This window comes from Rhizomicrobium sp., from assembly GCA_037200045.1.
In the GTDB taxonomy this organism is placed as follows: domain Bacteria; phylum Pseudomonadota; class Alphaproteobacteria; order Micropepsales; family Micropepsaceae; genus Rhizomicrobium.
In genome coordinates this window covers 224989-340331 of the sequence record JBBCHM010000002.1, presented here as the reverse complement: position 1 = coordinate 340331, position 115343 = coordinate 224989, and the positions used below count along the sequence as shown (strand labels likewise).

The window sequence follows — 115343 nt, the reverse complement described above, 5'->3', positions numbered from 1 at the left end:
GCTTCGGCTACGCCACGGCCAGTTCGGCAAGAATCATCTCGGCGACCGCAACGAACATCTGCCCACGGTGCACGGCTTCGACGAGTTCTTCGGAAATCTCTACCACCCTGAATGCCGAGGAGGAGCCGGAATATGTCGACTATCCGAAAGATCCGACTTCCGCAAGAAATTCGGCCCGCGCGGCGTCCTCAAATGCCGGGCCAGCGACAAGGACGATGCGACAGTCGACGCGCAATTCGGCCGTGTCGGCAGGCAGGTGATCGAAAACACCGGCGCTCTCACCCGCAAGCGCATGGAAACGGTGGACGAGGAATTCGTCGGCGCCGCGCTCGACTTCATGGAGCGCAAGACCAAGGACGGTGCGCCTTGGTTCTGCTATGTAAACACGACGCGCATGCACGTGTTCACCCATCTGAAACAGGAATCGGTGGGCAAGACCGGACACGGCCTTTATCCCGATGGCATGGTTGAGCTCGACGGCTATGTCGGCGAGTTGCTCGACAAGCTCGAGGAGCTCGGCGTCGCGGACAACACCATCGTCGTGTTCACCACCGACAATGGCGCGGAAGTGCTGTCCTGGCCGGACGGCGGCGCGACACCGTTCCGCGGCGAGAAGGACACCAATTGGAGGGTGGCTGGCGCGCGCCTTGTGTCATGCGCTGGCCGGGCGTTATCGCGCCGGGCCGCGTCATCAACGATATCGCCTCGCTGCAGGATTTCATCCCCACATTCGCGGCGGCGGCCGGCGAACCCGATCTCGTCGACAAGGTCAGGAAAGGCTATGCGATCGGAGACAGGACGTTCAAGGTCCATCTCGATGGCTACAATTTGGTGCCGTTCCTGTCCGGCAAGGAAAAGCAATCGCCGCGCAAGGGCTTCTTCTATTGGAGCGACGACGGCGACCTGATGGCATTGCGCGTCAATCAGTACAAGATCGTGTTCGCCGAGCAGCGCAGCACGGACTCGACGTCTGGCGCGAACCGCTCTCGCGGCTGCGCATTCCCAAGATGTTCGATCTCCGCTCCGATCCGTTCGAGCGCGGCGAGGAGAGCTTCAAATACAACGACTGGTTCGTCGAGCACGTTCCCCTGCAATACGCGGCACAGGCGGTCGTCCATCAATGGCTGGAGAGTTTCAAGGCCTTCCCGCCGCGCCACAAGGCGGCGAGCTCACCGTGGATCAGATCGTCGAAGCCCTGATGCCGAAAACCTGACTATGCGGGAAGTCCTCACCATCCGAAGCGGGACGTCGCATCGAGTGCATGCGCGAGCGATGCGAAGGGCTTGCTGCATGCGACATGGTAAGACCCGCTCAGTCCCTTGTGGCCCTGCGGATCGCTCGCAAAGCGCCACGCGCACCACGCGCTGGTCTCTGGCAATCGGCTCCCGACAGGCGGAGCAGACCGGTCCTTCACCGCCGCCGCCGGCAGCGTTTCGTCGAAATACATGCGGCTCTCCCAGCATTGACACCGCATTCACCATCGCATCGCCCGGCGCGGTGCGCCCCGGGACAGTTTGCCACGAGTGCGGGAACTCTCACGGAACGGGGCGAAGCGCCGGCGGGCCAAGGCCCTCGCATCCGGGGCGACACGATGGCCAAGATGAGCCAGGCGGTCGGCGGCGCGGGCCGCTAGAGTCGACGACAACGGAAAACGGCGTCAATTTGCGCTCCCGACGCCGCGACGGCCGCGCCGATCCCCCCTCGGCGCGGCCCGTCACCTTTTTGCGTTGGACCTAGGTCCAATCGCGCGCGACGCAACCTTTCGCTAGCCTCGGCAACATCGTCGAAGGGCATCGTCGTGTCGAAATCATCATGGTGGGCGGAGGCGCTTTCCCATGGCGTCGCATCCGGAAATATTCAAATCGCAGATCGGAACGCAGAAAATGTCGCTGGAGCACCAGGTCGAGCGCCGACGCAGGAGCCGGGTCGGCCAGCCGCCGTCGCGTCCGGACATGGTCTGGCTCGCCGGATGTGAATTTCTCATGGGCTCGGACAAGCATTATCCGGAAGAACGTCCCGCGCATCGTGCGGCTGTTGGCGACTTCTGGATCGACCGGTATCCCGTCACCAATCTCGATTTTGGCCCGCTTCGTCGAAGCGACGGGCTATGTCACCCTGGCCGAGCGTGCGCCTGATCCCGCCAACTATCCCGGCGCGAAAGCCGAGCTGCTGGTGGCGTCCCTCGGTCGTCTTCCGCAAGCCGCCGGGCCGCGTCGGCCTCGACAATCATTTCAACTGGTGGACCTATGTCCCCGGCGCGAATTGGCGCCATCCCTTCGGTCCGCGCACCGGCCTCAACGCCAAGGCGAAGCATCCCGTCGTGCATGTCGCGTTCGAAGATGCGGAAGCCTACGCAAGCTGGGCGGGCAAAGCCCTGCCGACCGAAGCCGAGTGGGAATTCGCCGCGCGCGGCGGCCTCGACGGCGCCGAGTTCGCCTGGGGCGACGAGTTTCTTCCGACGGCCACATCATGGCGAACACATGGCATGGCGAATTTCCGTGGCAGAATTTGCAATGCGGAGGTTACGAGGGCACCTCGCCGGTCGGAAACTTCCATCCAACGGTTACGGATTGTTCGACATGACCGGAATGTCTGGGAGTGGACCGTCGACTGGTACACCGCCAGCCATAAGGCGGCGCCTTCGTGTTGCGAGGGTGCGCTGACTGCGCGCGAGCGCAGTTTCGATCCCACGACGCCGGGCCTCGAGATTCCCCGCAAGGTGATGAAGGGCGGCTCTTATCTATGCGCCTTGAACTACTGCCAGCGCTATCGCCCCGCCGCGCGCATGGCGCAGCCGATCGACACGGCGACCTGTCACCTCGGCTTCCGCTGCATCGTACGCGATCCCCGACATTGACGCCCGCCGACCAGATCCTGCGATCGTTGGCCGCCGATACCGCACTCGGCGTCGAAACCATCGCCGTGGTTCTGATCGCCTACGGTGCGTTGGAGGCGTTCGTGCACGCTGCGGGTCAGGTTCTGCGCGGCAGAACGCCGGCCGGCTGGCGCAAGGAGTTGTTCGTCCGCTTTGGTGTCTGGCTCCTGCTCGGCCTGCAATTCGCGCTCGCCGCCGACATCGTGCGAAGCGTCATCTCGCCGACCTGGAACGACATCGGCCAGCTCGCCGCGATCGCGCTGATCCGCACCTTCCTCAACCACTTCCTGGAGAAGGACCTCGGCGAATTCGAGCCGGGCTGGGCGGGCGTCCTCGTGACCGGAGCCTTCTGCGGTGCGGCCAGCCACGCCAGCAGCCGCGCATCGCGGCCATAGCGGTCTGGCCGGAAGCCCGCCGTTCCATCCGCGTCAGCGATGGCGGTCCAATACAGCATATAGACCGGCAGGCGGATGATCGAGGGGAAGGCTGCGCGTCTCGCCGGCGGAGATCGCGTCGCCGATCCGATCCAACCCGTCGCTCGGATCGCCGGTCAGCGCGAGCGATGCGAGCGTCGCGATCCGTTCGACGCGCACGCAGCCATTGCTCGCTTCGCGCTGGGTCTGGCCGAACAACGCCTTGTTGGCGGTGTCGTGCATATAGACGTCGAAATCGTTCGGAGAATCCAGCATCAGCGCGCCAAGAACGTTATTCGGTCCCGGAGGCTGTCTCAATTGATTAGGGCAACTGCGTGGCTTTGCGCCAATCGACGTGTTCTCCCGCCGGGTTCCCCGGGCGGGCCGTTCACCAGCGTGAAGCCGCGCTCCGCCAGATAGCCATGATCGCGGCGCAGGTGCGGCAGCACCTGCTTATCCGCGATGTCGCGGAATATCCCAGGACGGATTGGCCACCACGGCCACGACCTCGGTCCGCAGGATCGGTGTCGGACTCGTCGGCTTGCCGATCACCACGCGCGAATGCAGGACGATATCGCCGTCCCGGACATAATCCACGCTCTGGTCGGGTACGTTGACGCGGATATAGCGAGTTTCGAAGCGACGCGGCAGCCAGCGCCAGCGCTCCATATTCGCGACGATCTGCTCGATGCGCGCTGCCACCGGCACGTTGAGCTGTTTCAGCGTGTCGCCGCCGGGACGGCCGTCATCCGTCAGGCCGTTGCGCCGCTGATACCGCACGAGCGCGGCCTTGATGTCGTCGGGCGACGGATCGGGCCCGGCGGCCAGAACTGGATCCTCGAAAGCCAGCCGCTGCGCCAACAGGTTCGATCGCGTGTCCTTGCCGTCCAAGGCGATCTCGCCGCGCAGCGGCAAGATGGGCCACCCCCCTTGAGCCTTGATCGCGCGATAGCGTGCCAGTGCCGTTACCAGGGCGCGGTACTCGGTCTGTGGCGGCGGCAAGTCGGCCAGCAATGCATCGAGCGCGTCGTTCTTCAACGCGGCGCCGAGGGCCGTCGCGAAATCGAAGTGAATCGCCGCAGGCGGACATCGGTGTAGACGTCCGTGGGCTTTGCGCGCCCTTCTCGGACGTCGTGCGCATAGCGGAACAGCGCATCGGTCAGCGCCAGCTCCAGCCTGGAACCGCTCGCGTTGTCCGGGACGGCGTAGTCCGAGGCACGCAGCCCTTGCTCGAAAGCATGTTCCAGGATGGCACGCAAACGCTCGGCGCGGGCCGTGTCGCTCCAGACGGGCATGAAATCCCTGGCCTCGTAGAAGGCCTCGATCTTGTTGCGGCGCTGCGCGTCCCAGCGGCACGAGCATGTCGCGCAGTGCATCTGCTGGTCCGGCGCGCCGATAGCGACGAAAGGCGCATCGTCGTCGGCAGAGGCGGCGGTGGGACAGGGTCTGCAGAGCCAAAAAATCGTCGCCACGCGCTTGCCGCGATGCGAAGCTCTGATCGGCCGAGGATCGGATGAACCATGCAGGCATGAAAGGGTGCCCGCCGGAAAAAAGGCAGTTAGACCTTGGTCCAATGATGACGGCGGCCGGGTAATCGACATATCGCGCATGGGAGCGCGGAACCAGCGATCCCCACAACGAACGGAGTGAGGCCCATGCATCGCGGGACTGGGCAAAGGTATTTTGGTGGCTGCAGCCGCCGTGACATTGGGACTTGCGGGCTGCGCCAGCGTCGACGACGTCAAGCACGCCCAGGCGACTGCCGACCAGGCGCTCGATACGGCGCATCAGGCGCAGCAATCGGCAGACCGCGCGCAGCAGACGGCCGATCAGGCCCATTCGGACGTGAACGCGCTCAGCGGCCGCGTGCAAAACGTCGAGCAGGAAATCGACGCGGCAAAAGCGCGGCATCGGGGCCAGCGCGGTTGATGCGTGACGGTCGCGCGGTAGGGACCGAGAATCCGGACGTTGAGCCCCGTCAAGTAGATGAAGGTCGGATTTTCCGCCAACTCGATTCGATCAAGCGCGTCCATTCGGTCTGACTTCAACCATCGCTTTTCGTGCACAAGCGATTCAACGCATCGCTCCGCTGTGCGGTACCGGTTCGCCGTCCGGATAGACCGCTCATAACGGTCTGGTCGCAGGTTCGAATCTTGCTGCGCCTTGAGAGCGCCCGGTGGCGAGTTGCACACCGCTAACACATATCAGCCACGTGGCACTGGGCCAGGTGGCCGACCAATCGGTGACCGGCTTGACCATCGATAACTATGAATTATGGGCGTCGCCGCTCGTCAACGAATTGCCGTCAGCGAGGCCTATCGCTACCCTCGGATCGCGCCAAGCGCCTTATCACGCGGCTATTTGCCAGCAGCATCACGCGCGGGCGCATTGGCCTTCAGTTCGCCGATGAGATCGTTGAAGTCGGTTCCGGAGATTACGTCTGCACGATCGCGCGCCGACTCTTTCACGATTTGTCGCGATGCTCATCAAGCCAGACTACCGGCTTCCGGCATACTTCACGAAAGGCTTCTGGTGCTGCGAGCCAGGGACGGCTCTACGCGTTACTAGAGCTGCTGACGACACAGCCGCGTTCGCCGCTCAATGGCTGGTTTCAGCTGTTTAACGCAAATCCCATCCGCGACGGCATTGTCTACAAACTCTTCCCGTTGAAAGTGAAGCGGAACATTGCGGAGCACTACAACACCTCACCGGATTTCATGAAGCTGATCCTCGGCGACAAGCTCGAATACACCTGCGCGTTCTTCGATGCCCAACACCAGAGCCTTTCCGATGCCCAGGAACACAAAATCGACCTCGTCATCGAGCGCCTCGGCATATTGTCGGAACATAGCGTGCTCGATCTTGGTTGCGGCTGGGGGCAGCTCGCGGAAAGCGTCGCCGCCAAGTCGGATGCGCGGGTCACTGGAATCAACCTCTCTCCCCGACAGGTCGCTTATGCGCGGGAGCATAGCTCGTCTTCGCGTGTCCAGTTCGTGCTCACCGATTACGAAGGCTACCAGCCTTCGCACCCGTTCGACCGCGTGTATTCGATCGGCATGCTCGAGCATGTCGGAAGAGGCCTGCTCGACAGCTACTTCAAGAAGATCACCGATGTGATGACGGCGGATGGCCTGGCGCTAGTCCATTGCATCGTAAGGCCGCCGCCACGTGTCGACGAATAGTTGGATCGACAGGACGTTTTTCCGGGAGCCTATATCCCGCAACTTTCGGAGGTCACGGAGTACATAGAAAGATCAGGGCTGGAGATCGTCCAGGTCTACACACACGACCGGACCAACTACTACAAGACGCTGCTCGCATGGACCGAGAACTTCTATCGCAATCGACGTGAGCTTGAAGCTGTCCTGGCCAAACTGATTGCACTCACGACGTTCAGGTCGTCATGAAGCTTTGGGATTCTACCTCTGCGGCAGCAGGCTCGCGTTCAAGAAAGCGAATGGCGAATGCTACAACGTGCAGATCGTTCTGCGACAGCTAGATCAGGCGGGCTCGCGACCGCTCCCAACAGCGTGACGATTGACAGGTCAAGTAGTCCCAGGAATGCCAGATTGCAGAGGCCGAATCCCTTCACCTTGTCCGGCGGCTCAAAGATCGCGATGAGCCGCACTCGCAAGAAGGCACGGCAGAGATCGTCGAGCCTATGCGACAGCAAGAGGCGCTTCGCTGCTTGGGGTGACCTGCAAGAACCCGTAATACACGACGAACATCGACACAACGAGCAGCGTCGGCACGAAGACGATTCCAGTGATCAGCAGCTGACCCGGAAATAGACCCGACACGATCTGCGTCGCATCGTGGCCTGTAGCGAATGCGTATGGCCACGTGGTCTCCTCGAAAAAGTTCTGCACGATGTTGCCGTGAAGGGTCGGGAAGGAAGGATGTTCACGCTTATAGACCCAAAGGATGCAGGACACGATCTGGGAAGGGATGAAGAGGCCGATCACGGTCACGAGGTTACGCGTGAAATAGTACGCATAGCGGCCGGTCTTCTGGGCGAGATCCAGGTGCGCGAACGTCACGCGCAGGGAGCAGTAGTCGAAGAAGACGTTGGACCCAACGTAGAGCACAAACAAAATGACAGCTTGTAGAGGTCCGCGGAGTACTTAAACGTGTGATAGCTGTGCCCATCGAAGAAGACCGGTCGCGTCCACACGAGAAGAGCCAGGATGTAGAGCGCATATGCCGGACGAAGCGGAAGATGATCGAGGTGCGATATCGATCCATCCACCTTACGTCGACATCCACAAAGCGCGTTCTTTCACGCTCTTCGCTCTGTATCCAATGACCAGAGGATTGCGGTTTTCACAGTCAGAATGACATATGCCCCGACAGGACTCGCTTGTCCGCGCGCGAGAGCGGCATCCTGCTCCTGAAGCCGCCGGTAGAGCTGGACCGACATGAGGCGACGAAGGCTACTGTGACAAAGGCGTAGAGCAGCAGGATTTGCTCAATGCCGAACAGCCAGTCGTACGCGCTGAATTGGCCCATAATTCATAGTTATCGCTATTTGCCCACACCAAAGATAACCCAAGGTTGTCGGCAAGTACAGTTCAGACCAGGTGCGCGCATTACGTCTGCCCGTTCCAGAGCGCTCCGAAGGGCAGTGTCACTGACGTGCGTATATATTTGAGTTGTAGCAATGCTTGCGTGGCCGAGAAGGCGCTGAACAAACCGAATGTCGACCCCGCCCTCAAGCAGCAAGGTCGCGGCGGTGTGACGTAACATGTGGGGTGTTACCCGGCCGAGGCGCCCGCGGCGGGCCACTGAATGGAGCCGAAGGCGAAGACACTGCGGCGTAAGTTGCCGGCCCCTGCGGTTTCGAAAGAGCGGGGCTGTCGCCCGGTCGGGTTCGGGCAGGGTCCGAATGTACGACGCCATCACCTTACGGACCCGCCTGTTCGCGATGATGACAATCCGCTCGCGAGCGCCCTTCCGTAGACGGTGATCTCACCGGTGTCTGGTTGTACGTCCCTTACCCGCAAGGAACAAAGCTCGGACACGCGCAGCCCCGTTGCCGCCATCAACGCCAAGCACAGATGCGTCGTGTCTTCGCACGGCAACACGTCTGGTTGTTGTGTGCGAGCGTTATCGAGCAATACACGCAACTCGCGGCGCGGAATTGCCTTCGGAAGCCTAGTCGGCATTCGAATTTTCAATTTACCAAGTACCAAATGCTTCAAGCGCAAGTGCGTCATCCGTCGCGCGAAGGAAGGCGCGAATCGATGCAACTTTTCGTTGATCGTGGCCGGAGAGTACTTTGGATCTTCCGCAATCTTGATCACACAACCCCGCGCGAGGCGGCCGAAAGCACCTCTCCGCGTGGCATCAACCCATCAAACTGGTGGAGGGTCGTTCTCATAGGCATCCAGTGTGTGAGAGGAAAGTCTACGAACCGACCGACATCGTTCTAAATAGCTATCAATCTGACTACGCAACGCACCATCTGAGCCCTCCGTTTCAGCGACCGGGATAGCAGCATGACTTTAATTTGAGGTTCCTAACCAACTGGGAAGGACCCGATCTATCGATAACTGCTAATTATGGACAAACAGCCGATTACTCGGCTCGCGTGCAAGCGAAATATAATGCGGTTGCCGATATCTATACAGATGAAGATCGTTGGCATGCGTACATGCTGGCCCGCGTAAAACTCTCTGTGGAACGATTTTTCCGGATGTTGAACAATGCCGATATCGTCATCGACATCGGGTCAGGCGAATTCGCCAAAATGTTCCGTGTTCTAGATATATCCAAGTGGATTTTGCGCTGGATCGTTTGGCTGGACAGTCTCTCGCCGTGTGCGCGGACGCACACAAATTGCCCTTCGCCGACAGGTGCGCAGATGCAGTCATCTGTGTCGGTGCGGTAGCCAGCTATTGCTCGCTTGTCGATTTGGTATTTGAGATGGCGCGTGTAGCAGCCCAAGGGGCCCCCATGCTTCTGCACGTGGAGCTCTCCAATACATCCGAGCTGTTATTCAGCCCGAAGTACCGAGCCGACGCGGCGTTCGTAAACACTTTCTACAAAGGCGACGAACAGCTCTGGATGTACAGCCGTAAGAATGTCTTGCGGTCCCTCCGCTCGGCAGGATTTGAGATCGTCGCGGACGATACTCTCACATTGCATCGGCACTGGCATATCGGATCACCAAGGACCCGAACTTTTCGGCAAGGTTCAGCTGGTTGGATCGCCCTTTGAATTTGATACCTGGGGTCGGCGAGTTTGCCGATAACGCGTTTTTCTTCTGCCGGAAGTTGGCCTGAGCCGATCGATTAGATCGATTGTCACTTTGCCCAGCCTATCAAAGACGTTCAGTGCGCGGACTTCGGACAGGGCAGCCAATCCGGCATAGGCCAACACCATGATCAAGGTGAAAGCCATAACGCCTTGGCCTAGGCCAAGAAACCAGGACGCGAAGGTCACGGCTGCGAGCATCACGACAAAAAGCACGGAATGCCCCAAAGCCGAAAATGGAAGACCTAGAACGGATTTGATGGTCGGCGAAGGTCCACCCAATTCGTCGTAAGCGTCGCCGTTCACGTCGACCGTGGGGCTCGTGTTCCACCTGTCGCTGAATGTCGGTCAGGATCTCTGAGAGGTGCGCTTCGTAGCTTGGCAGAAAATCGCCAAAGTAATCCCGGTACCAAGCCAGATCGTGCTCAAACAGAATGACCTTGACGATATCTAGCAGGTCCTCGGTCCGGATCTGAGGAACTCGGTTCAATCCGCGCAACATCAGCGCCGCCTCGAATTTCTTCTGGTAGATTTTCGGCTCGTTGCTCGGAAGATAGTATTTCACGTGTACGCGCCCGAAGCCGACTTGGCGCAGCAGCCGAACCAGAAGCGATCCTGTTATGTCGCCATGATCGACGCGGGATCGACGCCGACCTCTGTCACGACGTAGGAGACGTCGGGCAAATTGGCCAAAATCCATTGTTGAAGGAGAGATTGCAAAGATGTAAAAGGAACCATGCCGGCGGTGCTCCGGCTCTAGCGCCATATGATCCACGATGATCACACGCGACTTCGGATAGTACGCAAACATATTAAAGCCGACGATGCGATCATTGGAAAAAAAACCGGCGTAGTAGAAACGGCCGGTCGGACTCTCGGGATTCTCGAATTTCTCTTGTATCTGGTTGATTTGCGTACGGATAAGAGGAGAGGTGTTCCGTGCAAAGATAGCCAGCGCATCATTCAGATCGCGCCGCCCCGGTGCGGTGCGATCAAATATGCGCAATTCGTGAACAGATTTATAGCTGTCCATAATTAGCAGTTATCGCTTGCCCCATTCCACTATAACTTGTTTTATGGGTAAATTGCAAGCTTAAGTCTATGTTTGCTCGTGGTTGACCGCAATCGGGCTGAAAGCTTCGGGCGTCGCATCGTTCTGTTGGTCTGCCTGTGTCAAATTGGAAACGTTTTCGGTTGGCCTAGACATAGCCAAAGGAGTTTCCAAAAGTCGTTTCGTCTGGGGCCGAAATGTCGGGTGCTGATCAATAGAATCGCCTCTTAATGGGTCGCTGTTCCAAGGCAGTTTGCCGATCGAGACAAAGCTCGACCGAGCACGGACCGAACTCCTCGACCTCTCTGCCAGAAACAAGCTGCTCAACATTCCGCGCTCGGCGAAGAGCGCCAGTACCCTCGAAATTGTCGACGAACGTTCGGACGAGGTTTTCCGCCTCCTGGTACGGGAAAGCCGACCATTCACCTTCTTGGCTGGCCGATCGGCGGCCACCGAGGAGACCGACGAAGACGAGGTCGCCGAACTAGCGCAGCCCGACGGCGATGTCATGGACGAGCGTGGCGTCTACGCTCGCCACGCCGACACGCGGTTGCAGACCAAACTGACACCCGCAGGTCTTCAGAAGCGTTTGCTCAATCTTTACATCGACGCACGGACGTTGGAGGAGGAACAGGGCGTCAACATCCTCTTCCTGGCGCTCGGTACACTGAAGTGGATCGATCCCACGAACGTGCAGAATGTGCGTTACGCGCCGCTAGTGCTCATTCCGGTCTCTCTTGAGCGCGGCAATGCCGGCGAGAAATTTAAGTTACGCTGGCGCCAAGAGGATCCAGCGTCCAACCTTTCGTTGGAAGCCTTCCTTGAGCGCGTCCACGGCCTGAAAGATGCCGCATTTTGATGCCGGCGATGAATTCGATCCGACCATCTATTTCGCTGCTGTTGGCGAGGCGGTATCCGCCAAGACGGGATGGTCCGTCGACGCTAACGACATCGTCCTCGGCTTCTTTTCCTTCGCCAAGTTCCTGATGTATCGCGATCTGGACCCGTCCGTATGGCCGCCGACCGAGAAGATCAGCGAGAGACCGTTGATTCGGTCGCTTCTGCTGACGGTTTCATGGATACGCTTACGGACATTCGGACGACGAGGAAATCGACAGCCATATTCCTCCCGCCGAGATGCTTCATATTGTGACTGTGACAGCTCGCAGACTTTGGCGGTTCGTGGACGTCCGCCATGATCGCAGTCTCTCGTTATCCAAGGCCCGCCTGGCACCGGAAAATCACAGACGATCGCCAATATCATCGCCTCGGCCATCGCGGACGGTAAGACTGTTCTGTTCGTTGCGGAAAAGATGGCGGCGCTCGAAGTGGTCAAGCGCCGCCTCGACACGACCGGCGTTGGCGATGCCTGTCTCGAACTGCATAGCAGCAAAGCGAACAAGAAAGCGGTGCTGGATGATCTGCGTCGGACATGGGAACTCGGCGCACCCAAGGGCGAGAACAGCTCAAATGTGGTTGCACGTCTGACGGAAGCGCGCGACGGCCTAAACGCCCATGTCGAGCGCATGCATACGCCGCATCCGGTGGCCGAGCTTTCGCCTTATCAGGTGATCGGCCAGCTCGCACGCCTACGCCAGGCGGGCGTTCAGCCGAACGACTTCCGGCTACTACGTGCGCCGTCTTGGTCGCCTGTTGATTTTCAGAATCGCCACGGCCTATTGGCGGAGCTCGTTGAGCGCATCGAAGATATTGGTGTGCCGGCAGAGCACGTCTGGTGCGGCGTTGGCCTCTCGAACATTTCGCCGCTGGACGTCCAGCGACTCCTGCCGGTGATCGAAGCGCTTGCGCAGAAGCTTGCCATCTTACGCGACGCGCATGCCGCACTTACGGCCAGTCTCGAGTTGAACGCGCCCGGCTCGCTCGCGGGTCTACATCCGCTTGGCGAGCTGGCGCGGCGGATCGCGGGTGCGCCGCCATTGACCTGCACTGCCTTTGGCGCGGCGGCTTGGGTGGACCGGGCGTCCGAAGTCGACGTGCTGCTTGAAGCTGGCAAGACGTATAAGACGATACGCGGCGATCTCGCTCATGCGGTCGGTCCCGCCGGCTGGCAAGCCGATATCGCTGCGATTGAGACTGCCTTGGCGCCGTTGCCGGACAACCTTCCCAACCAAGCGCTCGACGCCATCTCCAAGATGGCTGGCGATATTCCGCAGCTTCAGCTGATAGGCCGTCGGTTGGTTGATGTCTTGGGACTCGCGCCGGTGGATACCTTTGCGGGCATCGAGCGAGCAGTGGCGATTGGCGAGCTGGTCGCAAGCGCGCCTGACGCTAGTCCGGAGGTATTTGCAGCAACGCTTTGGGATGAGGGCGTCGATCGCGCCGGGGATCTTGCAGAGGCCATCGCCACACTCGAGTCCGCGCGCGAAGCCACGAGTGCCAAGTTCAGCGACGCGGCCTGGTCGCTCGACCTGCGCGCGGCGCGTGCGACGATCGCCTCGCATGGCGGTAGCCTTTTCCGCTTCTTCAACGGCGAATGGCGTCGCGCCAATAAGCTGATCAAGTCGGTCCTGAGCGGCCCAAAGATGCCGCTTGCCGAGCTTCTCCCGCTGCTCGACTCGCTTGAGCGAGGCCGCCAAGCGCTGGCGGCTATCCGCTCAGGAGACGAATTCGGCGACAGAGCATTCGGCTCCGACTGGCGCGGCGACCGCTCGCGAGCAGCCCCGCTCCTCGCTTTGGTCGGCTGGATGCGCAGCTTGCGCGGCATCGGCGCAGAGCCCCGCCTCATCGCAGCGCGCCGGCCCGACAAGAGCGGCATCGCGCTGCTCTCCAAGCAAGTGGCGACGCTCATGACGGCGTTGCGTGAAGGGATGATGCGCGTGGCTTCCGACCTGGGGATGGCGGTACCTGCCGTATTCGGCGACATGTTACCGACAGCGGCCGATTTGACACCCCTTGCTCAGCTGTTTTCCAGGATTCGCGATGCTGAAGCCGCATGTCGATCGTTCATGTCGCCGATCCCTGACCACCTGGCGGGCCGCCGGACTTTGCTCGCCGACCTCTCGCGCGGCCAGCGTGCGGCGCAGGCGGTGGAAGCGGGCGCCGCGCTTGGCGCGACAGCTTGCGATACGGCTTGGCACGGTCTCAATTCCGACTGGGCGGCGCTGCGTGAAGCCGCCGATTGGATTGGTGCCAACCCTGAATTGCGCGGCTTGGCGAGCCGCTTGGTCGACAAAAGCGCGCCTGCGGCAATAGCAGAGAAGGCCGAAAAGGACTGCGATGTCTTCCTGTCGGACTTCGACAATCTCGTGATCGATCTTCGCCTGGAGCCAATCGCGGCATTCGGCACCGATCGCGTCGCCGATGTCGAGATCGCGCGTCTGGCAGATAAGCTTGCCCTTTGGCTCGCCCAGCACGAACTCTTGTCCAAGTGGGTCGCATACTGCAACCGTGTTGACGCCGCGCACAATCTGGACCTCGCGGCTTTCACTGAGCATTTCTACGACGGACGCCTCAATCCCGCCGATGCGGTCGCAGCCTTCGAGATCAGCTATTATGAGATCCTGCTCGCTGACCAAATTCGGCTCGACCCGGCGCTCGGCCGGTTCGATGGCGCTGTCCATCAGCGAGACGTCAGTGCCTTTGTCGACCTTGATCTTCAGCGAATCGCCGGCTCTCGTTTAGAAGTGGTTCGGACGCACTATCGCGCCATACCGCCCAGTCATGGCACGGCTGTTGGCCCGCTCGGCGTGCTTCGTGGTGAGATTGCGCGCCGGCGAGGTCATATGCCTATACGCCAGTTGATGCAGAGAGCAGCGCCGGCCATTCAGGCGCTGAAGCCTGTCTTCATGATGAGCCCTTTATCGGTCGCGCAATTCCTGCCGCCGGAGGCGATTAAGTTCGATGTCTTGGTGATGGACGAGGCCAGCCAAATTCAGCCGGTCGATGCGCTCGGCGCCGTGGCCCGCTGTAAGCAGGTCGTGGTGGTTGGCGATCCGCAGCAGCTTCCGCCTACAACTTTTTTCTCCAAGATGATGGGCGATTCCGAAGACGATAGCGACGATGGCACCACGAAGGTTGCCGACATCGAGAGCATTCTGGGTCTGTTCAGTGCGCGCGGATTGCCCAAGCGAATGTTGCGCTGGCATTATCGTAGCCGGCACCAATCTCTGATCGCCGTCTCGAACTCTCAATTCTACGAAAACAAGCTTTTCATCATCCCAAGCCCCTATACAAGCGACGGCGGTTCGGGCTTGCGCTTCCATCACATTGCCGACGGCCTGTTCGATACGGGTAAGACGCGTACCAACACTGTCGAGGCCAAAGTCGTTGCGCGCGCCATCATCCAGCACGCGAAAGACTGCAGTAAGCTGTCGCTGGGCGTGGCCGCGTTCTCTGCGCAACAGCGACGGGCGATCCAAGATCAGCTCGAGGTTCTGCGGCGCGACCTAGCGCCTGAGCATGAGGCATTCTTCCAGTCTCACCCGAACGAACCATTCTTCATCAAGAACCTCGAAAACGTTCAGGGCGATGAGCGCGATGTCATCTTCATCTCCGTCGGCTATGGCCCGAGCGAACCGGGCGGGCGGCCGGCGATGCGCTTCGGTCCTTTGGGCATGCCCGGCGGCGAACGCCGGCTCAACGTTCTGATCAGCCGCGCGAAAAGCCGCTGTGAGGTCTTCTCTTCGATCTCCGACGAGGACATCGACGCCGACTTCGCTCAGAGCCGCAAAGGCGTATATGCATTCAAGACGTTTCTCCGCTTCGCGCGGACCGGTCGACTGACGGCGGCCGAAAGCCTTGTCGATGCCGAAGACGGCGTCCTTGAGGAGCAGATCGCCGCAGCGCTTCTTGCGCGCGGTTGCCAAGTCCATCGCAATGTGGGCATCGCCGGCTTGTTCGTTGATATCGCAGTGCTCGACCCGGATCGTGCAGGTCACTATATCCTTGGTATTGAGACTGACGGACCCTCCTATCGTAAAGGACGCTCCGCACGCGACCGTGACCGGCTGCGCCGCACTGTTCTCGAAGACCACGGCTGGTCCATGCATCGTGTCTGGAGCGCCGACTGGTTCCAGCGGCCGAACGAACAGCTCGACTTGATTGTCGCGGCGATCAAAGCCGCCTCCGCCGATGCCGCATTGCAAACCAGCGAAGAAGGCTCGCGAGGCCCGACGTTCGATCTTGAGGAGTCGATTGAGCGGGAAACGCCAGCCGTGGGATTCGCCGAGTCGGGCACTGCGGATACAGCTGCGCCCTATCGAGAAGCCGTCCTGACGCGGCCGGCGAATTGCATCGACGACATCCACGCGACGCCGGTTGGCATCCTGACGCGCCTCTGTGAAGAGGTCGTCGACATAGAGGGGCCGGTCCATGTTGACGAAGTCGTCAATCGCATCCGCGACGCTTGGGGCGCGCGACGTGCGGGGGGGGGCGGATCCAAGATGCGGTCGAGCGCGCAATTGAAGCCGCCGTGGGGCAAGGACGCCTGATTGATGATGACGCTTTCCTGTCGATCCCTGGCCGGGTGGCCAAAATTCGTGATCGCAGCAACGTCGCTTCAGCCACACTGCGGAAGCCTGAAATGCTGCCGCCGTCTGAGTTGCGCACCGCGATCTTGGACGTGGTCGATGCCAATTTTGGTGCGACGCAGGATCAGGTCATTCAGGCGGTCTCGCGCCTGCTGGGCTTCAAATCGACAAGCCAGACGCTCCGCGACATGTTCATCGAACTGATGGAGAAAATGATTGCGGACGGATCGCTTATCCAGCGAAGCAACATAGTCGTATCGGGTCCTGGCGCAGCCCGCGCCGCCGCACATGTGGCGGGATTTGTCGAGGCTTACATACAGGAGGGCGAGAGCGAAAGGCTCGAATTCAAGCAAACCCTTCGTTGGGATGTGCAGGCCAATGCACCGAACAAGAAATTGGAGGAGGTCGTTATCAAGACAGTCGCTGCGTTCGCAAACAGCATGGGCGGCGTGCTATTCATCGGCGTGTGCGACGACGGCTCGATTGCGGGCCTGGAACCGGATTATCGATGTCTGGGCGGCAATCGCGACAAATTTGAGCTGCATTTAACATCGCTGTTCGGGAGCCATTTTGGACATGCTTTTCGAGCATCGAAGATACGCGTCAGCTTTCCGGCCGTGAATGGATGTGAGATTTGCAGAGTGGACGTCGGACCAGCCGCGTCGCAAATCATCGTCAAGCTCGGCGACAAGAATGACCGCCCTGTAGAGCGCTTTTTCGTGCGGACGGGAAACTCATCCCAGGAATTGTCGGTAAGCCAAATCACCGAATATGTGCGCGGGCGGTTCAACAGATAGAACCGTCTTCTCCTGCGCAGAGCATGAACCGTCCACGCAAGATCAATTCGCCGAACACGATCTCACCATCAGTGAGTAATTGTCTCGATAGTTGCCGGGTATCGGCTGATCGTTCGGGCTGTCCACCAGCGCGGCACGCACAGCACGGGTCGATACTAGGATCCACAAGACGGTATTTGGCCGGTGCTGTTTCACCTCCGCCAGTTGGCTAGAAGCGTGCGTTGGCTCAGAGCACTTCGGGCACCCGTAACGCTTCAATTCAGCATCAATGTTCGCCGATTGCCGGATCACCGGGTCATAGAACCCAATGTCCCGGCCGTGCTGAGCGCCGGCGGCCTCAAGGCGAGCTTCCAGCCCCAGCCCCCAAGCACGCGAGCGACGAGGCCTTCCAGCCCGGCCCAGCCTGAGTGAGGCAATGTTTGACAACAACTCAGTCAGAATCCGCGTGGGCCAAATAGGCGATCGGATCGATCTACTGGGGGAGAAGCCTTCGTCCCCCAAAGTGCCGGGCACCTACCGGACCGACCTGAGCTGTACCACGTGGCTTGTCAGCGATCGGAACGCATGGGGGCAGATACTTCTATTCTCTTTTGGGCCATGTCGGACGTTGATCAATCTTCGGGCGCCTCAGCCCACCTGGTTGACTTGAAGTACGAGAACAGGCGTTCTGGTGGCACGCAAGTGTAACGCAACAGGGGCAAAAACCGGCCTTTTTCTGCCTCTTCCTGCCCACGTCAGCACATCTAAGCTATTGAAATCGTTGAATGGCCCCTCCGTTGACATGGGGAAGGTCACAGGTTCAATCCCTGTATTGCCCACCATTTTCAAGCACTTAGTCAACTTTTCGCGCCGACTGCCACCAGCTGTGGCTGGCTCGGCAGGATGATTTTGCGCTTCGTCATTTTCGCGTCGATGTCCGCCATGACCTCATCAATGGCGACCCGTGCCGCACTCAGATAGCTCGGATCGTATTTGGCGTAGATCTCCGTCGTTCGCAGTCCGGCAGCCTTGTGCCCCAACATGCCTTGGACCTCCCACGGCGGAACGCCGCGACGCCTGAGTTCTTTCGCCATGGTGTGCCGGATGCAGTACGGCGAAATCCGCTCGGGCAACCCCTTGGCGATCTTGGGCAGGCGCTGGAAGGCTTTCTTGACCGAGAAGACGCGGTCGCCGTGATAGGTGATGACGTAGTTGGTCTTCACCTTCTTTAGCCACGGCAGCAGGGTGTTGGTCATCGGAACGGTCGGCCGATACTTTTTCGTCTGCTTGCGACCCTCGGGGTTGAGCCGGACCAGCTTGCTCTCGAAGTCGAGTTGAAAGCGGGTCAGTTCGAGAACGGCCTCGGGCCGCGCCATGGTGTTCGCCATCACCAGGCAGAACATCACGAGATGATCGGACTTAACGTTTTCGAAGATGATCGCCATCTGGTCGAGGGTCAGCGCCCGTTCCTTTGGCTCGCCCACGTCCACCGTCGGGATGAACGGCACGCTTGTGATTTCGCTCTCCCGCTTCGCACGGTTGAGCGCCGAGCGGCCATCGCACAAACAGCGATTGATGGTTGCCGGCGCCCACTTCCTGGCGCGCAAGTCGTCGATGAATTCCCGGATGCGCCGTTTTGTCAAATCCGCGACCGTGACGGCACCGAAGAATTCATTCCACAGAGCCAAGTTCGGTTCGATGACATGGCGAGAGCGCAGTTTGGACGCGTGCTCATTCCAATAGCGCATCAAAACCGTGGCCAGCGGCACGACCGCGGGGTCCTCATCGACCATCGTCTCGTTCTTGAGCACCCAGCCGGCCAGGATCAGCTTGGCTTCCTCAAGGTCCGCTGTGCCAAGAGAAACGCGGCGTGTTTGTCGCGCTTTCTTGTCGTACCAAGTCCTTTGCCAGCCGCCTTTGCCGTCTGGCCGTTTGGAGATCCAATGCTCTCCGATTTCGAAGACACGGTCTCCGGGTTGGATTGGTTTTCGCATGTCGGCTTTACCTCCTGTGAGTTGAGATAGGCGCGCAGCTGCTCTTCGGTATAGAAGATTCTGCCGCGGACGGGAGTATATCCGATGCGTCCGACACGGCGCTCGCGTCGAACGGTGTCGATTGAAACACCAAGGAAACGAGCTGCGTCGTACTCGCGCAGGAGCTGCGGCAATCTGGAATCGGTTTGTGGATCGCCGTCCGAGCGCGACGCGCTCTCCGTGCGATGTTGGTTCTCCTTCATGTGGAGAACGCTGCGCGCGGCGGTCCCAAACGCAAGTGAAGCAGTCGACGACAGCCGCGCATGAACGGCGGATCCGGAAGACGCGAGCGCGGCCCGGCGAGATGCTGCGGAGTGGAGCGACCCGCAATTTGGTCGGATCATCTGAGAAATCCAGCCCAAACTGTTGGCGAAATCTCCGTCCCGCAGACTCGACTTTTAGATATCCAAGGTTTCAGTCGAGACCACCAACCTCTCACTCTCATAGGATCAGTGACGTCTCCCGGGCAGCACCCAGGGAAGCGATATGGCGCCGGTTCAATCAGGGAGGCCTGAGCGCAAACAAGCCCGATCAAGCGGTATTTGCGCAGCAGGCAGATTTGGCCGAGCGATAAGCGAAAGGATTTTGCAGCCTTGGCGTAGCCTAAGCCGTGTCCTGCCGGGACTGGTTTTGCCTGTCGCGAATTTCGACTAAGGTACCGTGATGGCGGGCAGACGCCGGATAAGCCAAAGCACGCAGGCATGAGCGACATAACTTTAGGAGAGTTGCAGCGGTTTTCGGCTGTCGCTTCCGGCGTCGTGCTGTTCCTTGTCGGGGGGGTCTATTGGCTACATCACCAGCCGGAAAACCAGTCTGGACGGCCGTCCAGGACTGTCGTGCAAGTCCAGCTTGTTCCCTCTTTCTCAAATCGCGTGGCCACCGATCAGCCGCAAGCCCCGAGCCCGATGAACCCGGCGACAACTTCAGGCAAGGCGCTGCGACACATTCGCCAATCACAAAATCGAAGTCCCGCGCCATCGCCCACGCCGCTTCCAACACCGAGCGCAACGCCTGCGTCGCCGGCAGACACGATGATCGCCAGCAACGACACCGTCTCGCACTTTCAAGAGATCCTGTCCGCGCATATCGGACGGTTCAAGCACTATCCGCAGGACGCTGTGCGTGAGCGGCTGCAAGGCACAGTGCAAATCGTCTTTGTCATGAATCGCGGCGGTGAGCTGCTCGATCTTTGGGTCGACAAGAGCTCGGGCTATGATTTCTTCGACAGGGAAGCCATGGAAACCGTTCGCAGAGCACAACCCCTGCCGCCGATTCCGCCCGATTTACCCGATCGTCTGAATATCACGATGCCGGTCGCGTTTGCGAAATCCTGACATCGACAGGACGTCTGAGATGAAATGGCCTTTCCCTACCGCGCTTGTCTACGTTTTGGCCTCGGCGGTCGGCCATGCGGCCGACATCCCGCCCAAATCGGATGCGCCCAGCCAGGTTTGCGTGGAAGTCGAGATCGCCGGCGTGAAGTCCAATTCCTACGACTGCCTCAATCAGCAACTCGCCCGCCAGGCGCAGACGGTTCAGTCCATCGGCAATATCGCGCCGGTCGGCGCGGGGTCGCCGTCCGTACTGACGGGAGGTTTCAACCAGGCCGCCGTGAATCAGCAATTCGGCCAGAATTTTGGCAAGTCGCCAACGCCCTATCGTCCGCCGGCGCCCGTTTTTGCGCATCCCATCGCAGGGCATTGAGCGCCTGTTTCGAGAGCCTCGCATGTCGCGCCTGACGATTTGCTGGATGGCGCTGCTGTTGCTTGCCAGCGCCGCGCTGGGATCGCCCGCCGCGGCTGAAGACGCGCCGGTGGTCAAATCTTCAGAGCGCATCGAATTCGATATTCCGTCGCAGCCGCTCGAGATGGCCATTGTTGCTTTTGGCGAGCGCGCGGGTATGCAGGTCCTCTACGATAGCTCGCTGGCGCGAGGGCTCCGTTCGTCGGCGGTGAAGGGAAGCTTTACCCGTGACGATGGTTTGCTGGCCCTGCTCGCGGGAACGAATTTGACCGCGCGCCACGTCGATGCAAGCAGCTTCGTGCTGCTTCCGGCGACGGGCGCGGGCGCCGCCCTGGACAGTCCCGTCCATGCCATCGAAGGCGGCGTTCTTTCGCTCGATACGTTGCGGGTGGACGCGCCGGCCGACGATTTTAACGCCTACAGCGCGGTGATCAGGTCCGATCTGTTGAAAGCGTTGCAGAGAAACGCGAAGACGCGTGCGGGAAATTTCGTCGTGCATGCGAATATCTGGATCGGTCCGGCAGGCGAGGTTCGGCGATCCGAACTTTCTCTTTCGACCGGCAGCAGGACGCGCGACAAAGCCATCGTGGAAATCTTGGACGGATTTGCGGTCAGTCAACCGCCGCCGGCCGGATTGCCGCAACCCATCGCCATTCGGATCGAAGTGAAGCCGCTTTGAACGTCGACCGATGTTAGCTGCGTAAGCGGCCTTGACTAGGTTCGGCCAAATAGCGTCCGTTCCGGCCGTGGCTTGGCTGTCGCGTCAGCCGTGCCGCTTCGGGATGTTGGACCTGGTGGGGTACGCAGTGGCAGAGTCGAATAGGGCTGCGTTGCGCAATCTCCTCCTGGCCGGCTATGAGGATTTCGCGCAATGGCTGACCCGTCGGCTGGGCTCCTCGGAGCTTGCGCGGGAAGCATTGCAAGACACGTTCTTGCGCCTGGAAAGCGGTACTGAAATCGGGCCGGTGCGCAGTCCGAAAGCCTATCTTTTGCGCATGGCCCTCAACATCGCGGCCAATCGCAGGGTTTCCGAGAGCCGGCGGTTGAGCGTTTCCGAAACCGATATGCTGCTGGAAATCGCCGACGAGGCACCGGGCCCCGCGAGAGCCGCCGAAGCACGCTCCGAAATCGAGGTGCTGAAGCGCGCCCTTAACGAGCTGCCCGCTCGCCGCCGGGAGATCTTCATCGCCTCCTGGATGGACGAGATTTCGCACCAGGAGATCGCACGGCGCTTCGGGATTACCGTGCGGACGGTCCAGATCGAGCTCAAAGACGCCCTCGAACACTGTCTCTTGCGGCTCAAACGGCAATAAAATATTCGCTAATGGCCGGCCTGCGTTGTCCTTATGAGTAGAGGTTTCGGTCGCTTGTGCACCAACAGTCCTGTTGCGACGCACGCGCCAGGGAAGACGGGGGGAATTTGACCAGGCATGAGCGATCCCGCCGATAACAAGGCTGTGCTCGATCCGCTGATGGGCGAAAGCCTGGAGTGGATCGTGCGGCTGACATCCGGCGCGGCAACCGAGGCCGATGCCGATGCGCTGATGCGCTGGCAGGCTCGCAGTCCCGCCCATGTCGCGGCGTTCAACGAGGCCCTCAGACTGAGATTGGCGTTGCGGGCCGCTGGGCGAGAACTCGCCCTGATGCCGCAAACGGCGGCCGGCACGCACATCCCGCATTCCAATAGACTCGTCGGCCGTCGCGCTTTGCTGGGGGGAGCGATTGCGGCCTCGGTCGCCGGCGCATTTTTTGCCGGACCGCAATTGGGCCTGTGGCCGTCGCTCGCGGAATTGTCCGCCGATTATCGGACCGGCAAGGGGGAACGGCGCCAAGTCATGTTGACGACGGGCCTCTTGCTGGAATTGAACACGCAAACCAGCATCGCCGTGCGTTCAGCGCAGATCAAGCCGCGGGTCGAACTGATCTCCGGCGAAGCAGCCTTCACGGCAAACCTCCCGCCGTCGAACGCCTTCACGGTCGTTGCGGGAACCGGAAAAGCGACCGCCACGCAGGCGAATTTCGACGTGCGTAGCGATGGCGATACCGTCTGCGTGACTTGCGTAACGGGCACGGTCGAAATCGCGCAACGCGAACGCGCCACGCAAATTCGATCGGGGCAGCAACTGACCTATACCACCGATGCGTTGGGCGCCGGCACCGCTTCGGATGCAGAGGCCGCAACGGCATGGCGCAGGGGCTTGCTGATTTTTCGCGATCAGCCGCTGGCGCAGATGCTCGACGTGGTTAATCGCTACCGCCCGGGCCGGATCGTCCTCGTCAATCAGCAATTGGCGCGCCGGACATTCAACGGCATTTTGCAGATCAATCACATCGATGGCGTCTTTGCCCAGCTGCAAAAGCTCGGCGCTCAAATCACGGAACTGCCGGCCGGCATCGTTCTGGTTAGCTGACGCAAAAAATTCACGATTCCGACCTTCGCGTTTGATCGCGCCTGCTTGTCATTAGGAATGAGAGGCCGGTCGAGAGGGCGTTCGACGCGTTCGCGAATGCATTCGTCGTCGTTGATGTGTCCTCCACATCGTTAAGGGAATGTGCGGGCGAAATTTCGGCCCGCAGAATTGCAGTTGCCTGTCGGGGTTGGTTTTGACGCGTCCGCAAAAGAGCAGCGGCTGCGAACGATGTCTGTCGGATTGAGGGTAGGGCGGTGGCGATTGTTGTGCGTAGGCGAGGCGTATCAATCGCCGTGCTGATGGGGTCGGCGATTGCGTGCGGGTTTGCCGGCGACGCTGTTGCCGCTCAAAGCGCTGTGCCTGCGTCCAGTCCCGTACCGGCCCCTGCACAACCGACGCCGCCTCAGCCGCCTGCGGCTCCGTCGGCGCCGCTGCATCTGGACATCAACGAATATCGCATCGAAGGCGAGCATTTGCTGCCGCAGGACGATGTCGAAACTGCGGTCTATCCCTTTCTGGGGCCCGGCCGCACGACCGACGATGTCGAAAAAGCCCGCGCCGCGTTGGAGGCCGTCTACAAGGCGAAAGGCTATCAGACCGTCGCGGTCCAAGTGCCACCGCAGCGCGTCAGCGGCGGCGTTGTTACGCTCAAGGTTGTCGAAGGCACTGTCGGCCGGCTGCGCGTCAACGGCGCCCGTTATTTTCTCCCCGACGCGATCCGACAGGACGCGCCCTCGCTCGCCGAAGGCACCACGCCCAATTTCAACGACGTGCAGCGGGACATCGTCGCGCTCAACCAGCAGCCCGACCGCCGCGTGACGCCCGCGCTGCGCGCCGGCGAAACGCCCGGCACCGTCGATGTCGATCTCAATGTCGATGACACGCTGCCGCTGCACGCGAACCTCGAAATTAACAATCGCTACAGTTCTGATACGACGCACACGCGCCTGAACGCGACGGTGCACTACGACAATCTGTGGCAGCTCGGTCATTCACTGAGTTTCACCTATCAGGTCGCGCCGGAGCGTCCGTCGGACGCCGAAGTCTATTCCCTGTCCTATCTGGCGCGCATTCCCGGGATCAGCTGGCTCAGCCTGCTGGCCTACGGCGTCAAACAGGACAGCGACGTCTCGACGATCGGCGACATCAATGTCGCGGGCCGCGGCGAGATCGCCGGCGCACGCGCGATCTTTACGCTGCCCTACGAGGATGGCTTCTTCCATACGCTGAGCCTCGGCTTCGACTACAAGCATTTCGACCAGGGCGTGACGCTGGGCGGCCAGACCGTTCAAGCACCGATCACCTATTATCCGCTGACGGCGGCCTACAGCGCGACGTGGGCGCAGGACGGTGCGCTGACGCAGCTGGATACGAGCGTCACGTTCCACTTACGCGGGCTCGGCAGCGATCCGGTGGCGTTCGACACCAAACGCTTCAAGGCGTCCGGCGATTTCATCTATTTCCGTGCCGACTTGTCGCGTGCGCAGGATCTGCCCCTCGGCTTTCAGGCTTATGTGAAGGTTCAGGGTCAATTGTCCGACGAGCCGCTGGTGAGCGCCGAGGAGTTGAGCGGCGGCGGCCTAGACACGGTACGCGGCTATCTCGAATCCGAAACGCTCGGTGACAATGGCGGCCTCGGCACGTTCGAGCTCAGAAGTCCCTATCTGCCGGGCCTCTTCGGAAAGACCGGCGACAAGTTCTTCATCAGCGACTGGCGAATCTACGGCTTCACCGATGGCGGCATGCTGACGATCAACCAGCCGCTGCCGGATCAGAAGGCGTTTTTCCCGCTGCTGAGCGTCGGCGGCGGCACGCGGTTCGAGTTGTTCCATCACCTCAACGGTTCGGTGGACGCCGGTGTGCCGCTCATCACGCAAACCTCCACGAAAGCCGGGCAGACGCGATTGAGCCTGCGCGCCTGGGTCGATTTTTGAAGTCCATGGGCGGCTTGGGCCGGGAGCATCGAAGACAAATGTTTGAAACACACATTCGGGTTGGGGCGGTCATGCAGCGAGTGCGAAACAAGTTTCTGGCTATCCTGACGCTGGGAGTGACCTTACTCCTGGCGGCGGTGCCGACACCCGCTTACGCCTGGTGGAATGGCGACTGGTCGGACCGCGAGAAGATCACGCTCGATACCAGCGCCGCCGGCGCCAATATCGACGGTCCGATCGGCACCACGCCGGTCCTAGTGCGGCTGCATGCTGGCAATTTCAAGTTCGACAAGGTCAAGCCGGACGGCAGCGACATCCGCTTCGTCGCCGGCGACGACGCGACGCCGCTCAAATTCCATGTTGAGAAGTTCGACAGCCTACTCGGCGAGGCTTTCGTCTGGGTGAGCGTGCCCGATCTGAAGCCGGGCGCCCAGACCAGCGTCTATCTCTATTATGGCAACGCCAAAGCGTCTGCGGCCGACGACGCCAAGGGCAGCTACGACCCCGACACGGTCCTCGTCTACCATTTCGGTGAGAAGGGCGGTCCGGCGCGCGACTTCACGCAATGGGCGAACAATGCGCAGGGCGCGGGCATAGCGGTCGACGGGTCGCTGATCGCGGGCGGCCTGCGGCTCGATGGTCAGACCCTGCTTCATCTGCCGGCATCGCAGTCGCTGTCCTGGGCGGACGGTCAGGCGCTGACCTGGTCGGCCTGGATCAAGACGGGCGCGCCGCAGCCTGGCGCGATCCTGTTCAGCCGCAGGGATGGCGCGAATGCCTTCCTGATCGGCGTCGATAATGGCGCTCCCTTCGTCGCGGTGACGAGCGCGGCCGGCACGCAGCGCAGCGCGCCCAACGCGGCGCTGCCGCCCAATGGCTGGCACCATATCGCGGTCGTCGCGTCCGGTCCGCGGATCACGCTATTCGTCGACGGCGCACAGGCCGGCGGGCTGGCTGTCGGCATTCCGGCGCTCGCTGGCGCCGCCGTGATCGGCGGCGACACTGCGGCGCCGGCGCAGCCCGCGGCGACCGATCAGTCCAGCACGCCGCCTACTGCAGCCCCAACAGGTGGGTTCGTCGGTGAGATGGACGAACTGGAAATCTCCAGGACGGCGCATCCGGCAGGGTTCATCAAGGTTGCGGCAGTCGGGCAGGGCGGCGACAACGGCAAGTTCCTCACCTCGAGCGTGGACGAGGAAAGCGCGAGCTGGATGTCCGGCTATCTCACGGTGATCCTGAAATCCGTGACGCTCGACGGCTGGGTGGTGATCGGCATCCTGATGGTCATGGCGGCGCTGAGTTGGGTGGTGATGGTCGACAAGGCCTCCTATCTCTCGAAACTCGCCAGAGCCAACGGTCATTTCCTCACGAGCTTCCGCGAAGTCGCCGCCGATCTCACCGTGCTCGACCAGGGCGGTGCCGAAGCGATCGCGGGGCTCAGCGGCAAGGTGACGGCGGCGGACAAGAACATGGTCCGAAATTCGTCGCTCTATCGCATCTACCATGTCGGGGCGGAGGAACTGCGCCGCCGCTTCGCGGGCGTGCGCTCGCGGACGCTCTCCGCCCAATCCATCGCGGCGATCCGCGCCGCGCTCGACAGCGGATTGGTGCGCGAGATCCAGAGGCTCAATCGCCAGATGGTGCTGCTCACCATCGCGATCTCCGGCGGACCGTTCCTCGGCCTGCTCGGCACGGTGATCGGCGTGATGATCACCTTCGCGTCGATCGCCGCTTCGGGCGACGTGAACGTCAACGCCATCGCGCCCGGTATCGCAGCGGCGCTGGTGGCGACGGTCGCCGGCCTCATCGTCGCGATACCGGCGCTGTTTGGCTACAACTATCTCACTTCGCGCATCCGCGACCTGACCAGCGACATGCAGGTCTTCGTCGACGAGTTCACGACGAAGATGGCCGAGTTCTACAGCGGCCAGGCGGGCGGCTGAGATGCAGCTCCAGCCCGAAAACAAGCCCTATGACGACATCAACATCACGCCGATGTTGGACCTCGCCTATGTGCTGCTGATCATCTTCATCATCATGACCACGGCATCGGTGCAGGGCATGAAGGTCAACCTGCCGCGCGCCAGCGCCCAGCCCAGCCTGACCGAGAACAAGACCAAGGCGATCTCGATCACCAATGACGGCAAGATCTTCCTCGACACCGTGCCCGTCACGTTGCCGGAGCTGGAACAGCGTCTGATCCAGCAAAAAGCGCTGACGCCGGACTTTCCCGTCGTGATCAAGGGTGATGGCCAGACGCAATACCAGACCGTGATGGATGTGCTCGACCTGCTCGGGCGTCTCAACATCACCCAGGTCGGGCTCGCGACCAAGCCGCTGACGAAATGATGGGAGCGGCGCGCGATGGCTGAGATTTATGTGGAGGACGAAGGGGGGCTGTTCCGCCGGCATCGCTCCGCTTTCATCGCGGCCGCGGCGGTCGTGCTCGTCCTTGGCGTTGCGGGCTACTTCCTCGGGAGCAGCGACCAGCCGGTGCGCAAGGTGACGGAATTCACGATGGTGAAGATCGTGCCGCCGCCGCCGGCCCCTCCGCCGCAGCAGCAGCCCTTGCCCGAACCGAAAATGATCACCCAGCCCAAGATGATCACGCCGGAAATCAAGCAGGAGCATGTCGATACGACCAAGCCCAACACGCCGGCCAAGGGGCCCTTGGGTCTGGACACCACCGCGGTCGGCCCGGGCGACAGCTTCAATCTCGGCGGATCGCCCGGCGGCAATGGTATCCTGGATGGCGGCGGCGGCAGCCGCTGGGGCTGGTACGCCAGCATCGTGCAGGAGCAGATTTCCGAGGCCCTGCGCAACAATCCCAAGACGCGGCGCTCCAGGTTCAGCGTTCAGATCAGCATCTGGGCGGATTCCGAGGGCCATATCCAGCGCGTGCGCCTCAGTTCCTCCACCGGCGATCCGGAGCTAGATCGGGCCCTCGAGAACGACGTCTTCGTCGGTCTCACGCTGCGCGAGCCGCCGCCCAAAGACATGCCCATGCCCATCGTGATGCGCAACGTCGCGCAAAGACCCGGCTGACGCGGCCGCGAACATTTCAAGGGGAATTGAATTCGATGTCCAATGCCAAGTCGCTCTCCTGTAGCAAGACCAAGCCGATTGTTGCCGCCTTGTTATGCGGCGTCGCGGCGCTTGCTCTGGCCGTCTCGATGACACCGGTGCAGGCCGCGTCCGCCAGCGGCGGGGCATCGACCAATTCGACCATCAATCTTGTCAATCTGCTGGTGAAGCGCGGGATCATCTCCCGTCAGGATGCCGACGCGCTCATCAAGCAAGCCAATGACGAAGCCGCATCTGCCCGGCCTCCGGCTTCGTCGGTTGCGGCGGCGGCAGTAGGACCCTCTGCTGCCGCCGCCGCGCCATCTTCCGTCGCGACGGTTCCGCCGGCGGACGGCGCGGTCCACGTCACCTATGTACCGGAGATCGTGCGCAAACAAATCGAGGACAATGTCCGCGACAAGGTGATGGCCGAGGCGCGCGCCGGTCATTGGGCCGCGCCCGATGCCGTGCCGGGCTGGATCCACAACATCCGCCTGTCGGGCGACATCCGCACCCGCTACGAAGGTGATCTGTTTCCGCACGGCAACGACAACACGGGCAGCTTCCCGAATTTCAATGCCATCAACACCGGCAATCCGTTCGACGTATCGGCCATCAGCAATCCCAATTTCCCGCCGGAGCTGAATGTCGACCAGAACCGCAACCGCTTCCGGCTGCGCGCCCGCCTGGCGCTGGACGCCGATCTCGGCGAGGATTTCTCCGCCGGCGTGCGCATCGCGACGGGCGACAGCAATTCGCCGGTCTCGACCAACCAGAGCCTCGGCGCTTCGGGCGGCGATTTCAGCAAATATTCGATCTGGCTCGACCGCGCCTGGATCAAATTCGCGCCCGTCGATACGGAGGAACAGACACTGTCCGCCACGGTCGGCCGTTTCGAGAATCCGTTTCTCTCGACCGATCTCATCTACGACGACGATCTCAATTTCGACGGCGTGGCAATGCACGAGAAGTTCGCGATCGGCAGGTTCTCGCCCTTTGCGACTATCGGCGCATTCGCGGTGTTCAACACCGATCTAAATTTCGCTTCGAACCAGCCGGCGAAGTTCAAAAGCGACGATAAATATATGTTCGCGGGCCAGGTCGGCTTCGACTGGAAGTTCGGCCGCGCCTCCGATCTGCAATTCGGTGTCGCCTACTACGACTTCGACAATGTGCGGGGACACCTCTCCAGTCCCTGCACGATCGTCAACGCGGCTGATGCCTGCGATACCGACGATACGCGTCCGTCCTTCGCGCAGCGTGGCAATACTTATATGCCGCTCAGACTGATCGTACCGACCGCCGCCAACGATTTCGGCACGATCGATCAGTTCCAATATTATGGCCTCGCCACTGGCTATCACGAGCTTGCGGTGACCGGCCGGCTCGATATCGCGCATTTCGATCCTTTCCACATCCTGATCGATGCCGAGGGCGTCAAGAATCTGGCGTTTCAGAAGAGCGGGATCGCGGCTGTTGCGGTCAACAACCGCGGCAGCATTCCGGCCGGCGGAACGATCGGTCCCTTCGCCGGTGGCGACACCGGCTATTTCGTCCGCAGCACGTTCGGCGCGCCGACGCTAGCCCATGCCTGGGACTGGAATGTCAACATCGGTTATAAGCATCTCGAATCCGACGCCGTCATCGACGGCCTGACGGATTCCGATTTCGGCCTCGGCGGCACGAACCTTCAGGGCTACATCGTCGGCGGCAGTCTGGCGCTGTCCTCCAACGTCTACACAAGCGTCCGCTGGTTGAGCGCCGACAGCATCGCCGGTCCGCCATATGCCGTGGACATCGTCCAATTCGATATCGGGACGAGGTTCTGATGACGCGCGCAACGAAATACCTCGCGGCGTTCTGTGTCCTGATCGTGTTCGCTACCGCGCCTGCGGGGGCGGACGACGCGACCGAAGCCCGGCTGCGCGATGCCCTGCGCGGCGTCACGGCGCAATTGAGCGACGCCCAGGAACAGATCGCATCGCTTCAGGCCAAGCTCGCGGCCGCACAGCAGGACGCCGCCAAACTGCGCTCGGAGGGCGGAAGCGGCGAACGGACCAGCGACGCCGGCGCGGCCTATGCGCGGGCGGCCGCCGAATTTAACCGCCGATTGGCGGGCCAGAACCAGACCGCGGCCAGATGGCAGGCGGCCTACAACACGGCAGCCGAGACCGCGCGCGCTGCCGAGGGCGCGCGTGCGCAGCTCGCGACCGATCTCGACGTCGCCAAGAAAAGCGCGACGGCGTGCGAGGCCAAGAACCAGAAGCTGTTCGACATCGCGACCGAGATACTGCGCCGTTATGGCGACGAGGACATGAGCGACGCTCTGGCCTCGCACGAACCGTTTCTCGGCCTCGAGCGCGTGGAACTACAGAATTTGATGCAGGACGACGCCGACAAACTGCGTGACAACAAGGTGAAACCATGAGCGCGGATGAGCGTGCCCTCGACAAGCTGGTCCATTCGCTCGACGCGGATGCGATACGCGACCTCTTCCAGCGGGCGGGATATCGGGCGGAGATCGTGACCGACACCGATGGCGCAAGGCTGGTCCGCTCGTCCACCGGCGGGCTGGCCTTCCATGTGCGGCTTGCCGATCCGCTTTCCGGAGACACGCCGACGTTTGCGGCTGCGAATATTTTCGCGGCCTTGCAGGTTCAGGGCACCCTGCCGCTTTCGATCGTCAATCGCTGGAACGCGTCGAAGCGTTATGCGCGCCTGTATCTGGCCGGCGACGTGATCATGCTCGACATGGACATCTCCGTCCTGGGTGGCGTGACGATGAGCCATCTTCACGCTCAGGTCCTGCTTTGGGACCGCCTCGTCCAGGATCTCCTGCGATATCTGCGTGAGGCGGTGGCCGGTCTTGCGGCAAATGAGGGCTCGCCGGCGCCCGTGGACGTGATGCCGGACATGAATGAAAGCCGCGCCGCGTCTGCATAGCGTTGCCAAGTGCCGGCTTGTCCGGCGTTTTTCGTGAGATTGAAGAGGATCCGTTCGTGAGCGCGCTTTCATCAAAGACGAAGTCGGCCCGCAACGCGCGCCGTGCCTTGTTGCTCGCCAGTGTCAGCATCCTTTCGCTCATGACGGCGACCTCCGCACAAGCCGGCGATATCTTGCGTGGCAATGTTCTGCCAGCTCCGGCCGCCGCCGCGGCCGCGGCCACTGCCGCGTCGCAGCAGTCGGCAGCCGCGGCGACTCGCGCGCAAGACTCGCTGCTGCGCACCACGCAGGCGCTTCAGGCGATGCAGTCGGCGCAAAGCGCGGCGCGTTCACTGGCGGGTTCAGCGCCGAGCACCGTACCGAACGGTCTGGCCGTAGGCGGCCTTCAGGTCGTCGACAATCCGATTCCGGCGGCGCAGGACACGACCGGCACCAGCACTTGGGATGGCGCCAATGCACCAACCCAGTCGACGGAAGCGAGCGGTCATGTCGATGTGAACATCAAGCAGACGGCGAGTCGCGCCATCCTGTCCTGGAAGTCCTTCAACGTCGGCAAGGACACGACGCTCACCTACGATCAGCAGGGCAATGCCGACTGGGTCGCGCTCAACCGCGTGGTCGGCGCCGGCGCGGCGCCGAGCCAGATACTTGGCGCGATCAAGTCCGACGGCACGGTCCTGATCATCAACCAGAACGGCATCATTTTCGGCGGCACCAGCCAGATCAACACCAATTCGCTGATCGCCTCGACGCTCGAGGTCGGCCGGTCCCTGAACGCCAATGGAGTGGCCGGGCCAAGTACGATCGCCAACCGCGACCAGGAATTCCTGGCCGATGGCCTGCTCGGCTATGGCGACACCCTTGCTATTCCCAATACCGCCGGGACCTTCTCTGGTATCGCCACGAGCAGCGTCGGGAGCGTTCAGGGCACGGGCAAGGTGACGGTACAAGCCGGCGCCCAGATCACCAGCGGCGATGGCGGCTATATCCTTCTGACCGGCCCGGCGGTGGAAAATGCCGGCACGCTTTCCGCTACCGACGGCCAAGTCATCCTGGCCGCCGGCGACGCGCTGATTCTGACGGAAGCGACCGGCGCGGCCGGCAGCGCCGAGCCGGGCATTCGCGGCCTGATTGCAGTTCCGGAGCTCGGTTTGAGCGCATTCACATTGGCGCAAAACGATACGGGCGGCATCATCCAAAGCGATCGCGGCTCGATCTTTCTGGGCTCCGCGAGCACCGACGGCGTCAAGATCGTCCAAAGCGCGACGGTCAACCAGGGCGGCCTGTTCGCCACCACCAGCGTGGCGCGCAACGGCGCGATTCAGGTTTCCGGCTCCTATATCGACATCGCTCCCACCAGCCTCATTGCCATCACGCCGGACGACAATGCGGGAACGGTGCCGCAGGACCCCACGTCGCTGGCGGATTTCAAGCCATCGGAAGTCATCATCGGAAATCTGGGTAGCTCGCTCAACGCGAACTCGAGCATCTTTTCATCGATCAACATCGAATCCAATTCGCTCCTCTATGCGCCATCGGCCGATGTCGACATAGGGCAAGTGCCGGGCGACACTTCCGATGTGGCGAGCCCGGCGGGCATAGGCAATGGCATCGGTCTGAACTCACGGGTTTTCATCGATTCCGGCGCGACGATCGACGTGGCGGGCTTGAAGGACGTGCTGGTTCCGGCGTCGCGCAACCAGATTCAGATCGGTCCGCTGAAGAACAACGAACTCGCCGACAGCCCCGCCTACAAGGACAGCTTCCTCAACGGCGCCACGGTCACGGTCGATCCGCGCCTGTCCGGCGTGCGGGACGATGGCGTCGCCTGGATCGGCTCGCCGCTGATCGACGCTAAGAGCTACGAGCAGCAAGTCGGCGTCAGCGCTTCGGAACTGATGACCACCGGCGGCAATGTGACCATCGGCGCCGCCGGATATTCGAACACCGGGACCGTCATACCCGATGTGATCGTGAAGGCGGGCGCGACCATCGATATTTCCGGCGGTTGGGTCACCTATCAGGGCGGCATGGTCAAGACGACTCAGCTCATCACCTCGGACGGCCGGATCGTCGATATTGGCGCCGCCAATCTCACCGATACCTATGTGGGGATTTATACCGGCGGCGTTGTCGACCATGCCCATTGGGGCGTGACGGAAACCTTCGCCGATCCGTTCGGCAACGGCCAGAAAGCGGTGCCGACCTTCAACGAAGGCCGCGACGCCGGTTCGCTGACGATCAAGGCTTCGGCGGCGATGTTCGACGGCACGATCTATGCCGGCGCCTATGCGGGCCCGCAGCAGATACTGGCCGGCCAGGCCGGGACCGGCACCAGCGCTGTGTATGGCGATGAGCGCTTGATGCAGGGGGCCAACTCCCAGCTTCCCGCGGGCGGCTTCCTCTACTTCCAGGCTCTGAGCGCGTACCCACCAGGCGTATCGAGTGCCACGGCCCCCTATGTCGGCGGAGCGGATATCGTGGTGGAAGCGGCCTCCGATCACCAGGCCGTGGCCGCCGACCTTGCGTTCGGCCAGTCGATCGTGACAGCGCCCGACGGCACGATGAAAATCACCACGCGCGATCCGGCGTCCGTCCCTTCGATCGCACAGCTTTCGACCATCGACCTGTCGGACGCGACATTGTCCGCCTCCGGACTTTCGCAGGTTTCCCTGCATACCAGCGGCGCGGTGACGGTGACTGCCAAGGCCGATGTGGCGCTCAATCCCGGCGGCGTGTTCGATGTGCTGGCCGGCCGTACCATCACGGTGGACGGCACGGTCTCCGTACCGTCCGGGCATATCGCGCTCGAGACATTCGACAGCCGGCAGATCTCGCTCGGCGGTTCGGTGTTTTCGAAAGCACCGGCAACGGTCGGTTCCTTCGATGTCGTCGTCAACGGCACGCTGTCGACGCGCGGGCTTTGGGTCAATGATTACGGGGCGAGCGACGCGGCTCTGCAAGGGTCTGCCTGGCTCGACGGCGGATCGATCTCGATCTATGCGGCGCCGCGGGTAGCCTCGCTGCTGATCACCACGACGGGTAGCGCCATAACGCCGACCACGGTGACAGACCTTTCCGGCAGCATCTACATCAATGCCGGGTCGTCAGTCGATGTCTCCGGCGGCGGCTATGTCGGCCAACTGGGGGCGCTCGATCTTTCGGCGCATGGCGGTGACCTCAGCCTGTATGACGAGACCAGCTACTTCCAACTCACATCGCCTGGAACCAATGCCGGCGCCAGCGGCTTCCGTGTCCACGGCCTCACCAATTCCGGCGGTTTTGGTAACAACCCCTATATTCCGATCAACCCGGATCAGATCAATTCGCGCGTGGAGATTGACCCGTCCGCGATTCACGCCCAGGGCTTTGCCGGCGGCGGCACCTTCACCCTGACCACGCCGGAGATCGCCTTCGGCAGCGACACCACCACCAGCGCCACCGAACTGCCGCTCGACTTCTTCTCCACGGCGGGCTTCGCGAACTACAAGATCACCTCCTACAAGACAGATATTTTCGCCAATCCGTTCGTCAACGATCTGGGCGGCACCGACGCTATCCTGGCGACCCAGACATTGACGGTCGGCGCGGGCCAGACGCTGGCACTGACGCAGTCGATGCTGCCGAGCGTTCTGGATGCCGGCCAGACCAGCGCCCTGCGCGGTCTCGCGTCGGGCGGCGACCTGTTCTCGGTGCTGACACCGTCTGTTCCAGGCAACGCTTGGGACAGCAGGCCGGTCAATCTGACGCTTGGCGGTCTTCTCGAACTGGAAGTAGCTCAGGGCGGCAGCATTACCGGCGCGGCGGGCGCGACGCTCACCGTGTCGAAACTGCTCAACGAGGGCACTATCCGCATCGCGGGCGGCAATATCGTCCAGCAGGAAGTCCTGCCGGGGGTCTATCTCGGATACAACGGAACCCTGCATGACACGGCGCTGGGGATCCACGCGCTGTCCGACATCTTCTCCGTCAATCCGGACGGCAGCATCGACGAAAATGCGGCAAGCACCTATTCGAGCAGTGTGACCAATGCGCAATTGGCCGGCGTCGGAAACGACTTTCTGCAATATGCGATCTATTTGCTCGGCGATCTCGATGCCGATCAGGGCGTCGTGCTGGCGCCCGGCAGCGTGACGGACCTGTCCGGCACCAGCATCCGCAATCCTTATGCGCTCGATCCCAAGACCGGTGCGCCGATCGTCACCGGCCGTATGGTCGATGGCGGCTCGCTCTCGACTGATCCGAATATCGCGCTGCCGGGGCAACAGATCTTCCGGCCCCAGATGCTGTCGGCCTATGCAAGCCTTTTGACGGCTGCCAGTTCCTCGGGCAGTGTCACATTTAGCGGGCTCGATATCGCGCAAGCCGGCCTCGATATGATCGTTGCGCCGAGCGCTATGCTGAATCTTTCCGGCGCGTCCGACGTGTATGACCTGCCGGTCGCAAACCAGTTGCCGTCCGCGAATGTTTCCAATTATGCCCCGACGCCGGTCTGGAGCTCGGCAGGAACGCTGTCCGCCGGTGCCGGCGCGACCCTGACGGGCGCGACGATTCTCGCCCATGGCGGTTCTGCCGAAGCCGAAGGCGGCACGCTGGCCCTGACCGATCCGGTTCTGGTGCAGCACGATCCCGACTTGCCGACGGCGGGGCTGGTGTCGGCCGACATGATCGCCGCTGCCGGCTTCGACACGCTGGTCGCGACGGGCAGCGTCAGTTCCAGCGGCGATGTCACGGTCGATCTGGGCCGCGGATTCTTTCTCCAGAATCGTCTTTATGCCGGTAATACGCCCCCGCCCATCGGGGTGACGCCCGGCGACAATCTGTTGCCCACGGTCAAGGCCGGCGGCCGTCTGGAAATCGACGCGCCCTATGTTTCGTTCATCAGCAACATCGACGGGATCATCAATCCCGCCCAGGGAACGCCTGGGACCGGAAGCGTCGTCTTCAACGCCCAGGCGATCGACATCACCGGCGACGTTCTGTTCGACCAGTCCGTCGCCAGCGCGACGCTGAATGCCAGCGGCGATGTGCGCCTGATCGGCGTGCAGCCATGGGAAAACGGCTTTCCCGGCATCACCATCATCACGCCGACTCTCACCTTGCAGGGCGCGCTCGCCGTCAATGGCGACCTGACGATCAACGCCGCGCAAATCTATCCCACCACCGGATCGAGCTTTGTCATCTCCTCGACCAAGGCTGGTGGCACGATCGCGTTCGGCCGCAGTGGCGCCGCCACACCCGCCACACCTTACTCGGCCGGCGGCAACCTGACGGTGGAAGCCGCCAATATCGTGCAGGGCGGCGTGCTGCGCGTGCCGCTCGGCACCCTGACGCTGGGCACGACGGCCGCCGTGACGGGGTTTGCCCCCGCGACGCAGACCGTCACCCTGACGGATGGCAGCATCACCGCGGTTTCGGCCAACGGGCTGGTCATTCCCTACGGCACTACCACCGACCAGACCGAATGGTATTTCACGCCTACCGATGCCGATCCGCTGACCGCGCCGCCCGCCAAGCTGCTGGCACTTGCCGGCGCCGCGGTCGACATCCAGAGCGGCGCGACGGTCGATCTCAGCGGCGGCGGCGACGTCTTCGCCTATGAGTTCGTGCCCGGCACGGGCGGATCGCGCGACGTGCTCGATCAGCGCAATCCCGACGAGTTCACCGGCAACAACGGTTATCAATATCCCGACCACCGCCAGATTTACGCGATCGTGCCCGGCCTCTCGAGCGCGCCGGTAGCCGCCAACGATCCGATCTATTCGGCCAATTACGGCAGCCTCTCCTCCGTCTCCGGCGTCGGCAGCCGCGTTTATCTGAGCGGCGGCAACGGCCTGGCGGCGGGCTGGTACACCTTGCTGCCGGCGCAATACGCCCTGCTGCCCGGCGGCATGCGGGTGGTGCAGGAGACCGGCGCCAAAAGCGTCGTTCCGGGCACCAATTCGAAGCTGACCGACGGAAGCCTGGAAGTCGCCGGCTATTTCGGCGATGCGCTGTCAGGCGCGCGCTCGTCGCAGGTCGCCCTGTTCACAGTGCAGTCGCAGGCGGTCGTCGCCAAGGAATCGAATATCGCCCAGACCACGGGCAACAGCTATTTCGCGGCGCTCGCCGCGCATGGCGGCGTGACGACACCGCAGCTTCCCGTCGATGCAGGCAGGCTCGTGATCAATCCGGGCGCGTCTCTGCTGGTCGATAGTGTTCTATCCACCGCGGCGGGCACCGGCGGGCGTGGGGCGCAGGTCGACATCGGCGGCAGCAGCTTCGCCATTCTGCCCAGCCTGCCGCAGGATGCGCCCGCCGACGGCACCTTGCGGATTACCGCGAGCAGCCTGACCAACCTCAACGCCGACAGCCTGCTGATCGGCGGCACCCGCAGCGACAATCCGGACGGCAGCACCACCCTCAACGTCACGGCGCACGATATCCTCGTCCAGAACGACGCCACGACGCCGCTGTCCGCCGGAGAAATCCTGCTCGCCGCCACGTCGAACGTGACGGTCGCTGACGGCGCGGTTATCACCGCCAGGGGCACCCTGTCGGACACCCGTACGGGCGCCTACCAGATCGGTTCGGCGGCGATCGGCGGTGCCACCGGAACCGGCGCACTACTGCGCGTGGCCAACGGGCCCGAGCGGCTGGTCGCACGCGTCAACAACACGAACGCCGCCAGCCTGACTGTCGGCGCTGCCACACTCAGCGGCAATGCCGTGATGTTTGATTCCAGCGGCGCCAACAACCTGTCGCCATCGCTGATCATCTCCGGCGCGAAGTTCGTCGCGATCGGCGCTCCGCGCATCGGCCTGGGCTTCGATCCGGCGACCTTTGACGGTCTGGCGGTTACCGGTGCGCTCGAAACGCTGCTGGAGCAGAGCGGGGCGCAACTCACCTTCCGCTCGCAATCCAGTATCGACTTCGCCGACGGCACCTATGATTTCGGCTCCGTCCGCTTCGATGCCGGCGCGATGGCCGGCCGTGGCGGCGCCGTCGTCATAAACGCCGATACGGTGAGCCTGGGCAATGTCAGCGCCGCCGGCGCGGTCTGCAACGATTGTTCGGCCGCCGACGGCACACTCGCGATCAATGCGAGCCAGATCCTGTTCACCGACGGCGCCCTGGCGACCAAGGCGTCGGTCCTCACCACCAATGTCCCCGTCACCCTCGCGGCCGACACGACGTTCATCTTGCCTGCCGGCACAGCCTTGCCGCTTGCCGGATCCACCACCGTGACTGACGTCCTGACGGTACCGACCCGGGTTACAGTCCCGGCCGGAACCACCTTGGCCATCGCGGCCGGCACCGGGATCATCCTGCCCGGGGGCGCCGACGGCGCACTGGCCAACGGCACGACCGTGACGCTCGGCAATGGCGGGACAATTCTTCCGGCGGGCAGCTATGTCTTCCCCGACGGCTATCGATTCGTGTTCAGCGGAACCAACAGCGGCGGCAGCAATGCGGCGGGCACCTACGCCACCGGAACCGCGACCTCGGTTCAGATTCCCGTCAATGCACAGGTCTCGCTGAGCGCGCCGGCGCAGAGCGCGCTGACGAATTTCTTCGGCGGCGGCGTCACCCTGTCGGCGCAGAAGGGCATCTTCGCGCAAGGCAGCGGCAGCCTGCTGGATACCGGCAACGCGGCGCTGACGCTGCGCACGCCCTATATCGGCGACAGCGCGGTCCCGCTTGCCGCCGGCGTCAACGCCACGATTCCCGATCTTGCCTTCTCCTCGACCAATGCTGTCACGATCGACAATGCGGGTGCGGCGGCGATACCAGCCACTACCGGCATTCCGGGTGCGTCCATCACGATCAACGGCGAGTCGGTCGCGATCTCCGGCAGCACCGTCAACGCCACGGCCGGCACGGTCGCCATAACCTCCGCCACCGGCATCACGCTGGCCAATGGCGCCACGGTTCAGGCACCGGGCTATTCCCAGGTGTTTGGCGACGCCGTCGATCCGGTAACCCAGGATGCGCCGGGCGGCCGGGTCACGCTGAAGGCACTGAACGGCGATATTGACCTGGGCACGGGCACGACCGTCTCGGTCGGCGGCGGCAAGGGCATCGCCGGCACGCTGGAACTGCTTGCCGACAAAGGCACCGTCGATTTCGGCGGCACCATCGACGCCCATGCGCCGGATGGCGGCGGCAGCTTCACACTCGCCACCAGCGGCGCGTTCGATCTTGCCACGCTGGGCGCCACGGCGAATGCCCAGGGCTTCACCAAGGCGCTCGACATCCGCACCCAGACAGGCGACCTGACCCTGGCGCAGGGCCAGACCCTGACGGCCGGCAGCGTCAGCCTGACCGCCGATGGCGGCCTGCTGACCGTCGCGGGCACCATCGACACATCGGGCGTCAACGGCGGCAATGTCGATCTCTACGGCGCCGGCGGCGTCACGCTGGCCGGCAGCGCGGTGATTGATGCTCATGCCACCGGCTATGCCGCCGACGACACGCGCCAGGCCGAGGCCGGCAATGTCACGCTGGGCACGGTGGGAACGGGCGCGATCACGGTCGCGGACGGCGCGCTGATCAATGTCGCGGCGACGCGGCCCGGCGACCGGCTGGTGCCTTACGTCACCAATGGCGTGACATATTATAACTATGTCCAGGGCGATGCGGGCGGCACCGTCACCTTCCGCGCGCCGCTGATCGACCAGGCGGGCGCCGATACCGTCAATGTCTCCGTCGCCAGCGCCAACAGCATCGTGGGCGCCGCGGCCGTTGCGCTGGAGGGCGTCAAGACCTGGGATCTGCGGGCATTGGCCGCTATCGCCAATTCCGGCGTCACGCTCGATCCCGCGACCAACACCGTCATCATCGATCCGCGGGGCGACTATTTCTCCAACACGGCGACGGCAGGCGGGCTGGTGCCCTTCATCCAGAATTTCGACATTTTCGGTGACTATTCCCATCTCGGTGGGCTGGCCGCATCCAGCGTCTTCCATGCCACGCCGGGCGTTAGCTTGGCCTTCGACGGCAATATCGAGATGGACCGCAACTGGAACCTGGCAGCCGGCACGGTCAATACGGCGGGCGCCATCGCGGCCGGCCTGATGAAGATGGAAACCTTCAAGGGCGTGAACGGCGCCACCGTCACGACACCCTACGTCGTGCCGGGAGCGGATGCAGCGCTGTTCGCCAACTATGTCAGCATGGTCTACCGCACTGGCGGGAGCGTTTATGGCGAGGCCCCCGACGTCGCGTTCGAGGCGTCCGGCAATCTGACGCTGAACGCCAGCATCAATGACGGCTTCTTCCAGTTCCGCGACCAGACCAATCCGGATTACCTGGCGGCGATCATCCCCGTCAGCAGCGCGCTGGTGACGATCCCAATCGGGTATTACGGCCCATTTCTTGGGTTGGATCCGATCATCAAAACGGACGGCGTGTTTTTCGCGGCGGATCGCGCGGCCGTCATGCAGAGTGCGGCACCGACGGCGCAATCCGGTGCCGTGCCCTACACGATCGCCGGAAACGCGATCTCGCCCGACAAAAGCGGCGATCCCTTCGGTTCCGCCGCGCTGTTCCCGCTGCTGGCGAACAATGCGGTGGCCGATTCCGCCAGCCTGAAGCTTGTGGCCGGCGCCGCCATCGACCGGTCGGCGGCGGGCGCGTTGACGGCCAGCGCCGATCCGCTGGCGGTGGATCGCACCGCCGCCGGGCTGCTCAGCATCGGCGGAAACTACACCTACAGCTATGGCGGCCAGACGGTAAGCGTTGGGTATGGCAACGATCTTTCGCAGACATACGGCCAAATCTTCACAGCCTCGAATGTCTCCTCGTCCAGTACGTGGCTCTCGGACGTTCTCGCAAAGTCGAGATCGGTATCCAATTCCGTCACGGGCGGTGCGAATCTCTTCTATGGCACGGCGGGCGGCCAGGCCCCGCTGATCGGATCGTCCGCGGACGCGAAAAAGATCGACCAGCCCGGCGACCTGATCATATTCAATCTGAATCTCAGCCCAAATGGGACGATCCCCGGCAGCAGCATCAAGCCGGCGGGCGCGTTCAGCAGCGCGGCCCTGCGCGACGTCGCCAAGATTTCCGATCCCAGCAATCCACAATATGACGCCTATCTGCACAATCTGTATGTGAGCAACGCAACGACGCCGACGGCGGGAGGCGATTTCTTCACCGTCGTCGATACCAGCGGCGACCCCTATACCTCCACCGTCGCCAACAAGCTCTATCTGGTCACCAGCGTGAAAACGGCGGCTTACATCCTCCAGAAATATGTCGACCCACTATTCAACACGACCGCCAACGTCACCACTGCCACGGTCAACTCGCTGGTCCGCACCGGCACCGGCTCCATCGGCCTCGCCGCCGCCGGCACCGTCGACCTGACCGGCGGCCCCCGGACGCAGGTGCCAATCTATACCGCCACCCTCGGATCCATCCCTCCCGTGCAGCTTGGCGGCGCAGCCGTCTATACGGCGGGCCATCCGGCGGACACGTCGGTGCGGACGGTTCTGGACCCCGCCACCGGCGAGACGGTCACCGTCGATCCAACAGCGCTGCTGCAGACGGGAACAAACTTCTCGACGAATACGACTTACGACTACGGCAATCTCCTGACCGGCGAAGTGGCTTCCACTGGCACCGTGGGTGTTCTCATTGCCGACGATGTCTATGCCGAAGGCGGCGGCGATGTTTCGGTGACGGCCGGCGGCGATGTGCTGGGCCGCCGCGATCTCAGTGTGGGCACGGCCCTCTATTATGGTTCGAGCCACGAGACCTGGAACGGCTCCTCGGACGAGCCGTGGCGCACCGGCGCAGTGAGCGCCAATACCTGGGCCCAGATCGACCCGCAACTCTATCGCAGCGGCGTGGGCGCGCTGGGCGGCGGCGATATCGCGATCGACGCGGGCGGCAACGTGTCCGACCTCACCGTGACGGCGACCGATTCGCTGGCGACGGCAAACGTCACGGGCGGTGCCGCGGCCACCAAGGCACTGATGACTTTCGGCCGTGGCGATGTGTCGATTGCCGCCGGCAACAATATCGTGGGCGGTCTGGTCGACGTGGCCTCCGGCAGCGGCCGCATCGCCGCGGGCGGCGATATCATCAGCGCCGGGCTGGTCAACGTCGCGGTTTCCACCAGCCGGAATATCGGAACGCTGGACAGTCTCTTGCGGCTGCACCTGTCGGACGCGACGGTCGATATAACCGCCGGTGGCAGCGCGGCGATCCAGGGCGTCTCCGCGCTGGGGCCTGTGCAGTACGTGCAGAACGGCAGCACCAGCGCACTTGCCAGCAACCTCAACGCGGCGGCGCTTTATTCGCCCAATGCCGCGCTGGATATCGTCGCCAACGGATCGGTGCGGATTCCGAACGGGGATGACAGTCTTTTGACGTCAGCCAATCTCCAAAGTCCTGTTGTAGGCCAGGGGCGGCAGGCGATCTATCCAGGGACGCTCGACGTTGCGTCGCTGACAGGCGACCTGGCGATCGTTCCGCCCGCAAGTTCGGGGAGCAGCGCCGCGGTCCTGCTCATGCCCAGCGCCCTGGGCGATCTGCGGCTGCTGGCCGGCGGCAGCATCGCATCCGGCAGCATCGCGATGCTGGATGCCGATCCCGGCACGCTGCCCGGCCTCTTCACCGCCTATTCCGGCGGTCCGTCCGTCTCCTTCGCTGGCGGTACTGCACCGGAGCCCGGAACCGTGCCGCTGACATTCCCCGCCGTTCTCCCCGGCACCACCAGCCAGCAGCGGTTGCAGCAGCACCGGAGCGCCGCGACGCATCAGGACGATCCGGAACCGGTGCGCATCTATGCCGGAACCGACATCGGTTCCACCACGGGTGGCTTGTCGCTGTCGCTCCCCAAGGCGGCCCGCATCGAAGCCGGGCGCGACATCATCAACATGATGTTCTTCGGGCAGAATCTTTCGGCCACCGACATCACGCGCATCGTCGCCGGCCGGGACATCGTCGGGACATCGACATTGGCCAGCCCCGGCACCAACAAGCCCGTGCTCGCGACCTTGGAGGGCAACACTTTCGTGATCGGCGGGCCGGGCAATTTCATGCTCGAAGCCGGCCGTGACCTCGGGCCGTTCCTCAATTCGGCGACGACCGGCACCACCACTCCGATCAGCTATGGCGGCGGCATTCTTTCGGTCGGCAATGAATGGAATCCCTGGCTGCCGGCGCAAGGCGCCAACGTGACGGTGCTGTTCGGTGTCGCCAAAGGCGAGAATTACGACGGCCTGCGCGATTATTATCTCAACCCGGCCAACGTCGCGAACCTGCCGGATTACCTGTTCGAGCAGGTGAGCGTCGACAGTGGCGACAGTCCTGTCACCGTCAGCGGCACGGTCGCCGACCGCAGCAAGCCGGTCTACGCGCCGTTGCTGATCCAGTGGATGCAGCAGAACGAGGCGGTGGCGCTGACGGCGGCCTATGGGACCACGACGATAACCTATCAACAGGCCTACACCGCCTTCGCCCAATTGCCGGAATTGACGCAGCGGCTGTTCCTTAACCAGGTCTATTTCAACGAATTGAAGCAGACGTCCATTCCGACCAGTCCGTCCTATCTGAAATACGCGCGGGGCTATCAAGCGGTGAACACATTGTTCCCCGCCGCCGATGGCTACACCGCCAACGAGCTGGGTGGCGGAAGCAACGGCGCCAACACACCGATCGTCACCGGCAATCTCGACCTGCGCCTGGCGACGATCGAAACGTCGCGTGGCGGCAACATCGAAATCCTCGGGCCGGGCGGGCGGGTGATCGCGGGCTCCACCGTGCGCACCAGCGCGCAGGCGGCGCGCCGCGCCTATGCGGGGGTCGGGCTGCTTGAAGGTCTGCAATACAATTTGGTTGTCGCTCAATTTGGCAACGTCTCCCCGATTTCCTCAATTCCCTCCGGCTATGAGGGCGTGCTGACGCTGCGCGGCGGCTCGATCTCGACCTTCACGGATGGCGACTTCCTGCTCAACCAGAGTCGCGTGTTCACCGAGCAGGGCGGCGACATCGTGATGTGGTCGTCGAACGCCGACCTCAATGCGGGGCAGGGGCCGAAGACGTCGGCGAACTTCCCGCCGGTGCAGGTTATCGTCGACCAGAATGCCTTCTCGCAATTGGATCAGGTCGGCGCGACCACCGGTGCCGGCATCGCGGCGCTGCGGGCGACGCCGGATTCGCCGGAATCGGATGTCTATCTGATCGCACCGCGCGGCACGGTCGACTTCGGCGATGCCGGCGTGCGCGTGTCGGGCGATCTGTTCGTCGCAGCGGCGCAGGTTGCCAATGCGGACAATGCGCAGGTTGGTGGCAACACCTTCGGCGTGCCGACCGCAGTGGCCGTCGATACCGCGGGACTGGAGGCCGCGTCGAACGCCGCGGCCGCCGGCGCCCAGGCAACGCCGCATTTCACGCCGCCGCCTCAAACCGACCTTCCTTCCATCATCACGGTCGAGGTGCTGGGCTACGGGGGCGACAACGCCGCCGACGACGAAGAAAAGCGGCGGCACGGAAAATGAGCGACGGCAACTGCGACACGGCTGAACTGGGTTCCCTGCGCATTCGCGCGGGAGTCACGGGGCGTCCCGTGGGGACGCGGATTGATCCCACCGCTTCCGCGCACAGTTGTGAGATCCGCGCGCTGAATTCCGAAGGTGCCGTGCAATTTCTCTATAGGGAGATCGAGCGCGTCGGCTTGTTCCGGTGTCGAAGTGTATCGGGTGTCGAAACGTTGCTGCGTTCCGAACGCCATGTCGTCTGCGTCTGCACGCAAGGGCATATCGAATTCGAAGAGAACGGCCGGATCTTCCGGGTCGAAGGTTCCCAGGGCGCGATCATGCCGCCGACGGAACGGCGTCTGCTGCGGTGGTCGGACGATGCGGTCCTCCGCGGCGTGGCAATCTTCGAACGGGACTTCCGTCGCGAAGCGAACGCCCTGTCGCGGCGGGCGCCGGCGACGCAGCTCGGAAGCGCCCGCTCGTTCGACATTTCGGGAAATTCCGGAAAACTGTTTTTCGGCTTGATCGAAATGCTCGAGGACGAAATCGAGCACCATCAGGCACCACGCAGCGGCAGGCCCATCCGCGCCGTGTTCGAACGTCTGGTCGTCTATAGCTTGCTGCGCATTGTCGGCGAGGAGGCGGCAGACGAGGGGCGCGCGTCCGGCGTGTCGGTGGCCCCAAGACATATCAAGCGCGCCGAAAATTACATCCGAGCGCATCTGGCCGGGCATCTCGACAACACGCTCTTGGCCGGCATTGCCGAAGTCAGCCCGCGTTCGCTGTATCGCGGCTTTGTGGAATTTCGCGGCGTTACGCCGGCACGCTACATCCAGGAGCTTCGGTTGGACGAAGCCCACAAGCTGTTGTCAGTGGACGGCAAGGCGGGCGGCATTAAGCAGATTGCCGAGCGCGTTGGTTTCCGCAGCTACGCTTCGTTCTGGCGCTCCTATGTGCGCCGATACGGCTTGCCGCCTTCCAAGGCGCGGCTTCCGACAGCCTGTGAAAATGATTCCGCAGGCGGCGGTGCATTCTGATGCTTGGCGCGGCTGAGGCAATCGACTGGCTGGCGGCGGAAAACATCCGCATGGGCATCGCCAAAGCGGCCTACGACAAGGGCAAGGTTCGCTTCACGGGCGCGGACATCACGGGGTACGACTATATCGTTGCTTCGCGTCAGGGCTTGTTCGCCGTCTGCGAAACGGCATATCTGCCGATCGCGCATGGCCAGTTCTTCGGCATCACCATCCGCGACGGCGCGATCTATGCGTTCGAGGCGTGCGACCGCGTTCATGCCCCGACATATCGCGGTCGGCTGATCCGCCTGGACCTCGCCGGCAACCGGATTGCCTCTGCCGATGTGGTTGCGGCCGGCCTCGACAATGGCTGTCATCAGATCGATTTCATAGATGACTGCTTGTGCGTCGTAGACACTTACAATCAAAGGATACAGAGATTTTCGCCGGACTTCGCCGACAGCGAGTTCTTGTATCCGCTTGCGGCGGCCGCGGCGAACGATTGGGCCGGCGGCTACGCCCATATCAATACGCTGTTGCAGGTCGGCGACCAGATCTTGCTGATGCTCCACAATGGCGGCAAGCGCAGCGAGGCAAAGAGCGCGATCGCCGTCCTGGACCGGCAGTGGCAGATGATCGACCGCTGGCCCCTACGGGGCCGAGGCTGCCACAATATCGCCGTCATGGAGGACGGCGATGTCCTGTGCTGCGGCTCACTGGGCGGCGAGGTGATCACGCTCGACGGAGTGGCCAAGCGCGTCACATCCAAAATGACGCGCGGGCTATCGGTGGACGCCCGTTCGATCGTCGTCGGAGCGTCGCTGTTCGTCGTACGGGAGGAACGGGGCTACGCACCCGGAAGCGTCCATTTTCTCGATCGATCGTTTCGGCAACGCGCGGTGCTCGACCTTCCCGCGGCGCCCACCGAAATCCGCAGGCTGGACGGAGACGACTGCTCCTTGTCTGTTTTCGTCCGAAAGACTAATCGCACCGTAAGACGCCGGACGGTCGAGGCAGTGCCATGAACGGGGCCGCCGTCAGGAGACGTGACGAAACGGCTGGGCCGCGAACCGAAGCCGTTCCGGAGGATGCGTTTCGCTTGGAGCTGCCCTTACCTAGGCAATTCACCGTCCAGGATGAATTGGCGCTTCTCCTCTCCGCCCACTCTCGATTTTCGTTACCGCAGAAGCAGCGCGACCGGTTCGCCGGCATGCTTTTTCAGATGGACCGGTTCGGCGAGGCTATCGATCTGCTTCGCGCGGTCGAAACGCGGCGAAGCTATGAGAACCGAATGCTGCTGGCCGCGGCCCACCTCGCCAGGACAACCGAAAGCGACAACGCCGCCGCGCTGGAGGTATTGATCGAAGCGAACGGGCTGGCCGCCACACCCACGCAACACGCCACCGCGCTCGCTGAGTTGGGCAAAGCGATGTTGCGGCTGTGTCGTGCGGACGAGGCCAGGGAGGCCTTTCTCGCCGCATTGCGCAGCGACCCGGCCAATGCCGACGCGTTTCGGCGGCTCGCTTTGCTCGATATCGGATGCGGCGCCGCTGCCGAGGTGCTTGGGCGTTCGAATGTCTTGGTTGATGGCGGACTTGTTCATCCGTACCTACTGGCCGTGCGTGCCTTGGCCTTCGCGGTCCTCGATCGTATGGACGAGGCGCGCGAAACGTTCGGGTTCGAGCGCTTCGGCCATGGCGGCGTTCTTTCGCCGCCGCCGGGCTGGTCGAGCATCGAAATGTTCAATATGGCGCTGGCCGAGGAGATCGCTTGTCATCCCGGTCTTCGTTATGAACGCGTCGGCACCGCGTCCCTGGCGAGTTGGCGCGTGGACGACCCGTTGCTTGAACGATCCGTCCTGCTGCCGCTCTTGCTGGAAGCGATCCGGCGCAAGATTGTCGCCTATGTTGCCGCCATGCCGGCGTACGCGCCTTTTGCCCGAACAGGGCGCGCGAGCCGCGCGACGCTGACTGTCTGGTCCGTCCTGACGCGGAACGACGGATTTGAGGATTGGCACATCCATCCGAGCGCATGGTTGAGCGGGGTCTACTATGTCGAAGTCCCATGCGCCGTGCGGAGCGGTGGGGGCAAGGCAGGCTGCATCGAATTCGGTGCGCCGCCGGCCGTGATCGGTGCACAGTTGGCGGCGCGGCTTGGAACACATGTTGTTCGTCCGCAAGCCGGGCGGTTCATGCTGTTTCCATCGCACAATTATCATCGCACCTATCCGCATGATGGTGACGGACGCCGGATCTGCGTGGCGTTCGACGTTGTTTCGCAAGAGGCCCGCTCGACGACAGAGACCCATGGCCCAGACATTTCTGTATAGGGCTTACGGCCTCATCGTCCGTTCCGAGCTCCCGATTCCGGGTGCATGTCTGTTTTCGGGTAAGGCGGAAATGTGTCCGCACGCGCCCGACATAGAGATCGTCGTCGACTCCGTATGCGCGGCGATGCCGGGCACGCAGTACGGACCGTATCGGCGCAACGGAAATTCTCTGTTGTACGAAATGCCGGGGATCGCTCGCTATCTTTGCCAGGCGGGACGAAGAATGGTGGTCGAGCCGGCGTGCGGCGCCTCGGCGACCGACGTCGGCGACATGTTGATCGCGACCGCCTTGCCGGCGCTACTCTGGATGCGGCCGGGAGAGATTGTGTTGCATGCCGCGGGCGCCGCGATCGGCGCAGCAAAGTCCGCGATTGCAATCTGTGGTCCTTCGGGCAGTGGCAAATCGACCGTCCTGAGATCGCTGCTTTCAGCCGGGCGCGTTCTTGGAGACGATACGCTTCGGTTGCTTGTCGCTGCGGAGGGCGTAAAGGCAAGTGGGCTGCCGGCGCGCTATTGCTGGAGCGAGGACCCTGGTTTCCACCGAAATGGCCATGACGTCGTAGCGGAACAGACGCTGCGATCGGCGCCGCTAGCCGCGCTCTGCGTCTTGGATCTGCCAAGGTCCACCGGACCGGCGGAGTTCAGGCGACTGACCGGCGTTGAGGCACTTACGGTGCTGCTGGCACAAAGACACCGTCCGAAAGTGCCACGCCTTATGGGCAAGGAGGGGGAAGTTCTTCCCCTGTTTGGCCATCTTGCGAAACTCCCACTCTATTCTTGGCGCAGGAAGGAAGGGGCAGGGGACCTGACACGCGAAGAACTTGCCTTCCTAGGAAATCGGGCGCTGCGCCCAGCACACAAGCAAAAGGAGCTCGTTGAACAATGACCGCCATGGCGAGATGGAAGCGATCCGATCAATTTGTCGGCACCCAGATAGAGGATTCCTTCGTGATATTGAGTATCGAAACGGCGAGCTACTACGCCTTCAACGCATCGGCAAACGACATTTGGGACTTGCTGGCCGCGCCCAAGAGCACCGAGGAAATTGCGACAGCGCTTACGGAAAAATACGATGTCGCGCCGGGTGATTGCTTGCGGTCCGTCGAACGTGTGGTGATGGACCTTTCCCAAAAAGGTCTGGTATCACCGGCTTAACGGCCATGGACTATCCGCATCGCAACGAAAACCGCGCCGTCGCATTTGGGCTCCGATGGTCCAGTGCTCTGCCTCTGCGGCAATTTCAATGCCTGGAATTTGAGGGGCCCCCGGATGTCGCAGTGACGATTGCTGCGCCGCCCGTGCCGGCGCGCACCGAATTGGCACGCTGGGGCACGGGTGCAGTTTGTTCTGACGGATACCGTTTTTCGGCGGATGCGGAAGCAATCATCGATATTTTCGGCGCGGACCGGATCGCGGTGACGCCCGGGGAGAACTGGACCGGCGAGATGCCACCGCATTTTTTTGGCACCGCGACTGCGGTGATCCTGGCGTCGCGCGGACTGATACCGTTGCATGGAACGGCTGTTGAAATTGCCGGCTGCGCGGTGTTGCTCTGCGGCCGTTCGGGTGGCGGTAAGTCGACCATCGGTGCGAAGTTGATCGCGCTGGGAGGAAAGCTGATATCCGATGATCTGACCGCGCTGGTCATGGATCCAGACGGCCTACCATATGTGCTCGCGGGGCGCCCGGGCATGCGGCTTCATCCGGATACCGCCAAGGCCTTGAGCGCCAGCTTGGATTGTGGAACGCCGGTTCCGGCGCTTAATGGCAAGCTGCTCGTCTTCCCGCGGCGGATAGCGTCCTTCGAACGGCGTCTGCTGGCCGGTGTCGTCATGCTCGATCGTGACGATGCCGTCCTTCCTTTGAAATTGCAGATACTGCTTTTGCGCTCCCAAATATTTCGGCCAAGACTCATGCATTTGGTACCGAATGCCATGGAGCGCTCGAAGGTGACGGCGGAGGTCGCGCGCAAGATTGGCGTGGCGCGGATGCGCGAGTTGCGCGTATACGACGAGCGGACATGCTTGGCGCTCGCACAGCAGATCTTCGCGCGATGTGAATCGCCAGCGCATCCAGCCTGAGCGTTCATCCGATTTTGCGACCTGATATGCGGCTCCAGCATTCAAATGCGTTGCTCGCCCGTCAACCCAGCAATCCGCCCCGCGGCGCAAATTGAAATAATGGCAAGATATGCAATTTCCGATATCGACAGATCGCTTCGGCAGGACTGATTGTGGCAGCAATTCGAATATGGCACCGAATTGGCAGTCTTTCTCGGTTTGCGGGACGAGGATTCATATTTACATATGCCCCATCAATCCCTGCATGAGGATATCCCATGAATTCCGACCCGAAGACCGCACGCACCGACAATCGTCTTGCCTGGATCGAACCCAAGGTCGAGCAGCTTGACGTCGGCGAGACGGCCATGCTGCCCGGCACGGGTGCTGACGGCGGCGCCGGCGACAACACGCGTTCTTAAGCAGCCCATTCCGTACGATATCAATCCAACTCTTGCGTCTCCCACCAGACGAAGAATTCGGCCATCATTGCGGTCATCTGTATGTTGAACTGTCCCGTGATCGGCAATGCGCCGCCGCGGGACAGTTTTTCTGTCTGGCCTTCCAGCCATGGCAGGTTGATCCAGTCGCGAGCGTCGGATCTACGATAGACTGCCATTCTAGCCTTCACATAGTGCGCTTGACGCTGCAGCCGCAGTGAATAGTCCGGCGAGAAGGGGCGCGGATGCGTGCGTAGCCGAATCTCGTCGGGCAACCTGTTTTTGAGCATGGCACGGGCGAGGGCCCGTGAGAGCCTGTCGTGACAAGCGAAATGCGCCGGCATGCCGGCCGCCAGAAGCGCCAGTCTTTGGTCCCGATAGGGTGTGAGATGACGCAGTCCCGCGAGCGGTGCGGAGGTGGCAAGTATGCCGACCTTATCGAAGCCCGGCCCGAACCCGAGTTCTTCGTCCGGATGCAGCAGCTCATCTTTTTCCAGTGAAAGATGTTGCGCGCGTATGTCCAATGGCAGGCGCTGCAGCGCATCGTGAGACAGCTTGGCGTGAAAGCCGGCGTCGGGCCATGTCGCGCCGCGCAGCCATTCCCTGGCTGTGCCTTTGGCTTCGCGTATCACTTTTCGCAATTCGGATAATGGAGATTGAAGCGAGACCGGTCTTGTCAGTGTGAGCTCGCCCCATGCGCCATCCAGCATTGCGTCGGCCCCGCCCGCGGCCGCCGTGTCGTAAAGCGTATCGTACAGGTAATGCCGGGGTGATTGAGAAGGACCGTCCGCCTGCGCAAAGGTACGTCCCAGAGGCTGATAGACACTTGGGCTTTCATGGGGGGTCACGAATTCAATCGGCAAGTGCAGCGTCCGCGCCACCGCCTCGGCGAATTTTCGTTCGTCCGCCAGATTGCTACCTTCGGGTGCGACCGAGGTCATGCAGAACAGCGACTGGCCGGGCCGGCGCTCCTCGGCCGCCAGCCAGGCCAGGGTCGAGGAATCCAAGCCGCCGCTCAACGGTACGGCCACGGTGCCGTGCCGTGCCAACGTCTCGCGCATGATACGGCGGGCGGTCGTTTCCAACGCCGTGACCGCCTCCTCGAAGCTGCCTTCCCAACGCGGCGGGAGGGAGGCCGTTTGGGCGTCCGACTTGCTGTGCCTGCCAGATGAGAAGGTATGGCAGGTTCCAGGCTGCACCGCCCTTGCATTGCGCAATATCGTTCGATCCGCCAGAAAACGCTTGCGTAGTGACGCGCGCGCGACCCACAGCGGCAGTCCGACGGGGTCGAATTCGCGGCCGACCCAGGCGAGGGCGCTCAGACGGCGGACATCCGGCGCGACAGCCACGCGGTGCCCATCCGTGGAAAATCGCATGACATCGCGCAGCGTATCGGAAACCCCGATGATCAGTTCGCGGCTTGCAGCGTTCCATGTCAGAAGCGACCATTCGCCGGCCATATGCGCATTCGCCCCGGCTCCCCATTTCCGCATTGCGCGCAATGCCAGCGACGCCGGAGTTTGCGCAGAGTCGCAGCCGACCTTCGTGGCCAACTCCAGCGGTTCGTCAAGGTGGCCCAGAAAGACGAGCAGAGTGTCGTTCTCGACCGTATTGCTGATGGCGTGCCGCTCCGGTTCGGAATACGCCGCGCGTACTGCCAGGCCAGGCATGCGAATGACGCGGCTATCATGTGGATCCGACAAGCCGAGCAGGGCACTGTCGTTGCCGGAAAGTGGCGCACCGTCCAAGGAGGCCAGCGCATAGAGGCCAGTTTTCATTGTGGCGCCAGGAACCAGCCGGCAAACACACGGCGCGGCCCACCCGCGGTGACCGGCTGAACCCGGTGTTCCAATTCGGACTCGACTCGGAAAATCAGAGCCGTACCCACGTCGCGATGAATGTGCCGGATCAGCATTCGCCGCGAACGCTTCTCGCGCAGCTCGAAGAGGCCGCCGCTATAGGGCACATCGCTCAAATTGACCGTGATCGCCAGCCGGCGCGACGCCCCATTTCGGTCGTCGTGCCAAGCCAATTCCTCGTGAGGGCGGGGCGCGAACTCCGCAATGTCGCCTTCGACGGCGGCGAGCGGTCCGCAACCGGTTGCGCTCTCCACGAAGCGCAGGACGTCGGGCCGCCGCAGCGCCGCGCGAAGCGCCTTTCCCGCGATCGCCGGCGGCGCTTCGATGCTGCGCTCCCCCAGGCCTGGCACCGTGTTGGATACGAAGGATGCCTTATCGCAGAGCGTCAGCAGCATTTGCCGGAAGGACGTGTCGAAGATATTGGGAAGCAAGGCAGCATGCGTGTCGGAAAACGTCCTCCGCATATCCGCAACGACTTGCGGATCGCTGGAAAAATGAGTTTCCGTCGATGAAATCATCAAGGGCTGTGCCGTCATATCACCGTACAGGCTTTTGATCGTCCCGATCTCCGACCGGCACATCATTCCTGCCGCCAGACAAGTACGTTGCGACGATCATGTGCACCGCAAACCTGGATTTCGTCGCCCGGATTCGTCTCGACCGGGGAGTCGAATCTATAGAACCGTAGCTTCCAGTTCGATGTCACACCGGCGGCGGGACGGTTCTCGTAAGATGTGACGTCGTCCAGGGTCAGCTTGATCCACTGTGCCACGCCGTTGACTGGACCGCCTGACGACCGGCAGACCACGCGCGAGCGCCCTGGGGCATGGTAGGCCGGCGACGCAAAGTCGAAGCTGAATAGATCTTCCGGCTCGCCGCGCAAAATGACGTTCGGATCGCCGGCGACAAAGGATCGCTTCGGTTTGGCAAGTTCCAGGAAGGCCGATACGTCAAAACCTGAAATGTCGTTCAATACAAGGCTTGGATCGCGCAGATCCTGCGCCAGCGCCACGCGAACCACGCCGCGTGCCGGGATGACTATCGTACCGGCGTGGGCGAAGTCGCGCATGACCCGCTCGTGAGAAGGCAATACGCCCTCGTCGAGAAGATTGCTGGATACGATCTCCGAGACGATGACATCGGCGCGTCCGCCCAGATCCTCTGCCAAATCCAGCTTGTCGGAATGTTTGACAAGGACTTTTATCCGATCGGTATACCCGTTTCGAGAAATGATTTTTCGGGCCGTCTCGGCCACCTGCCTGTCCATCTCACATGTGATGACTTCTCGTGCGCCTGCTCGGGCCGCCATCATCGCGAGGAGGCCGGAGCCTGTGCCGATTTCGAGCACGCGCGCGCCAGGCGCCACGGCCCGTCGCAAGGCTGTGTCGTAAGCGCTGTTTCGCAACGCATCGCCGAAAATCTTGAAATGCCATTTGGGGATATGTGCGGTAACGAGATCCTTGACGGCCGCCTTGAGCCAACCGTCGTCGGGCGCAAGGTGCAGCGCTCGCCTGCAAAGTTCCGCTGCATCGTCGTATTGTCCGCCATTGTGAAGCTTTCTAGCGATCATGAGCATTGTCGCCGGATCGTCTTTTGCCGCAGCCTCAAATGCCGTGGTCAATTTTCTAAGATCCACGACGGTCGCCCTCTTTCAGTCCGGCGTTCGGCTCAGGGTGATGAAGACCGCATCGACCTAATTTTTGAAATCCCAGCTCGTTATAGTAGATGTCCTTGATGCGCCGGTTATCGCGCCCGAAGATGGGGGCGCGTGGATCGGGCGCGTGATGATCTTCAAGCAGCAGGACTTCGAAGCGATTCGCAAAAGCGGTGTCGCAAAGTCGGAAATTGGCGTTGGCGATGAAGAGCAGGCCGCCCGGCTTGAGACAGCGGGTAAAGTCAGCGACCGTGCGCTCGAAGTCGTCAAAGCGGATAAGATGATCGCAGCGCTCCGTGCCAGCGGCGCGCAAGCCACCATGCCGTAGGACCGAGAGGCAGAAGATCGCGTCATAGGAGTCGACGTCTTCGCCGCCGGTGGTGCCCGCGACCACGAACGTCGTGTTGGAATCCGGACCGACGCGCGACCGGCAAATCGCGATGTTGTGCGGATTGATGTCGATGCCAACGATCGCCGCCTCCGGGAAGTAATGGCGAAGCGCCGACACCTCTTCGCCCGTGGAGCAGCCGAATGACAAGAGGCGCAATTTCATGCGCCGTTCAAAATGCTCCCGGGCAAATTGGAAGAGAGCCGGGTAGCGGTCCGGGCCGGTATGATTGTCGAGCTGGAAAATATTCGGCGGCTTCCGGAGGCGAAGGAGCGCCATGCTGCGCCAACTTCCGTCCGTCACAAGTTTGTACAGGGCGCGTGCGGCGCGAAAAGCCAATGGGCGTTTCCGCGGAGGCATGTTGGCACGCGCCGGCTGGGCTATACGCACGGACCGAATGGGACACTCTCCAGCATGGCCGTATCTACGTCGGCGTTTGATCGCAGTCGCGGCCGATCCAAGCGCTTTCGCTTTTATCGGACAATTCGTCTGGTAAACGAAACCTCTTCGGCGACCGAAGGTATCAAATACTGCCACAATCGCCTTGTTGCGTCGCGGGCTGGAATTGCGGGGGCGCCGCTGCCGGATTTTAGGCGTGCCGTGGAGCTGGACGGACATCGGCGCCGATCACGATGCGGGGCTCGGCGCTCTGGGTTGGGACGACATCGTGAAACATATGAGCCGGAAAAAGAACCAACATACCCGGCTCGGGTTTGAGATAGCGCACGCCCCAAGCTGGCTGATGACCGTCGGTGAGCTTTTCGCAGGCTCCCAAGACGAGACAGCCGCGCATGTCTGATGCCAACTGCACATCCTTCGGAACCTGCACATAGTAGACACCGACGACATAAGCGTTTGGGTGGACGTGTTCGCCGTTGCGGCCATTTCCATGCAGGAAGACCACGAAGTCGAAGAGCTCGCCTGCCGGCGGCAGAGGCATGAGATCGCCGAGGCCCAACACCGGAAGCTGGGCGACGTATGTGGCGAAAGATCTGCGAACAAACGACCGAAGCTCGTTGATCAGAGGGAGCCGTGTGTGCGTTAGCCCGTAGTCGATCACGCAATCGGGGCGTGGCGTCGGGACCGAACCCGTATTCGCGATCAGCCAATGGGCCAGACGCGCGTTGAACGCCACGGCGTCACCATGTTCCGAGGGCGGATCGAATCGAAAGACCATCACATGCCGCGCAACGTCCACAAGCGCGCGCGCTTCATCGACGCGGCCCAGCCGGCTAAGTGCGACTGCCCGGAAGGCAAGTCGCCTGGACTGGAGAAACGGCGTTGCGGGTAGCGCGTCGCAGAACTCCAACAGTGGCGCCGCATCCGGCTCACGGCTGAGGCAGCGAAGGAGAGATTCAAGTGCAAATTCGTCCTTGGGATTGGCTTCGAAGGCTTGGCGCAAGTAGACGATCGCTTCTCCTTGCCGTCCGAGCATTTCCAATGTCTCGCCGCGCACACGCGCGACGTCGGCACTGCGGCCTTGTTGTTCTCCCTGATTGCATACGTCCAGCGCACTTTCGAGGTCGCCGAGTTCGACATGGCACTGCGCCAGCGCGCGCCAGGATTTGAATAGCTCCGGCTCCGCGGCCGCTCTCCGTCGGAAAGCAACAATGGCCTCCTGAAATCGGCCTTCTGCCGTCAGGGCATCGCCGAGGCGCTCGTACAGCGCAAGTGACGCCGGCGATTTCTCGATCGCGAGATGCAAAATCCGAGTCGCGGCCGCCCGGTCAATTCGCCGACCTGCGGAGGCCTCCACCTCGACCCAATCCATCCGCGGATCCCTGCCTCTGCCGTTCGCTTTATCAGCCAACTCGCCGTAAGAACGAAGCCACTGCGCCTTCCAGAAATCTCAAATACTGCCAAAATCTTGCCCGCCGAATTGCCAGGGGCCGGATAGTTTGTTTTGTCGGCGAATCTTGAAGTGCTGGAGGTACCATGAAAGCGCAGCGTACAGTGCCGACCACGCCTCGCGAATTCGCCCTGGCTGCCGCTTGCTGCGCTTGGCCACATTCCGGCCGCCGCAACGAGGTCATCCGCGTGGCGGCTGAGGGCGGAATAGACTGGGATCGGTTTCTTCTTATCGTAAAGCGGCAGCACGTAGCCGGCTTGGTCCGTGACGGCCTTTCATATGCTCGTATTGCCGTTCCGGAGAACGTCGCCGACGAGATCGGTGCTATCGCGTCGGCGAATGCACGGCAGAACTTAAAATTCGCTACTGAAGCGGTTCGGATACAACGCTTGTTCGACGATGCCGGTGTTCCTCTAGTCTTTATAAAAGGGGTCACACTCGCGCAGTTGGCTTATGGGACCCTGGCGCTAAAGTATAGCTGGGATATGGATCTTCTGGTCGCGCCCGAAGCCGTGCCCCAGGCCCTGCAATTGTTTGAACGCATTGGATATCGGCCATTTCCACCACTGCCGCCACTGACGGATCAACGCTATCGGCGTTGGATTGAGTTTGCGCGCGAATATGTCTTGTTCCATGAGACCAACAATGTACACGTCGAGCTTCATTGGAAGCTTGTCGATAACAGCCATTTTCTGTCAGGCGTGTCGTCGACGTCGGCAACGCGTGTGATCGACGTTTCGACGGGCGTCAACATCCGCACTTTAGATGGCGACGATCTGCTCAACTATCTGTGTGTTCATGGCGCTTCGCATGGCTGGTCGCGATTGAAATGGCTGGCGGACGTTGCTGCGCTTTTGTCTGGCGACACGGTTTCGGAACTGGAGAGACGTTTGGAGGCCGCGAAGAATTCGAACGCCGAAATCTGCATGGCTCAAGCCGTTCTGCTCTGCGATCGCTTGTTTGGAATGCCGAATTTGGCAGTGTTGTCAGGGCAATTGCGCCGGAGCCGTCGCAACCGCTGGCTCGAAACCATAGCCCTGCGAGCGATGACAGCTGAAGCCGAGTTGGGGCGTGCCGCTTTCGACAAGCTATCGATTATCCTGTCCCAGTTCTTGCTTGCCCATGGCTGGTCATTCAGAGTCACGGAATTTTGGAACAAGATGAACAGCCCCTACGATCTACTGTACGGCACCTTGCCCAATCGGCTGGGCTTCTTGTATCCGCTCGCAAGGCTCGCCCGATGGATCATCCGGCGGGGACACGAGAGGCCATTTCACGCGCCGCCGAAAGTCGCACGAATCTGAGTGCGTCGGCCGATTGCAAAACCGTGGCATGCCCTGCCTCGAACTGAAAAACGTTCTCGCACAAAGCGATGCTTTCCGCGCGATGCGCAATCATCACGATTGACGGACGCAGGGTGGTCGCCAGTAACCGCTGTATTATTTGCCGCTCGCCGATGACGTCGATCGCGTTTGTCGCTTCGTCGAGAACGAGCAATGTCGGGCGGCGTAGCACAGCGCGGGCGAGGGCGATGCGTTGGCGCTCGCCGCCGGAAATCAGCGTTCCCCGCTCACCGACGATCGTATCGAGCCCCTGCGGCATCTGCCGGACCAGTTCGTCTGCGCCCGCCAAGACCAGCGCATCCCACATGTCCTGTTCGTTCGCCATGGCGTTGGCCCAGGTCAAATTGCGCCGCAGCATTTCCTGTGGACTCTCTCCGATGGAATCGTGCGGATCGCGCTCAATCGTCCGGAGAAAAAGAATCCGCTGACGTTCGATTCATATGCCGAGCTACGGGATCTGTTCCGGGCGCTCGTCGGTGCCAAGGATGTGAAGGTTGTCGTCTTCGGAAGTTATGGTGGCAATTTCTGCTCCGGCGGCGACGTTCACGAGATCATTGCGCCACTGACGAAGATGGCAGCGCCGCAGCTCCTGGACTTCACGCGCATGACCGGCGATCTTGTGAAGGCCATGCGCGCCTGCCCGCAGCCGGTCATCGCCGCGGTCGACGGCGTTTGCGTCGGGGCCGGTGCCATCATCGCGATGGCGGCGGATATCCGTTACGCCAGTACCCGGGCGGTGACGGCATTCCTCTTCAATCGCGTTGGCTTGGCCGGTTGCGACATGGGTGCTTGCGCGATTCTGCCGCGTATCATTGGCCAAGGGCGGGCCAGCGAACTCCTTTTCTTCGGCCGCTCGATGAGCGCTGCGGAAGGCGAAGCCTGGGGTTTTTTCAACGGCGTCGTCGCGCCGGACCGCCTCGACGAGCATGCGATGGAAGCGGCGCGCAAGCTGGCCGTCGGACCCACTTTCGCCAATGGCGTCACCAAAAACCAACTCAACATGGAATGGGACATGAGCCTCGACAGCGCCATTGAGGTGGAGGCGCAGGCGCAGGCATTGTGCATGCAGACGCGCGATTTCCTGCGTGCCTATGAGGCGTTCGCGGTCGGTCGCAAGCCTGTGTTCGAGGGCAATTAACGCACAAGCATCATCATCGGATTGAAGAAATGACCAGATCGGTTCTGCAGCCCCAAGGATGGGCCCGCCCCAAAGGATATGCGCACGGCATCGCGGCGACCGGGCGTTTCGTGTTCACCGCCGGCGTGGTGGGATGGACAGCCCGCGAAGTCTTCGAGCATCGCGATCTGACGGGCCAGTTCCGGCAGGCTTTGCTGAACATGCGGGCGATCCTCGCGGAAGGTGGTGCTGCGCCCACCGACATCGTGCGCATGACGTGTTACGTCACCAGCCGGCGCGAATATCTGGATCAGCGCGCCGGAATCGGTGCCGCGTGGCGCGAGGTTCTGGGAAATTTCTTTCCTTGCATGGCTGTGGTTGAAGTGTCCGGTCTCATCGAAGCCGATGCGAAGATCGAGATCGAAGCCACTGCCGTCGTTTCGGAGGAGCGCTAGGGTTAGGACTCATAACTTAAAGCCAAAATGCGACGATGGAAGCGATGAAGACGGCGGCCATGAAGATATAGGGCTGCCGGTCATAGCGTGTTGCGACGCGGCGGAAGTCCTTGAGGCGACAGAAGAAGCGTTCGATGCGATTGCGGGTTTTGTAGAGCGCCTTGTCGTAGCGGTACTGAACCTTGCGATTCTTCTTCGGCGGAATGACGGGCTTTGCGCCGCGCGCTTTGATGAAGTCGCGCAATTCATCGCTGTCGTAACCACGGTCGGCAATAACGGCAGCGGTTTTCGGCGCTGCCTCGATGCACGCTTTGGCAGGGACATAGTCGCTGACATTGCCGGCAGTCAGAACCAGAACGACGGGACGGCCTTTGTCGTCGGTGACCGCATGAACCTTGCTGTTGCGGCCTCCGCGCGAACTGCCTATGCCGCGATCCGCGCCCCTTTTTTACGCCCGCTTCCGGCGGTGCGGTGAACTTTAATGTGCGTGCTGTCTATGGCCAGACTGTCAGGTGTTCCGGCCTCGGCAACCAGAGCCGCGAAGATACGTGCGAACACGCCCTTCTCGCCCCACCGCGCATAACGGTTATAGATCGTCTTGGCCGGACCGTATTCCGCCGGGCAGTCCGACCAATGCAAACCGCGCTTGATGACATGGATGATGCCGCTAAGGACGCGTCGGTCATCGACGCGCGGCACACCGCGCACATCATCGGGCAACAACGGCTTGATCTTCTCGAACTGCTCTTCGCTGAGCCAGAACAGGTTGCTCATGGGCAAACTCCCGAGAATCAACCCAACAACGGAATCACAAATCTAACCGCCTGAGAATCCCAAACCTTTAATAGGTCCACACCCTAGATCGTGGCGCCCATGAAGATCGCGGTAATCGGTGGCGGGCCGGGCGCCCTCTACTTTGCTCTTCTGGCTCGGAAACGTCGGCCCGATTGCAACGTCGACGTGTATGAGCGCAACCGCGCCGACGACACGTTCGGGTTCGGCGTCGTCTTCTCGGACGAGACGCTGGACGAGTTTTTGAGCGCAGACCCGGAGTCCTACGATGCCATTCGGGACAATTTCGCCTATTGGAGCGACATCGTCATCGAGCGCGAAGGCGCACGCACGGTCGTCGGTGGCAACGGTTTCGCCGGTTGTTCGCGCAAGATCTTGCCGGAGCTTCTACAGCGACGCTGTCGAGCCCTTGGCGTCGGATTGCATTTTTCTGCTGCTGTCGAACCCGACGATGTCGAGAAGCGCTTCGCCGATTGCGATCTGATCGTGGTGGCGGAAGGGCTGAACAGCCCGATCCGCGCGAAATATCGCGCCCAATTCGCGGCGACCGTTAGCGAAGCGCGGAACAAATTCGCGTGGATGGGTTCTTCGCGTCCGCTCGATGCATTTACGTTCTTCTTCCGGATGAGTGCCAACGGCCCGTTCTGCGCGCACACCTATCAATACGAGCAGGGGGCCTCGACCTGGGTTATCGAGACCACGCCGGAATGCTGGCAGGCTTGCGGCCTCGACCGGATGGATGAGGAGCAGAGCGCGCGGTATCTGGAGGGTGTTTTCGCGGAAGATCTGGCAGGGCATCCGCTGACCGTCAATCGATCCATCTGGCGTAACTTCTCCACCATAAGCTGCGCGTCCTGGGGCCACGGCAAGATGATCCTGCTGGGCGACGCCAAGGCCACGGCGCACTGGTCGATCGGTTCGGGGACAAAGCTTGCGATGGAATGTGCCGTGGCGCTCGCCGATGCGGTTGGCGAGCATGCGCACGACGTCACGTCCGTTCTCGCGGCCTATGAGACGGCGCGGCGTACGGCGGTGGAGATCACGCAGCACAACGCACAGGTGTCGCTGCGCTGGTTCGAGGACATGCCCGTCCACTGGAAGAAGGAGAACTACGCATTCGCATTCTCGCTGATGTCGCGCGCCAAGTCGGTGACGTGGGACAATATGGCGATGCGCGATGCCGCCTTCCTGCGCAAGGTGGAAACCGAATTCTACGACCGCTACGCCCACGCAACGGGACGCGCCCTGAGCGACCGGCCGACGCCGATGTTCACGCCGTTCGATTTACGGGGCCTGCTGTTGGCGAACCGCGTCGTCATGGCGCCCATGGCGCAATACTGCGCGGAAGACGGGGCGCTGACCGACTGGCACTTCGCCCACTATGTGGCGCGCGCGCTGGGTGGCGCAGGGCTGGTATTTACGGAAATGACGTGTCCGACGCCCGATGCGCGGATCACGACGGGCTGCACCGGGCTGTGGAACGACAGCCAGGAAGCGGGCTGGAAACGCCTAGTGGATTTCATTCACGCGACGACGCCGACAAAGGTCGCGCTGCAGCTGGGGCATGCCGGCCGGAAGGGATCGACCAATGTTCCGGAATTGGGCGAAAACCTGCCGATGCCTGCCGGCAACTGGCCGGTCTTGTCGGCGTCGCCGCTGCCTTATTTCGAAGGCCGCTCGCCGACGCCGGCGGCGCTGGACCGTGCGGGAATGGATGCCGTGCGCGATAATTTCGTCGCCGCCGCACAGCGCGGCCTGCGCGCGGGCTTCGACATGCTGGAGCTGCATTGCGCGCACGGCTATCTGCTCGCGAGCTTTCTTTCGCCGCTGACGAACCGGCGCACGGATCGCTATGGCGGCGATGCCTGGGGCCGCGCGCGCTTTCCGCTCGAAGTGTTCGGAGCGATCCGCGCGGTATGGCCCGCCCATCTGCCCATGTCGGTCCGGCTTTCCTGCTGCGACTGGGCGCAGGGCGGCATTTCGCTGGAGGATGTGACCGCGATTGCACGGGCATTCAGGGACGCCGGCGCGGACGTCATTCATGCCTCCTCGGGACAGACGGTGCCGTGGCAGAAGCCGGTCTACGGCCGCATGTGGCAAACGCCGTTCGCCGAGCACATTCGCAATGCGGTTGATATTCCGACGATCGCAGTGGGCGACATCACATTGCCGGAGCAGATCAACACGATCATCGCGGCGGACCGGGCGGATCTGTGTGCGTTGGCCCGGCCGATGCTCAACAATCCCTTCTTCGCCCGCCAAGCCGCGGCGCAGTACGGCGTTCGCGCCGTCGGCGGCGTGCCGCTGGGCTGGCCGGCACCTTTGCGCTCCGGCGAGTATCAGCTCTACCGCGAAGCGGAAAAGGCCAGGGAGAAGGAGGCGGCGCTGAATACCAAGGCGCGTCCCAATCGCCGTCACTATCAACGCGCCGGCGCGAAGCAGGAGACGATCGCGTGAGTATCACGGCGGTGGAGTTCCCCGACGCCTTCAATATGGCGGATTACTTCGTTTTCTCGAACATCGAAGCCGGACGCGGCAACAAGACGGCGATCATCTTCGAAGGGCGCGAGATCACCTACAACGAGGTCGCCGATAAGGTCCAGCGCGTCGCGCAGGCGCTTGTCGGCGGAGGCCTGCTGCCCGAGCAGCGTGTGCTGCTCTGCATGCGCGACTGTCCGGAGTTCGTTTATGGATGGTTCGGAGCCATCAAGGCGGGCGCCGTCGTTGCACAGATCAATCCACTCCTTCCCGAAAGCGACTACGACTACTATTTGGCCTACGTCAAACCGCAATTCGCCTTCGTCGATGAAGCGAGCGCCGCGGCATTCGGCGCCGCCGCGTCGCGGTCGCGCCACTGCGCGGGCGGCACGAATGTCATCGGCATCGGTGCGGCCGCCGGCCGGCAATTCGACACATGGCTCGCCGCGCCACACCGTGAAACGTCAGCGCCGTGGCCCACCCGCAAGGACGATCCTGCCCTGGCTCTTCACCAGCGGGACGACGGGGCAAAGCAAGGGCGCCGTTCACAGCCACACCCATTTTCCGTTCAGCACCGAAGTCTATGCCAAGGCTTTTATCGGCCTGCGCGAAAGCGACGTGACGATTTCCGGCGCGCGGCTCTTTTCGGCTACGCTACGGGTACCAATCTCATGTTTCCGTTCGCGGTGGGCGCCACCACGGTTCTCTCCCGCGAATCGCCCACGCCGGAAATCCTGTTCGATCTGATTGCCAGGCACCGCGCCACGGTCTTCACCAGCGTACCGACCCTGATCAGCAAGATGCTGGAGGCTCCGCCGGATCGGCGGCGCGACATTTCGCAGTTGCGTTTCATGTGGAGCGCGGGCGAGGCGCTGCCGCGCGATCTGCACGACCGCTGGAACGCGACGTTCGGCGTTCCCATCATCGATGGCATCGGCAGTGCCGAGAGTTTCCACATCTACATCAGCAACCGCCCAAGCGATGTGCGTCCCGGGAGCTTGGGCAGGTTGGTGCCCGGCTACGAAGCCAGACTCTTGGACGACGACGGCAAGCCGGTCGCGCGGGGCGACGTCGGGACGTTGTGGCTGAAGGGCGATTCCGCGGCGCTCCACTATCACGGCGCCTACGAGAAATCGAAGGATCATCTGCGCGGCGGCTGGATCGTCAGCGGCGACAAGTTCCGGGAGGACGAAGACGGCTACTGGTATTATGAAGGCCGCGGTGACGATCTGCTGAAAAGCGACGGCATCTATGTGAGCCCGCTGGAAGTCGAGAACTGCCTGATCCAGCACGGGGCGGTGCGCGAATGCTGCGTGATCGGCAGGAAAGGCGAAAACGGGCTGGAAAAGCCGCTCGCCGTCGTTTTCTTGAACGACAACTTCACCGCATCGGCGGCGCTCGAAGCAGAGATCATCGCTTTGGCGAAAAGCAAACTTGCGCGCTACAAGGCGCCGCACTGGGTCGCCTTCCGCAGCACGCCATTGCCGCGCAACGATCGCGACAAGACCGATCGCAAGGCCTTGCGAAGGGAATACACATGAACCTTGCCGAACAACCCTGGACCAAAGTGAAGGAGATGCTGGCCGCCCGAAAGCCGGTAGCAGCCATCCTGCCATGCGGCGCGACCGAAGCCCATGGGCCGCATTTGCCACTCAACACCGACGTTATCATCAGTGAGGGAATGGCTCGCCGTGCTGCCGCCCTGTTGAGCGAACTGGACATCCAGGCTTATGTGCTGCCGCCGCTATCGTATGCGCCGGCCGAGTTTGCGGCGGAATTCTCCGGCACGATCACCATCGGTGCGTCGACGTTCAAAGCCTTGCTCATCGACATCGCCCGCAACCTGAAAGCGCAGGGGTTCGCCTGTCTTGCGATAGCCAACAGCCATTTCGACCCCGCCAATGTTGCGGCGCTTCGCGAGGCGGTGGACGAGGTTCGCGCGTCTGGTGTTCCCGTCGCATTCCCCGATTTTACACGTCGGGAATTGGCGCAGACCCTGACCGAGGAGTTCTCTTCCGGGGCGTGTCACGCCGGCCGGTTCGAGACCAGTCTTGTTATAGCGGACCGGCCGGATCTGGTGGACGAGGATGCGCGCCGCAGCCTTGCGGCAAATCCCGCGAGCCTCGTCGCGGCGATCAAACGAAGTGCCCGGACCTTTGCCGAGGCGGGCGGCCCGAACGCATATTTTGGAGATCCTTGTTCTGCCACCGGCGCGGAGGGCGAACACACATTTGGGATCATGTCTTCCATGCTTGCGGCTGCTGTCCACAAAGCAATTGATGTTTGATCGAGTTGCATGTTCAACGTCGCGACTATCCCCGCGTAGAGGAACAAAGGTCGAGGTACGAGATAGGTACGAGACCTCATTTAACCCATTGAAATTGCATTGAACGAAAATCAACGCGATCGAACGAAAAAGCCAGTGTTTGGGCCGTTTTCCTCGCAAAAGCCCGCCGCTCATAACGGTTAGGTCGCAGGTTCGAGTCCTGCCGGGCCCACCAATAAATTCAACGGGTTGAGATTCGTCAGATGTCGAACTTTCATCCTTTGGGTACGCAAAGGGTACGCAAAGGCCCGATTCTGAATTGCGATAGACTGGATGAAACTGACGAATTTCCTTCCGGATTAAACTCACGGTGCTGCCCGATACTTTACTTCGTGCGACCACTTCCTTGTGCGGCAGGCCGGACAGGATAAGGAAGCGAACCTCCTCGCGCTTGGCTTCCCCGACGCCTCTCTTGGTTTTGCTGGGAATGATCTTGGCGAGGGTGGCCGCATCCAGGAGCGATGGCGGCTGATCGAGGGTTGCGGACTTCAGATGTTTGCGGATCTCCGCCATGACGTCTTCGATCGCCGCCACTGCTTCGGAGCAATACTCCGGCTCATATGCCGGCGGTGCTCGCCCTTGAAAAGCGCATGGCCGAACATCTGGATCATCCGGCGTTTACGCGAGCGCCGGGAGCGACTCTTTGGTCCCGATGGCGGCAGCACAGGTAACGAGCGGCGCAATGACCGTCTCAGTAGGACAGTGTAACCGACACGGTGGCGAGATTTCCAAGGCTGGTCGCGCCGGGGGCTTTCTGTAGCTGCCAGCCATCGTCGAAACGCGCGTCGATGAACCGGCTGATCGTGTAGCGCGCGCCGACGCCGGCCGATTGCAGGGAGGCGTTGCGCGGCTGATAGGGCTGATCGTTCCGATAAGCAACCCAGCCGGCATCGTAGAAGGCCAGCAGTTGGAGCTGATCGCGCGCGCGCGGCAGGACCATGCTCAGCAGGGAAATGCTGGGGCTGCGCAATTCGATGCTCCCCACCGCGCCGTTCGAACCGTTCACTTTGCGCGGATCGTAACCGCGGACGCTATCGATCCCGCCGGCGCCGATCTGCTCGCTGGGCAAGAGCTCGGTGGAGGCGATTTGTCCTTCGAAATGGGCATAAGCCGAAAAGCCATGGGTCAGCACGTTCACGCGGCTGAGATCGAGGCGATCATATGCATAGCCCGCATGGGCGCCGACGGTTCCATAGGCCAGGAAGGCGCTGGTCGTGTTGCCGTCCGAAAGGCCGCCGGGGCTGACCACGAGCGTGTTCTCGAGCGCGGTCTGGCCCCAGTCATCCGGACGGCTCGCGTTATAAGTGAGCGAGAACTGCTCGACGTTCACCGAATGGGCCGAGACGGCCACGCCGCCATAGGCGAGATTGTTGTCGGTGCGCTTGAAATCGAAACCCAGCGTCAGCTGATGGGAGAGCGCGCCGATCGGCAACAGGTCGTGTATGTAATGCGCGCCGATCTCCAGATCGTGACCGCGCTGTCCGAAATAAGGCCCGAGATCGGGCACCATCTGGGAATAGGCGGCAAAGACGTTGACGTAATCGCCCCAGGGCAGCGGCGAGATAAAGGTCAGCGAATGGGCGGTGAAGCGCGGATCGTTCGACAGGCCGGGTCCGCGATGGCGATCGCGCCACAGATCGGGGCTGGTCATGAACTGGTAGGAGAGCTGTTCGTCGAGGCCGAACAGATTGCCCAGGTTTATGCCGGCGCTGTAGCGCTCGCGGCCGGTCACCGCCTCGCCGTCATTGTCGTAGCTCAGATAAACGCGCAGCGGGAACCGCGCATGCAGATCGAGATCGAGATCGGTCTGGCCCGGCGCGGTCCCCTTGGCGAGCACCACGTCGACGGGATGGAACGGATTGCGCCCCAGCCGATTGAGGTCCGCGCGAAGCCGGTCGAAATCGAGCGGATCGCCGGGCTTGAGTTGCATCTCTTGGAGGATCTGGCCTTGCGAGAACCGGCCGTTGTCGCGGACATGCACCTGGCCGAGGCGATAGATCGTGACCACCGCCTGCACGGTGCCGGTCGAGATGTCCTGCTCCGGAAAGGTGACGTCGACGAGCGGCAGGCTGTGGGCGCGGTACCACGCCTTTACCGCCTGCGCGATCGCATCGAGATCGGCGAGGCTGAGCGGCTTGCCCAGGAAGTCCCGTGCCAGGCGCTGCGAGATGTCGGAATCAACCAGTGGGGCCAGATCGTCGGACGCGACCGCGATGCCCTCATCGTGCGCGCCGGTCTTGACGACATCCGCGGCGCGGCTGACGAAGCGCAGGCCCCTGAGCTCGGCCAGCACGGGCTTGGCGGACGCCGTCGCAGCTTTCGGCTCGACAGCGGGCGCGGAAAGCTGCACCGGCGGCGAAGGCTTAGGCGTCTTGGGCGCGATGCGGTCGAAATCCTCCGCGCTTGCCACCGCGAACGCCATCGACAGCGCGGCGATAAACGCCGATCCGTTCCGGAGATAAGACCGCGCGCGCATGCTCATCACTTCATCGCAAATCGGTTGGAGGACGGAAGAGCGGAAAAGTGGCTGAAATCGCCCGGCCCGATGGCATGGAACGGCGTGATCTGCCCGGGCCAGCCCAACTGGAACAGCAGCCAGCCGCCGCCTTCCTCCGGCGTGGCGACCCAGCCATATCCATCGGGCGAGACGATCAGGGTCTCGGTGCCCAGCAGAACCGGGAGGTCGTCGGGGTTTATCGCCTCGTCTACGGTCCAGGTGTTGAAGTACCAATCGGAGGTGGGCGTGCCCATCACATAGGCCTGCGCGCCGCCCCCTTGGGGGATGGCAAAGAAAAGCGGCGGCGGCGGTACCGCCGCGACGGCGAGCATGCCCGGCACGAAGGTCAGGGCGTAGTTCGAGGACGCCGCCAGCGAGCCCTGCGTGATCGCATAGCGGCCCGGAGGCGAAACCAAGCTGGCGGAGGTCGCAAGCGTGCCGCTCAGGCTGTCGCCGTTCACGAGCGTGCCGGCCGTCAGTTGATAGGCGAGCGGCGGATTGTTTTGGCCGATGAAGCGGGACTCGTCGTCCGCCGTGACGGTGACCGGACGGGCCATGACGGACAGTGTGCCGGCGACATAGGTCAGGGCATAGTTCGAGGATGCCGCCAGCGTACCTTGGCCGATGCCGTAGAAGCCGACATTGCTGGCGGTCGTGGCAGAGGTGGAGAGGGCGCCGCTCAGGCTGTCGCCATTGACCAGCCCATTGCCACCGATGCTGTAGGTCAGCGCCGGATTGGCATCGCCATAGATTCGGCTGAGATCGTCCGCCGTCACCGTCACAGGACGGGCCGTTACCGACAGTGTGCCGGCGACATAGGTCAGGGCATAGTTCGAGGATGCCGCCAGCGTACCTTGGCCGATGCCGTAGAAGCCGACATTGCTGGCGGTCGTGGCAGAGGTGGAGAGGACGCCGCTCAGGCTGTCGCCATTGACCAGCCCATTGCCACCGATGCTGTAGGTCAGCGCCGGATTGGCATCGCCATAGATTCGGCTGAGATCGTCCGCCGTGACCGTCACAGGACGGGCCGTCACCGACAGTGTGCCGGCGACATAGGTCAGGGCGTAATTGGTCGAGGCCGCCAGTGTGCCCTGCGTGATGGCATAGCCGCCCACCGAAGACGCCGTCGAGGCTCCCGTCGTCAGGGCACCGGCCAGCGTGTCGCCGTTCACCAGCCCGTCGCCGCCGACCGTGTAGGTCAGGCCCGGATTGGCGTCGCCATAGCGGCGGGACTGGCTGTCGGCCGTGACCGTGATCGGGCGGGCGGTCACGGTCAGGGTGCCCGCCGTGAAGCCCGTCAGGTCGTAGTTCGACGAGGCCGCCAATGTGCCCTGCGTGATGGCATAACCGCCGACCGACGTTGTGGCGGATGCCGCCGTCGTCAGGGCACCGGTCAGCGTGTCGCCGTTCACCAGCCCGTCGCCGCCGACCGTGTAGGTCAGGCCCGGATTGGCATCGCCATAGATTCGGCTGAGATCGTCCGCCGTCACCGTCACAGGACGGGCCGTTACCGACAGTGTGCCGGCGACATAGGTCAGGGCATAGTTCGAGGATGCCGCCAGCGTACCTTGGCCGATGCCGTAGAAGCCGACATTGCTGGCGGTCGTGGCAGAGGTGGAGAGGACGCCGCTCAGGCTGTCGCCATTGACCAGCCCATTGCCACCGATGCTGTAGGTCAGCGCCGGATTGGCATCGCCATAGATTCGGCTGAGATCGTCCGCCGTGACCGTCACAGGACGGGCCGTCACCGACAGTGTGCCGGCGACATAGGTCAGGGCGTAATTGGTCGAGGCCGCCAGTGTGCCCTGCGTGATGGCATAGCCGCCCACCGAAGACGCCGTCGAGGCTCCCGTCGTCAGGGCACCGGCCAGCGTGTCGCCGTTCACCAGCCCGTCGCCGCCGACCGTGTAGGTCAGGCCCGGATTGGCGTCGCCATAGCGGCGGGACTGGCTGTCGGCCGTGACCGTGATCGGGCGGGCGGTCACGGTCAGGGTGCCCGCCGTGAAGCCCGTCAGGTCGTAGTTCGACGAGGCCGCCAATGTGCCCTGCGTGATGGCATAACCGCCGACCGACGTTGTGGCGGATGCCGCCGTCGTCAGGGCACCGGTCAGCGTGTCGCCGTTCACCAGCCCGTCGCCGCCGACCGTGTAGGTCAGGCCCGGATTGGCATCGCCATAGCGGCGGCTCTGCGCGTCGGCCGTGACCGTGATCGGGCGGGCGGTCACCGTGAGATGACCCACATTGGAAATGGCCAAGCCATAACCGTCGCCGACCGTGAAGCCGCCCTGCGCCGCGGAGATCAGATAGGGGCCGCCGGAGACGGACGCGGCCATGGCCGAACCCGCAGAGGTGACCGTCGGCGCGCCGGAATAGACGTCGGCGGCGCTGTCGCCCAGGAAGGCGTGGGCCACAGCAGCCACAAGGCCGCTCACCTGATAAGCCGCCGCGACGCCGCTTGCCGCGTCGTTGCCATAGGTCTTGGACGTGTCGGTGGTGGTGATGGTGAGCGTCGGCTGATCGGCGAAGATGTAGCGGTTGCCGGCCTGGGTGACGCTGCCCGGCGCCAGCGTCGCGATGGTGCTGTTCCAGACGGCGGTGTTGCCGCTGTCGAGATCCCCGAAGCTGTCGGTGCCGGGCGCGGACGAATAGACCAGCCAGCGCCCGCCGCCGGATGTGACGACCGCGCCGCTGCCGGCATTGTTGACGAAATTGCCGGCGGCCCCGAGCACGACATCGCTGCCCGAACCGCCCGTCACCCCGCCGTTCAGGGTGAGATTGCCGGTCGAGGTGAGCTTGACCGCGCCGCTGGACGCAAGGCCGCCCGCGCCGACCGCAAGGTCGGTGCTGTCGGCGAGGATGAGCGCGCCGGTCGCGCCGCCGACCGTGGCGATGGCATTCGACGTGTTGGACAGCGTGACGCTGGCCGTATCGGCCAGCGCAAGCGTTCCGGCGGTGATGGCCGCGGACTGCGTGAGCGCGCCGGCGGCGGCGATCGCCAGCCGCGCCGATCCGACATTCAGCGTCGCGTCGATCGCAAGGCCCGCCGTGGCGCTGTCCTTGATGGAAACGGCGGTGCCGGCGGCGAGGCCCGCGCCGCTGGTGTACAGGAGATCGCCGCCCGTGGTGCCGCCGACGGCGCTGTCGAGGGCGGTGACGATGCCCGACAGCGTGTTCTGGCCCGATACGCCCGCGCCCGTCTGCTCATAAAGCGTGCCGGCATAGAGATCGACCCCGGAGGTCGTGCCCGCGACGTTCTGGACGAAGCTGTTGGCCTTGATGGTGTTGCCCGAGACATAGGTCACGAGCTGCTGGGCACCGGTGAAGGTGCCGGGCGCGACCAGCAGATAGTAATAGCCGTTGGCGCCGGTGCTGGCATCCAGGCCCGCGCTCGCGCCGCCGGTCATGGCCTTGACCGTCGCGCCGGCGAGCGCCGCGGTGCCGGCGGCATCGCTATAAGCGGTGCCGGTGATCGCCTCGACCCCATTGGGGAAAAAGCTTTTCAGATAGGGATAAAGGCCCGCGCCGGTGCCCCACACCGTGCTGTCGAAGCCGCTGGGCAGCGTGCCCTGGAGTGCGGCTGTCGTCTCGCCGGTGGTGGCGCTGGCCCCGCCGGACGATTGGCCGCTGGTCTGCGTATCCCAGTAGCCGTGGGGAACGCCGTTGACGATGCTTTGCCCGATCAGCCCACCGACGTTGGCGCTGCCACTGACCGCTCCGGTGGCATAGACGTTGGCAATCGAACCAATACCGTAATATCCGACCAATCCGCCGACGCCGCTGCTGCCGCGGACAGCCCCCATGGCATAGGCATTGGCGATTGAGCTGGAATCGCTCTCTCCGGCCAGTCCGCCGACATAGCTGCTGCCGCTGACCGCGCCGGTGGCAAAGACGTCGTTGAGAGAGCTTTGAGAGTTTGAGCCGATCAGGCCGCCCGCCCCGAAATTGCCGCTGACCGTTCCCGTCGCGTAGGCATCGACAATGGTGCCGCCGCCGGAATTGGCACCGGCAAGTCCGCCGGCGAAGTTGCCGCTGCCGCCGACCGCCCCGGTGTCATAGGCGTCGGCGACGGCGCCGTGATTATCTCCGACCAATCCGCCGACCCAGTTGGTGCCGCTGACCGCTATGGAAGCATAGACATCGGCGATTTGGCCGGCATTGAAGCCGGCCAACCCGCCGACATAGGAACCGCCCTCGACGGAGCCACCTGCCAGACCGAGATCCCGAAGCGTCCCGCTGGCTTTTCCGAAGAGGCCGACGAAATCGGCCGAGCCGGTGTTGACCGCCAGGTTCGCGATGATGTGGCCGAGGCCCGTGAGGCTGCCGGTGAAGCCCTGGAACGCGTTTTCGACATTCCCGGCCCCGTCGGTGCCGAGCGGCGTCCATCCGGTCGTTAATGACGCATCGAGAGAGCCGGCCAAGGCGTAATTGCCTTGCAGCGCGGCGTCGGAGGCATTGATCGCCACCACATCGCTCATCGCATAAAGCAGCGTGTAGCTCGCGCCATTGACGGCGAGGCTGCCGCCCTGGCTCGACGTCGCCGTGCTGCCGTCGGCATTGGTGAAGCTGAGCGAACCGGTGAAGCCCGTCGAAATCAGTCCGAAGGACAGGTTGGTCGGATCGCTGTTGTCATAAGCGAGCGTGACCGCGGTGGCGCCTTCGGCCTTGATCGGCGCGTCGATATCGAGCGCGCCGCCGGACAGCAGCGCCAGCGAACCGCCGTCCGTGATGGTGACGGGGTTGTTGACGGTGATGGGGTCGCCCGACCCGGTGACGATCAAGAGGCCGGCGCCGGTGTAGCTATGTTCGAAAGTGAAGCTCGAACCGGTCGTCAGATAACCCGGCTGGGCAAGAGCGCCGACAATGCCCGTCGCCGTCGTATCGCTGCCCGCGATCGTGTTCGCCGCCGTCCGCAGGCCGGCGAGGCTTGGCGCGGCGGACAGCGTCGTCGCGGCGGTCTGCGCCGACAGGAAGCCGCCATAGAGATTGACGTTCTCGTCCGGCGTGCCGGAGCTGTATGTCGAAATGGCGAGCGTCGCGGCATTGACGGCGATGGACCCCGTCGTCGGCGTCGAAACCAGCAGGTTGGCGCCGTTCCCGATGCTGCCGGCCGGCAAGGCGATGTAATAGTAGCCGTTGGCGCCGGTCGTGGCCTGGCCCAGCAGCGCCCCGCCGCCATCGAGATTTACCGTCACCGCGCCGGCCGAGCCCGAGGCCGCAACGTTCACACCGGCGTCCTTATAGGCGGTGCCCGAAACGGCCTCGACGCCATTGGGGAAGAAGCTCTTGAGATACGGATAAAGGCCGGCGCCGGTGCCCCACACCGCGCCGTCGAAGCTGCCGGGCGGCGTGCCTTGGAGCTGGGCCGTCGTCAGGCCGGTGCCGGCGGCGCTTGTGCCTATGCCGCTGGTCTGTGTGTCCCAATAGGCGTCGGTGACGACGCCGGAATCGTTCATCCCCACCAGTCCGCCGAACGCGCTGTTGCCGCTGACCGCGCCGGTGGCGTAGGCATGGGTGATGGAGCCGCGGTTATCGAACCCGACCAGGCCACCGATACTGTTGTCGCCGCTGACCGCCCCGGTGGCGTACGCATTGGTGATGGAGCCGCGGCTATTGGATCCGACCAGGCCACCGATACTGTTGTCGCCGCTGACGGTCGCCGTGGCGTAGGCGTTGGTGATGGTGCCGGAGGAATTACCGCCGACGAGGCCGCCCAGGGTGCCGGTGCCGGTCACGGTGCCGGCAGCATAGGCATCGGTGATAATGCCGGAATTGTTGACTCCAACCAGCCCGCCGGCATTGACGCCGCCATTGACCGTCCCGATGGCATAGGCGCCGGTGATGGTGCCCCAATTTTCCCCAACCAGCCCGCCGACTATGCCGTCGCTGCCGACCGTCCCGATGGCATAGGCGTCGGCGACCTGACCGTGGCTGTATCCTGCCAGCGCGCCGACATCGACGCGGCCCGTGACGGCGCTGCCGGTCAGGCCGATGTCGCGCAGTACGCCCGATGCGTAGCCGAACAGGCCGGCATAGGTGTTCGAGCCGATATCGACGGTCAGGTTCGCGATGGTGTGACCCAGGCCGGTGAAGCCGCCGCTGAAGCCGCTGATGCCGTTCAGTACGTTCGAGGCACCATCGGTCCCGAGCGGGATCCAGCCCGTGACGGACGAGGCATCGAGTGAGCCGGCCAGCGCGTAATTGCCCTGCAGCGCGGCGTCGGAGGCATTGATCCCCGCCACATCGCTCATGGAGTAAAGCAGCGTATAGGACGCGCCGTTGACGATGAGGCTGCCGCCCTGGGCCGACGTCGCCGTGCTGCCGTCGGCCTTGGTGAAGCCGAGCGAGCCGGTGAAGCCGAGCGAGGTCAGACCGAAGGAGAGATTGGTCGGATCGCTGTAGTCATAGGCGAGCGCGACCGATGTCGCGCCTTCGGCTTTGATCGGCGCATCGATATTGAGGGCGCCGCCGGAGAGCAGGCCGAGCGAGCCGCCATCCGCGATCGTGATGGCGTTCGACACGGTGATCGGATCGCCCGCGCCGGTGGTGATCAAGAGGCCCGCGCCGCTATAGCTCTGATCGACCGTGAAGCTGGAACCGGTGGTCAGATAGCCGGGCTGCGTCAAGGCGCCGACCACGCCGGATGCTGTACCGTCGCTTCCCGCAACGGCGTTCGCCGTGCTCTGCAGGGCCGCGAGGCTCGGGGCGGCCGAAAGCGTGGTCGCGCCGCTCCGCTCCGCCAGAAAGCCGCCATAAAGATCGACACCGGTCTGCGCCGGCGTGCCGGCCGTATAGGTGGAGGCGGCAAGCGTCGCCGCGTTCACCGCGCCGGTGGTGCTCTCGGTCGGTGTCGAGACCAGAAGATCATGGCCGTTGGCGACGCTGCCCGCCGGCAAGGCGACGTAATAATAGCCATTGGCTCCGATGGACGCCTGCGACAGCAGCGCGCCGCCCGAGTCCAGATCGACGACAGCCGCATTCGAGAGGATGGAGGCGAGGATATGGACGCCGGCATCCTTGTAGGCGGTGCCCGAGACCGCTTCGACGCCATTGGGGAAGAAGGTCGTCAGATACGGATAGAGACCCGTGCCGGTACCCCACACCGTGCCGTCGAATCCGCTGGGTAGTGCGCCTTGAAGCTGCGCCGTGGTCTGGCCGGTGCCGGCAGAACTGGACGACATGCCGCTGGTCTGCGTGTCCCAATAGCCGTTGGTGACCGTGCCGCCGTTCAGTCCGGCGAAGCCGCCAAGATCGGTATTGCCGTTGACGGCGCCGGCGGCATAAGCATTCGTGATCGTGCCGCCCGAGGCATTGTTCCCGACCAGCCCGCCGGCTGCGTCCCCGGTGCCGCCGCTGACCGCGCCCATGGCAAAGGCATTGGCGATCGCGCCGGAGTTTCGCCCCACCAGGCCGCCGACATCGGTGTTGGCATTGATCCAGTCCGTTGCATAGGCCTTGGTGATCGTGCCGCTATTGAGCCCCACCAATCCACCGACCTGCTGGTAACCGGTGACGTCCCCAGTGGCATAGACATCGGCAATCGAACCGGCATTTTGCCCGACCAGCCCGCCGACGTCGAAGAAACCGCCGAGATTCTCCGTGGCATAGGCATCGGCGACCGTGCCGGCGTTGTATCCGGCCAGCGCGCCGACGCCGCTGTTGCCGAAGATCAGGCCGAAGAGGCCGGTCAGGCCGATATCGCGAACCGTCCCGCTGGTATAGCCGAAGAGACCGATGTCATTGGCCGTGCCGTTGCCTACGGTCAGGTTTGTGATGGCGTGGCCGAGGCCGGTGAAATTGCCGGAGAAGCCGTTGCCGCTGTTCGAAACGTTCCCGGCGCCGTCGGTGCCGAGCGCCACCCATCCGGTCGTGCTGAAGGCATCGAGCGAGCCGGCCAGCGCATAATTGCCCGACAGGTTGCCGTTGATGCCCTGTATGTCGCTCATGGAATAGAGCAGCGTATAGGACGCGCTGTTGACGACGAGGCTGCCGCCTTGGGCCGAGGTGGCAGCGCTGCCATCGGCATTGGTGAAGCTGAGCGATCCGGTGAAGCCGGTCGCAGTCAGGCCGAAGGAAAGGTTGGCCGGGTTGCTGCTGTCATAGCCGAGCGCGACGGAGACGGCGCCTTCGGCCGTGATCGGAGCATCGATATCGAGCGCACCCCCCGAGATCAGCGCGAGCGAGCCACCGCTGGTGATCGTGATCGCGTTCGCGACGGTGATCGGATCGCCCGAACCGGTCTGCACGAACAGGCCGGCGCCGCTGTAAGTCTGATCGACCGTGAAGCCGGTGCCGGTCGTCAGATAACCCGGACCGAAAACGCCGGCGACCGTGGCGGTTGCGGTCGCATCCGTGCCGGCAACCGTGTCGGCGGTGCTCTTGAGGCTGGCGAGGCTAGGCGCCGCGGAGAGCAGCGTAGCGCTGGTCGCTTCCGACAGGAAGCCGCCATAGAGATTGACGTTGCTCTGGATCGTGTCGGCGCCGGCATAGGTCGAAGCCGCCAGCGTCGCGGCGTTCACGGCAATGGATCCCGCGGTCGGCGTCGAGACGAGAAGATTACTGCCGTTCGCGATCGCGCCGGCCGGCAGCGCGATGTAGTAATAGCCATTGGCGCCGGTGGTCGCCTGCCCCAGCAGCGCGCCGCCTGCATCGAGGTTGACCGTCACGGCACCGGACGAACCGGAGGCGGCGACGTTGACGGCCGCGTCCTTATAGGCCGTGCCCGAGACCGCCTGCACCCCATTGGGGAAGAAGCTCTTCAGATAGGGATAGAGCCCGGTGCCGGTGCCCCACACCGTGCTGTCGAAGCCGCTGGGCAGCGTGCCTTGAAGCTGGGCCGTGGTCTGGGCGGTGCCGCCACCGGCGCTGGAGGACGTACCGGTGGTCTGCGTATCCCAATAGCTGTTGGCGGCTGAGTTGCCGGAAGAGCTGTCGGCGAGCAGGCCATAGCCGCCGCTGCCGACCGCCCCCGTCGCATAGGCGTGGGTGATGGTGGTCCCGGAACCGCCCGCGACCAGAGCGCCGACACTCGAGCCGCCGCTGACCGCCCCCGTGGCATAGACGTTGTCGATGGTGACAACGTCGCCGTACGCGACCAACCCGGCGACATAGGTGTTGCCGCTGACCGCACCCGTGGCGTAGGCGTTCGTGACTGGGCCGCCCGCGGTACCAAGCAACCCGCCGACGCCGTTGTCGCCGCTGACATTCCCCGTGGCATAAGAGTCGGCGACAAGTCCGGCGTAGCCGGCCAGCCCGCCGGCATTGTTGCCGCTGCCGCCGGAGCCGCCATGGACCGCGCCCGTGGCATAGGCATCGATGATCGCGCCATCGGTGCCGCCGACCAGGTCTCCGACTTGGTCGCTGCCGCTGACCGAACCGCCGGCCACCCCGATGTCGCGAAGGGTGCCGCTGGCGTAACCGAAAAGACCAACATAATGCCGCGAGCCGAGATTGGCCGTCAGGTTCAAGACAGTGTGGCCGAGACCGGTGAAATTGCCCGCGAAGCCGTTGTTGATGGCGCCACCGGCACTGGTGGTCCCGATCGGGGCCCAGCTGCTTATGCTGGAGGCATCGAGATCCGTGGCGACCGCGTAATTGCCCGTCAAGGCGCCGGCGGTGTTGATCGCGTCCAGACCGCTCGCCGAATAAAGCAGCGTATAGGCCGCGCCGTCGATCGCGAGGCTGCCGCCCTGGCTCGCTGTCGCGACGCTGCCGTCGGCATTGGTGAAGCTGAGGCTGCCGAGGAAGCCGGCCGATGTCAGGCCGAAGGAGAGGTTCGTCGGATCGCCGGCGTCATAGCCGAGCGCGACCGAAACGGTGCCTTTGGCCGTGATCGGCGCATCGATATCAAGCGCGCCGCCGGAGATGAGGCCGAGCGAGCCGCCGCTCGCAATCGTGATGGCGCTCGAAACGGTGATCGGATCGCCGGCGCCGGTGATCACCAGCAGGCCGGAGCCGTTGACCGTCTGATCGACCGTGAAACTCGAACCGGTCGTCAGATAGCCGGGATTGGCGATGGCGGCGATCACGCCGGTGGCGGTTGTGTCCGTGCCTGCGACGGTGTTCGCCGCACTCTGGAAACTGGCAAGGCTCGGCGCGCCGGAAAGCGTGGTGGCGCTGGTGGTCTCCAAAAGGAAGCCGCCATAGAGATTGACGCCGGTCTGGATCGTATCGGCGCCGGCATAGGTCGAGGTGGCCAGCGTCGCGCCGTTGACGGCGACGGACCCCGTCGTCGGCACCGAGACCAAGAGATTGCTGCTATTCGCGATGCTGCCCGCCGACACGGCGATGTAATAGTAACCGTTGGCGCCGATGGCACCCTGGCCGAGCGGCACGCCGCCCGAATCCAGATCGACGGTTCCCCCGCTAGCGAGGTCGATGCCGGCATCCTTGTAGGCGGTGCCGCTGATCGCCTCGACGCCGGTCGGGAAGGAACTCTTCAGATAGGGATAGAGGCCCGTGCCGGTGCCCCAGGTCGAACTGCCGAAGCCGCCGGGCAGCGTGCCCTGGAGCTGGGCCGTGCTCTCGCCCGTGGCGGTGCCCATGGTCTGGCCGGTGCTGCCCGGGGCGACGGCGCTGCTTTGCCCGGTCGTGCCGACGTCCCAATAGGAATTGGAGAATGCGACTTGGGTGTTATTGCTTCCGACCAGGCCGCCGCTGGCGGTATGCCCGACCACGGCGCCGGCCGCATAGCTGTTCGAAATGGACAACGGGAAGCTGAGCGAGACGCCGACAAGGCCGCCGGCATTGTCGCCGGTGACGGACGACAGGCTGTAGGAGGACGTGATGGATTGCGAGCCGCCGACCAAGCCATTCGCCAAGCCAACGAGGCCGCCGACGCGGCTGCCGGTGCCGGTGCTGGACACCGTGACGTCGGTAAAAGAGGACGTGATCGCACCGATTTCGACGCCGGCGATGCCGCCGAGATCGGCGGAGTTGTTGTCGGTGACCGACCCCGTGACGCTCACGCCGGAGATGGTTCCGCTCAGTTGAAGGCCCACCAGGCCGCCGGTGACGCTCCCTCCGGTGATCTGGACATTTGTCAGCGCCAGATTCTCGACCAGCGCGCCGCCGTCCAAGCCCCCGAAAAGCCCAACCCCCTGAATGTCCGTGGTTCTGTCGATGATGAGACCGCCGATGGCGTGGCTCTGGCCGTCGAAAACGCCTGTGAAGGCGGTCGTTTCGTTGCCGATCGGCGTGAAGCCCTGGCCGGAATTCCAGCTTGCCGTTCCCGAGGCATCGATGTCGCGGCCGAGTGCGTAGCGGGCGGAGAGATTGTTCTGGACGTTCTGCAGGTCGGTGAGGCTGTTCACCAGCATGATGCTGTCGAGCGTGGCACCGCCGGCGACGTCGCCGCTGAAATTCGTCTGCGTCGCCGACGTGTATTTCGTGCCGTTGACCGTCGTGCTGTCGCCGGTCGGATCGTAGTAGATCGAAACGACGCCGCTGGTGGATATCTTGTCGCCGCTGCCGAACGTCGCCGTGCCGCTGCCGGTGCCGGTGTCGTCGGCATGCAGCGTGACCGCGCCGCCGCCGCTGCTGGTGACGTTCGCGTTGACGTTCACATTGCGATAGGCGTTCAGCGTCAGCGAATGGCCGGAGGACCAGCTCACCGCGTCGTTGACGTTGACGTCGCCAGCGCCGGAGGTGTTGACCGTTCCAGCGGAGCTGCTGATCGTGACGTCCGTGGTCGCCAGATTGGACGACAGCACCGCGCCCGTGATGTCGCCGCCGGACGCGGCGACGGTGAAATCGGCCGGGTCGATCAGCCATTTGCCGTCGATGCCGGAGAACGCGTCGGTCAGGATCCGCGCGGCGTCGAGGACATGAAGGTGCAGGCCCGAGGTTTCGACGAAGCCGCCCGTGCCGCCGTCGCCGCCCTTCGCGCTGATCGTGCCGCCGATGGTCGCCGTGTCCGACGCGACGATGGAGACATTGCCGCCGGTCGCGCCCGGCGCGACGGCCGAGGCGTCGACGCTCCCGCTTTGGACGATATTCTGGGCCCGCACGGTGACCGCGCCGCCGGAGCCGTCGGCATTCTGCGCGGCGACCGTTCCGCCGACCGTCGCCGTTCCGCCGGCGGTCAGCCAGACATGGCCGCCGACGGTCGCCGTGCCGGTAGCGGAAACCAGCCCGCCGCGATTCTTGGCGAGGTCGTAGACGTCGCCGCCGGCCGCCGCCAGCTCGGCCTGCGCCGCCTTCACCGTGCCGGAATTGGTGACCGCGCCCGTGCCGCCCGAAACCGCGATCCGCGAATCCCCGCCCACCGGCTGCAGGACGATGCGATTGCCGGCCGCCAGGCCCACCGTGCCGTTGGGCGCGTTGATCGTCCCGCTATTGCCGACCGAGCGGCCGACCAGGATGGCGTCGCCGCTCTTGGACGTGATCGTTCCGGCATTAACCACGTTGCCGGAAGACGTGCCGCTCGCGATCAGCGGACCGCCGCCGAGAAAGCTGCTGTTCGAGATATCGCGCGTCGAGGCGACGAAGCTGCCGTTCGTCACCACCTTGCCGCCAGGGCCGATGACGATGCCCTGCGGATTGATCAGATACACCGATCCCGTGCCGCCCAGCGTGCCGTAGATCTGGGAGAGGTTTCCGCCGGTCACACGGTTCAGCGTCGACCCGGAGCCGTTGTTGAAGAAGACGCTGTTGCCGGCGCCGATGGAAAAGCTCCGCCAATTGATGATGCCGGCGCCGGTCGATTGGTTAACCGTGATGTTGTTGGCGCCTGCTTGGATCGAACCCTTGCCCAGCACATATTTTCCATCGCCGGGCAGGGCGCCGCCTCCGGCCAGGGCGGGATGGGTGACGGCCAGAAACGACGCCGAGCACAGGAGCGCGGCGAGAAGAGCGCGCACGCGCCCGTTCGCGATCTTAAGCCTGGGATTGATGACGTGAAGGTTCGCACACGGAGTATCAGCCGACTGCGCGATCCTTACCCCTTGTAAGTGCCCCACCCCTACGCCCCAAAATACTGTGCCCCTGTAAGCGAAATGCAACCGCACAGAGAGCTCGTCTTGCGCCCGCCATATGCGATTTGCCCTGCTCTTACCGGCGACCCAATCCCAACTGCCCGGCCAAATCTCATCCACTCTACAATCATTTTGTAGAGCTAAAAAGACAGAAACGATCCGAACAGGTTAGAGAAATCATTTTTCGGTTAGCGTGCCCCCGGCGGGCAGTTGTTGCTTACGCCTATCGGAATTTGCGGCCCTCCATTGACGATGTGCCGGCGAAGATTAAGTGCGCGACGCGCGTGTCAGTCAGTCGGATGGGGCCATGCGACACAGCACGATCGATTTTTAAGCGCTCCGATACCTCCTGGTCTCTGCGGAGAAGGGAAAGCTTCGGCGCGCCGCCGTCGAACTCGGGATCGAAACAGCTTCCCTTAGCCGAAGGGTGCAACGTGTCGAAGACGAGTTGGGACTGACGGTCTTCGAGCGTGGTCACAACGGATTGCGGGTGACCCGCGGTGGGGCGGCGGTTCTGACCCGTGCCCGGCGCCTGCTGGCCGACCTGGTAACTCTGAAAGAAATCGGCATGGCTGCCGCCCTGGGCGCGGGTGGCGAGATTCGCCTTGGTATCCGTCTGCCGTCGGTGGGAGAGCCGGTCCAGGGTCTGCTGACGGAGTGGCGCCAGAGCTTTCCCGAGGTCGAGCTGAGACTATTCGAGCTGAACGAGCGCGACATCATGATCGGGATGGAAGATGGCCGGCTGGATGTCGCGTTCATGACCAAACACACGCTATAGCCGCGCGCGGTCGCCGAGCCCCTCTATCGGGAACAGATCCTCGCGGCCCTTCCGAAGGGGCATCGGCTCGCCCGGCATCGCGAGCTGACATGGGAAGACCTTCGTGGGGAAACGTCTCTTGTCCAGGGTTGGGAGGAAAGCCAGACCGCGCGGGAGTTCTATTCGACCTTTTTGGGCAGCGGGGTGCGGTATTCAAGTCATGCTGCCTCCAAACAGTCCGTCCTCGGCCTGGTGGCGGCCGGCTTCGGCGTCACCCTTGTGACCGGCGCGCAGGCTCAGGTTCGGATTCCGGGATTGGTCTTCCGGCCAATCGCGGAGGAGAACGCCCATCTGGAGGTCGAACTCGTATGGGTGGCCGAGAAGGAGGATTCCGTCGTTGGACGGTTCGTCTCCTTCATGAAGAAGATTGCCCGGACCAGGGAGCTCGTTTAGAAGACAAGTGCGTCTCGCGGCTACGTCCGCCAGCCGCAATTGCTCGGTGACATCGCTGAAAAATCGTGTCACGCATGTGCCACATAAATTCGGCTAAGTCTTTGAAACTGTAGTGAAGCAAACTCAACGCGCGACTGAACGAAAACGCTAGGATTTCCGCGGTTTTCCTCTTCTGAAGTGTCCACTCATAACGGTCTGGTCGCTGGTTCGAATCCAGCCGGGCCCACCGCAATCACAATTCGTGGTGTTTTGGACCTTATGTGGCGACACACGTCCGCTATCGGCCCAACGAAGACTTTTACAGGGCTGCTCAATACATGCGCCCGACGTCGCTTCTTAGAGCCGATCCACGAAGTTTGGATTCATGTTGAGGGATTTGGCTTTGTGAGGCGCCGGAGCATGATGCGGACCATGGCGAGACGGATGAAGGCCGCGACGGTGTTTGCATAGCGTTCGAAGTCGCGGCAAAGGCGTCGATTGCGGCTGATCCAGGCGAAGGTTCTCTCGACCACCCATCGTTTGGGCAAGACAACGAAGCCCTTTGCGATGTCGGATCGTTTGACGATCTCGATCTTCCACGTGCCGGTTCTTGCGGCAGCGGCGCGAACGCGTGGCCCCCGATAACCGCCATCGGCGTAGATGCGCTCGATGAAGGGAAACAGCGCCCGCGTCCGTTTGTCGAGCACCAGCGCCGCGCCGTCGCGGTCCTGGATGCCGGCGGAATGAACGGCAACGCTCAGCAACAGACCGAGCGTGTCGACAAGGATGTGGCGCTTGCGGCCCGTAACCTTCTTGCCCGCATCGAAGCCCTGCGGATCGAGGCTTTTGCCCCTTTTTGAGCCGCCTTGGCGCTCTGGCTGTCGATGATGGCCGCGGTCGGGCTGGCCTCGCGGCCTTCCTTCTCGCGCACCGCCACATAGAGCGCATGGTGGATGCGCTCCAGCGTGCCGTCCCAATCCCACAGCATGAAATAGAAATGCGCCGTGCTCTTCGGCGGCAGGTCTTTGGGCAGCGCCTTCCACTGGCAACCGGTCGAGAGCACATAGAAGATCGCGTTCAGAACTTCACGAACATCGATCTCGCGCCGACGGCCGCCGCGCTTGGCGGGCGGAATCAGCGGCGCGATCAACGCCCACTCCGCATCCGTCAAATCGTTGGGATACCGCAATCCAACCAGCGCCGCCGCCCGGCGATGCTCCGGCTTCCACATCTGGTGCCTCCTTCCGAATCAGGCACCGTCACAGAATCACAACCGATTCCCTCGATTCAATAACTTCCTGGATTGGCTCTTAACATTGAATCCGCTTACAACGTCAGCAAAATAAGTCACCAATAACGACCTGGGCGTCGTGCTGAACTTGTTTCAGATGGTCTTTGCTGCGGAAGCTTTCCGCATAAATCTTGTAGACGTCCTCGGTTCCTGACGGCCGCGCCGCGAACCATCCGCTATTCGCCACCACCTTGATTCCGCCGAGTGGCTGGTTGTTACCAGGCGCCCGCGTCAGTTTTGCCGTTATCGCCTCGCCGGCGAGTTCTTTCGCGACGAACTGCTCGGGAGTGATCTTTGCAAGCCGAGCCTTCTGTTCGGCCGAAGCCGGTGCATCGATCCTCTGATACAAGGCATTTCCGAGATCAAGAGTTGCGGAGTTATAGAATCGGTTGGGATCGTGGCCACTTCGCGCGGTGATCTCGGCGGCCAGCAGGCCCATGATCAGTCCATCCTTGTCCGTCGTCCAGACCGATCCGTCTCGCCGCAAAAAAGAGGCGCCGGCACTCTCCTCGCCGCCGAAGCCCAGCGATCCATCGAGCAAGCCGGCACTGAACCATTTGAATCCGACCGGCACCTCGATGAGCTTGCGCCCGAGCTTTGCCGCGACGCGATCGATCATCGCGCTGGAGACCGCCGTCTTGCCGACCGCACTGTCGCCGCGCCAGCCCGGGCGATTGGCATACAGATAGAAAATCGCCGCTGCGAGGTAGAAATTCGGATTCATTAGTCCGCTTGATGGACAGACGATGCCATGGCGGTCCGCATCCGTGTCATTGGCGAAAGAGATATCGAACTTGTCGCCCATCGCAACCAGCCGCGTCATGGCATAGGGCGACGAGCAATCCATCCGGACTTTTCCGTCCCAGTCGACGGTCATGAAGCGGAATGTCGGATCGACGGCATCATTCACAACTGTCGCGGCAATTTTGTAACGCTCGATGATGGGTTGCCAATAATGAACGGCGGCCCCTCCCAAGGGATCGATGCCTATACGCACACCTGCCGAACGGATCGCTTCCATGTCCACCACATTGGCAAGATCGGCGACGTAGGGCGCGATGTAGTCATGGGCGTGAACGAAGGCCATCTGGCGCGCGCGCGGATAGGGGATGCGTTGCACGCCGGCAAGCTTGCCGACGAGGAATTCGTTGGCGCGCTTCTCGATCCAGCTCGTGATGTCGATATCGGCCGGTCCGCCATTGGCGGGATTGTATTTGAAGCCACCTTCGTCGGGCGGATTGTGGGAAGGGCTGATGACGATTCCGTCCGCCAGTCCCGTCTTGCGGCCTCGATTGTAGGTGAGGATGGCGTGGCTGATGACAGGCGTCGGCGTGTAGCCGTCGTGCTGATCGATCATCGTCTCCACGCCGTTTGCCGCGAGCACTTCGATGGCGCTGGCGAAGGCGGGCTCCGACAGGGCGTGGGTGTCCATTCCCAGGAACAGCGGTCCATCGATGCCGGCATGGCGGCGGTACAGGCAAACCGCTTGCGCAATTGCCAGAATGTGAGTCTCGTTGAAGGCTGCGGCGAATGCCGAGCCGCGGTGTCCCGACGTGCCAAAGGCAACGCGCTGGGATTTGATGCCCGGGTCTGGTACCAGCGTGTAATAGGCGGTGACCAGTCGGGGGATGTTGGTCAGCAGCGAGGCCGGGACCGACTTGCCGGCGAGTGGACTGATATTCTCCGACATGTCCTGCTCCGCGTCAAAATGGCCGCCATGAAAGGTCTTCGGTCAACACGTAGATCGTGATCGCACCCAGACAGAGAATAAGCCCAACCCAAAACAGCGGCGAATGATGTATGCGCCGCCAGTCGCGCCGATGCGCAGGCTTTGGTGCATCCCCATGATGGCTATGCGCGTTCATGCGCCGACCGTCTGATTTTGGAACGCGTATCGCAGTTTCGTCATCACCTTCAGATACCCGCAATGTCGGCTTTCAACTGACCGAACTGTTCTCGTGTTATTTCTCCGCGGGCATACCGTTCGTTGAGGATATCACGCGCTTCCTTGCGAGGTTGCCCGTCGTATTTTCGATGCGCGCGGTATGTGTAGCCCCAATTTCCGATATTCGAGAACATCAGAAAAATGAAACCGAGCCAGATAAACCAGCCCCAACCGAAGAACCAATCGTTCAAACCGCCATGAATCATTTGATATTCCTCAACTTCGAAATTGTGTGCGTCTCTTCCGGATACGGATTGCGGCACCTGCCGCCGCCTAAGATGCTTTCTGCAATCGCAGATCGCCATAGTGTTCGTGGAAAGTCTTTTCATAAAGCGGATCGACCGTCGTCGACGGATCGTATGCCGGGCTGTCCTTGACCTTCTGGCGATCGGCGCCGAGGTTCACACGCCTATCGGCCCATTCGATCTTTCGCACCGACATCGGCGAGACGAGCACCTTCTTGCCTGGCCACCAGTTCTTCGTATCGACGACGAGGTAATGAATACTCCAGTCATCGTCCTCGACGAGGAAATCCTCGACATGCCCGATCTCGCCGTCGCTGGCGAGAATATGATAACCGGTGACCTCAGTCGCGCTGCGCAGGGCAGGATCGTCCTGGCTTCGCCGGTCATCGTCGATTGCTTTTTCTCTTTGCATCAATTCCGGGGACGGCGGCGCCGTGCCGGGCAGATAGCCGCCTCCATAGCCAACCATCCCCATAAAGGAGCCGCTGCCCCAATAGGGAGACCAGCCGTAGTAGTCGTAGATGCTGGCTTCCGACTGCCGCGACACCGGTCTGTCGGTCTCGACGTCGGGACACTCTTGGACCTGCTGCTTGGTCAACCTCACTGAGAACTGGCGTCCGATATGGCTGACGTCTGCCAAGGCGCTCGGAGGAAGCAAGACTCGATGGCCGGGAAGCCAATTGCCGGTATCGATCACCAGCCAGCGAACCAGCCAAGTGGCGTCGTCAAACAGGAAGTCGCTGACAGTACCGATGAGGCCGTCGCTGGCATGAATGGCATAGCCGCTAATTTCCGATTCACGCCTCAACATCTCGATATCCTCGGTTCGATGCGACACAGGTAGGGTCGCGGTTCCTCCACTTGCTTCATGACCGGGCGATTGCGCGCTTTGTGCGGCGCCGAAAGATCATGACAGCGGCGATTGCGGAGCGACCGCATGCAGTGAACCACTCCGTAGGAGAATGCCCGGCGGGGAACAAAGTTTCTCGGCGCCGCATTACTTCGCTTCCACGCGAATGCCGCGCCGCGATTTTCTCGGCACACGCACATTTGGTGATCTTCCCGTCTCATTCCGATACGGTCCCGGTCATGAGTGCCCCACAACCGATCTCCCAAGCCGGACTAGACACGCTGCAGCGCGAGATATTCGAGTATTTTGTTCGTGAGGCGAACCCCGCCAACGGCCTAATCATCGACAAGACGGAGGCCGGCTCGCCCGCCAGCATTGCTGCGACGGGATTGGCCCTTGCCAGCTATCCGGTCGGAGTCGACCGCGGTTTTTGGACACGCAGCGCCGCGGTGGCGCGAACGCTGACGACGCTGCGCTTCTTCTCGAACAGTCCGCAGGGGCAGGAGTCGGACGTCACGGGCTATCGCGGGTTCTATTATCATTTCCTCGACATGCAGACCGGCCGGCGCATGTGGAACTGCGAACTGTCGACGGTCGATACGGCGTTCCTGCTGGCCGGCGCGCTGACAGCCGCAGCCTATTTCGACTCCGAGATGGCCGAGGAACGGGAAATCCGTGATCTCGCCGACGCGCTCTACCGGCGATGCGATTGGGCTTGGGCGCAGAACGGAAAAGAAACTGTGACTCATGGATGGCGGCCCAAAAGCGGGTTCATCCCGTATCGATGGGAGGGCTATGACGAAGCGTTGTTGCTATATGTCCTTGGGCTGGGCTCCCCCACGCATCCTTTGTCACCAAACAGCTACGACGCGTGGCTCTCCACCTATCGATGGGAGCACTGTTACGGATACGACTACGCTATGCAGGGCCCTAGTTCACGCACCAGCTGTCGCACGTCTGGATCGACTTCCGGGGCATCCAGGACGCCTTCATGCGGGCCAAGGGAATCGACTATTTCGAAAACAGCCGGCGCGCCATCTACGTGCAGCAGCGGTATGCCATTGAAAATCCCCGCAAGTTCGCCGGCTATGGGGAGCACTGCTGGGGGATCACCGCAAGCGACGGGCCTGGTCCCGAAACACTCAAATTGGACGGCGTCGAACGGGAGTTCTTCGATTACCTCGGACGCGGCGTTCCCTATGGACCAGACGATGGCATGATCGCGCCTTGGGCGGTGCTCGCCTCCTTACCATTCGCGCCGGAGATCGTGCTCCCGGCAGTCGACCTCTTCATTAACGAAGCCAAGCTGAAGGACGCCGGCAGCTATGGCTTCAAGGCGTCGTTTAATCCGACACACCGAGCAAGGTCTGGCGATCCGGGCGGTTGGTGGATTTCACCAAGGCATTTCGGGCTCAACCAAGGCCCAATAGTATTGATGATCGAGAATTATCGCACCGGATCGCCCTGGCGATTGATGCGCGGCTGTCCTTATGTCCGAAAAGGGCTGCAGCAGGCTGGGTTTGGTGGCGGATGGCTGGCCGAGGACGCGACGGTCTTGCCGAGCGAGCGGCGATGAACTCAATTTGGGCGGGATTGAACAAAACCGCCTGTGTCATGACTCATTTGTAAGCTCGCCAAGCCTCTTTACCCTGCGGCACAATCGTCGGCTTCGGAACTTCGCCGCTTACTGTCCGTTTCCACAGCGACTCTCGATAAGACGACCTGAATGTTGATCGGCCGCACCCATCTGGCGGCACAGCAACCGACAGTTCACGCCACGACAAAAGCTCTCAAGGTGGTCATCGAGGCCAGGTGTCCTTGGGATACCGCACTCTCGAGGGCGCGCGCGGCCGATGACGGCGACAATACCATCGACAAAGGGCGAAGCGGTGCGAAGGGCGGGGTCAATCACCTGCTTGTTTTTGGACATTGGCGGCGTGCTGCTTACCGACGGGTGGGACCGCCATGCTCGCAAGCGGGCGGCGCTTCACTTCAAGCTGGAGCGGATCGGGTTCGAGGATCGCCATCAACTGACATGGAACACATACCAGTTGGGAAAACTTACGCTCGACGAGTATCTGAGCCGAGCTGTTTTCCACGAGCCGCGGCCGTTTACCCGGGCCCAGTTCCGGCGGTTCATGTTTGCGCAATCGAAGCCATATCCCGCGATGATCGAACTGGTTGCTCAGCTCAAGGCTCGGCACAAATTGAAAATAGCCGTTCTCAGCAATGAGGGGCGCGAGCTGAATGCCTATCGTATTCGAAAATTCAGGCTGGACGGATTTGTCGATTTCTTCATTTCGTCCTGCTTCGCCCATCTCCTAAAGCCGGACATAGAAATTTTTCGGCTGGCACTTGACGTCGCCCAGGTGCCCGCGCGCAGGGTTGTCTATATCGAGAATACGCCGATGTTCACGCAGATCGCGGAGGACTTGGGAATCCGAAGCATCCTACATACCGACTTTGAATCCACGCGCGCGAGACTGGTCTCTTTTGCATTGCAGGCTTGTAAAGGGGGCACCGGTGCAATCGGCTAGCTCCTGTATTCTGTCCGTCAATGGCGGCTCCTCGAGCATCAAATTCGCGCTGTTCGAGGCTGCTGACCCACTCCGTCGGATTTTGGAAGGCGCGATCGAGCGTATTGGGCTACCGGATGCGGCTTTACGCGTGGCGGGTGCGAACCCGGCAGACAATATCTCGTGTCCAGTTTCCGTACCGGACCACAGAGCCGCCGCCGCCGCCCTCGTCGATTGGATCGAAGAACGCGTCGGGCGCGAGAGTTTGGTCGCGGTCGGCCATCGTGTCGTGCATGGTGGCCCGAAATACTTCAAGCCGGAGCGCATCACGCCTGACGTGATCGTGGAGTTACGGCGGTTGAGCCCGCTAGATCCGGAACATATGCCCGAAGAGCTTCTGTTGGCCGAGGTATTTCAGCGGCAGTTCGCCAGCGTACCCCAGGTCGCATGCTTCGACACGGAATTTCATCACGACCTGCCGCGTGTCGCCCGATTGCTACCGATCCCCCGCCGCTATGAAGCGCAAGGCGTGCGGCGTTATGGATTTCACGGGCTGTCTTACGCGTTCCTTATGGAGAAGCTGGCTCGGATGGATGGCATGGAGGCATCACAGGGCCGCGTCGTCCTCGCGCATCTGGGCAGCGGCACCAGTCTGGCAGCGGTGCACGGCGGAAAGTCCCAGGATACAAGCATGAGCTTCACGCCGACGGCTGGCGTCCCGATGGCGACGCGATCCGGCGATCTCGATCCAGGCTTGATCGGGTATCTGGCGCGGACCGAGCAAATGAGTCCGCTGCGCTTCGAGACGATGGTCAATCTAGAATCCGGGCTGCTCGGGATATCCGAAACCAGTTCCGACATGCACGACTTGCTGAAGTGCGAGGTACAGGATGTGCGGGCTGCGGAAGCCGTTGCTTTGTATTGCTATCAGGTCAAGAAATGGATTGGCGCGTTCGCGGCGGCATTGGGCGGCGTCGACATCTTGGTGTTCGCGGGTGGTATCGGCGAGAACGCCCCGGCCGTGCGCTCCCGGATCGTCGATGGGCTCGAATTTCTCGGAATTGATCTTGATCAGACGCTCAATGCACACAATGCGCCACTCATTTCATCGAATGGCGGACGGGTGAAAGTTCGTGTCATCCGCACTGACGAGCAGCTGATGATTGCACGGTCGGTTGCTCGCCTTCTCGGCACAATTCAGGAAACCCGAATATGAAGATCGACACGCTCAGTGCGGAATTGCTTCACAGGATCGACGCCTATTGGCGCGCCGCCAACTATCTGTCGGTTGGACAGATCTATCTCTACGACAATCCGCTTCTGCGTGAGCCATTGAATCTATCTCACATAAAGCCGCTGATCGTCGGTCATTGGGGCACGGTGCCCGGGCGGGATTTCATCTACGCGCATTTGAACCGAATCATCAAGAAATACGACATCAACATGTTTTACGTCGCCGGTCCCGGTCATGGCGGCGCCGCGATTGTCGGAAATGTCTACCTTGAGGGCACCTGGAGCGAAGTCTATCCGAATATCACCCAGGACGAAGCCGGGCTGAAGAAGCTGTTCAAGCAGTTCTCGTTTCCCGGTGGGATTTCCAGTCATGTCGCGCCGACGACGCCGGGCTCGATTCACGAAGGGGGCGAGTTGGGGTATTCGCTCAGTCACGCGTTCGGGGCGGTGTTCGACAATCCCGATCTGGTCGTCGCCTGCGTCATCGGGGACGGTGAGGCGGAGACCGCATCCTTGGCGACCTCGTGGCACTCCAACAAGTTTCTCGATCCCGCGACTGATGGCGCCGTGCTGCCTATCCTCCACCTCAACGGATTCAAGATCAGCAATCCGACGGTGCTGGCACGTATCGACCGCGACCAGCTCGAGCAGTTTTTCCGCGGTTGCGGCTGGACGCCCTACTTCGTGGAGGGCGACGACCCCGCACAGATGCATCAGCTCATGGCGGCCACGCTCGACCAGGCCGTCGAAGACATCCGGCGCATTCAGAAGAGCGCAAGATCGGCCGGAAAGGTGGCCCGGCCAAGCTGGCCAATGATCGTCCTCAGGTCGCCAAAGGGCTGGACGGGGCCGAAATTCGTCGACGGCCTGCAAATTGAAGGTTCGTTCCGCTCGCACCAGGTTCCGCTCATCGTGGATGCCGAGCATCCCGATCACGTCGGGCTGCTGGAGAGCTGGATGAAAAGCTACAGGCCCGAGGAACTGTTCGATGGCGAGGGCCGGCTGATGCCGGAATTGGCCGAACTGGCCCCGGAGGGCACGCGTCGGATGGGGGCCAATCCGCATGCCAATGGCGGCCTTTTGCTGCGCGACCTGCGCATGCCGGATTTTCATACCCATGCCGTGAGCGTGCCCTCGCCGGGCGCGGTCGATGCCCAGGATACGCGCGTATTGGGAAAATTCCTGCGCGACGTCGAAAAGCTCAATCAGGACCAGCGCAATTTCCGCATCTTCGGGCCGGACGAAACAATCTCGAACCTGCTCGACGCGGTGTTCGAAGTCACCAATCGGCAGTGGGACGCGCAAACGGCCGAAAACGACGAATTCCTCGCCCCTGATGGTCGTGTACTCGACTCGATGCTCAGCGAAAACCAGTGCGAGGGCTGGCTCGAAGGCTATCTGCTGACCGGCCGGCATGGGCTTTTCAACAGCTATGAGGCGTTCATCCGGATCGTGGATTCGATGTTCAGCCAGCACGCCAAATGGCTCAAGGTCACGGCGGAGCTGCCGTGGCGGCGGAAAATCGCCTCGCTGAACTATTTGCTCGCATCGCATGTCTGGCAGCAGGACCACAACGGCTTCACGCATCAGGATCCCGGCTTCCTCGATCATGTCATCAACAAAAAGGCCGATGTCGTGCGTGCCTATCTGCCGCCCGACGCGAACTGCCTGCTGTCGGTCGTCAGCCACTGCTTGTGCAGCCGCGACTATGTCAACGTTGTTGTGGCCGGCAAACACGCGCTCCCGCAATGGCTCACTATGGACGAGGCAGTCGTGCATTGCACCGAAGGCATCGGCATCTGGCAATGGGCGAGCAACGACCAAGGCTGCGAGCCGGATGTGGTCATGGCCTGTTGCGGTGACACGCCGACGCTGGAGGTCTTGGCCGCCGTTTCGATCCTGCGGAAGCACCTGCCGGATCTCAAAATCCGGGTGATCAACGTCGTGGACCTGATGAAGCTGCAGTCGGCGAGCGAGCATCCGCACGGGCTGAATGAAGTCGACTACGACGGACTCTTCACCAAGGACAAGCACATCATATTCGCCTTCCACGGCTATCCATCGCTGGTTCACCGCCTAACTTATCGCCGGTCCAATAGCAATCTTCACGTTCGTGGCTACAACGAGGAGGGCACGATCACCACGGCCTTCGACATGCGCGTGCAAAACAAACTGGACCGCTTTCATCTCGTTCAAGACGTGATCGACCGGTTGCCGCAACTGGGCAGCAAGGGCGCCTACCTGAAGCAGCAGATGCAGGACAAGCTCATCGAGCACAAAGAATTCATAGACCGGCATGGCCAGGATTTGCCGGAGATTCGGAATTGGAAGTGGGGCGCTATCCCTGCGCAAAAGTGTTTAGATGGCAAGCGCGCCGTGACGAGCGTATAGCGGCGCTCGATTGGTGGAATTCGCCATGCAAGACAAATCCAAATCCACGAATGTCGGTGCCGTCATATCGGTGCGCGGCAGCGTCGTGGATGTGAGGTTCGATGAACACCTGCCGCCCGTTTATTCGATGTTGCGTGCCGGAACGGAAAAACAGATCGCGATCGAGGTGCTGGCACAGCGCGACGCGTATTGCGTGCGCGGCATCGCGCTGACGCCGACCCAAGGTCTCGCGCGCGGCATGCCGGTTGAGGACACCGGAGGACCTTTGGATGCGCCGATCGGTAAGCCGATTCTCGGTCGGATGTTCGATGTCTTTGGCGCTACGATCGACCGTGGACCGGCGCTGTCCGGCGTCCAGTGGCGCTCTGTGCACAATGCGCCGCCGTCCCTGGCGCGGCGTTCGACCAAGTCGGAAGTCTTCGAAACCGGTATCAAAGTCATCGATGTGCTCGCGCCCCTGGAGCGCGGCGGCAAGGCGGGGCTGTTCGGCGGCGCCGGCGTCGGCAAGACGGTGCTCCTGACGGAAATGATCCACAACATGATCGGCCATCAGAAGGGTGTCAGCATCTTCTGTGGTATCGGCGAACGGTGCCGTGAGGGCGAGGAGCTTTATGAGGCGATGAAGGACGCCGGGGTCCTGCCGAACATGGTGATGGTCTTCGGCCAGATGAACGAACCGCCCGGCGCCCGATTTCGCGTCGGCCACGCGGCGCTGACGATGGCCGAGTATTTTCGCGACGACCAGCACCGCGACGTCCTGCTGCTCGTCGACAATATCTTCCGCTTTATTCAGGCGGGCATGGAGGTGTCCGGCCTGATGGGCCAGATGCCGTCGCGACTCGGCTATCAGCCGACGATGGGTACCGAGCTGTCAGGGCTGGAGGAGCGCATCGCGAACACCGACACCGGCGCCATCACCTCCATTCAGGCCGTCTATGTTCCGGCGGACGATTTCACCGACCCCGCGGCTGTGCATACGTTTTCGCATCTCTCCGCAGCAATCGTGCTCTCGCGCAAGCGAGCAAGCGAAGGACTTTTCCCGGCCGTCGATCCTCTGCAATCGAATTCCACGATGGCCACGCCAGGGATCGTCGGCGAACGCCATTACGATTTGGCGCAGGAAATCCGGCGAACGCTGGCGCAATATGCCGAACTCAAGGACATCATTGCCATGCTCGGTCTCGAACAGCTATCGCCGCAGGACCGCAGCGTGGTCAACCGCGCCCGCCGGCTGGAGCGCTTTCTCACGCAACCGTTTTTCACGACCGAACAGTTTACCGGCCTCAAGGGCAAGCTCGTTCCTCTCAAGGATGCGTTGGATGGTTGCGAGCGCATCCTCCACGACGAATTCAAGGACTATCCCGAAAGCGCGCTCTATATGATCGGAACGATCGACGAGGCCAAGGCGAAATCCCAGGCACCGAAAAAGCCGGACACCTCCGCGCCGAAAACCGTGGCGTTATCGCCCCCTCCGGCAAAGCCGCACGCAAAGGTGGAACATGCCGTCGCAACGCATGAATCTTAAGGTGCTCCTGCCTTTTCAGGTGTTCGCGGAGAAGCCGGGCGTGTCGCGTATCGTCGCGGAAACGCGGCAAGGCGCGTTCGGGCTTCTCCCGCACCGGCTGGACTGTGTCGCGGCGCTCGCGCCAGGGATTTTGACGTACGAGACCGATGCCGATGGCGAAGTTTTCGTGGCCGTAGATGAAGGCGTGCTCGTCAAAACCGGCCTGGACGTGCTCGTCTCCGTGCGCCGTGCGCAGGATGGGGCGGATCTCGGCCAGCTGCGCGCGGCGGTCGAGCGCGATTTTTTAACCCTCGACGAACGCGAGAAGAGTGTACGCACGACCTTGGCGAAAATGGAAAGCGACCTCGTCCGCCGCATGGCATCGCTTCACGATGACTGACGCCCCGCAATCCAAGACTCCCGCACCGACGCTTGGCGAGGAAGTGGGCGCCAAGGCGGAGCGCAAGCTCAGGGCGCGACGCAACGCGGCGCACGGCGTCTGGTTCGGTCTGGGAATGATGGGGTTGGTCGGCTGGTCGGTGGCGATTCCCACGCTGCTCGGCGCGGCGCTCGGCATCTGGCTGGATCAGCATTTTCCAGGCAGGCATGCCTGGACGCTGGCGTTGCTGGTGGCGGGGCTTGCGATTGGCTGCTTCAATGCCTGGCATTGGGTGACCAAGGAAGGCAACGCGATCGAGGACGAACAGGATGACGGCGATGCATGACGTCTTATTTCTGGCGGCGGCGACGGCGGCAGGCATGTTGCTTGGCGCGATCTTCTTCGGTGGACTGTGGTGGACGGTGCGCAGGGGGGTGTCGTCGCAATCGCCGGCGCTTTGGTTCTTCGGCAGCCTGATGCTGCGCATGAGCATCGCATTAATCGGCTTTTTGTTCGTCGGAGGCGACGACTGGAAACGATGGCTCTTTTGTCTTCTCGGCTTCGTCCTGGCGCGCCTCGCCGTGCAGCGGCTGACGCGGCCGTCGGGAGCGGGCCGAGCCCGCTTGGCGCCGGGGGCCGGCTATGCACCTTAGTCCGGACCAGATCGTCTACTGGCAATACGGCTTTCTCAAGCTGAACGGCACGATCGCATTCACCTGGGCGCTGATGCTCGTGCTGACCCTCGGCTCGGCGCTGGTTACGCGCAAGCTCTCCATGGATTTGAATCGTTCCCGCTGGCAGAACCTTCTGGAGATCGTCGTCACCGGTATCGAAAAGCAAATCGAAGACGTCGGCCTGCGCCATCCGGAAAAATACATTGGTTTTCTGGGAACACTCTTTCTCTTCATCGCCTTGGCCAGCCTCTGCACCATCATTCCCGGCTACGAACCGCCGACCGGTTCCCTGTCGACCACGGCGGCGCTCGCGCTGTGCGTGTTGGTGGCGGTGCCGATGTTCGGCATCGAGGAGCAGGGACTGGGCGGCTATCTCAAATCCTATGTCGAGCCGACGATCATCATGCTTCCGTTCAACATCATCAGCGAGCTTTCGCGCACGCTGGCCCTGGCCGTCCGCCTATTCGGCAACATGATGAGCGGAACGATGATTCTAGCCATCTTGCTCACCATAACGCCCTTCATCTTCCCGATCGCCATGAGCGCGCTCGGTCTGCTCACGGGCATGGTGCAGGCCTACATCTTCAGCATTCTGGCGGGGGTCTACATCGCGTCCGCGACGCGCGCCCGCAAGCCCAGGCCCGCACCAGCCCCAACGCCTTCGTAATCCGCGACAACAGGAGACTCCATGGACAGTATGACACTCATCGCCATCGCCTCGATCGTCACCGCCGGATTGACGATCGCCCTGGGTAGTATCGGCCCCGCGCTGGGAGAAGGGCGCGCCGTCGCGACGGCGTTGAGTTCGCTCGCGCAGCAGCCGGACGCCGCGACGACCATCACGCGCACGCTGTTTGTCGGCCTGGCCATGATCGAATCCATCGCGATCTATTGCTTCGTCGTCTCGATGATCCTGATTTTCGCCAACCCGTTCTGGAATCATGTGATCGCTCAGGCCGCGGGAAAGTAGTTCATGCTCATCGATTGGTTCACCGTCGGGGCACAGGCGCTCAACTTCATCATCCTGGTGTGGCTGCTGAAGCGCTATCTCTACAAGCCGATCCTCAACGCCGTCGACGCGCGGGAGAAGCGGATCGCCGCGGAGCTCGCGGACGCCGATGCGAAAAAAGCGGAAGCCAAAAAGGAGCGCGACGAATTCCACCAGAAGAACGAGACCTTCGATCGACAGCGCGCTGCGCTATTGAGCAAGGCGACGCAGGAGGCTGGTGCCGAACGTCAGCGCCTACTCGACGAGGCGCGCAAGGCGGCGGACGACTTGAGCGCCAAGCGGGCGGAGGCGCTGCGAAGCGAGGCTGCCAATCTCAATCAAGCCATTCTCCAGCGCACGCAACAGGAAGTGTTCGCCATTGCGCGGAAGGCGCTGATGGACCTGGCCGGCGCAAGCCTGGAAGAACGCATGTGCGACGCGTTCTTAGACCGGCTGCGCAAGATGGATGTAAATTCGAAGGCAAATCTTGCGAAGGCTCTCACGACCGCGTCCGAGCCGGCTGTCGTCCGTAGCGCGTTCGATCTGCCGCAGGCGCAGCACGCCGCCATCCAAAAGGCGCTCAACGAGACGTTTCCGGTGGACATCCATGTCCGGTTCGAAACCGCGCCAAACTTGGTCAGCGGCATTGAGGTCGTCTCGAATGGACAGAAATTCGCTTGGAGCATCGCCGACTATCTTGGCGCCCTGGATAAGGGCGTTGGCGACCTTCTGAAGAAGAAGGAGGCGCCGCCGGCGAAAGCTGAGGCTGTTCCAGACGCGAAGGCTGCACCCAAGCCCGATGAGTCCAAGTCCGGACTGAAGACCCCATGAGCACGCAGCCTGAAAGCCTTCGAGACATCTTCGATAAGGCCTTCGCAGGATTGCGCGAGGGGCGCGAAGCCTTCGCCCCACAACTCGTGCCGCGCGAGATCGGCACGGTCACCAGCATCGCCACCGGCATCGCCAAGGTGTCCGGTCTGCCCGATGCGGGATTCGAAGAGTTGCTGACGTTTCCGGGCAATGTGCTCGGCATCGCGTTCAATGTGGACGAGACCGAGATCGGTGTCGTTCTGCTTGGTGACTATTGGCATCTGCACGCGGGCGACGAGGTCGCGCGCACCGGCCGGGTCATGGATGTCATCGTGGGAGACGGGCTACTGGGGCGGGTCATCGACCCGCTGGGACGGCCACTCGACGGCAACGGGCCGGTGGCGTCCAGCGGCCGCCTCCCGATCGAACGCCCGGCACCCCGCATCATGGATCGAGCGCCGGTTACCGTGCCGCTCCAGACCGGGCTCAAGGTCATCGACGCCCTTGTTCCCGTCGGGCGCGGTCAGCGCGAATTGATCCTGGGCGACAGGCAGACGGGCAAGACGGCCATCGCGGTCGACACAATTCTCAACCAGCGCGACCAGAACGTGTTGTGCGTTTATTGCGCCATCGGCCAGCGTGCCTCCGCCGTCGCGAAGACCGTGGCGGCACTGCGGGAAAAGGGGGCGATGGACTACACGGTGGTCGTCGTCACGGAGGGAAACGATCCGCCTGGTCTCGCCTTTATCGCGCCTTACGCCGCGACCAGCATCGCGGAACATTTCATGGAAGCGGGCCGTGACGTTCTGATCGTCTACGATGATCTCACCCATCACGCCCGAGCCTATCGCGAGCTGTCGCTGCTTCTGCGCCGCCCGCCCGGACGCGAGGCGTTCCCGGGCGACATCTTCTATATCCATTCGCGCATGCTCGAACGCTCGACGCATCTGCGCAAGGACCTCGGCGGCGGCTCCCTCACGGCACTGCCCATCATCGAGACCGAAGCACAGGACATTTCCGCCTACATTCCGACCAACCTGATTTCCATCACGGATGGGCAGATATATCTCTCGCCGTCCATGTTCGAATTGGGCGTGTTGCCGGCGGTTGACGTCGGAAAGTCCGTTTCGCGCGTCGGCGGCAAGGCACAGCGCGCGGCGTATCGTGCCGTGGCCGGCGACCTCAAGCTGGACTATGCCCAGTTCGAGGAACTCGAAACCTTTGCCCGCTTCGGTGCGCGCTTGGACGCGGCGACAACCAAAACCATCGCGCACGGACGGCGCATTCGCGCTTGCTTGAAGCAGCCGGAATTCTCGCCGGTCTCCGTACCTGCCCAGATCACGGTTTTGCTGGCGTTGACGGCCGGGCTCTTCGATAGCGTGGCGCTCGATCAAATGACGGCTGCAGAGAATGCCGTGCAGACGGCCGCGGCGAACATTCCGCCGGAGGTGCGCGCGCGATTTGAGAAGGCCGACACGTTGAGCGACGAGGATCGCAAGGCGATCGTCGAAATCGCCCGCCAGGCACTCATTCCTTTCCAGCCGAAGCCGGACTCCGGAACTCAAGCCCGACCGAAGCCGAAAACCGAGCCGCAGGCCGATTCTGAATTGAAGCTGGCCGCACCACCAGCGAAAGAAGAGAAGACCTCATGAGCGATTCGACGGCGAGCCTGCGCCGAAAGATCGGGAGTGCGGAGGATCTCCAGTCCGTGGTTCGCACGATGAAGGCGATGGCCGCTTCAAGTATCGGGCAATACGAGAAATCCGTGCGTGCTCTGGGCGACTATTATCGGACCGTCGAGCTTGGGCTCGGCGCCTGCCTTCGCGAGATTGAGCATGGTCGCCCGGTGGTAGAGCGAAACGCGCCGACCCGTGCGAAAGCGGTGAGCGCAATTGTCTTTGGCTCCGACCAGGGTCTGGTCGGGCGGTTCAACGACGAGGTCGCCGATTATACGATCAAGACGCTTGGGACCCATCCGGGCAAAGCTAAGGTCTGGGCGGTCGGCGAGCGTGTGCGCTCGCGCTTGGCTGACGCCGGCGTACAATTGGCCGGGCTCTTCGCGGTGCCGAATTCCGTGCAGGCCATCACGCCGCTCGTCGGCCAGATCCAGATGCAAAGCGAAGCGCATCGGGACGATGCAGGCGAGGCACCCCTCTGGGTGTTCCACAATCGTCCGTTGTCGGGCTCGCAGTACGAGCCCACTGGTCGGCGCCTGCTGCCGCTCGACGCACAGTGGCGGCAGGACATGGTCAAAATTTATTGGCCGACGGACAACCTTCCCGAGGTCATGGGCGCCGCCGCCGCGACGTTGCGCGCGCTCATTCGCGAGTATCTCTTTATTTCGCTTTTCCGTGCCTGCGCCGAATCCCTGGCGAGCGAGAACGCCAGCCGTCTGGCGGCCATGGAGCGCGCCGACAAGAACATCAACGAACTCCTGGAACAGCTGCACGGCACCTTCCACCGGCTGCGCCAGGCCGGCATCGACGAAGAGCTTTTCGATGTTGTCTCCGGCTTCGAGGCGCTGGTCGGATCGCCGGAGCAGTGACAGCGCCCGGAGCTATATTGGTGCCTGCGGTCGAGGAAAGAAGCGAGATGAAAATACACTCAAACGATTTTCGCGTGCGCGAGGGAGACGACGTCGATCTCAAGAAATGGCCGACAAAAGTCGCGCCGGTTTACAAATCGAAGGATCGGTACAAGGAGCTTCTTGAGGAACACGTCGCGCAATTGAGTTCTCAGCAACAGCTTCTCTATGCAGACAACCGTCATGCCGTCCTGCTGATCTTCCAGGCGATGGATGCGGCTGGGAAGGACGGTGCCATCCGGCACGTGATGTCAGGCGTCAACCCGCAAGGCTGTCAGGTATTCAGCTTCAAGCATCCCAGCGCTGCCGAACTCGAACACGATTTTCTCTGGCGCACCACGCGCGATCTGCCGGAGCGGGGGAAGATCGGCATCTTCAATCGGTCCTACTACGAGGAAGTTCTGATCGTGCGCGTGCATCCGGATATTTTCCGGAGTGAAGGACTTCCGGATGCCTTGCACGAAGAGAAAAAGGTCTGGCACGACCGATATCGCTCCATTGTGGATATGGAGAAGCATCTTCGCGCCAACGGCACGCGCATCGTCAAATTCTTCCTTCACCTCTCGAAGGACGAGCAGCGGAAGCGCTTTCTGGCGCGGATCGACGAGCCGGAGAAGAACTGGAAATTCAGCCTTGCGGACATCGAAGAGCGGAAATTCTGGAAACACTATATGAAGGCCTATGAAGAGTGTATGGCTGCGGCGAGCACGACCCACTCTCCTTGGTACGTCGTGCCGGCCGACGACAAGGAAAACGCGCGTTTGATCGTTTCCCAAATTGTGCTCGATACATTTGACGACCTCAAAATGTCTTATCCAAAGACGACTGGCGCGCGACGCAAGGAACTGATGGCGATTGGCAAGCGGCTCGCGAAATGAAACTTTGACTGCATTTTGCAGGAGAACCAAAGGGCTGGCAGGACAACGACAGCAACTTCGACACTCTCGGCCGTGAACGGGCTTGCCTCCTGGCTGAATCACCGCGTGAAGCCGCGCGCGCAGCTGTCTCGAATCGCAAGGATGCGGGCGGGGACCGGATGCCCCGCGCCCGCACCGCCGCCCCTCGACAAATCGGTGCTCGGGAGGTTTTGCGCTATAGTGGCAAGGTCGGCTCTGACTGTAGTCAGAGGCTCCGGCGAATTTCCGGTCGGCAAAGCGTCTTTTTACGAGTCGGGCCCCGCAAATGTCTTATCTGATCCGATCATCGGCTCCGTCGCGGCTACCGGAAATCCGGGCGCGACTGATCGATCGTACGCGCGATGTGCCGTCCGAGATCGAGAACCTCCTGTCACGCAAGGAGCAGGTCGAATTTCGCAAGATCGCGACAGTTCTCGATTATCAGCGTCCGGGGAGCACGGTTTTCGCGGAAGGGGAGGACGCGCACTTTGTGTATTCGGTTGCCGCCGGTGTGGTGCGGATCAGTCGGCATTCGGATGGTGGGCGGCGGCAGGTTCTGGCCCTGATGCTGCCGGGCGATCTGTTCGGATTGCCGGACGCGGGAATCTACGTGAACTCGGCGGAGGTGACTTGTCCCTCGACGCTGTACCGGGTGCCATGGGCGGAGTTGCGCAAGCTCATGGCGCGCGAGCCGGCCATGCAGCTCAGTGTGCTCAACAAGGTCGCGTTCGATCTGCGCGAGGCGCAGAGGCGAATCATGGTTTTGGGCCAGCAGAACACCTTTCAGCGCTTGGCATCCCTTCTGCTGGATTTTGCGCAGCACCCGGCGTTTTTCGACAAGGCGCATGCCCAAGTAACCCTGCCTCTCACCCGGTTCGATATCGCCGATTACCTTGGTACGGCGCCCGAGACGGTTGCCCGCGGATTTCTGCGGCTGGAGCGTGAAGGATTTGTACGTCGGGTAACATCGCGCATGATTCAAGTCCGCGATATGGACGGCTTGCGGCGCCTTCGAACGGAAAAACGCCGCACGGATTCGTGAATCTCGACTCCGAGTGGACAGACTGCTGCGGCCTGGACATTCGGCAAAGGACGGCGAGCCTCAGAGCAGCGCGTCGGCATCCGCGTAAGGTTTGATGCTTTCGGCCACGGAATCGGCGACATGCTCCTTGGTAATCAGGCCGGTAACGTTGTTGGTCCGCGGAATTCCTTCCGCATCGACGACGACGGCCATGATTGCGTTCCTGCGCCACATGCGCCCAATGACGTTGAACATGATGTCTTCGCCGCGTGCGATCGTGAAGTTCGGGCTGGCCACATCCCCGAGTGCCACACCGGTGTAGGATCCTTCGAGGCCGCGACGCAGGGCCGTGTTCACCCGCAGCACGCCCGAGATCTTGTCGTCCCGCGTGACGACGACGTGACGCATCCGGCCTTCATGCTCGGGCAGCTTGAGAAAATCGTCGAACGCCATGCTGTGCGGCAGCACCAGGATATCCCGATCCATGACATCGACGGCGCGGCGCACCAGGAACATGTTGGCGTGCAGCGCTTTGGGAATGAAGTGCCGCCGGGCGAGCAACTTGATCGTATAGATATTTTCTCGGGACAGAACGCGTCGACAGCCGATGCTGATCGCAACCGCGATGATCATCGGCATGACGATGCCGTAATCCAGCGTCATTTCGAAGATCATGGTGACGGCCGTCATCGCGGCGCCAGTCCCGCCGCCGACCATCGCGGCCATGCCGACCATCGCGAAGGCCGGCACGCTGATGTCGGCGGACGGGAACAGAAGATGGCAGACCGCGCCGAATGCACCGCCGAGCGTCGCGCCCATATACAGCGAGGGCGAGAATATTCCACCTGACGATCCCGAGCCGAGACTCAGCGAAGTCGCTACCAGCTTGGACACCGAAAGCAGCGCAAGGAACGGCGCCGCGGCGAGCCCGCCCAGCAGGACTGCCTGTATCGTGGAATAGCCGACGCCGTCGATCTGGTAGTGGCCGGAAAAGCGAAGATAAGCATACATCATGGTGCCCACGATGGTCATGCCCACCGCGTGGCGCAGATAGGGATTCTTGATGCGATCGAACTGATCTTCGGCGAAATGCAGGCCCCGAATGAAGCCTGCAGCCGCGACTCCGGTAAGGACGCCGAGAATGCCGTAGAGCACGAGAATGTATATGGCGGATGGATGCACAGACAATGAGCCGACCGGAGGCACATCGAACGCAGGCCGGGGACCGAAGAATATCCGCCCGATGAACGTTGCCGTTCCGGTCGCAAGCGCAACGGGCAAAAACGTGCGCGTGCTGACCTCGGGCATCATGAGTTCGATGGCGAAGATCACCCCGCCGATCGGCGTGTTGAACGTGGCGGCGATGCCCGCACCGGCGCCGGCCGCGACGAGCGTGATGCGCTGCCAGGATTGCAAGCGGATGAGCTGGCCGATGCTCGATCCGAGCGAAGCGCCGATTTGGATGATCGGGCCTTCGCGTCCGACAGCCGAACCGCTTCCGATCGCAAGCGCCGAGGCGAGGGATTTCACGGCCGCAACAACCGGCCTGATGCGGCCTTCCTTGTAGAAGATCGCGTCCATCACCTCCGGCACACCATGGCCGCGCGCTTCGGGTGCAAATGTCCGCACGAGGAAGACGACCGCGAGGCCGCCGACTACGGGAACGAGAATCACGAACGCGCCCCATGGCGAGGCCGGTGTGTAGACGTTGGCGTCATACACGGTCGAGATCTGGCCGAAGAAAAATAGGTTATGCACGAGGGCGATCAGTCCGCGAAACAGGATTGCGCCGAATCCCGTCACTGCGCCGACCAGAACGGCGATGACCGAAAAACGAAGAGGTTCACCGAACGCTCGGTAGAATCGGTAGTGTCCATGTCGGGCTGTTTCTGAAGGAAGTTGAAGGGGCCTATGACGCTCGGTCGTGCCACAGCTCAGCCCAGTGGACAACACTTCGTGGTGCGGATTGTCAGCGCAACTCGGCCATTAATTCAGAGTAACTCTGACTATAGTCAGAGCATGTGCTGACAACAGAGTGATCTAACGCACCACGCAAGCGATACTCAACCTACCACAACACGCGGGGAACGTGCGGTGATCCATACCTCGAGGTATTTGCGATTTGCAGCGGTTGCCGCGGTTCTTGCCCTGACCGCTTGCGCCACAAAGCCCGCGGAGTCGCCGCAGGCTGCATCGCAACCCGCTCCTAACCCAAAGGTTGCGGAGTCGACCATACTTCCCGGAAGCGTCAGGGACTTCACGGTCAATGTCGGCGACACGGTTCATTTCGACTACAATCGCTATTCGGTCAGGGATGCCGACCGCGAGATTTGCAGCGTCAGGCAGCCTGGCTGCTGAAGTATCCCAGCGTGCACGTGACTATTGAGGGAAATTGCGACGAGCGCGGCACGCGTGACTACAACCTTGCGCTGGGCGCGCGGCGAGCCGAAGCCGTAAAGGACTTTCTCGGCAGTCTGGGCGTTCCGTTCGCGCGGATGACGACGGTGTCCTACGGCAAGGAGCGTCCCGTCTGCACGCAATCCGACGAGAATTGTTGGGCGCAGAATCGCCGGGGCGTAACCGCGATCACGGGCGGTGCGGCCACCTCGTAATGGCCGGCGCCAGGCGCGGCAAAGCTGCCCGCGACCTGCGGCCGCGCGCGTCCTCGCATCGGATGCCCCCTCGACGCGTCCGCCGTGACCTCGTTCCTCTGCCGCTCGGCCTTATCGGAAGGCTTGCCGGGTCTTCGGCGGGCTAGATAGAACAGGATGAGGCCAGCAGCGAGAACGCCGACGCCGCCTTCGACGAAATGGCCCGTTGCGAGCTGGACAGCGTCGCCGAGTCCGTTCGCCGCGAAGATCGCGACCGCCAGCCACCATCCCCCGACTCGGCGCTGAAAGCATCCGATGCTGGCTCACGCCATGGCGATGGCAAGCATCAGGAATCCCGGCCCGAACAGGGTGCGATACGGCATGAGCAGGCCTCGGCGTGCCGGATAGAGCCGCCAAATCACCTCCGCTCCCGTGCCGGGAAACAGCAATGCAAGCCCGGCGCCGACCAGGATGCAGGTTGCCAGCGCAAAGAAGATCGCAATCAGAAATACACCAGCGGGTCTCGCCGTCATCGCGCTTCTCTATCGGTCCGGCCGCCGCAACAGGCGCGTGAGCGGCGTGAAGGTCAGGCCTTGCGCGGTGATCGAGAAAGCGACCACGGCATAGGTGACAGCCAGAATCAGTGCGCGTTCGGGGCCTTGAGGCAGAGAGAGCGCCAGCGCGAGCGAAAGCGCGCCGTGAAGGCCGCCCCAGCCCAATATCAGTGTCGCGCCTCGCTCGGCGTGGCGCATGCGGAAATATGCCCCCCCCCCCCCCCCCCCCCCCCACGGCAGCACGACCGCAAAGCGCGAGATGATCACCAGCACCACCACGGCGGCGATCAAACCGAATTGGCCCGCGTAGAACGGAACGGTCAGCATCTTCACGCCCAGCAGCAGAAACAGCAGCGCATTGCGAATCTCGTCAATCAGCGTCCACAGACCTTTGACATAACCTTCGGTTTCGCCCGCCATCGCGCGCTTGGCGCGTTCGCCACCGAACATCATGCCGGCGCCGACAACGGCGATAGCGCCACTCAGATGCAGAGCCAGCGCAGCGGCATAGATCGCCATCGCCAGTGCGATCGTCATGCTTACCTCCACCGCAAATTCGTCCATCGTGCCCATGGCGCGAATGGTGAGCATCGCGGCCACCACGCCGAACGCCAGGCCGCCGGCAGCCTGAATGGCAACGTCGGCAATCGCATGCAGCGGACTTGAGTCGCCGATGCCCGTGGCGAACGCCAGAAGCGCCGTGAACACCACGATGCCCACGCCGTCATTGAACAGCGCCTCGCCCTGCAGAATGACCTGCAGGGTCTTCGACAGCTTGCCGTGCTTCACGGTCGCGAGGACGGCCACGGGATCTGTCGGACTGATCAACGCGCCGAAAACAAGCGCCCATGGCAGAGACAGGTCGATCCGCAGGAAGCGGGCGATGAGCCAGGTGCCCACGCCGACGATGAGGACCGATCCGGCGACGCCAAGCGTCGCGAGTGCGTCGATGGAAAGCCAGCGCCGGCGCATCTCGCCGAGGTCGACCTGCATGGCTCCCGCAAACAGCAGGAAGGGCAGCATGATGCCCACGACGGTGGTGACGAAATCGATCCGCGACACGGTGCCGATGATGCCGTCAACGAAGCCCCCCCCGAATGTCGTGTGGCGCAGTGCAACCAGCAACAGCGCCACGACGATGCCAAGGCACAGCATTGCGACGCCGTGGGGCATACGAAGCGTTTTGACGTTCAGCCATCCCACAACGGCAACGAGGGTCATGAGCAGAGCGGTCAGTTCGAACGGTGTCATGCATCAATGCCGTTGGTGGCTGTATCGATCATTCAGCCATCTTTACGACGCCAAGCGCGGACCGCGCCAGAGTAGGAAGAATATCGCCGTGTTTACGGCAAAGCCGAGATTCCAGAGCGAGGTTCGCAGAGTTGGCCGATTGCCCAGATGAGCCGGGACGAAGACGAGACGCACGGCAACAAAGTTGACGCTTGCGCACCACGGGAAAGAGGACTGAGAACAAATGGGAACGAGTGGCACGCAAGTGTAACGCAACAGGGGCAATAACCCGCCTTTTTCAGCCTAGTCCGGCACACGTCAGCTAGTCTAAACCATTGAAATTATTGAGTGAACCCTCCGTTGACATGGTTTGGATCGCTCGGAGTCGCCGCTTTCAAATCTAGGCAGCAATTCGATAGATGTTCGTCGGCTTTTCCACGAAATCCGCCCACCACTGAAGCATGCGGCGACGGTGGGCGAGGTAGATGGCCGCGTTATATGCGCCTCGCACTTTGTCATCGTCGGCATGCGCAAGCTGCGTCTCAATCCAGTCAGGCTCGAATTTTCCGCTCTCGTTCAATATCGTTGAGGCACAACGGCGCAGCCCATGAGTGGTCTGTCGGCTGTGATAACCCATCCGGTAGAGGCCATAGAGCATGGTGTTCTCGCTGATGACACCCGTCGTGGTGTTCGCAGGAAATAGGTATCGGCTATCGGGCGACATTTCCCGCAACCGATTGATGATTGTCACTGCTTGACGAGGCAGCGGCACAAGATGCTCCCGGCTCATTTTCAAACGCTCCGGGCTGAGGCGCAAAAGAGGATCTAAACAGTCAAGGTTTTCAAACTCATCGATCCGCGCGAACCGTGTCTCCTGGGTCCGTACCATGGTGACTAGCGTGAAATGCAAGGCAAGCTTGGTCAGCTCATCCCGTCGTAGGCATGCATCCGTGCCACAAGCGTGGGAAATTCCGAAGGCGGAACTGCGGCCCTATGCTTTTTGGGCCGAGGCTTTCTTAGCGCACGGCGAATATCGGCCGCCGGATCGCGGCGGCACTTTCCCTCGGCAATGCCATACATGCAGACTTCGCTGCAATAGTTCTTGATCCGCTTGGCCATCTCTATAGCGCCGCGCGCTTCGACCTTGCGAATTACTTCCAGCAGCCGAGGCGGCTCGATGCTGTCGATATCGTCTTTGCCGAGATGCGGGAAGATGTCGGCTTCGAGGCGACCCAGAACCAACCGAGCATAGCGAGGCGTCCAGGCGGTCGTTGCACCTGCATGCCAGTTTCGGGCGATGGTCTCGAACGCATTCGCGATCGCGAGTGCCTCCGCCTTATCGGCTGTGGCAGGATCCTCGCCGTCGGCTAAGCGTTTGCGGGCGTTGTCGCGTCGCTCTCGCGCCGTCGCCAATTCGACGTCGGGCCATTTTCCCATGGCCAACGTCTTGCGCTTCTCGTCATGGCGGTAATCGAACCGCCAGAGCTTCCCGCCGCTGGGAGTGACGATGAGGTAGAGGCCCTTTTCATCGGCAAGCTTGTAAGGCTTGGCTTTGGATTTTGCGCTTTTCACGCCGAGTGCGGTAAGTGGCATTTGACGGTATCCAGTTCCCTGCCGTCGCCGCAGATACCGTCAAATATACCGTCACGCATGCCGCGTAGAGCAGGGTATCCTTGGCGAAGGTGGAGTAGGATATTTAGCTGTTTCAGTGGTTTGCCAAGTCCTCCGAGGGCCCTAGCGCAGCTTCGGATAGACATTGGCTGGGGGACTAGGATTCGAACCTAGACAGGCAGAGTCAGAGTCTGCAGTCCTACCGTTAGACGATCCCCCAACGGCGCGGTCCCTTTAGCGGAGGGGCCGGGCGCTGGCAAGGTTCCAGGTTCCTGCCCCGTTCGGTCCCGCCGCGTCCCGGCACGGCGTCTTCGCGCCGGGCCGAAAGTGTCGCTATGCTCGCCCGACGGTTCGCCCTGAAAGCCTGGCGGAACCGGGAGGGAGGGATTTGCTTGCCCGAGGGGACGCGCGATGCGCGCAAGGGGCGCGGCGGCGGCAGACCGCCGCCGCTGGTGGCGGCTCTCGATCTCGGCACCAACAATTGCCGGCTCTTGGTGGCGCGCGCGACGCGGCGCGGCGAGCTGCGCGTGGTGGACTCCTTCTCCCGCATCGTGCGGCTGGGCGAAGGCGTGGCGCGGAGCGGCCTTCTCTCGGAAGCCGCCATGGCGCGCACCATCGAGGCGCTCAAGATCTGCGCCGGACGGATCGCCTCGAACAAGGTCAGCCGCGTCCGCGCGGTCGCGACCGAGGCCTGCCGGCGCGCCGCCAACGCCTCCGATCTCGTCGCGCGGGCGCGCGCCGAGAGCGGCATCGCGCTCGAGATCATCTCCTCGGACGAGGAGGCCCGGCTGGCGGCGATCGGCTGCGCCCCCCTGATCGACGGCGCGAGCGAAGGCGGCCTCGTGTTCGACATCGGCGGCGGCTCGACGGAAATCATCTGGATGCGGCGCGACGGGCCGGCGCCACCGCGCGTCGTGGCATCGGCGTCCCAGCCGCTCGGCGTCGTCACGCTCGCGGAAAGCTGGACCAGGGGACCGCTCGACTACGAAGGCTATGTCCGCATGCGCGACGAATTGATCGAGCATCTGCGCCCCGTGCGGGCGGCGATGGATGCGATCGCGCCGTTCGACGCGGCGACGCATCATCTGCTCGGCACCTCCGGCACCGTGACGACGCTGGCCGCGGTGGCGCTCGGCCTTCCGCGCTACGAGCGCGCGCGGGTCGATGCGAGCTGGCACGCCTGCCGCGACATCGGCGCCGTCATCGACCGGCTCGCCGGCCTCGACCTCAAGGTCCGCGCCGCCATCGGCTGCATCGGCCGCGACCGGGCCGACCTGATCGTGCCGGGTTGCGCTATCTTCGCCGCGATCCAAGCGCTGTGGCCCTGCGAGCGCCTGCGCGTCGCCGATCGCGGCTTGCGCGAAGGCATGCTGCGGGAGTTGATGGGAAGGCGATGACCAAGCAACCTTCCGGCCGCGGCCAGGTGCGCGCCAAGATCAAGAACCGCAAGGACCGCACCGTCTCCTCCACGCGCTGGCTGGAGCGGCAGCTCAACGACCCTTACGTCCATGCCGCGAAGGCGAAGGGCTTTCGCAGCCGCGCCGCTTTCAAGATCGTCGAGCTCGACGACAAATACCGCTTCCTCAAGAAGGGCGCCCGCGTGCTCGACCTGGGCGCCGCGCCAGGCGGCTGGAGCCAGATCGCGGCGGAGCGGGTCGGGCCGCCCGGCCGCGTCGTCGCGATGGACATCCTGGAGATGGAGCCGATCGACCGGGTGACGTTCTTCCAGGCGGATATGCTTGATGCGGATACGCCGGCGATCCTGATCGAGGCGCTGGGCGGGCCGGCCGATGTCGTGCTCACCGACATGGCGGCGCCGACCACCGGCCATCGCGCCACCGATCACCTGCGCACCACCGCGCTGCTGGAAGCCGCGCTGGACATGGCTGAGGCCGTGCTGAAACCGGGCGGCACCTTCATCGGCAAAGCTTTCCAGGGTGGCGCCGCGAGCCAATTGCTGCAGCGGCTGAAGAAGTCGTTCGCGACGGTGAAGCACGTCAAGCCGCCGGCCAGCCGCTCGGAATCCGTCGAGCTTTATCTGGTGGCGCAGGGCTTTCGCGGCGGCGCCTGAAAAACAAAAGCCCCGCCGTCGCCGGCGGGGCTTCCGTCATTTCGAATTCACCGTGCCGATTACGGCGCGGAGTGCAGCGAGATCGCGCCGATGCCGGCCGCGACGTTCAGGCCCTTGTTGCCTTCGACGCTGACGGGCTGCAGGGCGACCGACTTGTCGAGGCCGCCGACCAGCACATTGGCGCCGAGGCCGACGCCGACCGTGGCGGAGGCGGTGGCACCGGCATAGTCGCCCTCAAGGGCGCCGGGGCGGATGTCGGACGAGGGTGCGAACACGCCCCAGACCAGCACGCCGCCTTCGGTGTAGCCGATGTCGACGCCGAACTTGGAGATCGAGCCGGTGTAGTGCTCGCCATGGTCGCGATTGCCGCGGAAGGTGCAGTGCAGGTCCTTGGAGGAACCGAACACGAAGCCCCAGCCGCTGGCGACGTTGCAGGTCAGCGTGCCGACCTTGACGCCGTGGGGGGCGGCTTCGGCGGTGCCGGCAAAGGCAAGAGCGCCGGCGGCAATCGCGGCAGCACCCATGATCAGGCGAAATTTGTTCTGCATTTGGGGGAGTCTCCTATGTCGTTCGATGGAATAGCCCTTCGATAGGGCGAAGGGCATACCATGCCCGCCGCCCCATGAAACTCTCATTTTACAGAACAGTTCCATGCCGTTCGTGACGTTAATTTTAAGAAACTGCCGCAATCCAGCCTTTTTTCCGGACCTTGCCGAATCGGTGCCGCACTGCTAAAGGCTCGGCGCTCCAAAGCGATGGAGCGCGCACCCCATGACCATCCGCGAAGCGTTAACCTTCGACGATGTCTTGCTGGTGCCCGCGGCATCCGAAGTCCTTCCCGCCCAGGTCGATACCAGAACGCGGCTGACCAAGTCGGTCGAGCTCGGCATTCCCCTCATCTCCTCGGCGATGGACACGGTGACGGAAGCGGGCCTCGCGATCGCCATGGCCCAGGCCGGCGGCATCGGCGTCATCCATAAGAACCTCTCCATCGAGGAGCAGGCCGAGCATGTGCGCCGCGTGAAGCGGTTCGAGAGCGGCATGGTGGTCAATCCGGTGACCATCGCGCCCGACGCGACGCTGGCCGACGCGCTCGCGCTGATGGAGCGCTACCGAATCTCCGGCATCCCCGTCGTCGAAGGCGCCAACGGGCGCGGCGCGGGGCGCCTGGTCGGCATCCTGACCAACCGCGACGTGCGCTTCGCCAACGACCCGCGCGAGAAGGTCTCCGCGCTGATGACGAAGGACAAGCTCGTCACCGTGCGCGAGGGCGTCAAGCCGGATGAGGCCAAGCGCCTGCTGCACCAGCACCGCATCGAGAAGATTCTCGTCGTCGACGACGCCTATCGCTGCGTCGGGCTGATCACCGTCAAGGATATCGAGAAGGCGCAGAAATATCCCAACGCCTGCAAGGACGAACGCGGCCGCCTGCGCGTCGCGGCGGCGACCGGCGTCGGCGACGACGGCTATGCCCGCGCCCTGGCGCTGGTCGAGGCGGAATGCGACGTCATCGTGGTCGATACCGCGCACGGCCATTCCAAGGGCGTGCTCGACGCCATCACCCGCATCAAGAAGAAGTCGAACTACGTCCAGGTCGCCGCCGGCAACGTCGCCACTTCGGACGGCGCGCGCGCGCTGATCGATGCGGGCGCCGATTGCGTCAAGGTCGGCATCGGCCCCGGCTCGATCTGCACCACGCGCATCGTCGCCGGCGTCGGCGTGCCGCAGCTTACCGCGATCATGGATGCCGTCGAAGCGGCCCGTAAGGCCGGCGTTCCGGTGATCGCCGACGGCGGCATCAAATATTCCGGCGACCTTGCCAAGGCGATCGCCGCCGGCGCCGACGTCGCCATGGTCGGCTCGCTGCTCGCGGGCACCGAGGAAGCGCCGGGCGAGGTGTTCCTCTACCAGGGCCGCTCCTACAAGGGCTATCGCGGCATGGGCAGCATGGGCGCGATGGCGCGCGGCAGCGCTGACCGCTATTTCCAGGCGGAGGTCTCCGACACGCTCAAACTCGTGCCCGAAGGCGTCGAGGGCCAGGTGCCCTATAAGGGCCCGGTGTCCAACGTCGTGCACCAGATCATCGGCGGCCTGCGCGCCGCGATGGGCTATACCGGCTGCAAGGACATCGCGGACTTCCACAAGAAGGCGCAGTTCGTCCGCATCACCGGTGCCGGCCTGCGCGAAAGCCATGTCCATGACATCGTGGTCACGCGCGAGGCGCCGAACTATCCGGGTGGGCAGTAGATGGCACGGGCGCGAGGCGCCGGGGCGCCAGAAGCTTCAGGGCGCGCATGAAGGGCAGGGCCAAACCGCCGGCAAGCGTATGCGGCGCGTAGCGGTCGCCCTGGACGTCGGCGCCGAACCGCAGCGGCGTTCCGCGGGTGCCGGGCAGCACCAGCGTGCCGAACATCCAGTCCCAGATCGCCAGGCAGCTTCCGAGATTGCCGTTGAAATGCTCGGGCCGCGTCGAATGATGGATTTGATGATGGCCGGGCGACAGCACCAGCCGGCCCAGCCATCCCGAAAACCGCATGTCGATATGCGAATGCTGCAGATGGACAATCGCGAACACGAAGACGAGGAGGATCGCGTTGGTGCCCGACCATCCCCATTGCTGCGCGCCGGCGCCGAGAAGGTGGCGCGCGGCTCCGTCGGTCAAGCCGATCGCCAGCGCCAGGATGTCGGCGAAAATCAGGCTGTCGACGGGGTGCATGCGGAAAGTGGTGAGTGGCGAGAGCGTCTCGGCCGTGTGATGCACGCGGTGGAATTCCCACAGAAGCGGGACGCGGTGCTTGAGATAATGGTCGAGCCAATAGCCGAACTCGTAGGCGAGAAACAGCGCGACGGTCATCGCGCCGTCGCGCAGCAGCGCCGGTACATGGAATGGGATCGCGGTACCGAACGCGGTGTCGAACGACGCCTGCGCGGCGCGGCTGACCGCGGCATAGGAAATAAGACCCCAGCCGACCAGGCCGGCCGTGGCGAAGCTGTTGAGCAGGAAGAACCCCAGATCGGCGCGCATCGAGGCGCCGCGCCAGCGGCGCGGAAACAGCGCGCGCGCCAGAATGCGCAACGCCGGAAACTTCCGCCGGCCGCGCCGCAGCCGCAGGAAGGCCAGCGCGACCGCCAGCGCGGCGGCCAGGGACATTAGCGAGAATGTCGAGCCGGGCGCCAAAAGGATGTTGGACAACAAGCCGCCGATGCGCGCGAGGACGGGCGCGAACGCAACGGCGATGGCGGCACGGGGAGCCATCGGGTATTCTTGCCACCAGCGTGGTTGCTATCTCTTTAACTTGTCCCGGGACGGCACAGCGATGAAGGCCGCGGCGCGGCTCCAGGCTGCCATCGACATCCTCACTGCGCTTGAAAAGACCGATCAGCCGGCGGATCGCCTGATCCGCGACTATTTCCGCGCCCGACGTTATGCCGGATCGAAGGACCGCGCGGCGGTCGCGGAGCGGGTGTTTTCCATCCTGCGCCATCGCTTCTCGCTTGCCTGGACGATGCAGGATGAGACGCCGCGCGCGCTCGCGCTGGCGTCCGTCGTGCAGCAGGGCGACGACCCCGACCTGCTGTTCACCGGCGAGGCCTATGCCCCGGCATCCCTGACGGACGACGAACGCAAGCGGCTGAAGGCGCCGCGCGGCGAGCCGCCGCTCTATGCTGAAGGCGAGTTTCCGCAATTCCTCGAACCCGAATTGACCCGCGCCTTCGGCGACCGGGTTCTGCGCGAGATGGCGGGCCTGCAGACGCGCGCACCGATCGACCTGCGCGTGAACACGCTGCGGCGGGAGCGCGGCGAGGTGCTGAGCGCGCTTGTCGCGCAGGGCTTCGCCGCGGCGCCCACGCCCTTCGCGCCGCATGGCATCCGCATCGCATCGGGCGAAGCGTCGTCGAGCCTCGGCCGCGGCGCGATGTTCGAGAGCGGGGCGTTCGAATTCCAGGACGAGGCGGCGCAGATCGCGGCGCTGCTGGTCGGCGCGCGGCCGGGCCTGCGCATCCTCGATCTGGCGGCCGGCGCCGGCGGCAAGACGCTGGCGCTCGCCGCCGCGATGAAGAACCAGGGCGAGATCGTCGCGTGCGACGTCCGACAGCCGGCGCTGCAGGAGCTTGCCGCCCGCGCGACGCGTGCCGGCGCCAAGAACATCCGCACCCATCTGCTGGACGATCGCGCGCCGCTGGAGGGCAGGTTCGACGCCGTCCTGCTCGATGCGCCCTGCAGCGGATCGGGCACCTGGCGCCGCCAGCCCGAACTGCGCTGGAAGCTGACGCCGAAAGTGCTGGCGCAAAGAATCGCGCTTCAGGATGAATTGCTGGGCCGCGCCGCCGCCCTGGTGAAGCCGGGCGGCCAGCTGATCTACGCGACCTGCTCGATCCTGCCGTCCGAGAATCAGGACCGCATCGCCGCCTTCCGCGTGCGGCACCCCGCCTTCGCGCCGGTTTCGGCGGCGGCGATCTGGACGCGCGAGACGGCCGGCGAACCGCCGCCCGGCCTGGCGGAGGACTTCCGGGCTACCCCCTACACCACGGGCACCGACGGCTTCTACGCCGCCATTCTTATCCACAACGCTGCGCCCAAAGGCGCGCTGGACAAGGGAGAGGGCTGAACCCTAAATCCGATCATGAGTGCTCCCGTTCTGGTCATCGATTTCGGCTCCCAGGTGACGCAGCTCATCGCGCGGCGCGTGCGCGAGGCCGGCGTCTATTGCGAGATTGTCCCCTACAACAAGGCCGAGGAGGCGATCGCCGCCGCGCCGCCCCAGGCGATCATCCTTTCCGGCGGCCCGGCCTCGGTGATGGAGGAGGGCGCGCCGCGCGCGCCCCAGGCCGTGTTCGACGCGGGCGTGCCGGTGCTCGGCATCTGTTATGGCGAGATGGCGATGGCGCAGCAGCTCGGCGGCAAGGTCGAGGGCGGCCATCACCGCGAATTCGGCCGCGCCGACATCTTCATCGAGACGGACTCGCCGCTGCTCGCCGGCCTTGGCGGCGCCGGCCACCGCGAGCCCGTGTGGATGAACCATGGCGACAAGATCACCGCGATCCCGCCGGGCTTTTCGGTCGTCGCGACGAGCGAGAACTCGCCCTTCGCCGTGATCGCCGACGAGACGCGCAGGCTCTACGGCATCCAGTTCCATCCCGAGGTCGTGCACACGCCGCGCGGCGCGCAGATCTACAGCAACTTCGTGCTCGGCATCGCCGGCATCAAGCCGGAATGGAACATGCGCGCCTTCCGCGAGCATGAGATCGCGAAGATCCGCAAACAGGTCGGCAAGAGCCGCGTGATCTGCGGTCTTTCCGGTGGCGTCGATTCCTCCGTCGCCGCCGTGCTGATCCACGAGGCGATCGGCGACCAGCTCACCTGCATCTTCGTCGACACCGGCCTGATGCGCGCCGGCGAGAGCGAAGAGGTCGTCTCGCTGTTCCGCGGCCATTACAATATTCCGCTGGTTCACGCCGAGGCGCAGGACTTGTTCCTCGGCCGCCTCGCCGGCGTCAGCGACCCGGAACAGAAGCGCAAGATCATCGGCGCCACCTTCATCGACGTGTTCGACGCCGAGGCGCACAAGGTCGGCGGCGCGGATTTCCTGGCGCAGGGCACGCTCTATCCCGACGTGATCGAGAGCGTCTCGGCGACCGGCGGACCCTCGGTGACGATCAAGTCGCACCACAATGTCGGCGGTCTGCCCGCGCGCATGAAGATGAAGCTGGTCGAGCCCTTGCGCGAGCTCTTCAAGGACGAGGTCCGCGCGCTCGGCCGCGAGCTCGGCCTGCCGGAAAGCTTCGTCGGCCGCCATCCGTTCCCCGGTCCCGGCCTCGCGATCCGCCTGCCGGGCGAGATCACGAAGGAGAAGCTCGAGATTCTGCGCAAGGCCGACACGGTCTATCTCGACGAGATACGCAAGGCCGGTCTCTACGACAAGATATGGCAGGCATTCGCGGTGCTGTTGCCGGTCAAGACGGTCGGCGTGATGGGTGACGGCCGCACCTACGATTACGTCTGCGCCTTGCGCGCGGTGATGAGTTCGGACGGCATGACGGCGGATTACTACCCGTTCGAACATTCCTTCCTGGCACGGGTGAGCACCCGCATCGTGAACGAAGTCCGCGGCATCAACCGCGTGGTCTACGACATCACGAGCAAACCGCCGGGCACGATCGAGTGGGAGTAGGGGTGAAAAAAGCGTGGGTTGGGGGACAGGCGCGGACAGGATTGCAAAGTGGAATCAATTGGTCGGCTTCGTAGTCCTTGAAATATCCTTGGGCCGATCTTGGCAGCAGATCGGCGTTAGCTTGGGACCGTCGACAGCAATGCGCGTGTCTCGGCGACGACGCGGTCCTGGAATTTTGGATCGCGCAAAAGCTCGGAGCCTTGCATGGGATGGCCGCTTTCGTCGTAGTAGACGCCGGTTTGGCCGGATGTATCGATCAGGATATTGATGAACACGCGCGCGGCTCGCTTTGGCGTGCTTAAAACCTTCATGAACGGCGCCAGCAGCGGGGCGATATAATACGCTAGGAAGAAGAAGATGTTCGCGTTGCCGTGAAGGCCGGTGTTGAACATGATGCCCGGCTCGATGGCGTTGACATGCAGCCGCGGATTTTCGCGCGCGAGCACCATGGCCGTGGCGATGTTGCACTGCTTGGACGTGGCATAGGCGTCGAAGCCCGCAGGCTTGGCGCCGCCGGGTTGCCATTCGCCGCGCGCGCTCGCCTCGGCGGAGATGTAGCGGCCGCCGC

81 protein-coding genes, 1 tRNA gene and 5 pseudogenes (2 of these 87 only partly in view) are annotated in these 115343 nt (G+C 62.7%); 58 read left to right on the top strand and 29 right to left on the bottom strand.

Annotation, left to right across the window (positions count from 1 at the left end; translation table 11 throughout):
• Positions 1-907, top strand: partial view of a sulfatase-like hydrolase/transferase gene (locus tag WDM86_16865; protein MEI9991699.1) — the 3' portion only. The gene continues 296 nt to the left of window position 1, outside the view; the window shows 907 of its 1203 coding nt (coding positions 297-1203); its start codon lies beyond the left edge, outside the window; its stop codon occupies positions 905-907.
• Between the two features lie 100 nt (positions 908-1007).
• Positions 1008-1199 (top strand): hypothetical protein, encoded by a 192-nt coding sequence (locus WDM86_16860; GenBank protein MEI9991698.1) that lies wholly within the window; start codon positions 1008-1010, stop codon positions 1197-1199.
• Positions 1200-1228: 29 nt separating this feature from the next.
• Here WDM86_16860 and WDM86_16855 read toward each other — a convergent pair whose 3' ends face one another.
• A complete protein-coding gene (locus tag WDM86_16855; GenBank protein ID MEI9991697.1) occupies positions 1229-1447 on the bottom strand; it encodes a hypothetical protein in 219 nt (72 codons plus the stop codon).
• A gap of 388 nt (positions 1448-1835) precedes the next feature.
• On the opposite strand from WDM86_16855, the gene WDM86_16850 reads away from it, so the two are divergent.
• Genes WDM86_16850 through WDM86_16840 form a run of 3 tightly spaced genes read left to right on the top strand, consistent with a single transcriptional unit; the run spans position 1836 to position 3270 of the window.
• The gene (locus tag WDM86_16850) at positions 1836-2135 is read left to right on the top strand and encodes an SUMF1/EgtB/PvdO family nonheme iron enzyme (protein ID MEI9991696.1); all 300 of its coding nucleotides are present in this window, start codon (positions 1836-1838) and stop codon (positions 2133-2135) included.
• Entirely contained in the window at positions 2108-2857 is a 750-nt protein-coding gene (locus WDM86_16845; protein ID MEI9991695.1) for an SUMF1/EgtB/PvdO family nonheme iron enzyme, read from the top strand. Before WDM86_16850 ends, WDM86_16845 begins: the two co-directional genes overlap by 28 nt.
• Positions 2854-3270 (top strand): DUF1622 domain-containing protein, encoded by a 417-nt coding sequence (locus tag WDM86_16840; GenBank protein MEI9991694.1) that lies wholly within the window; start codon positions 2854-2856, stop codon positions 3268-3270. The genes WDM86_16845 and WDM86_16840 overlap by 4 nt, the downstream gene beginning before the upstream one ends.
• 33 nt (positions 3271-3303) lie before the next feature.
• Here the strand turns inward: WDM86_16840 and WDM86_16835 are convergent.
• Positions 3304-4068 (bottom strand): annotated as a pseudogene (locus WDM86_16835) (L,D-transpeptidase family protein).
• 254 nt (positions 4069-4322) lie between these two features.
• Positions 4323-4760 (bottom strand): hypothetical protein, encoded by a 438-nt coding sequence (locus WDM86_16830; GenBank protein MEI9991693.1) that lies wholly within the window; start codon positions 4758-4760, stop codon positions 4323-4325.
• Between the two features lie 214 nt (positions 4761-4974).
• Between WDM86_16830 and WDM86_16825 the strand changes: the two genes are divergently transcribed.
• Positions 4975-5217 carry a hypothetical protein gene (locus WDM86_16825; protein ID MEI9991692.1) on the top strand — a complete coding sequence of 81 codons (243 nt, stop codon included), beginning with the start codon at positions 4975-4977 and terminating at the stop codon, positions 5215-5217.
• A 338-nt stretch (positions 5218-5555) separates the two neighbouring features.
• Positions 5556-6695 (top strand): annotated as a pseudogene (locus WDM86_16820) (cyclopropane-fatty-acyl-phospholipid synthase family protein).
• 252 nt (positions 6696-6947) lie between these two features.
• Here WDM86_16820 and WDM86_16815 read toward each other — a convergent pair.
• The 3 genes and pseudogenes from WDM86_16815 to WDM86_16805 all read right to left on the bottom strand — a co-directional run bounded on the left by WDM86_16815 (position 6948) and on the right by WDM86_16805 (position 10576).
• Positions 6948-7382 carry a hypothetical protein gene (locus tag WDM86_16815; protein MEI9991691.1) on the bottom strand — a complete coding sequence of 145 codons (435 nt, stop codon included), beginning with the start codon at positions 7380-7382 and terminating at the stop codon, positions 6948-6950.
• Between the two features lie 430 nt (positions 7383-7812).
• Positions 7813-8229, bottom strand: a pseudogene (locus tag WDM86_16810) (tyrosine-type recombinase/integrase).
• Positions 8230-9610: 1381 nt separating this feature from the next.
• Positions 9611-10576, bottom strand: coding sequence for a hypothetical protein (locus WDM86_16805; GenBank protein ID MEI9991690.1), 966 nt, complete (start codon positions 10574-10576; stop codon positions 9611-9613).
• Between the two features lie 271 nt (positions 10577-10847).
• Here WDM86_16805 and WDM86_16800 point away from each other — a divergent pair, with 271 nt between their 5' ends.
• From WDM86_16800 to WDM86_16790, 3 genes are all read left to right on the top strand, one after another.
• Positions 10848-11453 carry a DUF4011 domain-containing protein gene (locus WDM86_16800; protein MEI9991689.1) on the top strand — a complete coding sequence of 202 codons (606 nt, stop codon included), beginning with the start codon at positions 10848-10850 and terminating at the stop codon, positions 11451-11453.
• 454 nt (positions 11454-11907) lie between these two features.
• The gene (locus WDM86_16795) at positions 11908-16044 is read left to right on the top strand and encodes a DUF3320 domain-containing protein (GenBank protein MEI9991688.1); all 4137 of its coding nucleotides are present in this window, start codon (positions 11908-11910) and stop codon (positions 16042-16044) included.
• Entirely contained in the window at positions 16026-16880 is an 855-nt protein-coding gene (locus WDM86_16790) for an ATP-binding protein (protein MEI9991687.1), read from the top strand. Before WDM86_16795 ends, WDM86_16790 begins: the two co-directional genes overlap by 19 nt.
• Before the next feature lie 836 nt (positions 16881-17716).
• Here WDM86_16790 and WDM86_16785 read toward each other — a convergent pair.
• On the bottom strand, positions 17717-18853 hold the full coding sequence (locus WDM86_16785) for a tyrosine-type recombinase/integrase (GenBank protein ID MEI9991686.1): 1137 nt from the start codon (positions 18851-18853) through the stop codon (positions 17717-17719).
• A gap of 740 nt (positions 18854-19593) precedes the next feature.
• On the opposite strand from WDM86_16785, the gene WDM86_16780 reads away from it, so the two are divergent.
• From WDM86_16780 to WDM86_16685, 20 genes are all read left to right on the top strand, one after another.
• Entirely contained in the window at positions 19594-20226 is a 633-nt protein-coding gene (locus tag WDM86_16780) for an energy transducer TonB (protein MEI9991685.1), read from the top strand.
• A 121-nt stretch (positions 20227-20347) separates the two neighbouring features.
• The gene (locus WDM86_16775) at positions 20348-20596 is read left to right on the top strand and encodes a hypothetical protein (protein MEI9991684.1); all 249 of its coding nucleotides are present in this window, start codon (positions 20348-20350) and stop codon (positions 20594-20596) included.
• A gap of 22 nt (positions 20597-20618) precedes the next feature.
• Positions 20619-21314: a secretin and TonB N-terminal domain-containing protein gene (locus WDM86_16770; GenBank protein ID MEI9991683.1), complete on the top strand. Its 696-nt coding sequence runs from the start codon at positions 20619-20621 to the stop codon at positions 21312-21314.
• Between the two features lie 151 nt (positions 21315-21465).
• Positions 21466-21948, top strand: a complete 483-nt coding sequence (locus tag WDM86_16765; GenBank protein MEI9991682.1) for an RNA polymerase sigma factor — start codon at positions 21466-21468, stop codon at positions 21946-21948.
• Positions 21949-22065: 117 nt separating this feature from the next.
• Positions 22066-23046, top strand: coding sequence for a FecR domain-containing protein (locus WDM86_16760; protein MEI9991681.1), 981 nt, complete (start codon positions 22066-22068; stop codon positions 23044-23046).
• Between the two features lie 299 nt (positions 23047-23345).
• Positions 23346-24980 carry a POTRA domain-containing protein gene (locus WDM86_16755; GenBank protein MEI9991680.1) on the top strand — a complete coding sequence of 545 codons (1635 nt, stop codon included), beginning with the start codon at positions 23346-23348 and terminating at the stop codon, positions 24978-24980.
• 116 nt (positions 24981-25096) lie between these two features.
• The gene (locus tag WDM86_16750; protein ID MEI9991679.1) at positions 25097-26923 is read left to right on the top strand and encodes a DUF2341 domain-containing protein; all 1827 of its coding nucleotides are present in this window, start codon (positions 25097-25099) and stop codon (positions 26921-26923) included.
• 1 nt (position 26924) lies between these two features.
• On the top strand, positions 26925-27329 hold the full coding sequence (locus tag WDM86_16745) for a biopolymer transporter ExbD (protein ID MEI9991678.1): 405 nt from the start codon (positions 26925-26927) through the stop codon (positions 27327-27329).
• 15 nt (positions 27330-27344) lie between these two features.
• Positions 27345-28025 carry a TonB C-terminal domain-containing protein gene (locus tag WDM86_16740; GenBank protein MEI9991677.1) on the top strand — a complete coding sequence of 227 codons (681 nt, stop codon included), beginning with the start codon at positions 27345-27347 and terminating at the stop codon, positions 28023-28025.
• Positions 28026-28060: 35 nt separating this feature from the next.
• Positions 28061-29872, top strand: coding sequence for a putative porin (locus tag WDM86_16735; GenBank protein MEI9991676.1), 1812 nt, complete (start codon positions 28061-28063; stop codon positions 29870-29872).
• Positions 29872-30471, top strand: coding sequence for a hypothetical protein (locus WDM86_16730; protein ID MEI9991675.1), 600 nt, complete (start codon positions 29872-29874; stop codon positions 30469-30471). The genes WDM86_16735 and WDM86_16730 overlap by 1 nt, the downstream gene beginning before the upstream one ends.
• A complete protein-coding gene (locus WDM86_16725) occupies positions 30468-30986 on the top strand; it encodes a YbjN domain-containing protein (protein MEI9991674.1) in 519 nt (172 codons plus the stop codon). The genes WDM86_16730 and WDM86_16725 overlap by 4 nt, the downstream gene beginning before the upstream one ends.
• 56 nt (positions 30987-31042) lie before the next feature.
• Positions 31043-44476, top strand: coding sequence for a filamentous hemagglutinin family protein (locus WDM86_16720; GenBank protein ID MEI9991673.1), 13434 nt, complete (start codon positions 31043-31045; stop codon positions 44474-44476).
• Positions 44473-45492 (top strand): helix-turn-helix transcriptional regulator, encoded by a 1020-nt coding sequence (locus WDM86_16715; protein ID MEI9991672.1) that lies wholly within the window; start codon positions 44473-44475, stop codon positions 45490-45492. The genes WDM86_16720 and WDM86_16715 overlap by 4 nt, the downstream gene beginning before the upstream one ends.
• A complete protein-coding gene (locus tag WDM86_16710) occupies positions 45492-46496 on the top strand; it encodes a hypothetical protein (protein ID MEI9991671.1) in 1005 nt (334 codons plus the stop codon). The genes WDM86_16715 and WDM86_16710 overlap by 1 nt, the downstream gene beginning before the upstream one ends.
• Positions 46493-47800, top strand: coding sequence for a putative 2OG-Fe(II) oxygenase (locus WDM86_16705; protein MEI9991670.1), 1308 nt, complete (start codon positions 46493-46495; stop codon positions 47798-47800). Before WDM86_16710 ends, WDM86_16705 begins: the two co-directional genes overlap by 4 nt.
• Positions 47778-48686 (top strand): hypothetical protein, encoded by a 909-nt coding sequence (locus WDM86_16700; GenBank protein ID MEI9991669.1) that lies wholly within the window; start codon positions 47778-47780, stop codon positions 48684-48686. The genes WDM86_16705 and WDM86_16700 overlap by 23 nt, the downstream gene beginning before the upstream one ends.
• Positions 48683-48955 carry a PqqD family protein gene (locus WDM86_16695; GenBank protein MEI9991668.1) on the top strand — a complete coding sequence of 91 codons (273 nt, stop codon included), beginning with the start codon at positions 48683-48685 and terminating at the stop codon, positions 48953-48955. The genes WDM86_16700 and WDM86_16695 overlap by 4 nt, the downstream gene beginning before the upstream one ends.
• Before the next feature lie 5 nt (positions 48956-48960).
• Positions 48961-49881 (top strand): hypothetical protein, encoded by a 921-nt coding sequence (locus WDM86_16690; protein MEI9991667.1) that lies wholly within the window; start codon positions 48961-48963, stop codon positions 49879-49881.
• A gap of 257 nt (positions 49882-50138) precedes the next feature.
• On the top strand, positions 50139-50282 hold the full coding sequence (locus tag WDM86_16685; protein MEI9991666.1) for a hypothetical protein: 144 nt from the start codon (positions 50139-50141) through the stop codon (positions 50280-50282).
• Between the two features lie 20 nt (positions 50283-50302).
• Here WDM86_16685 and WDM86_16680 read toward each other — a convergent pair whose 3' ends face one another.
• The 5 genes from WDM86_16680 to WDM86_16660 all read right to left on the bottom strand — a co-directional run bounded on the left by WDM86_16680 (position 50303) and on the right by WDM86_16660 (position 55972).
• Positions 50303-52078 (bottom strand): asparagine synthase-related protein, encoded by a 1776-nt coding sequence (locus tag WDM86_16680; GenBank protein MEI9991665.1) that lies wholly within the window; start codon positions 52076-52078, stop codon positions 50303-50305.
• Complete coding sequence (locus WDM86_16675; GenBank protein ID MEI9991664.1) at positions 52075-52695, bottom strand: 2OG-Fe(II) oxygenase; 621 nt, start codon at positions 52693-52695, stop codon at positions 52075-52077. The genes WDM86_16680 and WDM86_16675 overlap by 4 nt, the downstream gene beginning before the upstream one ends.
• Positions 52696-52739: 44 nt before the next feature.
• Positions 52740-53795 (bottom strand): 50S ribosomal protein L11 methyltransferase, encoded by a 1056-nt coding sequence (locus WDM86_16670; protein ID MEI9991663.1) that lies wholly within the window; start codon positions 53793-53795, stop codon positions 52740-52742.
• Complete coding sequence (locus tag WDM86_16665) at positions 53785-54480, bottom strand: class I SAM-dependent methyltransferase (protein MEI9991662.1); 696 nt, start codon at positions 54478-54480, stop codon at positions 53785-53787. Before WDM86_16665 ends, WDM86_16670 begins: the two co-directional genes overlap by 11 nt.
• A 310-nt stretch (positions 54481-54790) precedes the next feature.
• Positions 54791-55972: a putative 2OG-Fe(II) oxygenase gene (locus WDM86_16660; GenBank protein MEI9991661.1), complete on the bottom strand. Its 1182-nt coding sequence runs from the start codon at positions 55970-55972 to the stop codon at positions 54791-54793.
• Between the two features lie 164 nt (positions 55973-56136).
• Here WDM86_16660 and WDM86_16655 point away from each other — a divergent pair, with 164 nt between their 5' ends.
• Complete coding sequence (locus WDM86_16655; protein MEI9991660.1) at positions 56137-57354, top strand: nucleotidyltransferase family protein; 1218 nt, start codon at positions 56137-56139, stop codon at positions 57352-57354.
• On the opposite strand, the gene WDM86_16650 is transcribed toward WDM86_16655, so the two are convergent.
• Positions 57296-57718 (bottom strand): ATP-binding cassette domain-containing protein, encoded by a 423-nt coding sequence (locus WDM86_16650; GenBank protein ID MEI9991659.1) that lies wholly within the window; start codon positions 57716-57718, stop codon positions 57296-57298. The two genes, WDM86_16655 and WDM86_16650, sit on opposite strands and share 59 nt — an antisense overlap.
• Here WDM86_16650 and WDM86_16645 point away from each other — a divergent pair.
• Together WDM86_16645 and WDM86_16640 are read left to right on the top strand one after the other, a co-directional pair.
• Complete coding sequence (locus WDM86_16645; protein MEI9991658.1) at positions 57635-58531, top strand: enoyl-CoA hydratase family protein; 897 nt, start codon at positions 57635-57637, stop codon at positions 58529-58531. The genes WDM86_16650 and WDM86_16645 overlap by 84 nt on opposite strands.
• 29 nt (positions 58532-58560) lie before the next feature.
• Positions 58561-58965: a RidA family protein gene (locus tag WDM86_16640; protein MEI9991657.1), complete on the top strand. Its 405-nt coding sequence runs from the start codon at positions 58561-58563 to the stop codon at positions 58963-58965.
• 16 nt (positions 58966-58981) lie between these two features.
• Here WDM86_16640 and WDM86_16635 read toward each other — a convergent pair.
• Positions 58982-59739, bottom strand: a protein-coding gene (locus WDM86_16635) for an IS5 family transposase (GenBank protein ID MEI9991656.1) whose coding sequence is annotated in 2 segments (ribosomal slippage) — positions 58982-59400 and positions 59400-59739 — 759 coding nt in all. Because the reading frame shifts where the segments join, the coding sequence is not laid out codon by codon here.
• Positions 59740-59838: 99 nt separating this feature from the next.
• Between WDM86_16635 and WDM86_16630 the strand changes: the two genes are divergently transcribed.
• The 3 genes from WDM86_16630 to WDM86_16620 are packed head-to-tail and all read left to right on the top strand — an operon-like array spanning position 59839 to position 64522.
• On the top strand, positions 59839-62214 hold the full coding sequence (locus WDM86_16630) for an FAD-dependent monooxygenase (GenBank protein MEI9991655.1): 2376 nt from the start codon (positions 59839-59841) through the stop codon (positions 62212-62214).
• Positions 62211-63776, top strand: coding sequence for a benzoate-CoA ligase family protein (locus tag WDM86_16625; protein MEI9991654.1), 1566 nt, complete (start codon positions 62211-62213; stop codon positions 63774-63776). Before WDM86_16630 ends, WDM86_16625 begins: the two co-directional genes overlap by 4 nt.
• Positions 63773-64522 carry a creatininase family protein gene (locus WDM86_16620; protein MEI9991653.1) on the top strand — a complete coding sequence of 250 codons (750 nt, stop codon included), beginning with the start codon at positions 63773-63775 and terminating at the stop codon, positions 64520-64522. The genes WDM86_16625 and WDM86_16620 overlap by 4 nt, the downstream gene beginning before the upstream one ends.
• Before the next feature lie 730 nt (positions 64523-65252).
• Here the strand turns inward: WDM86_16620 and WDM86_16615 are convergent.
• Together WDM86_16615 and WDM86_16610 are read right to left on the bottom strand one after the other, a co-directional pair.
• Complete coding sequence (locus tag WDM86_16615) at positions 65253-67037, bottom strand: ShlB/FhaC/HecB family hemolysin secretion/activation protein (GenBank protein MEI9991652.1); 1785 nt, start codon at positions 67035-67037, stop codon at positions 65253-65255.
• A 5-nt stretch (positions 67038-67042) separates the two neighbouring features.
• A complete protein-coding gene (locus WDM86_16610) occupies positions 67043-79915 on the bottom strand; it encodes an MBG domain-containing protein (protein ID MEI9991651.1) in 12873 nt (4290 codons plus the stop codon).
• Between the two features lie 463 nt (positions 79916-80378).
• Between WDM86_16610 and WDM86_16605 the strand changes: the two are divergent.
• Positions 80379-81239, top strand: a pseudogene (locus tag WDM86_16605) (LysR family transcriptional regulator).
• 362 nt (positions 81240-81601) lie between these two features.
• Here the strand turns inward: WDM86_16605 and WDM86_16600 are convergent.
• The 4 genes and pseudogenes from WDM86_16600 to WDM86_16585 all read right to left on the bottom strand — a co-directional run bounded on the left by WDM86_16600 (position 81602) and on the right by WDM86_16585 (position 85510).
• Positions 81602-82449 (bottom strand): annotated as a pseudogene (locus WDM86_16600) (IS5 family transposase).
• Between the two features lie 103 nt (positions 82450-82552).
• Positions 82553-84199: a phosphoglucomutase (alpha-D-glucose-1,6-bisphosphate-dependent) gene (gene pgm / locus WDM86_16595; GenBank protein ID MEI9991650.1), complete on the bottom strand. Its 1647-nt coding sequence runs from the start codon at positions 84197-84199 to the stop codon at positions 82553-82555.
• Positions 84200-84423: 224 nt separating this feature from the next.
• Positions 84424-84660 (bottom strand): SHOCT domain-containing protein, encoded by a 237-nt coding sequence (locus WDM86_16590; protein MEI9991649.1) that lies wholly within the window; start codon positions 84658-84660, stop codon positions 84424-84426.
• 67 nt (positions 84661-84727) lie between these two features.
• Positions 84728-85510, bottom strand: coding sequence for a PRC-barrel domain-containing protein (locus WDM86_16585; GenBank protein ID MEI9991648.1), 783 nt, complete (start codon positions 85508-85510; stop codon positions 84728-84730).
• Positions 85511-86495: 985 nt separating this feature from the next.
• Here WDM86_16585 and WDM86_16580 point away from each other — a divergent pair.
• From WDM86_16580 to WDM86_16510, 15 genes are all read left to right on the top strand, one after another.
• A complete protein-coding gene (locus WDM86_16580; GenBank protein ID MEI9991647.1) occupies positions 86496-87125 on the top strand; it encodes a glucoamylase family protein in 630 nt (209 codons plus the stop codon).
• Between the two features lie 277 nt (positions 87126-87402).
• Positions 87403-88086 (top strand): HAD family hydrolase, encoded by a 684-nt coding sequence (locus WDM86_16575; GenBank protein MEI9991646.1) that lies wholly within the window; start codon positions 87403-87405, stop codon positions 88084-88086.
• Positions 88073-89281 carry an acetate/propionate family kinase gene (locus WDM86_16570; GenBank protein ID MEI9991645.1) on the top strand — a complete coding sequence of 403 codons (1209 nt, stop codon included), beginning with the start codon at positions 88073-88075 and terminating at the stop codon, positions 89279-89281. Before WDM86_16575 ends, WDM86_16570 begins: the two co-directional genes overlap by 14 nt.
• Entirely contained in the window at positions 89278-91689 is a 2412-nt protein-coding gene (locus tag WDM86_16565) for a phosphoketolase family protein (GenBank protein ID MEI9991644.1), read from the top strand. Before WDM86_16570 ends, WDM86_16565 begins: the two co-directional genes overlap by 4 nt.
• 25 nt (positions 91690-91714) lie before the next feature.
• Positions 91715-93214 carry a F0F1 ATP synthase subunit beta gene (atpD, locus tag WDM86_16560; protein MEI9991643.1) on the top strand — a complete coding sequence of 500 codons (1500 nt, stop codon included), beginning with the start codon at positions 91715-91717 and terminating at the stop codon, positions 93212-93214.
• The gene (locus tag WDM86_16555) at positions 93189-93593 is read left to right on the top strand and encodes a F0F1 ATP synthase subunit epsilon (protein ID MEI9991642.1); all 405 of its coding nucleotides are present in this window, start codon (positions 93189-93191) and stop codon (positions 93591-93593) included. The genes atpD and WDM86_16555 overlap by 26 nt, the downstream gene beginning before the upstream one ends.
• Positions 93586-93918 (top strand): AtpZ/AtpI family protein, encoded by a 333-nt coding sequence (locus WDM86_16550; protein MEI9991641.1) that lies wholly within the window; start codon positions 93586-93588, stop codon positions 93916-93918. The genes WDM86_16555 and WDM86_16550 overlap by 8 nt, the downstream gene beginning before the upstream one ends.
• A complete protein-coding gene (locus tag WDM86_16545; protein ID MEI9991640.1) occupies positions 93902-94225 on the top strand; it encodes an ATP synthase subunit I in 324 nt (107 codons plus the stop codon). The genes WDM86_16550 and WDM86_16545 overlap by 17 nt, the downstream gene beginning before the upstream one ends.
• A complete protein-coding gene (locus WDM86_16540) occupies positions 94215-94913 on the top strand; it encodes a F0F1 ATP synthase subunit A (GenBank protein ID MEI9991639.1) in 699 nt (232 codons plus the stop codon). The genes WDM86_16545 and WDM86_16540 overlap by 11 nt, the downstream gene beginning before the upstream one ends.
• Before the next feature lie 21 nt (positions 94914-94934).
• Positions 94935-95216 (top strand): F0F1 ATP synthase subunit C, encoded by a 282-nt coding sequence (locus tag WDM86_16535; GenBank protein MEI9991638.1) that lies wholly within the window; start codon positions 94935-94937, stop codon positions 95214-95216.
• A gap of 3 nt (positions 95217-95219) precedes the next feature.
• Positions 95220-96065 carry a hypothetical protein gene (locus tag WDM86_16530; protein MEI9991637.1) on the top strand — a complete coding sequence of 282 codons (846 nt, stop codon included), beginning with the start codon at positions 95220-95222 and terminating at the stop codon, positions 96063-96065.
• The gene (locus WDM86_16525) at positions 96062-97696 is read left to right on the top strand and encodes an alternate F1F0 ATPase, F1 subunit alpha (GenBank protein MEI9991636.1); all 1635 of its coding nucleotides are present in this window, start codon (positions 96062-96064) and stop codon (positions 97694-97696) included. The genes WDM86_16530 and WDM86_16525 overlap by 4 nt, the downstream gene beginning before the upstream one ends.
• Positions 97693-98589, top strand: a complete 897-nt coding sequence (locus WDM86_16520; GenBank protein MEI9991635.1) for a F0F1 ATP synthase subunit gamma — start codon at positions 97693-97695, stop codon at positions 98587-98589. The genes WDM86_16525 and WDM86_16520 overlap by 4 nt, the downstream gene beginning before the upstream one ends.
• 20 nt (positions 98590-98609) lie before the next feature.
• Positions 98610-99506, top strand: coding sequence for an ADP-polyphosphate phosphotransferase (locus WDM86_16515; GenBank protein ID MEI9991634.1), 897 nt, complete (start codon positions 98610-98612; stop codon positions 99504-99506).
• A 304-nt stretch (positions 99507-99810) separates the two neighbouring features.
• The gene (locus WDM86_16510; protein ID MEI9991633.1) at positions 99811-100566 is read left to right on the top strand and encodes a helix-turn-helix domain-containing protein; all 756 of its coding nucleotides are present in this window, start codon (positions 99811-99813) and stop codon (positions 100564-100566) included.
• Positions 100567-100626: 60 nt separating this feature from the next.
• Here the strand turns inward: WDM86_16510 and WDM86_16505 are convergent, their stop codons facing one another.
• Positions 100627-102348 (bottom strand): chloride channel protein, encoded by a 1722-nt coding sequence (locus tag WDM86_16505; GenBank protein MEI9991632.1) that lies wholly within the window; start codon positions 102346-102348, stop codon positions 100627-100629.
• A gap of 527 nt (positions 102349-102875) precedes the next feature.
• On the opposite strand from WDM86_16505, the gene WDM86_16500 reads away from it, so the two are divergent.
• On the top strand, positions 102876-103157 hold the full coding sequence (locus WDM86_16500; protein ID MEI9991631.1) for an OmpA family protein: 282 nt from the start codon (positions 102876-102878) through the stop codon (positions 103155-103157).
• 302 nt (positions 103158-103459) lie between these two features.
• Here WDM86_16500 and WDM86_16495 read toward each other — a convergent pair whose 3' ends face one another.
• The 5 genes from WDM86_16495 to WDM86_16475 form a co-directional block, all read right to left on the bottom strand.
• Positions 103460-103669 carry a hypothetical protein gene (locus WDM86_16495; protein ID MEI9991630.1) on the bottom strand — a complete coding sequence of 70 codons (210 nt, stop codon included), beginning with the start codon at positions 103667-103669 and terminating at the stop codon, positions 103460-103462.
• Between the two features lie 9 nt (positions 103670-103678).
• A complete protein-coding gene (locus tag WDM86_16490; protein ID MEI9991629.1) occupies positions 103679-104941 on the bottom strand; it encodes a sodium:proton antiporter in 1263 nt (420 codons plus the stop codon).
• Between the two features lie 379 nt (positions 104942-105320).
• On the bottom strand, positions 105321-105809 hold the full coding sequence (locus WDM86_16485) for a site-specific integrase (GenBank protein MEI9991628.1): 489 nt from the start codon (positions 105807-105809) through the stop codon (positions 105321-105323).
• A 32-nt stretch (positions 105810-105841) separates the two neighbouring features.
• The gene (locus WDM86_16480; protein MEI9991627.1) at positions 105842-106513 is read right to left on the bottom strand and encodes an integrase arm-type DNA-binding domain-containing protein; all 672 of its coding nucleotides are present in this window, start codon (positions 106511-106513) and stop codon (positions 105842-105844) included.
• A gap of 164 nt (positions 106514-106677) precedes the next feature.
• Positions 106678-106751: transfer RNA gene (locus WDM86_16475), tRNA-Gln, on the bottom strand.
• A gap of 172 nt (positions 106752-106923) precedes the next feature.
• Here WDM86_16475 and WDM86_16470 point away from each other — a divergent pair.
• Positions 106924-107928, top strand: a complete 1005-nt coding sequence (locus WDM86_16470) for a Ppx/GppA phosphatase family protein (protein ID MEI9991626.1) — start codon at positions 106924-106926, stop codon at positions 107926-107928.
• On the top strand, positions 107925-108602 hold the full coding sequence (locus WDM86_16465) for an RlmE family RNA methyltransferase (GenBank protein MEI9991625.1): 678 nt from the start codon (positions 107925-107927) through the stop codon (positions 108600-108602). Before WDM86_16470 ends, WDM86_16465 begins: the two co-directional genes overlap by 4 nt.
• 59 nt (positions 108603-108661) lie before the next feature.
• Here WDM86_16465 and WDM86_16460 read toward each other — a convergent pair whose 3' ends face one another.
• A complete protein-coding gene (locus WDM86_16460; GenBank protein MEI9991624.1) occupies positions 108662-109150 on the bottom strand; it encodes a DUF992 domain-containing protein in 489 nt (162 codons plus the stop codon).
• A 223-nt stretch (positions 109151-109373) separates the two neighbouring features.
• Between WDM86_16460 and guaB the strand changes: the two genes are divergently transcribed.
• The gene (guaB, locus tag WDM86_16455) at positions 109374-110849 is read left to right on the top strand and encodes an IMP dehydrogenase (GenBank protein MEI9991623.1); all 1476 of its coding nucleotides are present in this window, start codon (positions 109374-109376) and stop codon (positions 110847-110849) included.
• Here the strand turns inward: guaB and WDM86_16450 are convergent.
• Entirely contained in the window at positions 110812-111858 is a 1047-nt protein-coding gene (locus WDM86_16450; GenBank protein MEI9991622.1) for a sterol desaturase family protein, read from the bottom strand. The two genes, guaB and WDM86_16450, sit on opposite strands and share 38 nt — an antisense overlap.
• A gap of 61 nt (positions 111859-111919) precedes the next feature.
• Between WDM86_16450 and WDM86_16445 the strand changes: the two genes are divergently transcribed.
• Positions 111920-113212 (top strand): RsmB/NOP family class I SAM-dependent RNA methyltransferase, encoded by a 1293-nt coding sequence (locus WDM86_16445; GenBank protein MEI9991621.1) that lies wholly within the window; start codon positions 111920-111922, stop codon positions 113210-113212.
• A gap of 15 nt (positions 113213-113227) precedes the next feature.
• Entirely contained in the window at positions 113228-114775 is a 1548-nt protein-coding gene (gene guaA / locus WDM86_16440) for a glutamine-hydrolyzing GMP synthase (protein MEI9991620.1), read from the top strand.
• Positions 114776-114891: 116 nt separating this feature from the next.
• Here the strand turns inward: guaA and WDM86_16435 are convergent, their stop codons facing one another.
• Positions 114892-115343, bottom strand: the 3' end of a protein-coding gene (locus tag WDM86_16435) for an SDR family NAD(P)-dependent oxidoreductase (GenBank protein ID MEI9991619.1). It continues 475 nt past the right edge of the window; 452 of the gene's 927 nt are visible here — the last part of the coding sequence; its start codon lies off the right edge, out of view; the stop codon is at positions 114892-114894.

Coding starts and splice junctions, on each gene's coding strand:
- WDM86_16655 (MEI9991660.1), top strand. CDS start 56,137: ATGAAAGCGCAGCGTACAGTGCCGACCACGCCTCGCGAATTCGCCCTG.
- WDM86_16640 (MEI9991657.1), top strand. CDS start 58,561: ATGACCAGATCGGTTCTGCAGCCCCAAGGATGGGCCCGCCCCAAAGGA.
- WDM86_16480 (MEI9991627.1), bottom strand. CDS start 106,513: ATGCCACTTACCGCACTCGGCGTGAAAAGCGCAAAATCCAAAGCCAAG.
- WDM86_16710 (MEI9991671.1), top strand. CDS start 45,492: ATGCTTGGCGCGGCTGAGGCAATCGACTGGCTGGCGGCGGAAAACATC.
- WDM86_16445 (MEI9991621.1), top strand. CDS start 111,920: ATGAAGGCCGCGGCGCGGCTCCAGGCTGCCATCGACATCCTCACTGCG.
- WDM86_16630 (MEI9991655.1), top strand. CDS start 59,839: ATGAAGATCGCGGTAATCGGTGGCGGGCCGGGCGCCCTCTACTTTGCT.
- WDM86_16780 (MEI9991685.1), top strand. CDS start 19,594: ATGAGCGACATAACTTTAGGAGAGTTGCAGCGGTTTTCGGCTGTCGCT.
- WDM86_16685 (MEI9991666.1), top strand. CDS start 50,139: ATGAATTCCGACCCGAAGACCGCACGCACCGACAATCGTCTTGCCTGG.
- WDM86_16675 (MEI9991664.1), bottom strand. CDS start 52,695: ATGACGGCACAGCCCTTGATGATTTCATCGACGGAAACTCATTTTTCC.
- WDM86_16760 (MEI9991681.1), top strand. CDS start 22,066: ATGAGCGATCCCGCCGATAACAAGGCTGTGCTCGATCCGCTGATGGGC.
- WDM86_16540 (MEI9991639.1), top strand. CDS start 94,215: ATGCACCTTAGTCCGGACCAGATCGTCTACTGGCAATACGGCTTTCTC.
- WDM86_16525 (MEI9991636.1), top strand. CDS start 96,062: ATGAGCACGCAGCCTGAAAGCCTTCGAGACATCTTCGATAAGGCCTTC.
- WDM86_16690 (MEI9991667.1), top strand. CDS start 48,961: ATGGACTATCCGCATCGCAACGAAAACCGCGCCGTCGCATTTGGGCTC.
- WDM86_16485 (MEI9991628.1), bottom strand. CDS start 105,809: ATGGTACGGACCCAGGAGACACGGTTCGCGCGGATCGATGAGTTTGAA.
- WDM86_16705 (MEI9991670.1), top strand. CDS start 46,493: ATGAACGGGGCCGCCGTCAGGAGACGTGACGAAACGGCTGGGCCGCGA.
- WDM86_16740 (MEI9991677.1), top strand. CDS start 27,345: ATGGCTGAGATTTATGTGGAGGACGAAGGGGGGCTGTTCCGCCGGCAT.
- WDM86_16535 (MEI9991638.1), top strand. CDS start 94,935: ATGGACAGTATGACACTCATCGCCATCGCCTCGATCGTCACCGCCGGA.
- WDM86_16850 (MEI9991696.1), top strand. CDS start 1,836: ATGGCGTCGCATCCGGAAATATTCAAATCGCAGATCGGAACGCAGAAA.
- WDM86_16730 (MEI9991675.1), top strand. CDS start 29,872: ATGACGCGCGCAACGAAATACCTCGCGGCGTTCTGTGTCCTGATCGTG.
- WDM86_16795 (MEI9991688.1), top strand. CDS start 11,908: ATGGCGGCGCTCGAAGTGGTCAAGCGCCGCCTCGACACGACCGGCGTT.
- WDM86_16590 (MEI9991649.1), bottom strand. CDS start 84,660: ATGATTCATGGCGGTTTGAACGATTGGTTCTTCGGTTGGGGCTGGTTT.
- WDM86_16745 (MEI9991678.1), top strand. CDS start 26,925: ATGCAGCTCCAGCCCGAAAACAAGCCCTATGACGACATCAACATCACG.
- WDM86_16700 (MEI9991669.1), top strand. CDS start 47,778: ATGGCCCAGACATTTCTGTATAGGGCTTACGGCCTCATCGTCCGTTCC.
- WDM86_16495 (MEI9991630.1), bottom strand. CDS start 103,669: ATGACGGCGAGACCCGCTGGTGTATTTCTGATTGCGATCTTCTTTGCG.
- WDM86_16665 (MEI9991662.1), bottom strand. CDS start 54,480: ATGGCGCTCCTTCGCCTCCGGAAGCCGCCGAATATTTTCCAGCTCGAC.
- WDM86_16770 (MEI9991683.1), top strand. CDS start 20,619: ATGTCGCGCCTGACGATTTGCTGGATGGCGCTGCTGTTGCTTGCCAGC.
- WDM86_16715 (MEI9991672.1), top strand. CDS start 44,473: ATGAGCGACGGCAACTGCGACACGGCTGAACTGGGTTCCCTGCGCATT.
- WDM86_16520 (MEI9991635.1), top strand. CDS start 97,693: ATGAGCGATTCGACGGCGAGCCTGCGCCGAAAGATCGGGAGTGCGGAG.
- WDM86_16550 (MEI9991641.1), top strand. CDS start 93,586: ATGACTGACGCCCCGCAATCCAAGACTCCCGCACCGACGCTTGGCGAG.
- atpD (MEI9991643.1), top strand. CDS start 91,715: ATGCAAGACAAATCCAAATCCACGAATGTCGGTGCCGTCATATCGGTG.
- WDM86_16785 (MEI9991686.1), bottom strand. CDS start 18,853: ATGCGAAAACCAATCCAACCCGGAGACCGTGTCTTCGAAATCGGAGAG.
- WDM86_16585 (MEI9991648.1), bottom strand. CDS start 85,510: ATGTTGAGGCGTGAATCGGAAATTAGCGGCTATGCCATTCATGCCAGC.
- WDM86_16855 (MEI9991697.1), bottom strand. CDS start 1,447: ATGTATTTCGACGAAACGCTGCCGGCGGCGGCGGTGAAGGACCGGTCT.
- WDM86_16465 (MEI9991625.1), top strand. CDS start 107,925: ATGACCAAGCAACCTTCCGGCCGCGGCCAGGTGCGCGCCAAGATCAAG.
- WDM86_16555 (MEI9991642.1), top strand. CDS start 93,189: ATGCCGTCGCAACGCATGAATCTTAAGGTGCTCCTGCCTTTTCAGGTG.
- WDM86_16650 (MEI9991659.1), bottom strand. CDS start 57,718: ATGGCGAACGAACAGGACATGTGGGATGCGCTGGTCTTGGCGGGCGCA.
- WDM86_16530 (MEI9991637.1), top strand. CDS start 95,220: ATGCTCATCGATTGGTTCACCGTCGGGGCACAGGCGCTCAACTTCATC.
- WDM86_16735 (MEI9991676.1), top strand. CDS start 28,061: ATGTCCAATGCCAAGTCGCTCTCCTGTAGCAAGACCAAGCCGATTGTT.
- WDM86_16805 (MEI9991690.1), bottom strand. CDS start 10,576: ATGGACAGCTATAAATCTGTTCACGAATTGCGCATATTTGATCGCACC.
- WDM86_16680 (MEI9991665.1), bottom strand. CDS start 52,078: ATGAAAACTGGCCTCTATGCGCTGGCCTCCTTGGACGGTGCGCCACTT.
- WDM86_16450 (MEI9991622.1), bottom strand. CDS start 111,858: ATGGCTCCCCGTGCCGCCATCGCCGTTGCGTTCGCGCCCGTCCTCGCG.
- WDM86_16460 (MEI9991624.1), bottom strand. CDS start 109,150: ATGCAGAACAAATTTCGCCTGATCATGGGTGCTGCCGCGATTGCCGCC.
- pgm (MEI9991650.1), bottom strand. CDS start 84,199: ATGTCGGAGAATATCAGTCCACTCGCCGGCAAGTCGGTCCCGGCCTCG.
- WDM86_16545 (MEI9991640.1), top strand. CDS start 93,902: ATGACGGCGATGCATGACGTCTTATTTCTGGCGGCGGCGACGGCGGCA.
- WDM86_16660 (MEI9991661.1), bottom strand. CDS start 55,972: ATGGATTGGGTCGAGGTGGAGGCCTCCGCAGGTCGGCGAATTGACCGG.
- WDM86_16860 (MEI9991698.1), top strand. CDS start 1,008: ATGTTCGATCTCCGCTCCGATCCGTTCGAGCGCGGCGAGGAGAGCTTC.
- WDM86_16695 (MEI9991668.1), top strand. CDS start 48,683: ATGACCGCCATGGCGAGATGGAAGCGATCCGATCAATTTGTCGGCACC.
- WDM86_16755 (MEI9991680.1), top strand. CDS start 23,346: ATGGGGTCGGCGATTGCGTGCGGGTTTGCCGGCGACGCTGTTGCCGCT.
- WDM86_16565 (MEI9991644.1), top strand. CDS start 89,278: ATGAAGATCGACACGCTCAGTGCGGAATTGCTTCACAGGATCGACGCC.
- guaB (MEI9991623.1), top strand. CDS start 109,374: ATGACCATCCGCGAAGCGTTAACCTTCGACGATGTCTTGCTGGTGCCC.
- WDM86_16510 (MEI9991633.1), top strand. CDS start 99,811: ATGTCTTATCTGATCCGATCATCGGCTCCGTCGCGGCTACCGGAAATC.
- WDM86_16845 (MEI9991695.1), top strand. CDS start 2,108: ATGTCACCCTGGCCGAGCGTGCGCCTGATCCCGCCAACTATCCCGGCG.
- guaA (MEI9991620.1), top strand. CDS start 113,228: ATGAGTGCTCCCGTTCTGGTCATCGATTTCGGCTCCCAGGTGACGCAG.
- WDM86_16620 (MEI9991653.1), top strand. CDS start 63,773: ATGAACCTTGCCGAACAACCCTGGACCAAAGTGAAGGAGATGCTGGCC.
- WDM86_16615 (MEI9991652.1), bottom strand. CDS start 67,037: ATGCGCGCGCGGTCTTATCTCCGGAACGGATCGGCGTTTATCGCCGCG.
- WDM86_16575 (MEI9991646.1), top strand. CDS start 87,403: ATGACGGCGACAATACCATCGACAAAGGGCGAAGCGGTGCGAAGGGCG.
- WDM86_16490 (MEI9991629.1), bottom strand. CDS start 104,941: ATGACACCGTTCGAACTGACCGCTCTGCTCATGACCCTCGTTGCCGTT.
- WDM86_16725 (MEI9991674.1), top strand. CDS start 30,468: ATGAGCGCGGATGAGCGTGCCCTCGACAAGCTGGTCCATTCGCTCGAC.